At 51.8% G+C, this 91,544-nt stretch carries 91 protein-coding genes, 1 tRNA gene, 1 pseudogene and 2 riboswitches; of the genes and pseudogenes, 17 read left to right on the plus strand and 76 right to left on the minus strand.

The window, feature by feature from the left end; all coding sequences use genetic code 11:
- Positions 1-627: 627 nt before the first annotated feature.
- Positions 628-816, plus strand: coding sequence for a hypothetical protein (locus BUB67_RS08490; protein WP_073238711.1), 189 nt, complete (start codon positions 628-630; stop codon positions 814-816).
- A 237-nt stretch (positions 817-1,053) separates the two neighbouring features.
- Here BUB67_RS08490 and mobB read toward each other — a convergent pair whose 3' ends face one another.
- The 8 genes from mobB to BUB67_RS08530 all read right to left on the minus strand — a co-directional run bounded on the left by mobB (position 1,054) and on the right by BUB67_RS08530 (position 7,799).
- Complete coding sequence (gene mobB / locus BUB67_RS08495) at positions 1,054-2,340, minus strand: molybdopterin-guanine dinucleotide biosynthesis protein B (RefSeq protein WP_238456994.1); 1,287 nt, start codon at positions 2,338-2,340, stop codon at positions 1,054-1,056.
- Complete coding sequence (locus BUB67_RS08500) at positions 2,321-2,758, minus strand: MOSC domain-containing protein (RefSeq protein ID WP_073238714.1); 438 nt, start codon at positions 2,756-2,758, stop codon at positions 2,321-2,323. Before BUB67_RS08500 ends, mobB begins: the two co-directional genes overlap by 20 nt.
- A complete protein-coding gene (moaC, locus tag BUB67_RS08505; protein WP_073238717.1) occupies positions 2,746-3,240 on the minus strand; it encodes a cyclic pyranopterin monophosphate synthase MoaC in 495 nt (164 codons plus the stop codon). The genes BUB67_RS08500 and moaC overlap by 13 nt, the downstream gene beginning before the upstream one ends.
- Before the next feature lie 5 nt (positions 3,241-3,245).
- A complete protein-coding gene (gene moaA / locus BUB67_RS08510; protein ID WP_073238720.1) occupies positions 3,246-4,223 on the minus strand; it encodes a GTP 3',8-cyclase MoaA in 978 nt (325 codons plus the stop codon).
- A gap of 2 nt (positions 4,224-4,225) precedes the next feature.
- On the minus strand, positions 4,226-4,990 hold the full coding sequence (locus BUB67_RS08515; protein WP_073238725.1) for an ABC transporter ATP-binding protein: 765 nt from the start codon (positions 4,988-4,990) through the stop codon (positions 4,226-4,228).
- On the minus strand, positions 4,991-5,689 hold the full coding sequence (locus BUB67_RS08520; RefSeq protein WP_073238728.1) for an ABC transporter permease: 699 nt from the start codon (positions 5,687-5,689) through the stop codon (positions 4,991-4,993).
- A gap of 93 nt (positions 5,690-5,782) precedes the next feature.
- Positions 5,783-6,019 (minus strand): MoaD/ThiS family protein, encoded by a 237-nt coding sequence (locus BUB67_RS08525; protein WP_073238731.1) that lies wholly within the window; start codon positions 6,017-6,019, stop codon positions 5,783-5,785.
- Positions 6,020-6,068: 49 nt separating this feature from the next.
- The gene (locus BUB67_RS08530; protein ID WP_073238736.1) at positions 6,069-7,799 is read right to left on the minus strand and encodes an aldehyde ferredoxin oxidoreductase family protein; all 1,731 of its coding nucleotides are present in this window, start codon (positions 7,797-7,799) and stop codon (positions 6,069-6,071) included.
- A 280-nt stretch (positions 7,800-8,079) separates the two neighbouring features.
- On the opposite strand from BUB67_RS08530, the gene BUB67_RS08535 reads away from it, so the two are divergent.
- Positions 8,080-8,406 (plus strand): MoaD/ThiS family protein, encoded by a 327-nt coding sequence (locus BUB67_RS08535; RefSeq protein ID WP_238456995.1) that lies wholly within the window; start codon positions 8,080-8,082, stop codon positions 8,404-8,406.
- Between the two features lie 24 nt (positions 8,407-8,430).
- On the opposite strand, the gene BUB67_RS08540 is transcribed toward BUB67_RS08535, so the two are convergent.
- The 4 genes from BUB67_RS08540 to BUB67_RS08555 all read right to left on the minus strand — a co-directional run bounded on the left by BUB67_RS08540 (position 8,431) and on the right by BUB67_RS08555 (position 14,162).
- Complete coding sequence (locus BUB67_RS08540; protein ID WP_073238739.1) at positions 8,431-9,966, minus strand: sigma-54-dependent transcriptional regulator; 1,536 nt, start codon at positions 9,964-9,966, stop codon at positions 8,431-8,433.
- Positions 9,966-11,642: a GAF domain-containing sensor histidine kinase gene (locus tag BUB67_RS08545; protein WP_073238742.1), complete on the minus strand. Its 1,677-nt coding sequence runs from the start codon at positions 11,640-11,642 to the stop codon at positions 9,966-9,968. Before BUB67_RS08545 ends, BUB67_RS08540 begins: the two co-directional genes overlap by 1 nt.
- Before the next feature lie 14 nt (positions 11,643-11,656).
- Positions 11,657-12,823, minus strand: a complete 1,167-nt coding sequence (locus BUB67_RS08550; protein ID WP_073238745.1) for an iron-containing alcohol dehydrogenase — start codon at positions 12,821-12,823, stop codon at positions 11,657-11,659.
- A gap of 172 nt (positions 12,824-12,995) precedes the next feature.
- On the minus strand, positions 12,996-14,162 hold the full coding sequence (locus BUB67_RS08555) for an iron-containing alcohol dehydrogenase (RefSeq protein ID WP_073238748.1): 1,167 nt from the start codon (positions 14,160-14,162) through the stop codon (positions 12,996-12,998).
- 326 nt (positions 14,163-14,488) lie between these two features.
- Between BUB67_RS08555 and BUB67_RS08560 the strand changes: the two genes are divergently transcribed.
- The 5 genes from BUB67_RS08560 to BUB67_RS08580 all read left to right on the plus strand — a co-directional run bounded on the left by BUB67_RS08560 (position 14,489) and on the right by BUB67_RS08580 (position 19,865).
- Positions 14,489-15,670 (plus strand): CapA family protein, encoded by a 1,182-nt coding sequence (locus tag BUB67_RS08560; RefSeq protein ID WP_073238967.1) that lies wholly within the window; start codon positions 14,489-14,491, stop codon positions 15,668-15,670.
- A 112-nt stretch (positions 15,671-15,782) separates the two neighbouring features.
- Positions 15,783-17,186 (plus strand): sensor domain-containing diguanylate cyclase, encoded by a 1,404-nt coding sequence (locus BUB67_RS08565; RefSeq protein ID WP_238456996.1) that lies wholly within the window; start codon positions 15,783-15,785, stop codon positions 17,184-17,186.
- 65 nt (positions 17,187-17,251) lie between these two features.
- Positions 17,252-18,100 carry a carbon-nitrogen hydrolase family protein gene (locus BUB67_RS08570; RefSeq protein ID WP_073238754.1) on the plus strand — a complete coding sequence of 283 codons (849 nt, stop codon included), beginning with the start codon at positions 17,252-17,254 and terminating at the stop codon, positions 18,098-18,100.
- Positions 18,101-18,119: 19 nt separating this feature from the next.
- The gene (locus tag BUB67_RS08575; protein ID WP_073238757.1) at positions 18,120-18,884 is read left to right on the plus strand and encodes an N-acetylmuramoyl-L-alanine amidase family protein; all 765 of its coding nucleotides are present in this window, start codon (positions 18,120-18,122) and stop codon (positions 18,882-18,884) included.
- 81 nt (positions 18,885-18,965) lie between these two features.
- Positions 18,966-19,865 carry a selenium metabolism-associated LysR family transcriptional regulator gene (locus tag BUB67_RS08580; RefSeq protein WP_073238760.1) on the plus strand — a complete coding sequence of 300 codons (900 nt, stop codon included), beginning with the start codon at positions 18,966-18,968 and terminating at the stop codon, positions 19,863-19,865.
- Between the two features lie 13 nt (positions 19,866-19,878).
- Here the strand turns inward: BUB67_RS08580 and BUB67_RS16175 are convergent, their stop codons facing one another.
- The 4 genes from BUB67_RS16175 to BUB67_RS08600 form a co-directional block, all read right to left on the minus strand.
- Positions 19,879-20,103, minus strand: coding sequence for a NifU family protein (locus tag BUB67_RS16175; RefSeq protein WP_159431823.1), 225 nt, complete (start codon positions 20,101-20,103; stop codon positions 19,879-19,881).
- 74 nt (positions 20,104-20,177) lie between these two features.
- Positions 20,178-20,402, minus strand: coding sequence for a NifU family protein (locus tag BUB67_RS08590; protein WP_073238766.1), 225 nt, complete (start codon positions 20,400-20,402; stop codon positions 20,178-20,180).
- Between the two features lie 191 nt (positions 20,403-20,593).
- Positions 20,594-21,670: a zf-HC2 domain-containing protein gene (locus BUB67_RS08595; protein ID WP_073238770.1), complete on the minus strand. Its 1,077-nt coding sequence runs from the start codon at positions 21,668-21,670 to the stop codon at positions 20,594-20,596.
- Positions 21,671-21,684: 14 nt separating this feature from the next.
- Positions 21,685-22,284 (minus strand): RNA polymerase sigma factor, encoded by a 600-nt coding sequence (locus BUB67_RS08600; RefSeq protein WP_073238773.1) that lies wholly within the window; start codon positions 22,282-22,284, stop codon positions 21,685-21,687.
- A gap of 360 nt (positions 22,285-22,644) precedes the next feature.
- Here BUB67_RS08600 and BUB67_RS08605 point away from each other — a divergent pair.
- A tRNA-Leu gene (locus BUB67_RS08605) sits at positions 22,645-22,732 on the plus strand.
- A gap of 79 nt (positions 22,733-22,811) precedes the next feature.
- Here BUB67_RS08605 and BUB67_RS16410 read toward each other — a convergent pair.
- From BUB67_RS16410 to BUB67_RS08615, 3 genes are all read right to left on the minus strand, one after another.
- A complete protein-coding gene (locus tag BUB67_RS16410) occupies positions 22,812-22,970 on the minus strand; it encodes a hypothetical protein (protein ID WP_159431824.1) in 159 nt (52 codons plus the stop codon).
- Positions 22,971-23,200: 230 nt separating this feature from the next.
- Positions 23,201-23,389, minus strand: coding sequence for a putative motility protein (locus BUB67_RS08610; RefSeq protein ID WP_073238776.1), 189 nt, complete (start codon positions 23,387-23,389; stop codon positions 23,201-23,203).
- 73 nt (positions 23,390-23,462) lie between these two features.
- Positions 23,463-23,548, minus strand: a riboswitch (cyclic di-GMP riboswitch).
- Positions 23,549-23,648: 100 nt separating this feature from the next.
- Complete coding sequence (locus BUB67_RS08615; RefSeq protein WP_238456997.1) at positions 23,649-25,379, minus strand: [Fe-Fe] hydrogenase large subunit C-terminal domain-containing protein; 1,731 nt, start codon at positions 25,377-25,379, stop codon at positions 23,649-23,651.
- A 329-nt stretch (positions 25,380-25,708) separates the two neighbouring features.
- Between BUB67_RS08615 and BUB67_RS08620 the strand changes: the two genes are divergently transcribed.
- A complete protein-coding gene (locus BUB67_RS08620) occupies positions 25,709-26,419 on the plus strand; it encodes a hypothetical protein (protein WP_073238779.1) in 711 nt (236 codons plus the stop codon).
- Between the two features lie 188 nt (positions 26,420-26,607).
- A riboswitch (M-box (ykoK) riboswitch) is annotated at positions 26,608-26,776 on the plus strand.
- Positions 26,777-26,960: 184 nt separating this feature from the next.
- The gene (gene corA / locus BUB67_RS08625) at positions 26,961-27,929 is read left to right on the plus strand and encodes a magnesium/cobalt transporter CorA (protein ID WP_073238782.1); all 969 of its coding nucleotides are present in this window, start codon (positions 26,961-26,963) and stop codon (positions 27,927-27,929) included.
- An 11-nt stretch (positions 27,930-27,940) separates the two neighbouring features.
- Here corA and BUB67_RS08630 read toward each other — a convergent pair whose 3' ends face one another.
- The 9 genes from BUB67_RS08630 to trpE all read right to left on the minus strand — a co-directional run bounded on the left by BUB67_RS08630 (position 27,941) and on the right by trpE (position 36,593).
- Positions 27,941-29,101, minus strand: a complete 1,161-nt coding sequence (locus BUB67_RS08630) for an anti-sigma factor domain-containing protein (RefSeq protein ID WP_143157029.1) — start codon at positions 29,099-29,101, stop codon at positions 27,941-27,943.
- Positions 29,094-29,840, minus strand: a complete 747-nt coding sequence (gene sigI, locus BUB67_RS08635) for an RNA polymerase sigma-I factor (protein ID WP_073238788.1) — start codon at positions 29,838-29,840, stop codon at positions 29,094-29,096. Before sigI ends, BUB67_RS08630 begins: the two co-directional genes overlap by 8 nt.
- Positions 29,841-30,031: 191 nt before the next feature.
- Complete coding sequence (gene trpA, locus BUB67_RS08640) at positions 30,032-30,859, minus strand: tryptophan synthase subunit alpha (protein WP_073238791.1); 828 nt, start codon at positions 30,857-30,859, stop codon at positions 30,032-30,034.
- The gene (gene trpB, locus BUB67_RS08645; protein ID WP_073238794.1) at positions 30,856-32,046 is read right to left on the minus strand and encodes a tryptophan synthase subunit beta; all 1,191 of its coding nucleotides are present in this window, start codon (positions 32,044-32,046) and stop codon (positions 30,856-30,858) included. The genes trpA and trpB overlap by 4 nt, the downstream gene beginning before the upstream one ends.
- A complete protein-coding gene (locus BUB67_RS08650) occupies positions 32,033-32,668 on the minus strand; it encodes a phosphoribosylanthranilate isomerase (protein WP_073238797.1) in 636 nt (211 codons plus the stop codon). The genes trpB and BUB67_RS08650 overlap by 14 nt, the downstream gene beginning before the upstream one ends.
- Positions 32,658-33,455: an indole-3-glycerol phosphate synthase TrpC gene (trpC, locus tag BUB67_RS08655; RefSeq protein ID WP_073238800.1), complete on the minus strand. Its 798-nt coding sequence runs from the start codon at positions 33,453-33,455 to the stop codon at positions 32,658-32,660. The genes BUB67_RS08650 and trpC overlap by 11 nt, the downstream gene beginning before the upstream one ends.
- Entirely contained in the window at positions 33,452-34,489 is a 1,038-nt protein-coding gene (trpD, locus tag BUB67_RS08660) for an anthranilate phosphoribosyltransferase (protein ID WP_073238803.1), read from the minus strand. Before trpD ends, trpC begins: the two co-directional genes overlap by 4 nt.
- Before the next feature lie 30 nt (positions 34,490-34,519).
- Positions 34,520-35,089: an anthranilate synthase component II gene (locus BUB67_RS08665; RefSeq protein WP_073238807.1), complete on the minus strand. Its 570-nt coding sequence runs from the start codon at positions 35,087-35,089 to the stop codon at positions 34,520-34,522.
- Positions 35,070-36,593 (minus strand): anthranilate synthase component I, encoded by a 1,524-nt coding sequence (trpE, locus tag BUB67_RS08670; protein ID WP_073238810.1) that lies wholly within the window; start codon positions 36,591-36,593, stop codon positions 35,070-35,072. The genes BUB67_RS08665 and trpE overlap by 20 nt, the downstream gene beginning before the upstream one ends.
- A 358-nt stretch (positions 36,594-36,951) precedes the next feature.
- On the opposite strand from trpE, the gene BUB67_RS08675 reads away from it, so the two are divergent.
- Positions 36,952-37,185: a hypothetical protein gene (locus BUB67_RS08675; protein WP_073238813.1), complete on the plus strand. Its 234-nt coding sequence runs from the start codon at positions 36,952-36,954 to the stop codon at positions 37,183-37,185.
- 36 nt (positions 37,186-37,221) lie between these two features.
- Here BUB67_RS08675 and BUB67_RS08680 read toward each other — a convergent pair whose 3' ends face one another.
- The 18 genes from BUB67_RS08680 to BUB67_RS08760 all read right to left on the minus strand — a co-directional run bounded on the left by BUB67_RS08680 (position 37,222) and on the right by BUB67_RS08760 (position 55,319).
- The gene (locus BUB67_RS08680; protein WP_073238816.1) at positions 37,222-38,175 is read right to left on the minus strand and encodes an SGNH/GDSL hydrolase family protein; all 954 of its coding nucleotides are present in this window, start codon (positions 38,173-38,175) and stop codon (positions 37,222-37,224) included.
- Between the two features lie 188 nt (positions 38,176-38,363).
- Entirely contained in the window at positions 38,364-38,966 is a 603-nt protein-coding gene (locus BUB67_RS08685) for a DedA family protein (RefSeq protein ID WP_073238818.1), read from the minus strand.
- Between the two features lie 150 nt (positions 38,967-39,116).
- Positions 39,117-40,868 carry a pyruvate kinase gene (gene pyk, locus BUB67_RS08690; protein WP_073238821.1) on the minus strand — a complete coding sequence of 584 codons (1,752 nt, stop codon included), beginning with the start codon at positions 40,866-40,868 and terminating at the stop codon, positions 39,117-39,119.
- 28 nt (positions 40,869-40,896) lie between these two features.
- Entirely contained in the window at positions 40,897-41,859 is a 963-nt protein-coding gene (gene pfkA, locus BUB67_RS08695; RefSeq protein ID WP_073238824.1) for a 6-phosphofructokinase, read from the minus strand.
- A gap of 86 nt (positions 41,860-41,945) precedes the next feature.
- Entirely contained in the window at positions 41,946-42,890 is a 945-nt protein-coding gene (locus BUB67_RS08700) for an acetyl-CoA carboxylase carboxyltransferase subunit alpha (RefSeq protein ID WP_073238827.1), read from the minus strand.
- A gap of 12 nt (positions 42,891-42,902) precedes the next feature.
- A complete protein-coding gene (gene accD / locus BUB67_RS08705) occupies positions 42,903-43,757 on the minus strand; it encodes an acetyl-CoA carboxylase, carboxyltransferase subunit beta (RefSeq protein ID WP_073238830.1) in 855 nt (284 codons plus the stop codon).
- Positions 43,758-43,786: 29 nt separating this feature from the next.
- Complete coding sequence (locus tag BUB67_RS08710; protein ID WP_073238833.1) at positions 43,787-43,978, minus strand: putative signal transducing protein; 192 nt, start codon at positions 43,976-43,978, stop codon at positions 43,787-43,789.
- Between the two features lie 184 nt (positions 43,979-44,162).
- The gene (mtrB, locus tag BUB67_RS08715; RefSeq protein ID WP_073238838.1) at positions 44,163-44,396 is read right to left on the minus strand and encodes a trp RNA-binding attenuation protein MtrB; all 234 of its coding nucleotides are present in this window, start codon (positions 44,394-44,396) and stop codon (positions 44,163-44,165) included.
- 105 nt (positions 44,397-44,501) lie between these two features.
- Positions 44,502-45,170 (minus strand): TrkA C-terminal domain-containing protein, encoded by a 669-nt coding sequence (locus BUB67_RS08720; protein ID WP_073238841.1) that lies wholly within the window; start codon positions 45,168-45,170, stop codon positions 44,502-44,504.
- 136 nt (positions 45,171-45,306) lie between these two features.
- Complete coding sequence (locus BUB67_RS08725) at positions 45,307-48,912, minus strand: DNA polymerase III subunit alpha (RefSeq protein ID WP_238456998.1); 3,606 nt, start codon at positions 48,910-48,912, stop codon at positions 45,307-45,309.
- 141 nt (positions 48,913-49,053) lie between these two features.
- Complete coding sequence (locus BUB67_RS08730; protein WP_073238847.1) at positions 49,054-49,743, minus strand: DUF2225 domain-containing protein; 690 nt, start codon at positions 49,741-49,743, stop codon at positions 49,054-49,056.
- Positions 49,744-49,835: 92 nt separating this feature from the next.
- A complete protein-coding gene (locus tag BUB67_RS16895) occupies positions 49,836-50,177 on the minus strand; it encodes a C40 family peptidase (protein WP_238456999.1) in 342 nt (113 codons plus the stop codon).
- Between the two features lie 19 nt (positions 50,178-50,196).
- Positions 50,197-50,637 carry a hypothetical protein gene (locus BUB67_RS16900; protein WP_238457000.1) on the minus strand — a complete coding sequence of 147 codons (441 nt, stop codon included), beginning with the start codon at positions 50,635-50,637 and terminating at the stop codon, positions 50,197-50,199.
- Between the two features lie 44 nt (positions 50,638-50,681).
- Positions 50,682-50,993: a putative quinol monooxygenase gene (locus BUB67_RS08740; protein ID WP_073238850.1), complete on the minus strand. Its 312-nt coding sequence runs from the start codon at positions 50,991-50,993 to the stop codon at positions 50,682-50,684.
- A gap of 13 nt (positions 50,994-51,006) precedes the next feature.
- Positions 51,007-52,125, minus strand: a complete 1,119-nt coding sequence (bshA, locus tag BUB67_RS08745; RefSeq protein WP_073238853.1) for an N-acetyl-alpha-D-glucosaminyl L-malate synthase BshA — start codon at positions 52,123-52,125, stop codon at positions 51,007-51,009.
- Complete coding sequence (bshB1, locus tag BUB67_RS08750; RefSeq protein ID WP_073238856.1) at positions 52,122-52,850, minus strand: bacillithiol biosynthesis deacetylase BshB1; 729 nt, start codon at positions 52,848-52,850, stop codon at positions 52,122-52,124. Before bshB1 ends, bshA begins: the two co-directional genes overlap by 4 nt.
- 121 nt (positions 52,851-52,971) lie before the next feature.
- Positions 52,972-54,585, minus strand: a complete 1,614-nt coding sequence (locus BUB67_RS08755) for a glycoside hydrolase family 57 protein (protein WP_073238859.1) — start codon at positions 54,583-54,585, stop codon at positions 52,972-52,974.
- A gap of 17 nt (positions 54,586-54,602) precedes the next feature.
- On the minus strand, positions 54,603-55,319 hold the full coding sequence (locus BUB67_RS08760) for a DUF4912 domain-containing protein (RefSeq protein ID WP_073238862.1): 717 nt from the start codon (positions 55,317-55,319) through the stop codon (positions 54,603-54,605).
- A gap of 222 nt (positions 55,320-55,541) precedes the next feature.
- Here BUB67_RS08760 and BUB67_RS08765 point away from each other — a divergent pair, with 222 nt between their 5' ends.
- Entirely contained in the window at positions 55,542-56,216 is a 675-nt protein-coding gene (locus tag BUB67_RS08765) for a CPBP family intramembrane glutamic endopeptidase (protein ID WP_073238865.1), read from the plus strand.
- A gap of 158 nt (positions 56,217-56,374) precedes the next feature.
- Here the strand turns inward: BUB67_RS08765 and BUB67_RS08770 are convergent, their stop codons facing one another.
- Both BUB67_RS08770 and BUB67_RS08775 read right to left on the minus strand, forming a co-directional pair.
- The gene (locus BUB67_RS08770) at positions 56,375-56,977 is read right to left on the minus strand and encodes a LysO family transporter (RefSeq protein WP_073238973.1); all 603 of its coding nucleotides are present in this window, start codon (positions 56,975-56,977) and stop codon (positions 56,375-56,377) included.
- Between the two features lie 234 nt (positions 56,978-57,211).
- Positions 57,212-57,505 (minus strand): LysO family transporter, encoded by a 294-nt coding sequence (locus BUB67_RS08775; RefSeq protein ID WP_073238868.1) that lies wholly within the window; start codon positions 57,503-57,505, stop codon positions 57,212-57,214.
- A 112-nt stretch (positions 57,506-57,617) separates the two neighbouring features.
- Between BUB67_RS08775 and BUB67_RS08780 the strand changes: the two genes are divergently transcribed.
- The 3 genes from BUB67_RS08780 to trmL are packed head-to-tail and all read left to right on the plus strand — an operon-like array spanning position 57,618 to position 59,156.
- Positions 57,618-58,046 (plus strand): CoA-binding protein, encoded by a 429-nt coding sequence (locus BUB67_RS08780; protein ID WP_073238871.1) that lies wholly within the window; start codon positions 57,618-57,620, stop codon positions 58,044-58,046.
- Entirely contained in the window at positions 58,030-58,698 is a 669-nt protein-coding gene (nth, locus tag BUB67_RS08785; protein WP_084127685.1) for an endonuclease III, read from the plus strand. Before BUB67_RS08780 ends, nth begins: the two co-directional genes overlap by 17 nt.
- Positions 58,698-59,156, plus strand: coding sequence for a tRNA (uridine(34)/cytosine(34)/5-carboxymethylaminomethyluridine(34)-2'-O)-methyltransferase TrmL (gene trmL, locus BUB67_RS08790; protein ID WP_073238874.1), 459 nt, complete (start codon positions 58,698-58,700; stop codon positions 59,154-59,156). The genes nth and trmL overlap by 1 nt, the downstream gene beginning before the upstream one ends.
- A gap of 43 nt (positions 59,157-59,199) precedes the next feature.
- Here the strand turns inward: trmL and BUB67_RS08795 are convergent, their stop codons facing one another.
- From BUB67_RS08795 to BUB67_RS08810, 4 genes are all read right to left on the minus strand, one after another.
- On the minus strand, positions 59,200-60,426 hold the full coding sequence (locus BUB67_RS08795) for an alanyl-tRNA editing protein (RefSeq protein ID WP_073238877.1): 1,227 nt from the start codon (positions 60,424-60,426) through the stop codon (positions 59,200-59,202).
- Positions 60,427-60,566: 140 nt separating this feature from the next.
- A complete protein-coding gene (locus tag BUB67_RS08800; protein ID WP_073238880.1) occupies positions 60,567-63,032 on the minus strand; it encodes a mannose-1-phosphate guanyltransferase in 2,466 nt (821 codons plus the stop codon).
- A gap of 21 nt (positions 63,033-63,053) precedes the next feature.
- Positions 63,054-64,322 carry a glycosyltransferase family 4 protein gene (locus BUB67_RS08805; protein ID WP_143157030.1) on the minus strand — a complete coding sequence of 423 codons (1,269 nt, stop codon included), beginning with the start codon at positions 64,320-64,322 and terminating at the stop codon, positions 63,054-63,056.
- A gap of 184 nt (positions 64,323-64,506) precedes the next feature.
- Entirely contained in the window at positions 64,507-64,896 is a 390-nt protein-coding gene (locus BUB67_RS08810; protein WP_073238888.1) for a carbohydrate-binding protein, read from the minus strand.
- A gap of 204 nt (positions 64,897-65,100) precedes the next feature.
- On the opposite strand from BUB67_RS08810, the gene BUB67_RS08815 reads away from it, so the two are divergent.
- Entirely contained in the window at positions 65,101-65,694 is a 594-nt protein-coding gene (locus BUB67_RS08815; protein ID WP_238457001.1) for a trimeric intracellular cation channel family protein, read from the plus strand.
- A gap of 56 nt (positions 65,695-65,750) precedes the next feature.
- On the opposite strand, the gene BUB67_RS08820 is transcribed toward BUB67_RS08815, so the two are convergent.
- From BUB67_RS08820 to gatC, 7 genes are all read right to left on the minus strand, one after another.
- A complete protein-coding gene (locus BUB67_RS08820) occupies positions 65,751-66,758 on the minus strand; it encodes an isocitrate dehydrogenase (NAD(+)) (protein WP_073238891.1) in 1,008 nt (335 codons plus the stop codon).
- 17 nt (positions 66,759-66,775) lie between these two features.
- On the minus strand, positions 66,776-67,276 hold the full coding sequence (locus BUB67_RS08825) for a 3-isopropylmalate dehydratase small subunit (RefSeq protein WP_073238894.1): 501 nt from the start codon (positions 67,274-67,276) through the stop codon (positions 66,776-66,778).
- A gap of 70 nt (positions 67,277-67,346) precedes the next feature.
- Positions 67,347-68,603, minus strand: coding sequence for a 3-isopropylmalate dehydratase large subunit (locus BUB67_RS08830; RefSeq protein WP_073238897.1), 1,257 nt, complete (start codon positions 68,601-68,603; stop codon positions 67,347-67,349).
- Position 68,604: 1 nt separating this feature from the next.
- Complete coding sequence (nifV, locus tag BUB67_RS08835) at positions 68,605-69,738, minus strand: homocitrate synthase (RefSeq protein ID WP_073238901.1); 1,134 nt, start codon at positions 69,736-69,738, stop codon at positions 68,605-68,607.
- Positions 69,739-70,116: 378 nt separating this feature from the next.
- Positions 70,117-71,559, minus strand: a complete 1,443-nt coding sequence (gene gatB, locus BUB67_RS08840; protein WP_073238904.1) for an Asp-tRNA(Asn)/Glu-tRNA(Gln) amidotransferase subunit GatB — start codon at positions 71,557-71,559, stop codon at positions 70,117-70,119.
- A 1-nt stretch (position 71,560) separates the two neighbouring features.
- On the minus strand, positions 71,561-73,027 hold the full coding sequence (gene gatA, locus BUB67_RS08845; RefSeq protein WP_073238907.1) for an Asp-tRNA(Asn)/Glu-tRNA(Gln) amidotransferase subunit GatA: 1,467 nt from the start codon (positions 73,025-73,027) through the stop codon (positions 71,561-71,563).
- A 131-nt stretch (positions 73,028-73,158) separates the two neighbouring features.
- On the minus strand, positions 73,159-73,440 hold the full coding sequence (gatC, locus tag BUB67_RS08850) for an Asp-tRNA(Asn)/Glu-tRNA(Gln) amidotransferase subunit GatC (RefSeq protein ID WP_073238911.1): 282 nt from the start codon (positions 73,438-73,440) through the stop codon (positions 73,159-73,161).
- 170 nt (positions 73,441-73,610) lie between these two features.
- On the opposite strand from gatC, the pseudogene BUB67_RS08855 reads away from it, so the two are divergent.
- Positions 73,611-74,052, plus strand: a pseudogene (locus BUB67_RS08855) (RidA family protein).
- Between the two features lie 165 nt (positions 74,053-74,217).
- Here BUB67_RS08855 and BUB67_RS08860 read toward each other — a convergent pair.
- From BUB67_RS08860 to BUB67_RS08935, 17 genes are all read right to left on the minus strand, one after another.
- Positions 74,218-75,588, minus strand: coding sequence for an S-layer homology domain-containing protein (locus BUB67_RS08860; protein WP_073238914.1), 1,371 nt, complete (start codon positions 75,586-75,588; stop codon positions 74,218-74,220).
- Positions 75,589-75,590: 2 nt separating this feature from the next.
- Complete coding sequence (locus BUB67_RS08865; RefSeq protein ID WP_073238917.1) at positions 75,591-76,763, minus strand: outer membrane protein assembly factor BamB family protein; 1,173 nt, start codon at positions 76,761-76,763, stop codon at positions 75,591-75,593.
- A gap of 163 nt (positions 76,764-76,926) precedes the next feature.
- Positions 76,927-78,939: an NAD-dependent DNA ligase LigA gene (gene ligA / locus BUB67_RS08870; protein ID WP_073238920.1), complete on the minus strand. Its 2,013-nt coding sequence runs from the start codon at positions 78,937-78,939 to the stop codon at positions 76,927-76,929.
- A gap of 64 nt (positions 78,940-79,003) precedes the next feature.
- Positions 79,004-79,882 carry a lipid II flippase Amj family protein gene (locus BUB67_RS08875; protein ID WP_073238923.1) on the minus strand — a complete coding sequence of 293 codons (879 nt, stop codon included), beginning with the start codon at positions 79,880-79,882 and terminating at the stop codon, positions 79,004-79,006.
- A gap of 29 nt (positions 79,883-79,911) precedes the next feature.
- Positions 79,912-82,074 carry a DNA helicase PcrA gene (gene pcrA / locus BUB67_RS08880; RefSeq protein WP_073238926.1) on the minus strand — a complete coding sequence of 721 codons (2,163 nt, stop codon included), beginning with the start codon at positions 82,072-82,074 and terminating at the stop codon, positions 79,912-79,914.
- 257 nt (positions 82,075-82,331) lie between these two features.
- Positions 82,332-82,499 (minus strand): hypothetical protein, encoded by a 168-nt coding sequence (locus BUB67_RS16415; RefSeq protein ID WP_159431825.1) that lies wholly within the window; start codon positions 82,497-82,499, stop codon positions 82,332-82,334.
- Between the two features lie 3 nt (positions 82,500-82,502).
- Positions 82,503-82,733 (minus strand): hypothetical protein, encoded by a 231-nt coding sequence (locus BUB67_RS08885; protein ID WP_073238929.1) that lies wholly within the window; start codon positions 82,731-82,733, stop codon positions 82,503-82,505.
- 175 nt (positions 82,734-82,908) lie between these two features.
- A complete protein-coding gene (hisIE, locus tag BUB67_RS08890; RefSeq protein ID WP_073238932.1) occupies positions 82,909-83,598 on the minus strand; it encodes a bifunctional phosphoribosyl-AMP cyclohydrolase/phosphoribosyl-ATP diphosphatase HisIE in 690 nt (229 codons plus the stop codon).
- 168 nt (positions 83,599-83,766) lie between these two features.
- Positions 83,767-84,525, minus strand: coding sequence for an imidazole glycerol phosphate synthase subunit HisF (gene hisF / locus BUB67_RS08895; RefSeq protein WP_073238934.1), 759 nt, complete (start codon positions 84,523-84,525; stop codon positions 83,767-83,769).
- Positions 84,526-84,527: 2 nt separating this feature from the next.
- Positions 84,528-85,259 carry a 1-(5-phosphoribosyl)-5-[(5-phosphoribosylamino)methylideneamino]imidazole-4-carboxamide isomerase gene (hisA, locus tag BUB67_RS08900; RefSeq protein WP_073238937.1) on the minus strand — a complete coding sequence of 244 codons (732 nt, stop codon included), beginning with the start codon at positions 85,257-85,259 and terminating at the stop codon, positions 84,528-84,530.
- Positions 85,256-85,867 carry an imidazole glycerol phosphate synthase subunit HisH gene (hisH, locus tag BUB67_RS08905; RefSeq protein ID WP_073238940.1) on the minus strand — a complete coding sequence of 204 codons (612 nt, stop codon included), beginning with the start codon at positions 85,865-85,867 and terminating at the stop codon, positions 85,256-85,258. The genes hisA and hisH overlap by 4 nt, the downstream gene beginning before the upstream one ends.
- Positions 85,868-86,458, minus strand: coding sequence for an imidazoleglycerol-phosphate dehydratase HisB (gene hisB / locus BUB67_RS08910; protein WP_073238943.1), 591 nt, complete (start codon positions 86,456-86,458; stop codon positions 85,868-85,870).
- Positions 86,455-87,546: a histidinol-phosphate transaminase gene (gene hisC, locus BUB67_RS08915; protein WP_073238946.1), complete on the minus strand. Its 1,092-nt coding sequence runs from the start codon at positions 87,544-87,546 to the stop codon at positions 86,455-86,457. Before hisC ends, hisB begins: the two co-directional genes overlap by 4 nt.
- Before the next feature lie 63 nt (positions 87,547-87,609).
- Positions 87,610-88,902 (minus strand): histidinol dehydrogenase, encoded by a 1,293-nt coding sequence (gene hisD / locus BUB67_RS08920; protein ID WP_073238949.1) that lies wholly within the window; start codon positions 88,900-88,902, stop codon positions 87,610-87,612.
- Positions 88,889-89,557, minus strand: a complete 669-nt coding sequence (gene hisG, locus BUB67_RS08925) for an ATP phosphoribosyltransferase (protein WP_073238952.1) — start codon at positions 89,555-89,557, stop codon at positions 88,889-88,891. Before hisG ends, hisD begins: the two co-directional genes overlap by 14 nt.
- Before the next feature lie 112 nt (positions 89,558-89,669).
- Positions 89,670-90,884 (minus strand): ATP phosphoribosyltransferase regulatory subunit, encoded by a 1,215-nt coding sequence (gene hisZ, locus BUB67_RS08930; RefSeq protein ID WP_073238955.1) that lies wholly within the window; start codon positions 90,882-90,884, stop codon positions 89,670-89,672.
- Positions 90,885-90,921: 37 nt separating this feature from the next.
- The gene (locus BUB67_RS08935) at positions 90,922-91,245 is read right to left on the minus strand and encodes a YerC/YecD family TrpR-related protein (RefSeq protein ID WP_073238958.1); all 324 of its coding nucleotides are present in this window, start codon (positions 91,243-91,245) and stop codon (positions 90,922-90,924) included.
- Positions 91,246-91,544: the final 299 nt, after the last annotated feature.

The raw sequence follows: 91,544 nt of genomic DNA on the forward strand, positions 1-91,544 counted from the left end.
CCATAGCATCTTAACCATAGTCTACCATATTTTAAAACGTAAGCAGCCATATATTGAGCTTGGTCCATCTTATTATGAAGAACGCAAACGTGATACTGTTATTAAGCAGTCCATCAAGAAGCTAGAATCGCTTGGAGTCAAGGTCATTGTTGAATCAGTAGCCTAATTTCTCTTGGTTAACATATTATCCTTCTGCTATCCGGAACCGTGTTTTTAAAAAAAGGTTAGTCCGGGTTAGTTTGTTATTGTCTTTTTCATGGCCATGTTGCTTTAATTTTCAGGATAGTATAAAGGTGGATGCCAGCTATGGGGCAGCCTTTGTTATCTACAATACCGCCTTTTCTTTGGGCTATCTGATAGGCCCCCTGATCGGAGGCGGCTGGCTGGAGTTTTTTTCTTTACCAAGTCTGCTAGTGGCTTATAGTTTTTTCCTTTTACTTGCAGGCCTACCTGTTTTAGCGCCCACGGGCAAAGGCCAACCGGCCAGGTAGATCTCCCTGTCTTATTATTCAAAATTATTAAACTGTTTTTGCTAGTGTTTCTTTGCCTCATCTCCTTGTGACCCCTCGACATGTGTGGTACCCTTTTTAAAACAGCTGTCTTGAGCTAGTGAGGGGATGATGATTTATGACTGACAAAGTGAAAAACGGCACTAGCTTGTTTCGTTTCTATGAACTGGTTGTGTTACAAAAAATACAAAATTCCAAGCCCAAGAAAAAACAGGCCGTTAAACCTGCTAAATGCGAGCCGGAAATTCTTTGTGATTGCTTCGGCCAGATGATTTACAGCCTCACCGTAAAGCCAGGTCTGGAGTAATGCAGTCAAAACAAAACCCGAGCGCCTGCACCTCATCATAAGTAAAAACCCAGGCAAACCTGGGTTTTTTACTTTGCTCTGTTCTTATACCTTAAATTGAACAACCAATCCCCTCAGTTCGTCCGACAGTTTACTGAGGGTTTCCGCAGTCCCGGTAACCTCTTCCATGGCGGCCGTTTGCTGTTCCATAGAGGCCGTTGCGTTCTGTTCCCCGCCCCCAGGGCCCAGGTATTCTGCTCAACCCAGGTGACCACATTCGGGACAGGCGGGATCCCGTTTAACTTCAACTTCTTGAAAGGTCATGGACAATGCGTCCATGGTCAGCAGGCGGCCCACCAGTAGGTCGCCCTGGCCAAGCAGAAATTTGACCGCTTCGGTGGCTTGAATGCAGCCGATGATACCCGCCACCGAACCTAAAATCCCCACTTCGGCGGTGGATTTCACAGCCTTGGCGGCAGGGAGTTCCCGGAAAATGCAGCGGAAGCAGGGACCCCGGCCCGGCAAGACGGTCAGAACCTGGCCCACCATGGAGAGAACGCCGCCGTATATAAAGGGTTTGCCTGCGGATATACAGGCCCGGTTCAGGTAATACCGGCTTTCCAGGTTATCTGTGGCATCCACCACGATGTCGTACTGCCTCACCAGCTCCGCCGCATTGTCCTGGCAAATACGGTAGGGGTAGACCTCCACCTGGATGTCCGGGTTGATGGCTGAAAGTTTTTCCCGGGCAGACTCCACTTTCAGCCGGCCCACATCCGCGGTGGCATGCAGAATCTGCCGCTGCAGGTTGGAAAAATCCACGGCATCGGCGTCCGCCAAACCCAACCGGCCAATGCCGGCTGCCGCTAGGTAGTAAGCCACCGGCGAGCCCAAACCCCCGGCTCCCACCACCAGAGCCGAGGACTTCAGCAGCTTCAGCTGTCCCTGCTCTCCCACGCCGGGCAGCATGATGTTGCGGTGATAGCGTTTTTTCTGCTGGTGGCTTAACGCCTGTCTGTTGACATCTCCGAACCCTTTAAGAAAACGCTCCTCAATCAGGTCTGCCACACCGGCGGTATCCGTTAAGGCAAAACGGGGAATTCCCAGTTCCAGCGGCAGGTCGCTGACCACAGCTGTCAGTTCTTCCGGAGAACAGACCGGCGAACCGGAGATCTCGGACCGAACCAACTCAATCTTGGGTTGGGGGCCTTTTTTAAAGCCTTCAAGCAAGACGATGTCCACCCCGGACATATACTCGAGAATCTCGGCCAGTGACAGTTCCTGCTCCAGTTTTTTTACCAGACCAAAGCCGGTGGGCGTGGCCAATGCCACAGTGTCTGCCCCGGCTTGGGCATGCCGCCAGGTATCTTTGCCTTCAATATCAAACGCAAAGACGCCCCGGTGGTGTTTAACGGTACCGACAAGATACCCGCGGAATTTTAATTCCCGGATCAACTTTTCCAAAAAGGTGGTTTTCCCCGAATTGGAACAACCCACCAGGGAAACAACCGGCGGTGGCGTTGTTTTAAGCCTGTACGATGTCAATGGAGTCCCCTACCTTTACAGGTCCCCCCTGCAGGACCCGGATAAAAATGCCTTCCTTTGGCATGACACAGTCCCCGGCCTGGTGATAAATGGCACAACGGGTGTGGCATTCTTTGCCGATTTGCGTCACTTCACCCAGGGCGCTCTCACCTATCTTCAGTTTGGTGCCAACCGGCAGAGAAACCAGGTCAATGCCCTCGGTGGTTAAATTCTCGGCAAAGTCACCCGGCCCCACCTTTAGCCCCATCCGGCGCATTTTTTCAATACTTTCCATGGCCAGTAAACTTACCTGGCGGTGCCAATCCCCCACATGGGCATCTCCCTGCAGCCCGTGTTCCACCACCAGAATACCTTCGCCTACGTTTTTCTTCCGCATTCCCTTTTTCGGACTGGTGCAAACTGCCACTATTTTTCCCATGGTTTCTCTCCCTCCCGTAAAAAATCGACGCTCTTGCCGCCGCTTTTGTGTACCAACCGAATATTTTGGATCACTATCGACTTGTCCACCGCTTTACACATGTCGTAGATGGTCAATGCGGCTACACTGACGGCGGTAAGGGCTTCCATCTCCACCCCTGTTTTGCCGTCGGTCTTAACGATCCCCCGGATCTCCACCACATTGGGCGGCACAAATTGAAAGTCAATGTTCACCCCGGTAATCATAATGGGATGGGCCATGGGGATTAAACCGGGGGTGTTTTTGGCTGCCATAATGCCGGCAACCCTGGCCACCCCCAGGACATCTCCCTTGGCCATGCCGCCCTGTTGAATCAACTCCAGGGTGGACGGAGACATCATGACTTCCCCCCGTACTTCTGCCACCCGGTGGGTTTCCTTCTTCTCCGTAATGTCCACCATGCGGGCATTGCCCCTGGCGTCAAAGTGTGTTAACTGGGACATGTTCTTTATCCTCCTATCTGGCTCATCACCCTGCGGTCCGTCCAACCGTCTTGCATGTGGTGCCGGCCAGGCTTGTGTCGAATAGCCTTCGCCATTAATGCCGCCAGTTCCTGTCTGCCGGCGCCGTTTCTTAAAGGGGTCTTCAGGTCAAATTCCTGGTTGCCGTACAGACAGGGACGAAGCTGCCCGTTGGCGGTCAGGCGCAGGCGGTTGCAGCTGCCGCAAAAATGTTCGCTGATGGCGGTAATAAAACCAATGGTTCCCCTGGCGCCGGGCAACCGGTAATATTTGGCCGGTCCGCTGCCGGTCACCTTGATTTGTGTCTCCAGGGGACCGAACTCCTGCTGCAAGCGCTGTATAATTTCTTCGGCGGAAATAAAATTCCCCACCGCCCAGGGGTTGCATTCTCCGATGGGCATTAATTCGATAAATCGAATATGCAGCGGCATTTCCCTGCTTAAACGGGCAAAATCCGCAAACTCCCCATCATTGACCCCCCGGACCGCCACAACGTTTAATTTTACCGGATGAAGCTCAAGTTCCAATGCTTTCCGGATGCCCCGCCAGACATCATCAAATTTTCCCACCCGGGTAATATCCTTAAAATTTTCAGGCACCAGGCTGTCCAAACTGAAGTTAACCCGTTTTAAACCGGCTTTCTTTAAATCCTCTGCCATGTCTGCAAACAGCACCCCGTTGGTGGTGATGGAGAGATCATCAATGGCAGGGTTGGCAGAAATTGCTTGAAACAACTCCAAGATATTTTTCCTCACCAGCGGTTCACCGCCGGTAATGCGAATTTTCCGAATGCCGATGTCCGATGCCGCATCCACCACCCGGCTGATTTCTTCCAGGCTTAATATTTCCCAGTGGGGGGTTTGTTTCACCCCTTCCGGGGGCATGCAGTACACACAGCGCAAATTGCACCGGTCGGTCACGGATATGCGGAGGTAATTGATATTTCTTTTATAATCATCCATCATTTTTAATGCCCCCTTTTTTGAGAAATGAGAAGTGGCATCTCACTTCTAAACGGTACCCACTGGAGCAGTCTTGCCACGGCCTGGTTTTTGGGACGCTCATAAATTTGCCGGGGCGTACCGGTTTGAATGATTCGTCCCTGGTCTAACACCGCCAACCGGTGAGCCAGGTATGGGATCTCTGCATAATCATGGGTAACAAACAAGGTCGCCATTTTCGTTCCTTGCAGCAATTTTGCCATGTCTAACAGCAGTTGTCCCCGGGTGGGGCTATCCAGACCTGTAAAAGGTTCATCCAAAAACAACACTTCCGGCTCCAGGGCCAGGGCCCGGGCAATGCTGACCCGCTGGGCCTCCCCACCGGAGAGAAAACGAACAGGGCCATCGGCCAGGTGTTGGATATCCAGTTTTTCCAGCCACAACGCCACCCGCCGGTCAATTTCTTTTTTGGCTACCTTGCGTAACCGGAGACCTGTTTCTATATTTTCGCGCACTGTCATGTCCAACAACAGGGGTTGTTGAAACACAAAGGCCATCCTTTTCCGTAATGGCAGCAGGTTTTTTTTACCGGCGGGCTCCCCTTTAAACAGCACCTGCCCGGAGGTTGGCTGTTGCAGCAGAGCCAGGATTTGCATGAAAGAGGTTTTTCCCGCCCCGTTGACACCGATGAGGGCCGTCACTTCACCTTCACGCAAAGTGAAAGTGTCAATATCCAGAATCCTTCTGCCATTTTTAATAAACTTGATATCCTTTGCTTCTAAAACAACCACTCAGGGACACCTCCCCCGCTGTTGGGCCGTGGTCAGAATCACTGTGACGGCAAAAGCGATGAATAAAAGGATTATACTGAAAGCTATTCCCAGTTCCTGCTGGCCTTTATTAACCGCCAGCACCGTGGCGGTGGTCAGCGTCCTGGTAGATCCAACCAGGTTGCCGCCCACCATCATGGAGGCACCCACTTCGGAAACGGCTCCCCCAAAACCGGCCATCACCGCCGCCAGCAGCCCCATGCGGGCCTCCCTGGCCATCAGCCAGAGCAGCTGCAGCCGGGAAGCCCCCAGGGATAAAATCTGCAGCATTAATTTAGGGTGCAGCTGCTGAAAGGCGGCCAACGTAAACCCGGTCACAATGGGAAAGGCAATGATTCCCTGGGCAACAACCATGGCGGCGGGCGTATACAACAGTCCCAGCATGCCGAAGGGGCCATACCGGCTGAGCAACAACCATACCACCAGACCCACCACCACGGGTGGCAAACCCATACCGTAATTGATGATACTCACCAAAAGGTTTCTGCCGGGGAAGGAAGTCAGGGCCAGGAGAAAGCCTATGGGAACACCGATGAAAACCGCAATCAAAGTGGCAGTACCGGAAACCTTTAAGGTTAATAAGGCAATTTCGATAATTTCTTTGTCTCCGGCCAGTAGAAGTTTAACGGCCATCACAAATCCATTCAGGAATACGTCCACTAACCAGCCACCACCATTATGTTTGAATAAGCATAACGACTTGTTGCACAAGGGCAGAGGAAATTTCCCCTGCCCCTGACTTCCCTGGTCGGTTTAGCCGCCGCCCACCGGCGGGAAAAGGGCAACCCGGTCACCGTCTTGTAAAACAGTGTCAAAGGGCTTATGCAAGCCGTTTATCAATGCGCTGAACACTTCCTCCTCCGGGATCCCATATCGCTTGATAACATCCCGGACGGTGGTTCCCTCAGCCAATTGTAACGTGATTAACTCGCCGTAACGAGTCCCCGTATATTTTTCCAGGCCTGTATATACCCTTAACTCAATTACCATGTCCAGGTCACCTCAAAGTTTATTATACTACAAATAGTCTGTCTCTGAACTAGAAATTAAATACAGAGTCTAACTCTTCATCGGTAACGTCGAATACAGTGTTGTGCGGAGCCAGTTTATCGGTGTAGAAGAATTCCGGCAGGCGATCATCCGCGTTGGTGAAGCCGGCCCTAGCATTAAATTCGCGCTCGTTCTTCAGGATGCTCTTGCCAAGTTCAACCACGCTGTCAACGGTCAGTTCCAGACCATATTGGGCGTTGAGCATCTCAACGATGGTGGGCAGGCCTTCGGGATTATCCAGTACAGCAAAGGCCACAAACAGGCACAGGCCGGTAGCATCCACGGCTGCGGTGGCAATTTGCAGGTTTCTGGACAGTTCTACCTGGCCTTCCGGCTTGGTAGGATCTACATAACCGCCCACTTTCAGGATGTTGGCGGTTACGGCATAACCGGCGGTGTGGTCGCCGCCCATGGGGGAAGTAGCGTAGGTAACACCGTTACCTTTGCAGGATCTGGGATCGTAAGCGGGGATGCCCTGTCCCTTAACCGCAGGAACTCTGGTTACGCCATAGGCTTTACCGACAAACACGGCGCCGTTGCCTAAGATGCGGCCGGCAGGGGTTCCCTTGCCCACTTCTTCCAGGGCCTTGATGGCAGCTTCGCCGTCACCGAAGGGAATGACGCCGGCCTCCATTAATACGCCCAGAGCAACACCCATTTCAATGGTGTCGAGACCGATATCATTGCAGAGGTAGTTCAGTTTGGCAACGACGTCCAGATCACTGATTTCCAGGTTGGGACCAAAGCACCAAGCGGTTTCATACTCGATGGGAGCACAAACTTTACCGTCGGGCATGGGATATACGTTGGAGCAGCGCATAACGCAACCGGGGTGGCAAGCGTGGGTTGCTTTACCGCCGCGGGCCTTGGCAACTTCTGCTAAGGTTTCGCCGCCAACGTTATTGGCCTTATCAAAACGTCCGACATTACCAAAGTTGCGGACAGGCAGGGTGCCGGCTTCGTTGATAATGTTCATCAGCACGTTGGTACCGAAGTTGGGCAGACCTTCACCGGTAACGGGGTGATCCATAAGGATCTTGGCAAATTTCTTGGCAGCGGCGGAGAAGCGCTCTTTGTCCTTAACGGGAACGTCGAAGGTCTTGGGAGCATCCACCACGATAGCCTTGATGCCCTTGGAGCCCATGACTGCGCCCAGCCCGCCACGGCCGGCGTAACGGCTGGAGTTGCCGTCGCTGTCATTGTTGGTTACACCGGCGCCCATCAGCATCATTTCACCGGCGGGGCCAATGCAAATGACGCCAACTTTACTGCCGTAGCGCTCCCGGAGGATGGCGGTCACTTCATAGGTGCCCTTCATGGCCAGGTCGTCGGCAGGCAGTAATTCTGCGCCTTCGGGAGAGATTTTTACCATCCAGGTGCCCTTCTCGGCAGGCTTACCTTCTATAATAATGGCTTTAATGTCCAGGTTGGCAAGTTTCTGAGAGCAAATGCCGCCGGCGTTGGACTCCTTGATGCCACCGGTCAAGGGGCTCTTGCCGCCAACAGACAGTCGGCCCGAAGAAGGAGCATTGGTGCCAGATAATAAACCAGGTGCGATGACTAATTTGTTAAACTCACCCAGGGGATGACAGGTCGGAGGAACTTCATCCAATACCAGTTGCGAGGTCAGCGCCCTACCGCCCAGACCCAAGTACTTCTCGGGACAATCTTCCCATTTGACTTGCTTTTTACTCATGTCAATCCGTAAAAACTTTGGCACAGCATATCCCTCCTTAATTTATAATACCTAACTAATTCGATTCGTGTTCGACTTTTCCTGCTTTTATTTATATTCAAAATATTTTTCGGAGTTGGCCCCCTTTCTATTGATGTCTTTGAATTCCATAGTTAAATGCAAACAATGTACCATAGGCCGAAGCTTTCTGAAATCTCAAAAAACAGCCAAAATGGTACAACCTTTCGTTCCAAAGTAAAACAGCTGTGTCAAAATACCACAGGAAAAGAGTACATTTTCGTTATATAATGGGAGAAGATATTGCGTGTGTTTAATTGTAAAAGACTGGGTGCAGGAGGTGCTGTCCTTGGGAGCCATTGAATTAAGGGGCTTTGCCAAACTTCAGGCAGTTATGAAAGAAAAGGGTTTTGGCTTTCCGGAAATGTACGAGGTGGGAGACGGCCTCACCGGTTACCAACTTCTGGAACAATTAGCCATACAGCAGGATGATGTGGAGGCCATTATGGTAAACGGCTCGGTTTGCAGTTTGTCGTACTTTATTAAACCCGGTGACAGGGTGGCCATCCTCCCCCCGGGCACACCGGGCCCCTACAGGGTGATTTTAGGTATTGTGGGAAAAAAGGATCAATAAAAATGAGGGGACACCCCCTCATTTTTATGAACCGCTTATATGAATGTTATATTCCTTTGCCTTGCGATACAAAGTGTTACGGCCAATTCCCAGCGCCCTGGCGCTCATACTGACATTGCCGTTGAAAAATTCCAGCGTTTCTTCGATGGCCCGTGCTTCCATTTCTTGCATGGAAATGGGAAAAACAGCCGTTATTCCTTTTTTCCCCATGGTGCGGTGTAAAGCCCTGTAAAGGGTTTGCACTTTCCGGTATAAATTCAGCAAGCTCTCCTCGTCCAACTGCTCTAAATGTTCCGGTTCGATGGTCAAAACAGGCGAAAAATCTTCGCTGCCCTTTGGTAATTCCCTCATTTCGGGCCTGCCGGCTTGCAAGAGCTGCCCGTTAATTTTCCCGGACAGGTGTTCCGGCAGCACCATGCTGCCGTCGCACAGGGCCAAAGCTTGTTCTACGGCATTGGCCAGCTCGCGGACATTTCCCGGCCAATGGTAATTCAGCAGGGCTTCCAGGCAGGAAGGAGAAAAGGTTGGCGCCGGACCGGCATTTTTATCCCAGAATCTATGAATAAAATGTTCCACAAACTGCGGAATATCCTCTTTCCTTTCCCGGAGGGGCGGCAGTTCCAAACGGACCACATCTAACCGGTAAAATAAATCCTCTCGAAAATGTTTTTGACTTACCGCTTCCTCCAAATCAACGTTGGTGGCGGCAATGATCCTCACATTTGTTTTAACGGGTTTCTCACCGCCAACCCTTAAAAATTCTCCGGTCTCGAGAACTCTCAGGAGTTTCACCTGAATGGCCAGACTGGCTTCCCCGATTTCATCCAGAAATAACGTGCCGTTGTTGGCTAATTCAAAGATCCCTTTCCGCTGGACGCTGGCCCCGGTAAAGGAGCCCTTTTCGTGTCCAAACAATTCACTCTCCAACAGGTTTTCCGGCAGCGCTCCGCAGTTAATGGCTAAAAAAGGTTTATCCCTCCGGTGGCTGGCTGCGTGGATAAACCGGGCCAGGACTTCTTTACCGGTGCCGGTTTCGCCGTGAATTAAGACGTTAATATCCTTGGTGGCAATGCGCTCGGCAATATTCACCAGTTTGATCATCTGGGGCGTTTTCCCCACCTGAAAACCAATCTGCTCCGCCACTTCGCTCCAGCTATAGGAACTCCTGCCCGGTTGTCCGGTTGTTTTCCCAAACAGCATCGCCTTTTCAATTAGCTGCTCAACCAATGCGATATCGTCAAAGGGTTTTTCTATATAATCAAAGGCGCCAAATTGGATAGCTTTCACCGCGGTCCGGGTGGTGCTGTAGCCGGTCATGATGATCACTTCGCACTGGGGTTGTACCGATTTAATATGCTGCAGCAGGCTCAACCCATCAGCATCCGGCAGTTTCAAGTCCACCATAGCCACGTCATAATTTTCACGGGCAATGAGTTCATGGGCTTGCGCTCCCGAGCCGGCTACACCGATGCGGTAACCTTTGGTCCGCAGCAGCCTGGTAAAAAATTTTCCTACAGGTTGTTCATCGTCAATAATCAGGATGCCCGGTGCACTGACCATCAGGTCTCACCCCCATTTTCATGTTTCAAGGGTAGCAGGAATCGAAATGTACTACCCAACCCCGGCCGGCTTTCCACTTTAATGGTGCCTCCGTGGGATTGAGCGATGCCTAAACTGACCGAAAGTCCCAGGCCAGTGCCTTTGCTGGCTTCCTTGCTGGTATAAAAGGGGTTAAAGATCTTATTCAGGTTATCCGGATCGATACCGCAGCCGTTATCCTTTACGGCAATGACCGCCCATTCCTTGTCCTGCTCCGTCTCAATTCCCGTGCAGATGGAGATGCATTTCTCCCCTTCGGTTTCTTCCAGGGCATCCCGGGCATTCAGCAGCAAGTTTATGAGCACCTGCTGCAATTGATGCCCGTTGGCCATCACACTGGGAATGTTTGGGTCCAAATTTTTCACGATCTCAATATTGTTACGGTTAATCTGGTAATGAATGAGGCTTAATACTTTCTCCACCTGTTCATTAATATTGGTTTCCGCAAAAGAGAATTGTCCCTGCCGGGAGAAGGAAAGCAGGTTTTGAATGATTTTTTTGCACCGCATGCCGCAGCTGATAATGTCATCCAACCACTCAGCCCGGGGGTCTTCGCTGCCCATGTCCCGTTGCATCATTTGGGCAGTGCCGATAATCACGGTCATGGGGCTGTTCAGCTCGTGAGCCACCCCGGCGGCCATTTCCCCGATGGCAACCATTTTAGCCGACTGCACCAGTTGGGCCTCCATTTTTACCTTCTCGGTGACATCCTTTGCATGAAGAATCACAGCATAGGTTTCTCCACCGGAGTCAATCATGGGGTAATAAAAAGCATCAAAAATGGTTCCATCGTTCTGGATCTGCCGGTAAACTCCTTTGCCGGTCCGGTGAACTTCCTCCATACTGCAATTTTCGCAGGGCGTATTTCTTTTCCACAGGATACTGTAACACTTGGGCTTTTCCTCCTGGTCATCAATACCCGGGACAATATTATTGTTTCTATGATTATGACGGAGCACATTATAACTCTTATCAATCAAAAAGATGGGGTCGGGAACCGCTCTAAAGGTTGCCTCCCATTCTTGTTTTCCCTTGGATACTTCTTTGTACAGCCTGGCGTTCTCAATACAAATGGCCAGCTGATCCGCCAATTGTTCGATAAAGGCCAGCTCGGAACTGCCGTAGGTAAAATCCTGATTATCGCCGACAATGAACACCCCGATGACCTGGTTTCTCACCTGCAGCGGCACAATGGCAGCCGACTTGAGGCCCCAGCTCTCCACCGGGTCCTGCACATCCTCCGATGAGCTTACACGCTCCCCTTCAGTGTTCAGGTTATAGAGAAGCCGCTGGCGTTCGGTATAGCACTTCCAGAGTATCGATGTCCCGGGCACCGGCTGCCCAAGGCGCCGGTTGTCCGGTATGGCCGCAGTCATGACCAACCGGTCTCCTTTGGCCAGGGCTAACCCCAAAAAACAGCAGGGCACAGCCTGGGGGAGTTTGTTGTAAACTCGTTCCACAATATCCGCCAGAGACATGTCAATATTGATATCTTTGATTAACTGGTGCAGAAGTTCCAATCGATTGATCTGTATCTTAATCTGCTCGTTGGAACGTTGAACTTCCAGGTAATAGTTAAGTTTGGAAGAGTTAACCCCTGTTAAATTCTGAATAATGGTTAATTTGTCATCAAACATCAGGCACTCCCCCTTTAAAGGGCCCTTCTGTACAAATCTTCAATTTCATCGGCGCTGCAGTCCCTGGGATTGGTCACCAAGCAGGCGTCCTTGAGGGCATTCAAACTAAGTTTCTGGATATGTTCCTCTTTCATGCCCACTTGGGACAGCCTTTCCGGTATGCCAATATCCCTGAACAGCCTGCGCACCGCGGCGATTCCCCTTTCAGCCGCCTTCCATTTGCCCAGCCCGGTGGTTTGCACTCCCATGGCTTCTGCGATATTGACAAACTTTTCGCCGCAGGAAATCATGTTAAATTCCATAACATAGGGGAGCAAAATCCCGTTGGTTTCGCCATGATGCAGGTCCAGTAGGCCGTCCACCTGGTGCGTCATGGCATGGGTGGCCCCCAAAATGGCGTTGGAAAAAGCCAGCCCGGCCTGTAGACTGGCCATGGCCATGGCTGACTTGGCCTCCAGGTTGGTCCTGCAGGCTACGGATTCCCGCAGGTTGGCAGAGATAAGACGAATGGCCGCCAGGGCATGGACATCCGTCAGGGGCGTGGCAGCCAGGGATACATAGGCCTCGATGGCGTGGCTCAAGGCATCCACGCCGGTGGCGGCGGTCAAGCGCGCGCTCATGGTTTGCAATAAAGACGGGTCCACAATGGCGATATCCGGAATCAATGACTTGGAGATAATAGCCATTTTAACCTGTCTTTGTTTTTCAACAATCATGGAAAACTGGGATACATCGGCGCCGGATCCGCCGGTACTGGATACCATGACCATGGGCGGCAGCGGGGAGGATATTTTGTTGACCCCTTCGTAGTCTTTAATTTGCCCGCCGTTGGTGGCCAAAATGGCAATGGCTTTGGCCACGTCAATGGGACTGCCGCCGCCCACCGCCACAATTCCGTCACAGCCGCTGGCCAGGTAATGACCGGCGCCCTCTGCCACTTCACAATCCTTTGGGTTGGTGGTCAAGCCGTACCAGACATAAGAACCAATGCCCACTTCTTTGAGAAAGGCCAGGGCTTTCTCCACCCAACCGGCCTCCATCACCCCTTGGTCGCTGACTAAAAATGCCTTTTTAATCCCCAACCGGGCAGCGCTTTCCCCCACCTGACTCAAGGCTCCCAGGCCAAAGATCACCTCGGGGGCAACGAATTTACTGATGTTTAGTAAACTGTTTTTGGGCATGGCCTTTGATACCTCCGGAATATTCTAAGAAACTTTAATCCTCCGTCTCAAATCCCAATAAAACATATTCTCCAAAAAAGTTTTCATCCCTGCACTGCGGAAAAAAACAGGTGGGCAAAGATCCCACCTGTCAGAACAGAATATATAATATAGGGGTTTATGATGGCAGTATTTACATAGCAGCCTTGAAGATGCCAATGACATCCTCCAGGGTGGCGGTTCTCGGGTTGGTAAAGCTGCAAGCATCCTTCATGGCGTTTTCTGCCATAATCTTCAGGTCCTCTTCCTTTACACCCAGCTCGGCTAAGCCGGAAGGAATACCGATATCGGCAGACAGCTTCTTGATGGCGGCCAGGGCCTTGTCGGCAGCTTCACGAACAGATAGTCCTTCTACGTTCTCACCCATGGCCACGGCAATGTCAACAAAGCGTTCGGGGCATGCGATCAGGTTGAAGGCTTCAACGTGAGGCAGCAGAATAGCGTTGCATACGCCGTGGGGCAGATTATAAAAGCCGCCCAGTTGGTGAGCCATGGCGTGAACATAACCCAGGGATGCGTTGTTAAAGGCCATACCGGCTAAGAACTCGGCATAAGCCATCTTGTCACGGGCCTCCATGTTTTGGCCGTTGGCTACAGCTTGACGCAGGTTTTGAGAGATCAGTTTGATGGCCATTAAAGCGGCGGAATCGGTTACCGGGGTAGCAATGGTGGATACATAGGCCTCAACGGCGTGGGTCAGCGCATCCATACCGGTGGCAGCAGTCAGAGCCGGGGGCATACCAACCATTAACAGCGGGTCGTTGATGGCTACGTTGGGAGTGCAGCGCCAGTCCACAATGGCCATTTTCACTTTATTGCTGGTGTTGGTAATAATGCAGAAACGAGTCATTTCAGAAGCAGTGCCGGCGGTGGTGTTTACGGCGATAAAGGGAGGCATCGGCTTGCTGCTCTTGTTGATGCCTTCAAAGTCACGGATGTGGCCGCCGTTTGTGGCCACCAGGCCGATCCCTTTGGCACAGTCGTGGGAGCTGCCGCCGCCCAGGGAGAGGATCATGTCAGCGCCGCACTCTTGATATACCTTTAAGCCGTCATGCACGTTGATATCGGTGGGATTCGGCTCAGCGCCGGCATAAACGGTAACCTTAATGCCTTCAGCTTCCAGCATGGCTTTGATGTCATCGGCCATACCGCCGGGGCGCCCCAGAAAAGCATCGGTAACGATCAGGACGTTGCTGCCGCCAAGGGTCTTCACCTGGTTGGGGATCTCCTTGTGGGCTCCAACACCCATGAGGTTAACCGTGGGAATAAAATAACCGTAAACCTGTTCGCCTAATGCCATGAAAGAACTCCTCCTTAATTTAAATTTATTTTTTTGGGGTATCTCCCCTTTGTTTTACTTGTCCATTTATAAAGCAAAGTCTGTGCCAAACAATTCATTATTCATAAAATTTTCTAACTTTACTGTATATTGCGACTATGGACATGTATTCTTTACTAGATAAAAGGGGCCTGTCACTGTCAAAATTCCTTCATGTGCGTTATCAGGACAAGGGACACGTGCCAAAACAGAACAATGCTCTAAGCTTGAACATTTTTTCTCCGGCAGGACTAATGGACCAGACGGCGAATAGGTGATCAAAAACGCCAGGATGTGATCTTAAATTGATGAAAACTCTTTTATTAACCCTCGCTTTCTCCCTTGCCCTGCTGGGGTGCGGTACTGTCACCGCCGACACCCCTCCTGAGTCCTCTGCCGGACCGACTCCCTCCCCACCGCAAAGGGTTACCATTGCCGCTGCAGGAGATTTCTTAATGCACATGCCGGTGGTCCAATCAGCCAAATTGCCGGACGGCTCCTATGATTTTAAGCCTATTTTTTATGAAGTGAAGGATCTCTTAAGCAGCCCGGACCTAACCATCGTCAACCTTGAAACCAGGCTGGCCGGCAAGGAGTTTGGCTTCTCCGGCTACCCCGCCTTTAATACGCCCGCAGCGCTGGCCTATGACATGAAGGACCTGGGGGTTGATGTGGTTCTTACCGCCAATAACCACAGCCTGGACCGGGGCTGGCCAGGGATTGTCAATACCTTAAATAACCTGGAGGCGGCCGGTCTGAGTCCTGTGGGCACCTACCGCAGCGCCGAGGAAGCCTGTAAAGTGTTTATGACGGAAGTTAAAAACATTAAGATTGGCATCCTGAACTATACAGAAAGCACCAACGGGATCCCTTTGCCAAAGGGAAAGGAATTTGCGGTAGACTTAATCAATGGGCAAAAAATGTATGATGATATCGAGAAATTAAAGGCCCGGGGGGCCGAGGTCATCATTGCTTGCCTGCATTTTGGCACGGAATACCGGCGTTATCCCAACGAGTTTCAAACCAAACTTGTGGAAGACCTGTTTAAACGGGGCGTAGACATTGTTTTGGGCAATCATGTTCATGTCATTCAACCCATGGATTTACGGAAAACCTCAACCGAGGATGGGGAAAAACAGTGTTTTGTGGCCTATTCATTGGGAAATTTTATTTCTAACCAGAGTTGGCGCTACTCAAACTGTGGTTTGATCACCAATGTAGAGCTGGAAAAGAACGGCGACCGGGTCACAATAAAAAAAGTTGATTATGTTCCGGTATGGGTGGATACCTATATAAAGAACGGACAAAAAAAATACCGGGTCTTACCGGTACAGAAAGCCATGGAAGATTACCGGGCCAATACCGACCCTCTGTTGACCAAAGAAGATTTTATAAAATTACAGGAAGTATGGCAGGATACAACGGCCCTCATCTCCGGCACCTGCCCGGTTATTGCGCCAAGGAACGTCCCGGGAGGAAGTAAGATATAATAGCATACGAAAAGGAGTCTGGTACCAATTTCCAGGCTCCTTTTGCGTTGCACCCCTCACACTTTATTATTTTTTACATATTATGGAATAAAACTGCAAAGAGAGGTGACCTGTGTTGGGCATAACAGAAAATACTCTGCAGAAACTTCGCATGGCCAACCTGGGACTAAAGATCTTGTTAGTGACTGTTGTCTGCAGTTCCCTGCTCATCGCTGTAGAATTTTTGGGATTAAAAACAATCTACCAACCGGAGGTTTTTCTACCCATTCATACCAATATAGAATTTTTTTGTGTTTTTGTGGCCTTAAGCACTTTCACAGTAACCTGGTATTCCTATCTAAATAACTGTTCATACTACAGTTATTTTATCGGACTCGGCCTGCTGGCGGTGGGTTTTATCGATCTGTTTCACTTTTACTCCTATGAAGGAATGCCTCACATTTTTACCAGGGCCTGCGCCAACAAGGCTACGCTGTATCATCTTTTGGGCCGACTGATTATGGCTGTTACCTTTCTGGTCAGTGTCTTATTATATAAGAAAAAGACTTGTTTCATCGGACGCTTTCGCTGTTATATGCTGGCAGTTACATTGACAATAGTAGGATTTGTTTTTACCATCGTAACCTGGAATCCGGATCTTTACCCAGTTATGTTTATTAAGGGACAGGGCCTTACGCAGCCTAAAGTATTAACGGAGTACTTCATCATTGCCATCTTGCTGGCAGCTGTTTTTGGTTATCTCAGGCTATATAAAAAGCACATGGACGGTTACCTGCAATTCATTATCATCACGCTCATTATTCTAGTTTTTAGTGAGTTGTGTTTTACCTCTTACCAGAGTTTATATGATACTGTCAATTTGTTAGGACACTTGTTTCGTTTTGCATCCTATGTTCTCATTTACGTAGCCATATTTTTAAATAATGTCAAACGCCCATATCTGGAACTGGTCTCAGCCAGGGAAGAATTAGCCAGAGCAAATACCGTTTTGGAAGAAAAAGTTCGCGAACGCACCCGGGATTTGCAAGAAGCCAATGAAAAATTGACCTGGGCCGCCAGCCACGATTCTCTCACCGGCGCCATCAACCGCATGGAATTTTCCAACCGGTTCAAGAAATTGGTGGAAAATCCTCGGGAACAGGCGGTTCACTGTGTGGTAGCCATTGATTTTGACAGCTTTAAAAAAATCAATGACACCTACGGCCACGCTGTTGGGGACGAATGTCTCAAGACCTTTGTCAGAGCCGCCCGGGAAGTGTTGCGACCTGCCGACTCGGTGGCCCGCTTCGGCGGGGATGAATTCATGCTGCTGCTCCCCAATACCCCCAGAGAGGGCGCCCGGGTGGCGGGGGAAAAGCTCAGATCTCATTTGGTAAAAATTGCTGATCCACCCTTTACCACTTCCATGGGCATTGCTGAATGGCCAAAGGATGGCCGCAAGGAAAAAGAACTGCTGAACAGGGCAGATAAAGCTCTTTACCTGGCCAAAGAAAAAGGAAAAAACAGAGTTGAGTAAAGGCTTCTGGACTTGTCAAAACATTCTGTGCTATGCTGATGAAAACTGCAGAGCGAGGTAATGGTATGCCATTGAACTTTAAGTTGGGTCTCTGCCAATTGCCGGTAACCGCTGAGAAAATTGTCAATCTTAACAATGCCCGCAGGGCAGTCAAGGAGGCCGCCAGCGGGGGCTGCCAGTTGGTGGCCCTGCCGGAAATGTTTAATTGCCCCTACGGGAATAAATTTTTCCCTGCATATGCGGAAGAATTTCCCGCCGGGGAAACCATCAATATCCTTGCCCACCTGGCTCGGGAACATTCCGTCTACCTGGTGGGGGGCTCGATTCCGGAAAGAGAAGCAGAAAATCTCTACAATACTTCCTTCGTGTTTGGACCCGACGGCAACCTGTTGGCCCGTCACCGCAAAATTCATCTATTTGATATTGACATCCCGGGCGGCATTACTTTTAAGGAATCCGCTACCCTCTCTGCCGGTGATACTGTCACTGTTTTTGATACCCCCTTCTGCCGGGTTGGTGTGGCCATTTGTTATGACATACGGTTTCCCGAACTATCCCGCACCATGGCTTTGATGGGTATCCACCTCCTGGTTTTGCCTGCTGCCTTCAACATGACCACCGGCCCTGCTCACTGGGAACTGACCATGCGGGCCCGGGCCCTGGACAATCAAATCTATGTTGCCGCCGTATCACCGGCCAGGGATGAAAAGGCGGATTATGTGGCTTACGGTCATTCCATGGTAACAACCCCCTGGGGAGATGTGCTGGTACAAGCCGACGAAAAACCCGCTGTCCTGACGGCGGATATCGACCTGCAGTACCTTTGCCGCATCAGGCAGCAGTTGCCGCTGCTCAAACACCGCCGGGAAAGCGTGTACCATGGCATAGGCCGTGGTTTTAAGGAATATGTTTGATATGGAAGGGAGGTATAAAATGGCGAAAAAACTGGTTGTTTTAGATCCCGGCCACGGTGGGCGGGACCCCGGAGCAGTGGGCAATGGCTTACTGGAAAAGGAGATCACTCTGATGTTGGCCCGCAAGGTTGCCAAAAGACTGGGGTTCTACGATGTGGCGGTAAAGCTGACCCGGGACGACGACACCTATCTCTCTCTGGAGGCCAGGGCTAATTTTGCCAATAACCTGGGAGCGGATTATTTCCTTTCCATTCATGTCAATGCAGGCGGTGGTACCGGATTCGAAAGTTTTATTTACAACGGTCCGGTAAACGCCAGCACTTCTTCCTATCGTTCAATAATACACAAAAACATTGTAGCCTTTCTAAAAAATTACGGCGTGGTCGACAGGGGGGAAAAAACAGCCAATTTTGTTGTTCTAAGGGAAACGATTATGCCTGCGGTGTTAATTGAAAATCTTTTTATTGATACAGCCAAAGATGCGGCATTGTTAAAGGATGATGAATTTATCAACGGGTTATGTGACGGGATCACCAGGGGGATTGTGAACGCTTTGAAATTATCCCCGGCCTCTCCGGAACCGGAACCGAAACCGACGCCAGCGCCTGAACCCACCCCAACACCACCCCCGGTGGGCCCGCCGGTTTGGAACCCTCAGCAGGAAATTCAGAAACTAAAGGAAGCAGGTCTTTTGGCCAATGATCATCCTGCCGATGCTCCGGTAACCTGGGGTGAGTTTGCAACCGTTATCAACCGGCTGCTCCACCGTATTAACAATGATTAATTGCATCCAGGTAACATAAAAATTAGGAAACATGTTGGCTATCAAAAACTTTAAAATGCTATAATATGCCTGGTGATTGAAATGAACTTAGCAACACTGCAAACGTTTATCGCTGTGGCCGAAAAGAAAAACTTGTCCCTGGCTGCCCAAGAAATTCACATTACCCAACCCGCCATCAGTAAGCAGTTAAGTGCGCTGGAGTCTCACTTCGGAACTGCCCTGGTGGAGCGAAAGGGCCGGGGTGTAAGCCTTACCCCGGCCGGGGAGGTATTTTACCGGCATGCCAGGGAAATCGTAGACCTTATGAACCGGGCGGAGCGAGACATCCGACAGATGTCCGGCGAGATTCGCGGCCGTATGATTGTCTGGGCCAGCACCATTCCCGGTCACTATATTTTGCCTCCCATTATCGGCGCCTTTAAAAAGGAATACCCGGACGTACAATTCGTATTGCACATCGGGGACTCCAAAGAAGCCATTCGGAAGCTGCTGGAAGAATCCGCTCACCTGGCTGCCGTTGGCATGCTGCCCAATAACAAGCGCATTGAAGGAGTTAAATTTTTTTCCGACGAGTTGGTGGTCATTGTTCCCCCGGAACACCCCTTTGCGGGTTCTCCGGAGATTACTTTACATGAACTGGCCCGGGAACCTCTGGTTTGGCGGGAAACAGGTTCCGGGACCAGATCGGTGGTGGAATCCCACTTAGCCCAGGGGGGCCTGACACCGGATAAACTGAACATTGCTCTGGAACTGGGGAGTACCGGAGCTGTCATTACAGCAGTGGAAGCCGGCGCCGGCGTTTCCGTTGTTTCTCGCTGGGCGGTATTAAAGGAACAAGCCCTGGGGAAGATTGTAACGATAAAGGTGAAGGACTATCCCATGCAGCGGGATTTATACCTGGTTTATCCCCGCCGTAAAAATAAAAGTCCCATGGTGGAGACCTTTATTCAGTTTGCACTGAAGCAAAATCCCCCTGCCTAGCAGGGGGATATAACTATACCTGTACAACTTCTTTAACTTCCGGAACAGCCTGCTTGAGCGACCGCTCAATCCCGTTTTTCAGGGTATAAACAGCGCCGGGTCAACCACCGCAGGCTCCCTTCAGTTTTACCTTGACAACGCCGGTGGCCTCATCAACATCCACCAGTTCAACATCGCCACCGTCTCTCTGCAGAAACGGGCGAACCTTATCCAAAGCCTCTTGAACCTTCTCACGCATTTTGTTTCACCCCCCTTGTTGCAGGTCCTAATCTAAAATATCTCCAGAACCGCTGCTCTTTAGTACAAAGAGTTTTAGTCCACACGCACAACTTCTTTAACTTCAGGAACCTGTTGCTTCAAAGTGCGCTCGATACCATTTTTTAACGTATACAGGGCTCCGGGGCAGCTGCCGCAAGCGCCTCTTAGCTTTACTTTCACTACGCCGTTTTCATCGCAATCAACAAATTCAACATCCCCGCCGTCTCTTTGGAGGAAAGGCCGAACTTGCTCTAATACTTCTTTTACCTTCTCTTTCATTGTTTAGCCTCCTTTATTAGGACAAACTTCTTATCCTGTGTTATAACCTCCATGTCACAAAATCATTGTAACCATTTTTATACAGCATGACAAGCAGTATTTGGTTATTTAATTAAAATGTAAGACCCTTCACAAAACATTAAAACCGAAGCAACATCTAAGCGCTCCGGTTTTGCCCAATATATAAATGTTTACATCAGGGTAACGGTAATAAGACAGTAACTGCTGCGGTCTTCTAATTGCTTTATTGTCTCAATCTGTTCTTCCAAGGAAGCATTTACTTCTGCCAATTGTTTTTGCAGGTCAGCACTCAACCCTTCTGTGAGCTTTGCTTCAAGTTCTGTCTGCCTGGCCTTGAGCTGTCTCATCTTTTCCCTGGCTTCCTTGTGCGTGACGCTTAAGTCCTTTTCGCTGGGCAGATAAGTGACAACATTGCCTAAACTTTGCAAGGAGCCAATGGCTTGCTGATAGCTGCTTCTGGGAATTTTTATACCGACGGTCCCGGTTTCATCCGAACCGGAGTAGGGCTGATAAACAGAACCCCCGCTATTTTGGACAATGGCATTCACAGACTTCAAAGCTGCTTCCAAATTCTCAACGTCCAACTTCAGGATGGCGCTGGCGGCAACCATGCCTTCACTGGGCTGAGGCACAAAACTTTCTCCCTGCCAAATACTCCTGTTGTTAGAAACGGTCACGGCTGCACCAGTCTTACCCGGGGTTGCGTCATCCCCAACATTGGGACCCAGGGAAGGGGGGGCAGGGTTGGTGACTGCGCCACCGGGTTCCTGAGGAGGGATTTGCAGGTCATCCAGGGGAACCGTCTGATCTTTGCCGGGTTGCTGTGGTTCCTGAACCGCAACAACCGTATCCCTGGCTCCGGGATCAACAGGAAGAAACTGGTTGCCTTCCTTCTCCCAAAGGGCTGTCAGTCCAATGGTCATGGCCATGACAGCTGCCACCGCAGCCATACGGTACCAGGTACTTCTGGCCACACCGCTGACCCGGTCTAACCAGCCTTTATACTGAGGTACCTGTTCAGGAGCAGGTAATTGTTCAATCTTTTCCATCAAGCCAGCCCGAAAACCGGCTGGCGGGGTCAGTTCAGGGAGTTCCTGCAGCAGGCGCCGGGTAGTCCTGAGTCTTTCCAGCTCAGCACCGCATCCGGGGCAACGGGCCAGGTGAACGCGCACCGCCTCCCGCTCGGCGTGAGTAAGCGCCCCGTCCAGGTAAGGTGACAGCATTTCTAAAACATCCTGGCAACGCACGGAACATCCCTCCTTTACTTTGCTAGACGTTTGCAGGGGGATGAAGGTTCCAGGTGTTTGCTGATTTTCTCCTTCAACGCCTGTCTGGCCCGGCTTAAACGGGATTTTACAGTTCCCAAAGAACAACCCAGTATCTCTGCAATTTCTTCGTAGGACAGTTCCTGAATCTCCCGCATGACCAGAATGGTCCGGTAATCGTCCGACAGAGTATTGAGGCAATGTTGTATCATTGCCTGAGTTTCACTGCGATCCAGCATTTCTTCCGGACCAGGAGCGGCGCTTCGGATCTCATATGTATTGTTATTCCCGTCAGCTGCAGGTTCATCCAGTGAAACTGTCGGCCTTCTTTGCCTTTTCCGTAATTCATCCCGGCAGACATTGACGGTAATGTGATAAATCCATGTGCTGAAACTGGAGTCGCCCCGGAAATTTGGCAGTGCCTGGTAGATTTTGATAAAAGCTTCCTGGGCCAGGTCTGCTGCATCCGCATGATTTCCCATCAATCTGTAAGCAATGGTATAAACCTTATTTTCATATAATTGGACGAGGTGTTCAAAGGCCTCCCGATCACCTTTTTTGCTGCGCTCCACTAATAACTGATCTTCCAGGGGCAAGGGTCCCCCTCCTTCTCCACCACAAGGTTTGTATGTCTCTTCCAGAATATTAAAGCACTGGCATAATGTTTCCAGTTAGCTCGTCAAATAACCTCAATATATCCTGCAAAAAGATTGTTCTACATCCCCTTCGATAATTCCTTTAGCTAAAAAAAACCATGTATGGCAGCCGCTGCCCCCGCCGGTCACAAATCAGAAAAGCAGATAACTCTTCAATTATATGACTGGTAACTTCAACTTTTTGTAACAAAAAAATATTATTTTTTCAATCATTTTCTACCCAGGGGGAGTAAAAAAACTTTATTTTGCTCTTGAAACTTTGCTTGTATTTTCGTATAATGAACAAGCAGTTACTTTTAAGCCGAAGTGGCGGAACTGGCAGACGCACCGGACTCAAAATCCGGCGGGCCTTAAACCCGTGTGGGTTCGACTCCCACCTTCGGCACCAGTACAAGAAATGCCTCACCGGTCTGGGTGAGGCATTTCTTGTACTGGTGCACGTCTGGTCGGTTTTTTATTTTATGTTATTATGCATTGACCCCATGATCCGAGCTATTATTACTGTACTTTTTAATAAGTTCTTCCAATTCATTAAGAAAATCCTCAATTTTTTCTAATCCAGCCTCCGTGATTCTTGAGAACAGTTCCTCTTTTACCTTCCTTTGCAGTTCTTCATTGTTTTTCATCCCTTTCACCCCCAAGAGTACTTAACATTATCTAGCGTTATATTGTTCCATAATATGGATACAAATGCAGAGAGGTTCCACTTTTTTGCTAAATATGGTAAACATGGTGAACATCCCAAGACGATTCTGTTTTGTGGAAACGCGTATTATGATTTGATTATATCTTCGAAAAAAGAAAAACCTGCAAATGATACAGGTTCGAAAGACGGATCACTGTCCGGGCAAAAACACTAGGCATATTGATCTACATATTTTCCCAAATGAGATTCCGGAACATGGTCCATGGAGTCGGAAATTAACTTATTAATGGCATTGGCGTTTTGCACGGCAATATCTATCACTTTGTCCAGGACCATGATCCCTGCGGCTTCTTTGGTCTTGGCTTGTGATAAAGCCGTAGATACTGCAGCAACGTCCATCATTCTCCCCCCTTGTTTCTGGTTTGGGTAAACCCACAGCCAAGCAACAGGGGCATGGTGATTGTTCTCCCTGCCTGGCAGCCCGGCTGTCATAGCATTGGTTGCATTAGACCCGTGGCTTTGCGTCCTTAGCTTTCGCCAAGTTTGCCTTTTTCAGTGGTTATAGAGTTATTATAAAGCAAATTCTTCTTAATGTGATAATATTTTCCTTTTACGGTGATGGGTAGGGAGAAGGCCCGGCAGAATCCGGATCTTCAGGTTAAACATAATTTCTTCCGATACTGGCCATAGCGGCGCCGATATTGAGCAGTTGATCATAGGTGGCTACAATTTGTTCCAGAGAACTGGTTACCACCTTGATAGCCTTTTCCTGCTCCATGATCATGATACTGTCTTCTCGCAAACGCGCTAAAACACTGGCAATATCCTCAAAGGCCTTGGTGGCCTTTTCGGACTGGAGCTTGCTTTGGGCGGCAATTTTTCTAATCTCTTCAATATCCGAAGAGGCCAGGGGCTGTTGGGGTAAAGCATCGTCTTCCATGGGTAATTGATACTGAGAGACCATTAGCAAGACCTTGTTGGCCAATTCCAGGGTGTCCTTGGCGATGGTGTTGGTTTCCTTAATCAAGGCCTCTAGTTGTTGGTTCCTGCTGTTTATTTTAGATGTGGTGCCCTTGAGGGTAAGGGTCGAAAAATTAATGGATTCCATAGAAAGCATTAATTTATTGCTCATATCCATCAGGCTGTTGGTCAAGGCGGGAACCTGTCTTAACAGGAAGGGCAAGCACATTTCCTTTTCAGCCATCCCCTGCAGGCATGCCACAGCCTTTTCCCAGCAGGTATCATAACCACAGGCGCTGCAGTTAATGAGATCTCTGATGTTATGTTTGCCGGTTTCTTTCAGGGTTTGCCAGACCTGTTCCTCCGTGAAAGTTTTCTTCAAGACCGGCCTGGCTTTGAATGTTCTTGTGAAATCCAACTTCTCCAGTACCGGCTGCATCTCTTCGTTACAAACGGAATGATTACTTTGATTAACGGTTTTCGCCACCTGATGAGACCTTACCACATAGGACTTATCACTGACCACCCCCGGCCCCATGACACAGCCTTCGCAAACCAGCATATCAACAAACCTGGGGGTGAAATCTCCGCTGTCAATGGCCTTTAGGACTTCGATGCAGCGCCGGGCCCCTTCAACCACTACGATGTCCATGCTGGTGATATCCTCAAACATGCCGGCAGTTTTTAAAAGGCCGCCGCTGATGGGGAAGGTACGGGCTATATGCGGCTGCGGGTTGTCCCATGGCTGTTCTGCCAGTTGCCGCCAATCAATCTCTGACCTGTCAAACCAGTGGTTGAGCTGCCTGAAAGTAATCACCGCGTCAACATATCCCTCTGTGTTAGGGTCTGTGGACTCGTACTTTTTAGAAAAACACGGGCCGATAAAAACAACTTTAGAGTCCGGTTGAACGGCTTTCATAACCTTGGCCTGGATTAACATGGGCGAATCGATGGGAGCAAGGTTTTCGATTAGGTTTGGAAAGTGTTTTTCCACCAGTTGAACAACCGCAGGGCAAGCGGTTGAAATCATGGTTTTGACGTTCTGCCCACTGAAATATTTTGCATACTCTCTGGCACAAATTCCAGCGCCGTAGGCCACTTCCTGTACACTGGAAAACCCCAAGCGACGGAGTGCGGCAACCAGTTGACCGCCTTTTAATTGAAAGGAAGCCGGGTAAGACGGCGCAACCATTGCAAGTACCCTGGTTCCCTCGGACAACCACTTTTGAATCATGGGAGTATCGTCCTGAACTATTTTCGCGCCTATTGAACATGCCAGTACACACTGCCCGCATCCCAAACATCCAGCCTCTACAATTTCCGGCAGGCCGTTTTTAATTGAAATGGTCTTAACAGGGCAGGCCCTTACACAGGCATAACACTTGCGGCAATTGTCATGATCAGTGGTTATTAATGCAATAATGATCACCCCCCGGGCATCAAACAAGGAGTTATACAATCAGAATTCGACAATGTGTTAATAACTCCTCTTATAGAATACCGGAACATTCGCTTAAAAAGGATTTTTCCAAACTGTTTAGAAACCAAGATAAATTGAACACAGATCATCTTATGGCTTTATTACACGCAAAATTAATGCCCGGATCCTACAGAAGTCTTCAAAATTAATCTATGAGTCTATTAAAATAAAATGATTGTTTCCGAACGAGACAGATTGCCCTGATATAACGGGGAACCGCCTCTTTTTGAAACAACATGGTATAATAAATTTCTAGCAATGGAAAAGGAGGTCGTCCTTTGGTCCTTTATTTAGATATCGATTTGGACTATTTTGTTTCTCCCATTATAAGGGAATCAGTTACCAACCACCGGCCCGCCGCCGGTGAAACCTTTGAGATAAGGGAACCGGCAGGCCTGTTTACTATTCTAAAACAAAAAGAAGTTTTTTTCGGACACAAGCGTTATCTCTTTACCAACCACATGCAGAGCCATTTACGATGGTGGTTGAATGGAAAGCCTGATAACACTGTCATTCACATTGATGCACACAGTGATTTATACGGACACAGCAGTCCAAGCCTGACCAACCTCAAAATGCTGGGATGCCAGAACTATTTGTGGCATTCCATTCGGGAGGGGCTGATTTCGGACATCTACTGGGTCTTCCCCGATGATGCCGTGGATATTAGCCAGCCGAACTTGCTCCATACCATGTTTGCACCCTCCCAACTGGGAAAGACTTTTTTACAGGATAACATTCTGCACGCGGAACTACTTTGTCTGTTACCGGATGGGCGGAAGAAGACAGTATCTTACCGTTTATTGAAGGCGGAGTCCCTTCCTGTTTTCCGGGAGACCGCAGAGATAATCACCGTGGCTACGTCTCCCGAATTCATTCCCAGACAGGCGGATGGATTGATCGATTCCATCGGGCGACTTCTCGGTATGGATGAAACAGTGGTACAAAATGTTTTAAAACGGCACGCCGACATGAAAACGGTTCGCTGATTTATAGTAAGATTTTGGGGAATGATCAGAGTGCGACAAACCGAACTTAGCAGAAGTTATTCTTAGGAAGCAATAGATAAATAACAATATTTGTAACCAATCCCCGCTGGCAAGCCAAATTGCTTAAAATTTACCCAATATGTGTTGACACTTTGGCTTGTATATTCTATATTTTATATTAAGTGAATAGTTTTCTTCGTTAGGTGAGGCTTCTACATAGACAGATGCCACTGCCCGGAAATGTCGAGAGACTCTAACGGGTTAACAGGTACTACCGGCTTAAGGTTTTACCTAATGTGGCTGGGGCACATGTCCCTAGCTATGTATGTGCTAAAGCTTGTACGAGAGGAGAAGGCCTGAGTGCCCTTTTACGGGTGTTTTTATGACCTTCTGTTTACACGAAGGTTTTTTTATTTTGCCAGTGGGAGGTGGTAAGAATGGATGATCCGTATCCTGGGGATTTACCAAAAATACTATTCTTTCATTCTTACCCATTTGGCCCCCTTTGCCAAATGACAGCGCTCATTGGAGGTGAATGCCGATGATTAAGACCTATCTTTATGACCATACTGAAAAGAAAATGCGTCATGACATCAGTCTGGACAACTTGCACCAGGTACTGGCCCATAAAGAAAACCTGCTGTGGGTGGACCTGTATAACTTCTCCGAGCAGGAATTAAAATATGTGGCCAACGCCTTTGGCTTTCACGAACTGGCAGTGGAGGACTGCATGCACTACAGCCCCCGGGCCAAGTTGGACAAATACGACGATTATCATTTTCTGGTGATCCACGCCATACGCTATAACGAAGAACGGGACGAAGAAATTATGTTGGTGCAGCTCAACATTTTTCTGGGTGAAAACTATGTGGTAACCGTTCATAAAAACACCCTGCCCAGTCTGGGCAGGATGGCAAAAATCTGCCTGACAGACACCAAGGTGTCCAATAAAGGTAAAGACTTTTTTCTTTACTCCATTATCGACGGTTTGGTGGATGAATACTTTCCGGTACTGGACCGAATCGGCGATCGTATTGAAGACCTGGAAGATGAAATTTACGAAAAGCCCAGCCGAGAGACCACCGATGAGTTCCTGGCCCTCAAGAGAACCATTTTAACCATGCGCCGGGCCATCACTCCCCAGCGCAAGATCTTTTACAACATCAGCAGCAGCTCCTTTGCCATCAGTGAGGACAACCAGCCCTACTACCTGGACTTGAAGGACCATCTGGAGCGGATTTCCGACACCATTGACGGTTATAAGGACTTGGTGGACGGCGCCCTGGCCACCTATTCTTCTATTATCAGCGCCCGGACCAACGAGACCATGCGGGTTTTAACGGTGATTTCTACGATCTTCATGCCCTTAACCTTTGTGACCGGTTTTTTTGGTATGAATGTTCCTTTACCGGACCAGGATTCCGTATGGTCCACCGTGAGCATTACCATAGGTTTGATTTTGGTTTCCATGTGGATGATTGTGATTTTTCGCCAAAAGAAATGGATGTAAAGAAAATGCCTCTACCGCTGCGTGGCAGAGGCATTTTCTTTATTTATAAAGTTTTTATCCTCTTTTTCTTTTCCTTTCGGCCCTTTATCGGGTTTGCCGGGTTGAGTCCCGTCGGAAGGATGGGACGGATGTTTCTCCGCCGGCGCTTTATCCAAAGCGCTGTCTTTGATTTGCTGTGTATGCTGCGGCGGGCCTGAAGGGCTATGGCGACGGTCATACCGCCGCTGTTCAGTCTCATCTTCATCTTTTTGTTTCTTGTCCTCTTTACCTTCTTGATTGCCTTGATCCTCTCCATGATCTTGTTTCTTTTGGTTGGTTTGCAGGGGCTTGTTGTTTGGCAGCCGTTGTTGTCTTTGCTCTTTTGTGATTTGTCCCGGCGGCATCTGTTTGAACCGGTGGTTAACTGGTTTTAAGTCCTCTTGACCTTTAAATTTAGCATGGGGCAAAACATGTTGTATTTCAATGCCCTTTTCCTTTTCTAATTGACCAAGTCCCTTGTTCTTTACTTCATCAAGGGAAATTCGGGCCCCTTGCTTGCTGCTGCCCTGGTGAATTAAATAGCGCCCCACGGAAACTCCCTTTTGGCCGGCCAGCTTGTGCTCTTCAACGGTAGCCCTTTCGGTGATCACTTTCACCGGGGTGTTTAAGGCAGTCACAGTATGATTGACTGTAGCCGCCAGTTTTTCTTCATCCACCACGGTTGTATTTTCCCTGGCCGGGGTCACGGTGGCCAGCACCACATTATTGGTATCATTTAAATAGTGATACCGGGCCGCACCTGCCACCAGCAGTTCCACCGCCTGGTAAACTTCCAGTTTCTCAGGCGGCACCTTTTTTAATAATTGCCGGCCGTCTTCATCCAACCCCGTGGCTTTCATCACCGTTCCCTTATTGTCCACCGCCAATTCCAAGCTGGGGTTAATATCCAGAGCCACATAGGCCGCCGCAGAAGCCGGCATCATTTTGGCCCACAGGCCGATGATACAAACCAGGATAAGGACGGAAGCCACTGCCCCCCCCTGAAGCAAGGAGGGAAATTTTAGTTCAATCCCTGTTACCTCCTGCCCAAGGGTACGGTGATTTTTTCTTAACAACACCCGGACAAACCGCCCGTCCGGGGTCATTACCACACCGACAGGCCCTTTGGTTTGAACCAAAATCCCTTTAATCACCACTGCTTCCCTCCTCTCCTTTTGACCAACCGGTTAGTTTTAAATAAGAATACAGGTAAATAAAACGCTCCCTTTGATGCAACAACAGCGCCATGGCAATGATATACCGTCGTCCCTTTTCGATGGTTTTCCGGTGCAGCCCTGAGCTTAAGGCCAATTCTTTAACGGGCAACCGCCTGGTGCGGATTAAATGATCCATTAAATCCGGCTGTTCTGCCACTTGTTTTGCCACTGCCATCAAACTTTCCCGGGAGTCCCTGTGCTTTGGCGAAGCTTCCACCAGTTCACTGAAGCTAATGCCATACAGGGATAGTTCCTTTTGAAAATCAATCACTTCCTCCTGCCGTTCTCTGGCCTCCGCTTCAAACAGATACTTTTCCCAGGCCTGAGTGGTTTCCAATTGAACCGGCACATCATCCGCCGCCTGGTACTCCAGGGGCTGGTGCCTGTGCCGGGCTTCCCGGCGAAAATAATCTGCCAGCCGGCTTTTGATCACCAGACGGGCAAACCCAAGGAAAGGAATGTTCCTTTTTTCTTCAAACCGGTCAATGGCTTCATTAAACGCCATAAGACCAACGCTCAATTCATCGTCCCTGCCCCATTCCAGAGAACGCCCGCAAACCTTGATACAGGCGCTTTGAATAAACGGTTTGGCCTCGGTTAATAGTTGTTCTCTGGCAAGGGTATCGCCCTTTCTGGCCTGATCCAGATACTGTGCCGTATATTGCTCTAATGTCAAAACGTGGTCACTCCCCCTGACCCCGAACTGATCCCCCCCGAACATGATTTGTGTTGTCTGTTATTTATTACGAAGCCGTTATCATATATGGGGGTGTCGGAATAAAAAAACCCCTGCTTTATAAAATTGGCAGGGGACAAGGTCTACTATTATTTTATCTGGGATGGCAATAATGAGCAACCCGAAAATTGTTATCCATTTTTTCCAAATTGTACCTGGGCGGATGATAAAACTCCTTTAAGCTGCCTGGTTAAACCGGCCACGGATTGTAAACTGTCCTCTCCCTGCTCCTCCACCAATCGGACCAGGGCGCTTCCCACCACCACACCGTCACAGTACCGTGCCACCGCTGCTGCTTGATCCGTTGTGGCAATACCAAACCCCGCCACAATGGGCAGGTCCGTAAACTCCCTGACCTGGCCGGCAAGCCGGGCGATCTCGCCGGTGACGTCCTGCCGGGTACCGGTGATGCCTGTTACGGTGACACAGTAAATAAATCCCCGGGCGGCGGCGGTGATCTTGGCCAAACGGTGCCTGTTGCTGGTGGGGGCCGCCAGGGGAATCAACGCCAAACCCACCTTGTCTGCCTCGGTGATCAGGGGACCGGCCTCCTCTACGGGCAAGTCCGGTATAATCAGACCCGCCACCCCGGCCCGGGCGGCATCGGCACAAAAAGCGTTAAGACCGTATTGCAGGATGGGGTTGTAATAGGACATCAAAACCAGCGGGGTTTTTACTTTTTCTCTTACCTCTTCCACCAGCTTTAGAATGCCCGCCGGGTTTGTATGATTCCGGAGAGCCCTGGTGGAAGCCCGCTGGATCACCGGCCCGTCGGCCGACGGATCGGAAAAGGGAACTCCCAGTTCAATGATGTCGGCCCCGGCCCGGTCCATGGCTAAAACCAGCCGGCCGGTGGTTTGCATGTCAGGGTCGCCGGCGGTAATATACGTCACCAGAGCCTTTTCGCTCCGCTTTTTTAACAGGGCAAATTTCTCTGCCAACTGCTGAACTCCGGTCATCCTAAATCCACCCCCATTTCTCTGGCCACGGTATGCACGTCTTTGTCTCCCCGGCCCGATAAACAAACCAGAATGTTCTGGTGGCTTTCCATTTGCGGGGCCAGTTTTACCGCCTCGGACAGGGCATGGGAACTCTCCAGGGCCGGCAGAATGCCCTCGGTGCGGCAAAGCAGGTGAAAGGCCGCCAGAGCCTCCTGGTCGGTGGCAACGGCGTAGTGTACCCTTCCGTTATCCTTTAAATAACTGTGTTCCGGACCTACACCCGGGTAGTCCAACCCGGCCGATATGGAATGAACCGGCGTAACCTGGCCGTACCGATCCTGCACCAGGTAGCTGTAAGACCCGTGCAGCACCCCCGGCCGGCCGGCATTTAAAGGAGCGGCGTGTTTCCCGGATGATAGTCCCAGTCCACCGGCCTCCACCCCCACCAGCTTTACATCGGCATCCTCTAAAAAGGCGTGAAAGATCCCCATGGAGTTGCTTCCGCCGCCCACACAGGCCACCACACAGTGGGGCAGGGCGCCGGTTTGTTCCAGCATTTGCCGCCTAGCTTCCCGTCCTATGACAGCTTGAAAATCCCTTACCATCATGGGATAAGGATGGGGGCCGGCCACCGAACCAATGACATAAAAGGTATCCCGCACATTGGTTACCCAATCCCGCATGGCTTCATTCATGGCGTCCTTCAGAGTGCCGCTGCCGGAACAAACCTCCACCACCTCGGCTCCCAGCAGGCGCATGCGGAACACGTTCAGGGACTGGCGCTCCGTATCTTCTTTTCCCATATACACCACACATTTCATACCCAGCATGGCGGCTACCGTAGCGGTGGCCACCCCGTGCTGGCCGGCCCCGGTTTCCGCTACAATACGTTGTTTACCCATACGGCGGGCCAGCAGCAGTTGACCGATGGTGTTGTTTATCTTATGGGCGCCGGTATGGTTCAGGTCTTCCCGTTTGAGAAAGATGCGGGCTCCCCCGATTTGCCTGCTGAGGGCTGCGGCGAAATAGACCGGGGAGGGGCGTCCCACGTAGTGATGCAAGTAGTACTCTACTTCTCTTTGGAAATCATCGTCTTGCCGGGCTTTCTGGTAGGCCTCTATGAGTTCCTCCAGGGCCGGCATCAGGGTCTCGGGAACAAAGGTCCCCCCGTAGGCCCCAAAATATCCTCTGCTATCCGGCTGCATATGCGGACACCTCCCTGGCACGTTTAATAAAGGCTTTTATAAGCTGCAAATCCTTTTGCCCGTTGACCTCCACCCCGCTGGAAACATCCACCCCGTAGGGGCGCACCAGGGCCACTGCCCGCCCAACGTTGGCCGGGTTCAGTCCCCCGGCCAGGATTAAAGGCGCTTTCAGGGGCAAGTTCTCCAGCAGTCGCCAGTTGAAGGGCTGACCGGTACCACCGGCCACACCTTCTAAGTAAGTATCCACCAGCAGGGCGGCCACAGGGTAGATGCTGGCCTGTTCCAGGGTCTGCCGGTTCCGGGCGGGTACCGCTTTGATGCAGCGCAGGCCCAGTTCCCGGCAGTAGTCCGGGCTTTCCCGGCCGTGCAGCTGCACCAGGTCCAGCCCGCAGTAGTGGGCGATCTGACGCACCTCTGCCGCCGGAGTATCCACAAAGACCCCCACCCGGGCAACCAGCGGGGGGATGGCCTGGCAGATGGCACGGGCCTGCTCGGGGGTCACCTGACGCCTGCCGGGGGCAAAGACCATGCCGATGGCATCTGCCCCGGCCAGAGCTGCGGTTTCAGCAATCCGGGGATCCCGGACGCCGCAAATTTTTATGCGGACGGTATTAACTTGCAATGCAGCCACCTCCCCCTGCCAATTCCCTTACTTTGCACCCAATGTCCCGGGCGGTCACCAGGGCCTCTCCCACCAAAGCGGCATGAACTCCCAGGCTGTTAAGGAACTGTATATGCTCCCGGTTGTGAATACCGCTTTCACTGACAACCGTAATACCTGGCCCGTTGATCAATCCCATCAGAGTACCGGTAGTGACCAGGTCGGTATCAAAGGTATGCAGGTTGCGGTTGTTGATACCGATGATTTCGGCCCCTGCTTGCAGTACTCTCATTAGTTCTTCCTGTGTATGCACCTCCACCAGAGCCTGCAGACCCAGGTCTTCAGCCAATGCCAGCAATTGGGTCAGTTCCTCATCGGAAAGGACGGCGGCAATCAGTAAAACGGCATCGGCACCGGCCAGCCTGCTCTGGTAAAGCTGCAACGGGTCCATGATAAAGTCTTTGCGCAGCAGGGGAAGCTCGGTTTCCTGACGCACCTCCTCCAGGTAGGCCAGGTGCCCGCGAAAAAACGGGGCATCGGTGAGGACAGAGATGGCGGCAGCCCCGTTTTCACTGTAAATGCGGGCCAACCGGCGGTGATCAAAGTCAGGGCAAAGAATCCCTTTGGAAGGAGAAGCTTTCTTAATCTCCGCTATCAGGCTTACGCTGCCGGGCAAACCGATGGCTTTCTTAAAATCCCTGGCCGGCGGTAACTTGGTGATTTGCCGTGCCATGTCTCTCAGATCGGAGGTCCTTTTTAATTTCTCAACTTCTTGCTTCTTGCTTTCGATGATCCTTTGTAAAATCAAAGCGCCGCCGTCCTTTCCCTGACCAGAGTCTGCGAAAACTCCACCAGCTGTTTTAACTTCTTCCGGGCGCTGCCCGAGTCGATGACATCCTGAGCCAGCCTGACGCCGGTGGCAATGTCCCGGGCCATCCCCCCTGCCACCAGGCCTAGGGCTGCGTTTATGACCACCACATCCCTCTGGGGTCCGGGAGCGCCGTCTAAGATATTTTGGATCATTCTGGCGTTCTTCTTGGCATCCCCACCGGCCAGGGCCGCGATGGGAGCCCGTGCAAGTCCAAAATCAAGGGGATCCAGGGAGATCTGTTTAACCTCGTTCCCCCTTACCTCATAGACCAGGGCCTCCCCGGCCAGGGACACTTCGTCCAGGCCGCCGCAGCCGTGGATCACAAAGGACCTCCCGGTGCCCAAATTGGCCAGAACCCGGGCCATGACCGGGGCGAGATCGGCACAGTAGACTCCCAGTACCTGGTTCCGGGCAAAGGCGGGATTGGTCAGGGGACCCAGGACATTAAAAACAGTCCGAATGCCGATTTCTTTTCTGGGACCTGCGGCATACTTCATGGCCCCGTGCAGCAACGGCGCATAGAGAAAGGTAATTCCCACCTTATCAAGACACAATCCCGCTTCTTCCGGGGTCAGGTTTACGGCCACACCCAAGTGCTCCAGCACATCGGCGCTGCCGCACTTGCTGGAAACCGATCGGTTGCCGTGTTTGGCCACCGGCAAACCGGCCCCGGCCAGTACCAGCGCACAGGCAGTGGAAATGTTAAAGGTGTTGGCGCCGTCCCCGCCTGTGCCGCAGGTATCCACCAGGCCGGTTCGCGAGGTTTTAACCGGGGTCACCTTTTCCCGCATGGTGCGGGCAAAACCGGTAATTTCCGCCGCCGTTTCTCCCTTCAGGTGCAGGGCTGTCAGCAAACAGGCAATTTGCGCCGGGGTGGCCCGGCCTTCCATGATTTCCTTCATGGTATCCCGGGCTTCCGCCTCGGACAGGTCTTCTCCCGTCACCACTTTCTTAATGGCTTCAGTGATCACTCTTCTCTCCTCCTTCTCAACTCAACTCATTTATGAACACTGCTGAAGAAAATTTCTCAGCAGGGCTTTCCCCTGGGTGGTGGCAATGGACTCGGGGTGAAACTGAACTCCCTCCACCGGGTAATGTAGATGACGGATTCCCATCACCTCCCCTTCCGGCGTTTTGGCAGTTACTTTAAGGCAGGAGGGCAATGTCTCTTCCTCCACCGCCAGCGAATGGTAGCGGGTGGCTGTAAAGGACCGGGGAAGATCCTTGTAAAGCCCGCAGCCATCGTGCAGGATGATGGACGTCTTGCCGTGCATCAGGCGACCGGCCGCAATGATCTTACCTCCCAGGGCCTGGGCAATGGTTTGATGTCCCAGGCAAACGCCCAGAATGGGTATTTTATCATGCAGCTGCCGCACGGCTTCCAGGCAGATGCCGGCCTGTTCCGGTCTGCCAGGCCCCGGCGAGAGAATCAAACCGGTCACACCCTCAGCCAACAATTCTGCCGGTGTAATGGCATCATTGCGATAAACCCTGACTTCCTGCCCCAGCTCCCTGACCAACTGAACAAGGTTATAGGTAAAGGAATCATAATTATCGATCACGGCCAGCACGGGAGCTCCCCCCTTCCTTTTCTGATACTGCCAGGACAGCCGCTGCCATGGCCCTGGCCTTGTGCAGGGATTCTTCGTATTCCCTGGCGGGGTCGGAATCTGCCACAATCCCCGCCCCTGCCTGCAAGTAAGCTCTCCCGCCGTGCAGCACGGCGGTGCGAATGGTGATGGCGGTATCCATATTGCCGGCAAAATCAAGATAACCCACCGCTCCGGCATAAAGCCCCCGGCGTAAGGGCTCCAATTCTTCAATGATTTCCATGGCCCTTATTTTGGGCGCCCCGGAGACCGTACCCGCAGGGAAGCAGGCAGCCAGCACGTCCAGGTTGGTTTTACCTACCTCCAGTGTTCCCGTTACCTCCGAAACCAGGTGCATGACATGGGAGTAACGTTCCACCTTCATAAAATACGGCACTGCAACGGTTCCCGGGATACAGACCCTGCCCAGATCATTGCGCCCCAGGTCCACCAGCATCAGGTGTTCCGCCCTTTCCTTTTCGTCCTCCAGCAACTCCGCCGCCAGTTTGACATCCTCGGCGGCATCCTTGCCCCGGGGTCTGGTGCCGGCAATGGGGCGGGTAAACACCCTTTCCCCTTCCACCCGTACCAGCATTTCCGGGGAAGCCCCCACCACCGCCAGGTCTCCGAAATTTAAGTAAAAGAGATAGGGTGAAGGATTAATGGACCGCAGCCTGCGGTAGAGATCAAAGGGGGCGCCGGCAAAGGGAAGGCTGAACCTCTGGGATAACACCACCTGAAAAATGTCCCCGGCACGGATATATTCTAATGCCCGGCTGACAGCAGCTTCAAACTGGTTGCGGCTTAAAGAGGAATGCTCTTTTAAATACTGGTTTAACAGGTCTTTGGGATAGGGTACGGAGCCGCTCAGAGGGTAAATTACCGGGGTGCCTTGAGGCGAAAAAATTTGTTCCGCCACCTGCTCAATCTTTTTTACAGCCTCCCGGTAGGTCTCTGCCGGGTGGCCGGACAAAGGAAGATTGGCCACCACCAACAGTGTGCGGCGGACATGGTCAAAGGCCAGCACCATTCCCGGAAACATCAACTGGCAAAGGGGCAGACCCAGGTCATCCTGTTTAAATTCAGGTAGACGTTCCAGGAAACGCACCAGGTCGTAGCCAAAAAACCCCACGCCGCCGGAGGTAAAGCGGGGCATATCCGGCAGTACAGGGGTTTGGAACCTGCTCAACAGGCCCCCCAGCGCCTTTAGCGGACTACCATGCAGCTTGGCCCGGCCCGCAGTTCCCCAGTATTCCCCCTGGTTACGAAAACGAAAGTTTAGAAAACAATCCATTCCTATAAATGAGTACCGTGCCAGTGTCGTCCCACCTTCTACGCTTTCCAACAGGAAGCTGGGTCCCCGGGGAGACAACTTATGATAGATGGACACGGGAGTTTCGGTATCCGCCAGGTATTCACGGCAGACCGGAATGAGGTTATATTCCTCCGATAATGAGCAATATTCTTCAAGGGAGGGGTAGTACAAGAAAAATCACCTCCTACTTTTTTATAAAATCCACTTGCCGTACCCCTTGGCGCCGGGCAGATGCCTTCTCTCTGGAAATAAAAACAAAAAAACCGGCAGCTCGAAAGGGAGCACCGGTTTCTAAACAGACCTATCCCGCTCACTTTTCTCAGCTCCTCTCAACTCTGCTCTGCTATTTAACTAAGATCAACTCAACTAATCTATGCTAACTACCAATTAGACTAACACAAAAGAAGTGTCCCAGTCAATGATTATTTGACAGAAAATGAAAACTTGTTGTTAAAGAAGGAATTATGGTGATGGCTGCATAAACTATCATATAAAATCAGATTGAACATCAGAAAGGTGGCTATTTACGTTGTCAGGCAAGAATTTATCGGTAAAGCTCTTTGAACCTTACCCCGTCGGCGATCTGGTGGTCTATATAACCGGCCCGGACCGGGGGTCTGTGGTGGAAGCGGACTGTCGTTGGGAGTTAACCACCACCCTGAACAGTTGCGACTGCTGTACCTTCCGCTGGCGCTCCCGCCGCGATCCCTCTTTTAAATGCCGTCATATTTTAGCATTGCGGCAGGTTTTAGGTCTGGAATAGGAAAGAACTCTCCTGGCAACCAGGGGAGTATTGGTTTTATTCCATCAGAGCATTACTAAAATGCAGTCGGCCCGCCAATTGTTTAATGACAGCTTCCCCCAGTATACGGTAGCCTTGATGAGTCGGATGTCCCCCGTCCAGCAGGTACCTGGGATCCCCCTGGCCTGAATTCCCATCCAGCAGGGGAGTGTGGAAATCCAGGGTCAGCAGACCCCTTTCCCCGGCATACTGCCTGATCCATTGTCGGATTTGCTCCAACCTGGTGAAATACCGCCGGGCCTCTTCTTGGGTCCCCTCATAACACTGCAGCATTTGCCGGATATTGAGGGGTGAGGGTAAGACAAGGATGGGGCAGATGCCGTTAGCAAAGGCCCGGTTAACAACAGCAATGATATTTTCTTGTACTTCCGCCAGAGATATACCCATCCACCCGTCGTTATGGCCGCCGGCAAAGATGACATAGGCGGGTTCCTCAGCTGCCACATCCCGCTCAAAGCGGGCCAGCATTTGTCCGGTGGTTTCACCGCTGATACCGCGGTTGATAAAAGGATAACCGGTGGCCGCCGCCACGACGGTTACCCAGGAACATGGGGGACCGTCCGGATAGCCGTAGGTAATGCTGTCCCCTAGGCAGACAATTTTCTGCCTGACGGCCACCCTCCGAAAGGCCTCAACCCCTTTCTCATCGGGCAAAGCAAAGGTTACTTCCTCAATGTCTGAACCCAGGGACAAATATCTCCTTACTTCCGAAACCATCAACCTGGCGGCGGCCTCCGGGGATATTTGCTCCGCCCTTGCGTTTATCACCGGTATCAACAGGGATTTTAACCCCCTGGCCTCCGCAACCCTGCAGGTCTCCCCCGTAACAATGCGGATTCTATGCTCACAGGACGCTTCCGGAGGTCCAAAATCCTCAGCGTGCATCACTTGTTCGCCCTTTCGTTCCTGCAGTCCCAGCAGGGATGTATCCAACTGAACGACATTGATCATGGGGAACTCCCTCCTTAACAACGAGATAATCAAATGCAATGCATCTTCTATAGCAATATGCAGGAACATTCGGCAAATGAACTCTGTTTCCTTCAGGCGTTATGCGGAATACCAAAAGTAAAAACGGCAAGGCTGGCATCATTGCAGGTATTTTAAAAAACTGCCATAATGCAAGCCTGACCCTTGTTTCATGAAACCTTATTCCTATGATAAAAAGGAATCCTGTGGCGAAAAATGTAGATGAGCAAGATGAGACCCCCTGCCACCCAGAACCATTTCAACCAGGGGGTGTCCATGAGGCGGTGCCAGTTTCTGCCCAGCAGGGCCCCGGCGCCTAAAAAGGTGGTTACCCAGAGCAGGGCATGGATCATGTCATACAACAGGAAGCGAACCAGGGATATGCCGCTGATGCCTGCCACGTAGGGAGTGATGTTGCCAACGGTGGGGATGAACCGCCCCCCGATAATGAATCCCGGGGCGGATTTTTGCAGCCATTGCCGGGCATGGTCAAACCGTTGCGGCGTCAATTGCAGGAACCTGCCCCACCTTTTGATAAAGGGCTCCCCCACGTGACGCCCGATTAAAAAAGCGGTGGTTGACCCCAATATGTACCCCAGCAGGGACACCAGCCAGGCCAGGATCATGTTGATTTTTCCCTGTTTGGACAGGAAACCGGCCAGGGCCACCAGAACGCTGCCCGGAAAGGGTACCCCCAGGGCCTCCAGGTATACTCCCGCCAACAACCCGGGCAGCCCCAGGCTGCTCAGTATTTTTAAGATCTTGTCAAACAATAGCCTCCCTCCCCGGCTTATTATAGCCGGGCAGGGCGTTAACTATTTAAAAAAGCGCTAACTGCAAATCATTTCCAATAACCCAAAAACCACCTGTAAGAGTCCCCTTACAGGTGGTTTCCATTTTCTAAGCCAAAGGCCAAAGGCCAATTAAAGCACCCTGGCCACGCCGCCGTAGACCAGTCCCCGCTGGCCGTCTACGGTGATAATCTCCCCGTCGGGCAGAATATCGGTGGCGTTATCAACACCCACAATCACCGGGATGCCAAACTCCAGTCCTACAATGGCGGCATGGGAGGTCAGTCCGCCCTCTTCGGTGATGACGGCCGCTGATTTTTCCATGGCGGGTACAAAATCCCGGTCGGTGGCCATGGTGACCAGGATATCGCCGGGCTGCACCTTTTCCATTGCATCCTGCGCTGTCCGGCAAATCCGTACTTTACCGGTGGCAGCCCGCTGGCCGATGCCTGTACCCTTGGCCAACAGCGTGCCCACGGTATGGACCTTCATCATGTTGGTGGTGCCGTGTACGCCCACCGGCACACCGGCGGTGATGACCACCAGGTCGCCGGCGGACACCAGGCCGGAGGCCAGCGCTGCTTCCACCGAGCTGGCAATCATTTCGTCCGTTCCCCTCACATCGCCGATCAACAGGGGCTCCACACCCCAGACCAGGGCCAGTTTTCTCAGGACACCGGCCCTCGGGGTTACGGCAATTACAGGGACTTTGGGACGATACTTGGCAATCATCCTGGCAGTATGGCCGCTGGCAGTGGCGGTAATGATGGCGGTAACACCCAGTTCCTTGGCAATGGTGCACACGGCATGGCTGATCCCGTCGGTGACCGTCCTTTGGATGGCGGCGCCCCGGGTTACCAGCAGGTCATCAAAATCCACAGCCAGTTCCGCCCGCCGGGCAATCCGGGCCATGGTTTCCACCGCCTGTACCGGGTACTTGCCGGCAGCGGTCTCGCCGGAGAGCATAATGGCGTCGGTGCCGTCAAAGATGGCGTTGGCCACATCACTGGCCTCGGCACGGGTTGGTCTGGGGTTTTGGGTCATGGATTCCAGCATCTGGGTAGCAGTGATGACCGGTTTACCGGCCAGGTTACACATTTCAATCATGGTCTTCTGTAAAACAGGGACCTCTTCGGCCGGGATTTCCACGCCCAGGTCACCCCTAGCCACCATAATCCCGTCGGCAACATTGATGATTTCCGCCAAGTTGTCCACGCCCTGGCGGCTTTCAATCTTGGCGATAATGTCAACGTCTGCGCCGTATTGCTCCACAATTTGACGGATGGCAATGACATCGGAGGGCTTTCGGATAAAGGAAGCAGCGATAAAATCCACGCCCTGCTCCAAACCGAAACGGATATCCGCGATATCCTTATCGGTGATGGACGGCAAATTAACATTCACGCCGGGCAGGTTGACACCCTTCTGGTTGGAAAGCTGCCCGCCGTTAATGACCCGGCAGTGAACATCCTGGCCCTCAACGGCTTCCACTTCCATCTCGATTAAACCGTCCGCTATGGCCACCTTGCTGCCCGGCCGCACATCCTTGGGTAAATCCATGTAGGTGACCGAAACGATGGTATTGTCCCCCAGCACCTCCCGGGTTGTCAGGGTAAAGCGTTGTCCCGGCCCCAATGTAACAGGCGGATTGGCAAATTTTTTTAAACGAATCTCCGGACCCTTAGTATCCAGCATAATGGCAATATTCTTGCCCACTTCAGCGGCTGCCTGGCGTATGGCAGCAATTCTCCTGCCGTGGTCTTCATGGGTGCCGTGGGAAAAATTCAGTCTTGCTACATTCATACCGGCCAGCATCATTTTTTTTAAAGTCTCCACATTCTCACTGGCCGGACCTATGGTACAGACAATTTTAGTGCGTCTCATGTTTGATCCCCCTTGTTCCACAGGACGTTTAAATGGAAAGTATCCTCGCCAGATCGTACATCTCTTTATTAATGGGGCTTGGCTTACCCAGTACTTCCGTTAAGTCTGTGGCCACAATTTCACCGGCCCGAATGCCGACCATTTTATTGGTCTCGCCGGCCATCAACAGTTCCACCGCCTTGGCGCCCAATCTGGCCGCCAAAATACGGTCAAAGGCCGTGGGACTCCCCCCCCGCTGCAAATGGCCCAGGATGGTAACCTTGGTGTCAAAGCCCGTCAGCTCTTTTATTTTTTTCCCGATCTCAAGACCGCTGGCGGCCCCTTCGGCCACCAAAATGACCGAGTGGAGTTTCCCCCTCTTGATACCGTTTAATAATTTTTTACAGATGTCTTCCACATTAAAGGGTATCTCCGGAATTAAAATGGATTCCGCACCACCGGCCAGGCCGGCTGCCAGGGCAATGTTGCCTGAGTTACGGCCCATCACCTCAATGACAAAGGTACGCTCGTGGGATGTAGCTGTATCACGGATTTTGTTGATGGCATCCACCACATTGTTGACCGCGGTATCAAAACCTATGGTATAATCGGTCCCGGCAATATCGTTATCAATGGTCCCGGGCACGCAGATGACAGGAATGCCGTGTTCCTGATAAAAAATGCTGGCGCCGGTAAAGGAACCGTCCCCGCCGATAACAACCAGGCCCTGAATACCGAACCGCTCCACGTTTTCCATGGCCATGGCCCGGCCTTCCCTGGTCATAAAACGCTCTGACCTGGCCGTATGTAAGATGGTGCCGCCCCGGCCGATGATATCTGCCACCGAAGAAAGATTCATGGGTCCCATGTCCGCGTCTATAAAACCGCTGTAACCACGCCGTATGCCAATCACTTCCAGACCGTGGTAAATGGCTTTACGGACCACAGCACGAATACAAGAGTTCATTCCCGAGGCATCTCCGCCGCTGGTTAAAACGCCTATCCTTTGCATTTTATCGAGCCTCCCTAACGAACCTGATGATATACCTATAGCCTGCCGCAGGGCAGCAGGCTTATCCTTGTTAAAAATTATTATTTTTATCCAGTTTGTCCCATGGCCCGGAACTTGGCATATCTGGCCTCAACCAGTTCCTCTGTGGATTGCTCCAAGAGCTCTTTAAGATGACGCTCAAGGGCTTCATCCATGAGGTGGTAGGTGGCCGTCAGGTCGCTGTGAGCCCCACCCAACGGTTCCGGAACAATTTCATCAATCACGCCCAGCCTGAGCAGGTCCTGGGCGGTAAGATTCAAGGCCTCAGCCGCCTCCTTTGCTTTGCTGCCATCTTTCCACAGGATGCTGGCCGCAGCCTCAGGAGAACTGACTGAGAAAATGGCATGCTCCTGCATGAGAATTCTGTTGGCCACCCCCAGGGCCAGCGCTCCGCCGCTGCCGCCCTCCCCGATGACTGCCGCAATGACAGGTGTTTTCAGGGCGGACATGACCATCAGGTTCCTGGCAATGGCTTCTCCCTGGCCCCTTTCCTCCGCTCCCATGCCGCAATAAGCGCCGGCCGTATCGATAAAGCAGATTACCGGACGGCCAAATTTCTCCGCCTGTTTCATTAATCGCAGCGCCTTGCGAAACCCTTCGGGGTGGGCCATACCAAAGTTCCGTTGGACATTTTCTTTGGTGTCATGACCCTTCAGGTGTCCCATCACCGTCACAGGAATTCCTTTATAACGGGCGATGCCGCCTATAACCGCCGGGTCGTCACCATAAAGACGGTCCCCGTGCAGTTCCAGGAAATCCGTAAACAGGGCTTTAATATAGTCCAGGGTATTGGGCCGTGCGGCATGTCTGGCAATCTGCACCTTCTGCCAGGGAGTGAGATTGTGGAAAATATTCTCTTTCATGTCCCGGGATTTTTTCTCCAACATGGCAATTTCATCGGAGAAGTCAATCCCCTTTTCTTTGGTAAATCGTTTTAATTCTTCTATTTTGGCCTCAAGCTCCAGCAAGGGCCTCTCGAAATCAAGCGCCATACCGGCCTCCTTTTACCTTTTGTGAAGTGAAAGAATCTTCGCCAGTGTTTCTTTCATTTGGGGGCGGTTTACAATCATATCCACCATGCCGTGCTGCCGCATGAATTCCGCCCTTTGGAAACCTTCCGGCAGTTTTTGACGGATGGTTTGCTCGATCACCCTTGGGCCGGTAAAACCAATTAACGCACCGGGTTCAGCGATAATAACATCTCCCAGGGAAGCAAAACTGGCCGTCACTCCGCCGGTGGTGGGATCTGTCAGAACCGAAACAAATAACAACCCGGCTTCATCCAGTTTGGCCAGAGCAGCGGCGGTTTTGGCCATTTGCATGAGAGACAGAATCCCTTCCTGCATGCGGGCGCCCCCGGAGGTACTAAAGATAATCACCGGCAGTTTCTTTTCAATGGCCCGCTCAATGGACCGGGCGATTTTCTCCCCCACCACCGAACCCATACTGCCCATGATGAAGTGCGAGTCCATAATACCCACCACCACCGGGAACCCATCGATGGTTCCCTCTCCGGTGACCACCGCTTCTTTAAGGCCGGTGGCTTCCTGGGCGGCTGCCACTTTCTCGGAGTAATTGGGAAAATTAAGCGGGTTTACAGTAGTTAACTCATTGTCATATTCTTTGAAGGAACCTTCGTCCAGGGTCATGCGAATCCTTTCTCTGGCGCCCAGACGAAAATGAAAGTTGCACTTTTGACAAACCTTAAAGTTTTTTTCCAACTCTTTCGTATACAGAATTTCATTACAACGGGTACATTTTACCCATAAACCTTCAGGTATGTCTCTTTTTTCGCTGTCCCGGGCAGTTTCCGGTCGTACGGTTACATATTTAGGCTTACGAAAAATCTCTAAAACCAAGACTCACCTCTCCCTTAGCTGTCATACGTTTAAACGGTGTTTATGATTTCCAACGCTTCGTCAACCTCGGATTCAGGCACCAAAATCTCTACCGCTCCGTTTTCATTGCCATTCGGCAGTCCGATATTGCGTAATTTAACCAGCAAGCCCTCCTGTTGCAAAGCTTGTTGTAGTCGCTCGGCTTGTTTTTTGTTCGGCGCAATATATACCACCGTCCACACTTGTCAAAGGCCCCCTTGAATTAACATAATAAGTATGAAAATGAATCCAATATAGATAGATGTTTCTATTTATTCCCCGGGTATTCCTCTTTTTCCCCACAAAAATAAGTATATCCAGAGAACTGTCTCTGGATACTGTTGCTGTTCCTATGAAGTTCCGCTTTATCCTGCGATACCTTTATTTTTAATCGGTATCCGTACGGATCTTTCCGTGCTTGGTTAACAGTTCCGCCCGTCCCCGGATCTTGATGGCCGAGGTGTGTTCGGTGAACTGAGCAATCATGATTTCCCCTTTATCAAGCTTTTCCGAGTGATGAAATTTAGTCACGCCGCCTCTGGTTAAACCAATGATGGTGACGCCGTTTTCCAACGCCTTCACCACAACATAATCACCGGCTATATCAAATCTGTTCGTCATAGGATTCACCCCGTATAATTTCCTCTTTTTGTCAGACCAATCATATCATATTTAAAGGTGTTTGACAAGCAAGTTAGCCTGTGGGGTCGTTCTCCTGGTTCAAGTCTAGCGCGTACAATCCGAACAAAGCAGCAGGTGAATATTTCGTATATTACCGTATACGATCAGTTTATCCCCCACTTGCAAGACCTGGCTTCCCCTGGGCGAATGAATAAATGCATCGGACCGTTCGATGGCCAGGATGAAAATATCCTGATCCCTGATCTTGCTGGCGGCAATGGTTTGGCCCACCAGATGGCTATTTGCTTGCAGTGTCACCTCTGCCACGCCATACTGCCGGTCTAACCGCAACACTTCTTCCACGGACCTTTTTTGCAGCGAGCGGTGGCGCGACAACTGTCGTTCAATGCCCCGATCCAGGCGAACACGCAGTCGGCGGCTGGAAACCAAACTAAAGGCCAGCAGTACAATGACAATGGCTGTGCCCACTTGCAGCAGCGTAAGGGGGTGTCGCATAATATTGATCAGGGCCGTGACAATGGTGGCGGTTCCCAGGTAGCCCAGCACCATCAGCACCATAATAATGCGCCGGCGCACATGGTGCTTCACCACTGCTTCGGAATCCGATGTGGTGTACCCCACTGTGACCAGGGCCGAAAGGGCCTGAAAACGGGCCACGTGCAGGTCCATGCCCGTCAGCTTTAAGGCGATGGCGGAGATCTCTACAATAATCACAAGGACCAGGATAAAGCACACCAAAAAAACCAGGCTCATTGATCATCCTCCCTTAATTCCGTGACATGATTATATCAGCGGGACAAGGGCTGACACAAGTTGGCAGCGCAGTCAGCCAACAGGAAAAAGACCGGGCCTGAAAGAAATTCTTTCAGGCCCGGTCACATATTTTAGCTTATAGATCCAGTAAACTGTTTGGCAGGGGATAGAAATCCGGATTAAAGGAACCGGCCGGTATCTTCGGGGCAACAGAAGGTACCCTTTGATTTTGATTTGCCGGTGCGGGCCCTTCTAACTTGACTGCCGGAACAGCCCGGGAAGGCGCATCCTTTGGGCGCGTATCCCCGGTGGCAGCCACCGGAGCCCTTCCCGGCAGGTTGGAGCGAAGCTTAATATTATCTTTACCCAAAAGACCGGTTAATGCTGTTTTCAGTTCGGTGTTCAGACTGACCCATAACCGGTTTTCCAACCGGAACGCCTTTTTGTTGTCCGGATTAAACAGATACACCGGTGTGTTTCCCGGGTGCCGGGTTAATAAGGTCTCCAACTCCTTAAAAGCCTCTGCATCCCTTTCATTAAATTTCAGCCAGAGTTGGCAGCCAATATTGTCGATGGGGATCATTTCCTCGGCCAGTACTTTGGTCTCTTCGCCGTTATTGTTGACCCGGCCCTTTAACAAAAGGGGCCCCTTGGGGTCCAGAGTTTTACCATAACGACGGTAGACCTCCGGAAAGACCACCACCTCACAATTGCCGGTCAAATCTTCCAGGTTGACAAAGGCCATGGGTTCTCCCTTACGGGAAGTAATCCTTTTGATGGTGGAAACCATACCCGCCAGCAGCAGGGGCCGGCCGTCCGGGATCTCGGGCAGGTCCACCACCCGCTGCACTTCCAAAGCCTCTAAAATCCAGCTAAATTCGGATAGGGGATGGCCGGAGATATACAGCCCCAGGGCTTCTTTCTCAAACTCTAACTGCTGTTTAGGGCTCAAACGGGGAACCTCAGGCAGTTGCAGTTCTGCCGCCTGCTCCGGAAGTTCTGGCATCAAGTCAAACAGATTGACCTGCCCCTGCTCCCTGTCCCGCTGGACCCGTGCGGCATATTCGAGACCCGTGTCCAACCCTGCCAAAAGCTGGGCCCGGTGACCAAAGGCATCCAGGGCCCCTGCCTTGACCAAACTCTCCAGTACCCGCCGGTTGGCCAACCGGTTGTCTACCCGGCTGCAAAAATCTGAAAAAGAAGTGAAGGGTCCTCCTTTTTCCCGGGCCTGTATTATGGCCTGCACTGCGCCCCAACCGACGTTTTTCACCGCAGCCAGACCGAAGCGAATGGATCCCTCCATTGCCGTAAAATTTTCCCGGCTGTGATTGATATCCGGCGGCAAGACCTGAATTCCCATACGGCGGCATTCCTCGATATATAAAACCACTTTGTCCGTATTGTCCCGTACGGAGGTCAACAGGGCCGTCATATACTCCGCCGGGTAGTTGGCCTTCAGGTAAGCGGTCTGGTAAGAGACCAGGGCATAGGCCGCCGAATGGGATTTATTAAAGCCGTAGCCGGCAAAGTACTCCATCAGGTCAAACATTTTCTCTGCCAGCTGCCGGTCATATCCCCTGGCCACCGCCCCAGGGATGGGGTTCTTGAGAGGGTTCCCCTTTTCGTCCGTGGTTGTCCCGTTAACAAACCACTGCCGGTGCATAGCCATCATTTGGGGTATTTTCTTGCCCATGGCCTTTCTCAGGGAATCAGCCTGTCCCAGTGTGTAGCCCGCCATCACCCGGGCAATCATCATCACCTGTTCCTGATACAAAATCACCCCGTAGGTTTCCCGGAGGATGGGTTCCAAATCCGGGTGGAAATAATCCACCCGGGTCTGACCGTGCTTGCGCTGAATAAAGTCCTCCACCATGCCGCTGCCCAGGGGGCCGGGGCGGTATAAGGCCACCAGGGCCACGATGTCTTCAAAGGCATTGGGCTTCAGTTCCTTCAGGATGCTGCGCATGCCGCTGCTTTCCAGTTGGAAGACGCCGATGCCCTCACCCCGGGTAAGCATCTCAAAGGTGGCCTGGTCATCCAGAGGAATATTGTTGATGTCCAACTGACGGCCCCTTATTTGCTCAATCAGGTTGACAGCCTCGCCGATAACCGTCAGGTTGCGTAACCCCAGCAAGTCCATCTTAAGGAGGCCCAGCTCCTCCACCGTGGTCATGGGAAACTGGGTGGTCACCAACCCGTCAGAGGTCTTGTTCAGGGGTAAATATTCCACCAGGGGTTCCCGTGCAATCACCACGCCCGCCGCATGGGTGGAAGCATGCCGGGGCATGCCTTCCAATTCCATGGCAGTGTCAATCAGTCGTTTTACCTCGGGATCATGGTCGTAAACTTCCTTTAATTCCGGGGAATTGGCCAGGGCTTTTTCAATGGTCATGTTTAATTCCATGGGCACCAGTTTGGCCACCCGGTCCACGTCTCCATAGGGCATGTCCAGGGCCCGCCCCACATCCCGAATGGCTGCCCTAGCGGCCATGGTACCGAAGGTGATGATCTGGGCCACCCGGTCGGCGCCGTATTTCTGCACGATGTACTCGATGACTTCGCCCCGGCGCTCGTAATCAAAGTCAATATCAATATCCGGCATGGATATCCGTTCCGGATTTAAAAAACGTTCAAACAGCAGGCCGTATTTCAGCGGATCGATATTGGTGATCTCCAAAACGTAGGCTACCATGCTGCCGGCGGCGGAACCGCGTCCCGGTCCCACGGCGATACCCCGCTCCCGGGCGTATCGAATGAAATCCCAAACAATGAGAAAATACTCATCGTAGCCCATTTGGCCGATGACCTTCAGTTCATATTCCAGGCGTTCCCAAACCGGTCCGGAACAATGACCGTACCGTTTGACGGCGCCGGCCAGGCACTTCTCTTGCAGGTAGCCGGCCGGCGTATACCCGTCCGGCACGGTAAAATAGGGCAGATGCAGCTTGCCAAATTCAATTTCCACCTGGCATCGTTCGGCAATTCTTACGGTGTTGCGCAGGGCCTCCGGGATTTCCCCAAACAACAAATTCATTTCATGGGGACTTTTCAAATACATTTCCCGGGATTCAAATTTCATCCGTCCGGGGGTATTTATGCTCTTGCCGGTCTGAATGCACAGCAAAACATCCTGAATGTCAGCATGTTCCCGTCTTAAATAATGGACGTCATTGGTGGCCACCAGTGGGATGTTTAATTCCCTGGCGATCTTCAAGAGTTCCCGGTTGACCGTCCTTTGTTCCTGATACCCGTGGTCCTGCAGTTCCAGGTAATAACGGTCAGGCCCGAAAATGTCCAGATAGTCCCGGGCTGCCTGGCGGGCCTTATCCGGCTGGCCGTTTAAAATTTTATCCGCCACTTCCCCCGCCAGGCAGCCGCTCAAGGCGATCAGGCCGTCCTGGTAACGGGCCAGCAGTTCCTTATCAACTCTCGGCTTATAGTAAAACCCTTCGGTATAGCCAAGGGAGACCAGTTTCAACAGGTTTTTGTATCCCCTTTGATTTTCCGCCAGCAAAACCAGGTGGCTGGGCTGGTCATCCAGCTTGGGTGTCCGGTCTGTTCGCCGGCGGGGCGCCACGTAGACTTCACAGCCCAGGATGGGCTTAACCCCTTCTTTATGGCAGGCTTTATAAAAATCAATCACCCCGTACATGCAGCCGTGGTCAGTAATGGCCAGGGCGTTCATGCCGCTTTCCCTGGCCTGCCTGGCCACCTGGCTGATGCGGGTTGCCCCGTCCAGCAAACTGTATTCAGTGTGTAGATGAAGGTGAACAAATTGATTTTCCAGCTCAACTCACCCCTTGTGCAGGCTGCTCCTGTTATCCATTTTACCAAAAGAGCGTTAAAAAGAGGTATACAGGTAACAACCCGTATACCTCGCACCCTAACCCTTTTGTTTGATCTCTTCTCGAATGTCCTGCCAGCGGGACCTGGACATGCGGGCGAAGACCGGGTAGCGGTCCACTTCCGGGTGCTGGGTGACCGCCTGGAACCACTTGACGGCCTCCTTAAGATCTCCGTTGCGGTAGGACAGGTCCCCGATCAAATACATCATACGCAGTTCCTTTTTGAGTTCGGATGTGGACTCCCTTTCATAGGCTCGCTTTAAAAATTCCAGGGCCCGCTGCAGAGCCTTTGCTTCGTTTTCTTTATGGCCCTGGTACCGGTACAGCCACCCTAACCGGAGGTACAGAGATCCCTTGACAGAATCCTTGGCGTTTCTCAGTTCCTGACAGAGGATGGCCAAATTATACGCTTTGATGGCTTGCTCCAGGGTCCTTAAGCCGGTGTATTGGGATCCTTCGGTATGCCAGCCGGACAGGATGGTGTTGATGGCGGCTTTCTCCGGTTCACTGAGGGGGACGTTTGTCTCCTTGGTAAATCCGTAACCACAATGCTTGCAGATCATAACATCATAAAAGATAGGATTAATGCTGCTGTAATAAGCGCAAAAATCACTGTCTTGTTTTTTCACAGCAATGTATTTAGTTTTTACTTCAGGGTGCAGGAATTCTTGGCCACAGTTAGGGCAGGTCACTCTGATATGAAAGATCATTTCTTCGTTAACTTGCATAATCTTACGCTCCCACCAATGAAGTTCTTGACCCTATTATACCAAATCATTATCAGGTGAGGACATTTATTACCGGTAACAAATGCTTAATTTTACAGATACCTTCTGGCTCCCAAGTACCGGCTGGCAAAAAAACGGTCCTCAAAGGAAGAAACCGTTACACCCTCTTTGGTCCTGGCGTTAATAAACAGGCCATCCCCCTGGTAAATTCCTACGTGTGAAGGGCCCGGATCAATGGTCGAAAAAAACACCAGGTCGCCGATTGCCAAATCTTCCTTTTCCACCGGAAAACCTGCCTTAAACTGATCCTGGGCATCCCTGGGCAGTTGAAAACCATTGACATAATAGGCCATGTACGTTAACCCGGAACAATCGATGCCCCGTGCGGTCATGCCCCCCCATCGATAGGGCGCTCCGGCATACAGACCGGCCACCGCCAGAATCTGTTTTTTGTTAATCGGTTGATTGGAACAAACAATTCGGGCATCCTCCCTGTGAACAAAGGCACTGCCCCCCCCGGGGTAAAGCGACCCGCAGGAACTCTTTTCCTTCTTCCAGTAAAGGCAGCCGGCTGCCCAGAAATAAGGTACAAAACCGGTCTCCGGTGTTATTGGATTCCATGTGTAAAACGGCCGTTGCCCGCACGATCTGCACAACCTCAGAGTGTGCCGGCCACCGGGGCAAGCAGAACTGATTCACCTTTGCCCATCCCGGTGAACCGTCCTGGGCCTGCATGTGAAACCAGTCTCCCTCAATGCCCATAATCTGCGCCGGCCACCCCATTAAAAGTTGCGTTACCAGGGGAATTCCCTCCTCCGGTTGCTCCAGCACATCACTTACGGCCACAGCCGCAACCACGGTGGTGCCGGCTTCAACTTCCCGCAGATCAAGCATGGAATCACTCCTTTGCCGGTTTTACCTAAACCATATTCCCCTGTTTATTTTACTATGCTTTCCACAGTATAATTTCCAAAATCCGGTTGTCCGTTGAGAAGTTGCATCATTTGGAGAAAGCCTTTGGTGGCCCCCGGATCCGTGCTGAGCCTGGTCATAGCGGCCTGCTGGGCCTCCTCGCTTTCCCAAAATGAAATAACCAGAAACTTGTTGCTGTTGCCGTTGCACCTGGCCACATAGCCGTGCACCAGACCGGGTTGCTTGTTTATATAGTCCATATGTTCCCGGATGATTTCCAGTAAAGAATCACCCTGACCTTCCTGGGCTTGCAGTTTGCCAAATGTGATGACTTGCAAGTTGTTACCTCCCCTATTGATTCTCTAAAAGAAATCGGTAAAGTTGTTCATATTTTGCCACCCATTGGTCTGCATTAAACCTGGTGATGGCATGACTTCTGGCCCGGACAGACATTTTTTGCCGCAGGGACCGGTCCTCTAACAGCAGCAAGGTCAGTCGGGCCATTTCCTCCACCTCGCCCACGCCGGTCAAAAAGCCCACCTTGCCATGTTCAATGACCTCCGGGATGCCCCCTGAGCGGGTGGCCACCACAGGCACGCCGCAGGCAAGGGCCTCCAGGGCGGCCAGGCCAAAACTTTCACAGCAGGATGGGAACAGCATGACGTCTGCGGCAGCCAAAATGGGGGCTACCGTGTCCTGTTGCCCCAGAAACAGGATATCCTTCGCTAACCCTAAAGATTGGGCCAGCTTTTGCGCCGCGGGCATATCCGGCCCGTCGCCGATCATCAGCAGCCGGGCCGGCCTCTGTTGACGGACCCGGTGAAATACCTGGATAACATCCGTCACCCGTTTGAGGGGCCGAAAATTGGAGAGGTGAATAAGCAGGGCTTCATCGCCGGTTGTCATAAGGTTCCTGTCGGCAGCGGCCTCGGGTTTGAACACGTCGGTATCCACAAAATTATAAAGGACGGGCAATTCCTTTGTATAATGAAAGGTTTGCCGGGTCTGTTCCGCTAAAAAGGAGGAGACAACCGTGACCGCATCACTGGCTGCCAGACCGTAGCGTGTAATCTCATAGAATTCCTGGTGCGCTCCCACCAGGGATGTATCGGTACCATGGAGTGTGGTGATAACAGGAATGTGTTTGCCAAAGATTTGCCGGGCCAAATGAGCCCCCAGGGAATGGGGCACTGCATAATGGGCATGCAGGACATCCAGTTGATAGCAGCGCAGCACCTCCACTGTTTTGTTCACCTGGGTGAGAAAATAGGGAGGTACTTCAAACAGCGGGTGATGAAAAGCCGCCACTTCATGGACAAAAATATTGTGCTGGTAGGTGCCCAGGCGAAAGGGGCGCCCCACGGTCACAAAGTGTACCTCATGACCCCGTTTTGCCAGGAGCTTGCCTAACTCTGAGGCCACCACACCGCTTCCCCCGTAGGTGGAGTGGCATAAGATGCCGATCTTCACTCCTTCACCCCCAGCAATGCAAGTGGGTTGTGAATGGCCAGGGGCGATTTGGTGGTAAAACCTTCCCCATACATACAACCGATCAATGAACCAAAATACCGGTCTCTGCTTTCAACGACGGACAGTAAACTGCCCGGTCCGGCATTTAAAAAGGTCTCCGTACTGTTCGGGCTTTTCCCGAATTGTGTTTGATGGGCCAAAATGGCCAGTCTTTTCGTGTGGTAACACTCTGATACATCCACAATAAACTTGGGTTCAACGGCGCCGGAAATATAATAATACCATATTTGTCCGGCCCTGAAGGGAGGCAGCCGGGACCCGACCCTGGTTAAACCGGAATCAAACCAGGCTTCCTGCACCAGACGGCTGGCATTGACATGGTCCGGGTGCCGGTCCTCCCAGTAGGGACATAATATCAGTCCGGGCCGGCTTTTCCTGATAACCTCCACCAGCCGCATCAGGTATTCTTTACCGGTGGTAATGCCTCGATCAGGGATAGCCAGGCACTGGCGCCAGGTGAGACCCAGTACCTCCCCGGCCCGCCGGGCCTCTTCCCGCCTCTCTTCGGCGGTGCCGTTGGTGGCCAGTTCGCCGGCGGTTAAATCAACAATCCCCACCCTGAGACCTGATTTGATAAGTTTTGCCACAAGGCCCCCGGCACCCACCTCCACATCATCGGGATGGGCGCCGATGGCCATCACATCAACCTTAGATACGTTAACCAACCCCTTTGTAGTAGTAATTCGATGGTTGGGAGGAAAATCCTGTTGGCTGTTGATTTATGGCCTTTAGCCTTTAGCCATCAGCCAAACGGAAAAGGCCGCTACATGAGCAGCCTTTGTAAAACTACGAAACCGCTTTCCGGCACTGGCCCTCCCGGGTCCGCCAGGAACGGTAGTCGATGTCCGGGAAGATATTATTCTGCCACTCCAGGTAAGAAACAAATCCTTCGTCAATACGGCAGTATTTAATATCATCGTACAGCCTCAGGAAGTTGGCAATATGCTGTTTGGTTCTTTTGACAGCATAGGGAACCATGGTGCCGGTGGAGATAATGAAAGCCCAGTCGCTGCTTTGAGCCAGCAACAGTTCCCGGCCGGCCTGGTTTAAGGCCCGGCGCAGGTTGCCCTCCGCCCGGGGGAACAGATCCGCCAGTTCATTCATGCGGTCCGCCGCCATGTGCAGATGCCTGTAAATCCAGTGATTTTTCTCATTCAACCAGACCTGATTGTATCCTGCGTTGCCCCAGGTGGAAGGACAGGGTCTGGTCATCTGGTTGCATTTATGCATTTTCAGGTAATCCGACGGGGTTACCATCCTGAGGGTGCTACTTGTGGCCATCTTGCGAATCAGAAAGTCCAGCCACACGGGGCCCTCAAACCACCAGTGGCCAAAGAGCTCCGCATCATAGGGGGCCACGATAATGGGCGGTCGTTCCATGAAGGCAGACAAATACTCCACTTGTTTTTCACGGTTAAACATAAAATTGCCGGCATGAATTTCTGCCTTGTTCCTGGCCCATTCCGGGTAATAGGGCTGTTTATCCGCCAAATCCACTTTACCGGTAATCCGGTGATATTTCATGCCGGTATGGGTGCGAATGCCGTCGGGATGTATATAATTTTTGATGTATTCTTCGTCCAGATCATACCCGATATCACGATAGAATTCCCGGTAATCCGGATCACCGGGATAACCTTCGTCGGCGCTCCAAACCTGTTTGGAGCTTTCCACGTCCCGCCCAAAGGCCGCCACACCGGAAGGACAGTAAATAGGGGCAAAGACGCCGAAGCGGGGCCGGTGGTAGGCAAACAGCACCCCATGATTGTCGGTAAAAAAGAATTTTAATCCGTATTCCTTAAGGATTTCATCCACGCCATGGGCATAGCCGCATTCCGGCAGCCAGATGCCGTTGGGAGCACAGCCAAAGTGCTTTTGATGCAGATTGACTGCCGTCTCTATCTGGGCCCTTACCGCCTGCCTGTTTACCATCATCAGGGGTAAAAAGCCATGGGTGGCGGCGCAGGTGGTAATTTCCAGGCAGCCAAGGTTTTGCAGCCTTTTAAAGGCCTGCACCAAATTACAGCCGTTCCGGTGAACAAAGATTTCGTAAGCCCGCTGGAATCTTTCCTTATACATTAAGGCGGCCTGGTGGAAAGGACCGCCGCAGGTTCTGGCCTCTTCCTTGTGGGCCAGCTCAATGAGCTTTTCTAAATGACGCACATATCGCTGCTGCATTAAGGGGTCGGTCATCATGGATAAAAGCGGTGGCGAAATGGAAAAGGTGAGCCGGAAAGGGATGTTGTCCCCAACCAGCCTGTCAAAAACATCAATCAAGGGTATATACGTTTCCGTAACAGCTTCATAAAACCATTTTTCTTCCAGGATTTTTTCGCTTTCCGGGTGCCTTACGTAGGGTAAATGGGCATGTAAGACAATTGCCAGGTATCCTTTGGCCAAGGGATCATCCCCCCTCTTTATTGTTTAAACCCCGGCGAACTTATTCCGAGGGGTTTAATTGCTCCTGCAAAATCATTTTTACCTGCCAGTGCTTCGGAACCGCTGCCATAGGGGACACGATGCAGCATTTTATAAATCCCTTCAATCCACATCCATTCTTCATCAATCCTTTGAGACACCGAATCTCTGGGAGTGGTTACCCGGTTGGAGGTGAGCAGTTTGATATATCTTCCGTCAGGCAGGAGACGCCCCAACTCCAGGAAAAAACTGCGGTCGGGCTGCCCCACTTCGATGAACCAGTTGTCCGCAAAGGGGTCTAAAAATATTTCCTGGTGGCTGTGAGCCGTAAGAGGACTTTCTTCAGCCAGGCCGGTAATGTCATAGACTCGTAACACCGGGCGGGAAGCGTGCCAGGCCTCCTCACCGTACCGGTGTACAAATTTCTGGTATTTATTGGAGGATATCTCCCAGTAGGCATAAAGCCAGTGTGGGTCTTTGGCCAAAACCACCAGTCTGTCAACACCATAATGGTGGGGAATAAAAAGATCTTCCGCTTCCCGTCTAACCGGCTGAGCCGTGGGGGAAATCTCTTCTGCCATTTCCTCCTTGGGCTCTATCCTTGGAATGTCTAACTTTCTGGGAGCTGAGGCCGGTTTCGACAATCTTGGCAGCAGCGCCACACCCAGCACAACCAGAGCAGCCGCTCCCAGCAGCCAGAGCCACAAATTGTCCATTTTTTACCCCTCCTAGGAAGATATTTCAATTGATTTTAGGCGTTTTTTTAAATAAAAAGGAAAAAAATAAGGAAAAGTGAACATAGTTTATGACTTTCCTTAGTATTGCCCAGCATTTTTGCCTTTATAATGTTTTTTCGATGGTTTCAGAAGCCTGAAGCAAAGCAGTAACAGTCAATCATGGAATAGGCAGGAAAGTTCTCAAGGCAGGGATTCAATAGGATGGATAGAGACAGAAGTAAAAAACTTTGGGAAATTTCAGATGTCCTCCTGGTTTTTGTTTTACGAGTGATCCTGGTTTACTTCATAAGCAAAGGTCTGCTTCCTTTATTTCCCGGCATTTCTCCCCGTTTGGTGGAGGTGCTGGATCGGGCTGTCCTGCTGGGGCTTACTCTGTTTTTGGTTTTACATAAGAGTGATTTGCGGAGTTTGGGAGTTCGTTTTGATGATCCCGGCAGGCAAATACTTTACGGGCTTCTGGGAGGGATATTTTTGTTCCTGCTGGCGGAAGGAACCCAGCGGGCAATGATGACCTTACTGGCGGCGGATATTGGTACCAACCCGCTGGTGAAGGCAGCTGCAAGCGCCAAAAGCCCTGCCGACCTGCTATGGCCCATCCTGATTGGCGGAGTCCTGGTACCCGTAACCGAGGAAACCTACTACCGGGGAATGGCCTTCACCGCCTTTGCCCGCAGGTGGGGGACGGTCCTTGGGTTGCTGGCAAGCGCACTTTTTTTCTCACTGGCACACCTCAGCGGCCTATGGTTTATCCAAATTGCAGTGGTGGGAGCCGGTCTGGCGATTATTTATGATCTCACCGGTTCTCTTCTCCCAGGTATCATTGCCCACGGTTTAGTAAACAGCAGCAGGCTGCTGATGGTGTATTGGGGAAGCTGAAGTGTAGGGTTAGTTTATTTATGGGAAGACTGGAAAAACCCCCTAAACTTATGCTATCATCACTATGTAATTTAAATAGCCTTCAGCCATCGGCCATCAGCCCTCGCCTATAGGAAAAACAAAAAGCTGAAGGCTGAAGGCCGACGGCTGATGGCCCCTTAAGTCTTCAATTTAATTAAAAACGGTACCAGTATCGGAACCAGTGTACTTAACACAGAACCACTGATAAAGGCAATCACTGCCATGTCGGTACCCGTAGCTTTTGTCACAACCGGCAGGGTTGTATCCATGGTGGTTGCGCCGCCGGGCGCCACGGCGGAAAACCGGCCGATATAACGGGCCACCAAAGGAACCAGGATAAAGGTTAACAATTCCCGGGCCACGTTGGTAATAAAGGCCAAAGCGCCGGTCTCCACATTGTATATTTCTGCAATTAAAATACCGGATAAACTGTACCAACCAAAACCCGCGCCAATGGCTGTGGATTCATTAAAGGGGAGTCCCAGCAGCAAACCGGAAACCGCCGCCCCGGCCAGGCTGCCTGTTGCGATTAGGGCCGGCAGCAGCAGCACTTGCCACCCCATATACCAGAGCCGGACCCATACTTCCTTTTGACGGCCTAAATCAATGCCGATGCCAAAGAGCAACAGGTACAGGGCGGTTGTGGTAACGGTATCCAAGTGCGATACTATTTGTTGGGGCAATATCCAGTACCCCAGGGCCAAACCCAGGGCTACGGAACCCAGTATCATCAAGGTCATATTGATCACCAACCTGTTAGACTTTGTGGTCAGTTCTTTTGGGTCCAGCCGTTGGCCCTTGGCCATTGGCCGTTAGCTATTAGCGACTGGTCAATTTAAAAATACAAAGAATCTTAACTGTGTTTAATTTTAATGAAATGCAAAACTGTTGGATAGTAGGTAAAAACAAAAAGCCAAAAGCCAAAGGCCAAAAGCAATAGCCAAAATCTCGAATAATATTTATAATCTCACCTGTTACTTACCTTCCTCTCTACTTTTTTGCAGTTGTTTGGCAATGTGGCTTTCGGCCAGTCTCACCAGCAAAACACTGCCGACTATGCTGCCAAAGGCCAGCACCAGGGCCTGCCAACCAAGGCTTCCCAGGTCCGCCAGAAGCTTTTCGTTGGCCCCCAGTTGAGCCCCCATGGCCAGGAGCATTACAAATAAACACAGGGTGGTAAACCTTTCGGTAATTTTTCGATTGTGGGGTAACAAATTGAAGTGGCCCACCAGTATACCCAGGGCCACAGCAATCAGCACAGGTGCCATCTCCATCCCTTCCTGACAAATTGAATTGAGACTCAATTTACCAAGCACGATAATACTTTAGCACGACCCCAAAATGGGGGTCAATAACCAATATTCAAGAGGAGGTTTTAAAGTGTATACCAATCCCAGCGACGAAAAAATCAAAGAACTTTTAACCCGCTGCAAAACCATTGCGGTTGTGGGGCTGTCGGACAAGCCCCACCGGGATAGTTATAAAGTGGCGGCGTATATGCAGTCCCAGGGCTACCGCATCATTCCGGTGCATCCTAGGGTAAAAGAAGTTCTGGGGGAAAAGGCCTATAAAACTTTGTCCGACATTCCGGACAAGGTGGATCTGGTGAATGTTTTTCGCAAGAGCGAAGAAACTCCGCCAGTGGTCCGGGAGGCTATCCCCTTAAAGCCGGCGGCCGTATGGCTCCAACTGGGAATTATCAATGATGAGGCCGCCCAAATTGCCTCGGATGCCGGTCTGGAGTTTATTCAGGATCGCTGTATTAAGGTAGAACATGCAAGGCTGCTGGGCAATGGGAAACAGGAGTGATCAGCCGGTCAGGAATCTCCCTGACCGGCTGAAGCAGATTCTGAGCCGGCTGGCCGAGGCCTATCCTAACGCCGCCACCGATTTAAAATACTCCACACCCTTTGAATTACTGGTGGCGGTTATCCTGTCGGCCCAGAGTACGGACGCTCAGGTTAATAAAATTACCGAAAAACTGTTTAAAAAATTCCGTACCCCGGAGGATTTTGCCCGGCTGACGCCGGAGGAACTGGCTGAACACATCAAAGGCTGCGGACTCTTTAGAAATAAAAGCAAATTTATCGTGGAGGCCAGCCGCATCCTGGTGAAGGATTATCAAGGCCAAATTCCCCCAATAAGGGAACAGTTAGAAAAGCTCCCCGGCGTGGGAAGGAAAACCGCCAATGTTGTTCTGGGGGTTGCCTTTGGCCAGCATACTTTTCCGGTTGATACCCATGTCCACCGGGTAGCCCGCCGCCTCGGTTTGGCTTCCGGAAAAACACCGGAACTGACTGAAAAAGAATTATGCGCTTTGATACCGCCTGAATTGTGGCAGCCAACTCACCATCAAATCATTCAACACGGCAGAATGGTCTGCGATGCCCGCAGGCCTCGCTGCCCACAGTGCTGTTTAAAGGACCTCTGCCCGGAGGCCGGTAAAAAGGGGGAAAACTAGTGCATATTGTTTTAGTGGAGCCGGAAATCCCTGCCAACACCGGCAACATCGCGCGGACCTGCTCTGTCACCGGAGCAAGCTTACACCTGGTGGAACCCCTGGGCTTCTCCACCGATGACCGCTATTTGAAGAGGGCCGGGCTGGACTACTGGCACCTGTTGGACCTGCATTATCATAAAAGTTTTAATGATCTGAGGGCAAAGTATCCCGCAGGGCGTTTCTGGTATTTCACCACCAAGGGCGGCAGATCTTATCATGAAGTTCAGTTTGCAGAGCACGACTTCCTGGTTTTTGGTAAGGAAACCGCCGGTTTACCCAGGGAACTGTTAGCCGAAAACCCGGATGCTTGTTTGAGAATTCCCATGCTGGGTGAGGTCCGCTCCTTAAACCTGTCCAACTCGGTGGCCATAGCCTTGTACGAGGCCCTTAGACAATTAAACTTTCCCAACATGAAATAAATCTGCGAATTCAAGTCAAGAACCGTCCCCAACTTGAATGGTTTCAAGTTGGGGACGGTTCTTGACTTGAATTACCAATAAATTCGGTAATCATTTTCTGGATTTCCTTCAGTGGCAGTGCCTGGGCTTTTCCCTGAACGAAGTCGGGACTGCCTCCTCCTTTACCTTTGCATAAGGGCCACAAATCGGCGGCCAGCCGGTTTACGGGGATTTCCACCCCTTCGCCCCTGGCCAATACTACGTCAAAGGGGCCGTTGCCTCCGGTTAGAACCGCCAGCCGGCCCGGTTTCGCACACCAGGCAGCGGCGAGGCCCCGCAGCATTTCCATGTCGGCTTCCGGAAAATGTTTCATCAATACCAGTACACCGCCAACATCCAAAGCCCGCTGCCATTGTTCTTCTGCCAGGTATTGATACTTAAAATTCAAAAGCTCTTTCCGTTCTTTCTGCAGCTTTTTCAGTGCCGCCTCGCGTTTTTCCAGCCGGCTGATGGCTTCGCTGCCGGAAGCCCCTACCGCCTGTTCCAGTTTGCGCAGGGATTCCGCCGTTTGCCACATCCAACGTACTGTCCTTTCCCCGCAGATAAAGTGAAGTCTTACCTGTCCCCTGATCTTTTCGGTTTTTAACAGTTTAACAGGACCCACTTCACCGGTATAACGGGGATGAGTGCCACAGCAGGCGTTCTCATCAATTCCCGGAATGATCACCAGACGAACCTCTTCCTCCCCCGGCGGAAGCCTTTTCAGCAGTTCGGGGCTTAAGGCTGCACGTTGATAAGTCTCAACTTTAACCGGCAGATTTTCCATCACAATACGGTTAACCTCTGTTTCCACTTCCTGCAATACCTGACCAGAAAGATCCTTGACATGCAAATCAATGGTGCTGGTTTCCTCTCCCAGGTGGAACCCGATGGTCTCCCAGCCATATTTTTGCTCAAATACCGCTGATATAATATGCTGCCCGTGGTGCTGCTGCATGTGGTCCCGGCGTCGTTCGGCATCTACTCTCATGAATACGCCGGCTCCAGCGGACGGCGCGTCGGTACCTGCCAGCCAGTGAACAATTCCCTCCGGTCTTTGTTCCACATGGACCACTTCATAGGAACGCCGGGCGCACACCAGGGTGCCCCGGTCGGAGGGCTGCCCGCCTCCTTCTGGATAAAAGATGTTGTCCTCAATCAGCACGCCGACCTTCCCGTTATCGGATACATGGCCCACAACCTTGGAACGATATTGCAACAGGTAGGGGTCCACCTGATAAATCCCTTGCAAATTCCCCACTCCTCTCAGGATTGTGAATTAATGTGCTTATTTCGACAGGAAGGGATTTATTCCTTGTTCTAATTTTCACCTACAGCCGGTTTTTTAGTGAATATTTTACATAAGATGGTAAAAAACCTAGCCGTTACCGGCTAGGTGGCTGTGATTTGCTGTATTTTATCGGTGTAAAAATTGGTTAATTCCTCAGCTATTTCCATCGTGGCGCCCTCGGTAAAGATGCGGCAAACCGGTTCCTCCGGGTCCGGCAGGACCAGAGCCCAGCCTTCCGGGTGATAGACCTTCACCCCGTCCAGCAATTCCAACCGGCCGCCCGGGTCTTCGATGAGCCGTCGGATGACCCTGCCCTTGGCTTCCCAAGGCACTTCAACATCTCTTTTATTTAAGAAGAACCCGGGTATTTCTTCCACCAGATCCTCGATGGTGATGCCCTCCCTGGCACAGAACTCCAATACCTTCAACAGTGTCAGGAGAGCGTCAAAATTCATAAAGTGGTGCTGAACAGCGCCGCCGCTCTGGATATGATGGTTGATGATTTTGTCGATAAAGTCCTGCTGGGAGGTCTTGGTCCGGACAACCATTCCCTTGTAGCGGCTCGCCAGTTCATCGATGGCTCTGGGAGCGGTTACCGGTACAATCACCGGTCCGGCCTGTTCCTTGAGGATGATTAAGGAAATAAGGGCCGTCAGCATTTCTTCGCTGACCACATTCCCCCGGCCGTCCACCAGGATTAATTGATCCCCGTTGGGGTCAAGGATGGCGCCGGCAGCTTTGCCCTTTCTTTTTACAGCGGCAGTCAACTCCCGGAGCAGTTCCTTGTGCCACTGCCAGTCCCTGGGTTCCCCGTTCGACTCAGCCTCAATATTTTCCGAGGTGATTCCCAAAGAAGTGAAGGCTTTGGACACAAAAGGATCAAGATTGCCCCTGTCGTAAAACAACACCATATGCGGACTTGCCTTTTTTAAAGCTTCCACATTCATATTTTTAATCAAATGGTTTACATAAGCATCGGCCATATCCGGAACCGTAACAACAGGCAGAACGCGATGAGCCTCCACCCGGCGAACGTCTTCCCTGGCCAGGGTATTTTCAATTTTACGCTCCTGACCGCGGGAGATATTGCCGCCCCTTTCATTGGTAAAGACCATGTTAATTTTATCTGCCCGTTGGGAGCTTATTCTTACATGGATTCCCGCTTGACAGCCGCCGGTTTTAACTGCATAACGATGCATCGGCGTAATGCCTTCCCCAAAATCCAGCACTTGCAAACCGGCGGACTGCAGACCGCAGGCCAGGGCTTCTTTGATCATGCGGGAGGCCGCAAAACGATCGCTGGAAACCCCAACCCGGTCGCCTATGGCCAGGTTGGTGCCGAAGGCAGCGCCCAAACGGCAGGCAAACTCCGGGGTTATATCAATATTGGCGAGGCCGGTGACTCCTTCCATGCCAAACAGGTTCTTGGGTTTTGCCGTCCCCCAGACCAGACTGCTTTCCACCGTGGCGCCGGTCTCAACCACCTTGCCCGGCCACAGTTTAACGTCCGGTTTTAACAGCGCCCTTTCCTTGATGATCGATTGGCTGCCAACCACCGAGCCTTCATAAACAGAGGCATTGGCATTTATTTTTACCCGGCTGCCAACTACGGCGCCGCGGACGGCAGACTTGGCGCCGATAAAAACATTGTCCCATAAAACACTGCGTTTTACCGTAGCCTGGTCTTGAACAATGCACCCGTTTCCCACCACGGTATAAGCATCAATGACTGCCCCGGCGCCAATCCGGCAGTTATCCCCGATGAGAACCGGCCCGTTGATGGTTGCAGCGGCATGGATCTCGCTGTTTTGTCCCACCCAGATGCCCGGGGCCACCTGGGTGCCGGGAATGGATACAGCAACCTTGCCGGTTAAGCAGTCCTGATGGGCCTGTACATATTGTTGCAAGTTTCCGATGTCACACCAGTAGCCGGTCAGGGATACGCCAAATAAGGGTTGCTTTTCCCTTAACAAAATCGGGAATAAATCTTTGCTGAAGTCAAATTTCCGGCCTGGTTCAAAATAATTCAACACTTCCGGTTCCAGTATGTAAATGCCGGTATTTACTGTGTCGCTGAAAACCTCACCCCAACCGGGCTTCTCCAAAAATTGAGTAATCCTGCCGTCACGGTCAGTGATAACCACCCCGTATTCCAGGGGAATTTCCACCGGTGTTAAAACCAGGGTGGCAATGGCTCCCTTTTGCCGGTGGAACTCCAAAGCCCGGGTTAAATCAAGGTCGGTCAAGGCATCCCCGCTGATCACCACAAAGGTTTCGTCCAGAAACTGCTGGGCGTTTTTCACGCTGCCGGCAGTGCCTAGGGGAGTCTCCTCCACATAGTAACGCATATGAACGCCAAAATCCGCGCCATTGCCAAAGTACCCCCGGATGGCTTCAGGCAGGTATTGCAGTGTTACGCCTATGTCGTGGATACCATGCTTTTTTAACAATGCCACGATATGTTCCATCATGGGGCGATTAACCACCGGCATCATGGGCTTGGGACGGCCGCAAGTCAAGGGCCGCAGCCTGGTCCCCTCACCACCAGCCATGATAATAGCTTTCAAAAAACATCACTCCTGACTGAGTTACTGATAATGAGCAGCCAACCGAACCACCCTGCCAAGGAGTTTTCCTTTCTCCTGTTGATTCTTCCAGGGGGCCCTTTGGTCTGCCTCAATGACTTCCTGGTAAACCTTTTTAGTTTCCCGGGCAATGGATTCCCAGTTATATTTCTCAATCACATCCCGGTAAGCCCGCTCTTGCATTTTCCTGGCAGAATCGGGGTCCAGCAGGCAGTGTAATATGCTGTCCGCCAGGGAGTTGGCATTGCCGGTATAGGCCTTCATGCCGTTTACCCCGTGATGAATAATCTCTCCCAGTCCGCCCGTGTCTGATACCACCACCGGCGTCCGGGCGGCCATGGCTTCCAGGGCCACAATGCCAAAGGGCTCATATAAACTAGGAAATACTGCCACATCCGCATAATGATACAAACAGTTGCGGGTGACATCGTTAACATAGCCGGTAAAATAAACCCGGTTGTCAACCCCGAGGCAGGCAGCCTTATACTTTAATTCGCCTTCAAAGGACCCCTTACCGGCGATCACAAATTTGGTATTGGGATGGTAATGAAGAATTTTTGGGATGGCCTCCAGCAGCACCTGAACGCCCTTTTCCGGCACCAACCGCCCCACATAGTAAACAATCTTTTCCTCCTGGGACGCGTAATGTTCTCTTTTCACCAGTGCGCTGGCCCGGGGGTCGTATTTGAAATTTTCCGGGTCAACGCCGTTGGGAATAATTTTTAATTTATCATCCGGCAGTTGGAAGATGTGCTTCAGTTGCCCCTGCATATAATGGCTGCAGCAAATCACCCGCCAGGATTCGTAGGTCAACCACCATTCTATGTCGCTTATGTGCCGCTGTACGTCATTGTGCAAGCCGTTGTGCCTGCCCCATTCAGTGGCGTGGATGGTGGCGATGAGAGGAATTTTGTACGCATGTTTGCATACCTTGGCCGCATAGGCCACCAGCCAGTCATGGGCATGTACAATGTCCACCTGACCCAATTTTCCCATGAGCGGGATGGCCCGTTCGATCATGGCCATGTTTAACTGCATCACCCAGGTAACAAAATCCGTTGATGAGACCCTGAAGGGATTCACGCGGTAGACATGGACCCCTTTTACTCTTTCATATTCCGGCATACCTGGGTTGCCACGGGTTATCACATGAATGTCATCTCCCTGTTTGGCCATGGCAATGGTTAGATCAAAGACATGCTGAGCCAACCCGCCAACGCTTAAAGGAGGGTATTCCCAGGAAAACACAATGACCCTCAAATTTTCACGCACCCTTCAAAACCTTTCTTTCATGTGCATTCTAAGCTAGTATTTACTATTTCCCCGAATTTTATGATTTTAAACGCTGCTTTAAATAACAATAAATGGTTGCCGGACACATAACCCAAATGTTGCTTAAGTTATTAAGTTTTTTGGCAAGAAAAACCCCTGCCGGCTTGGTCGGCAGGGAGAAGGATTAATGACCGTTCATAGTTCCGTTGTGCACCTGGAAGCTCCAGTCTTTACCAGCGTTATTATCCCAGTTCATGGCATTGTCATGGAAACAGAAGTTAAATTGCGTATGGGTGTCCGGCATGGTTACAGACTTAACAAATCCGTAGCCGGTCCTGGCCATTCTCAGATCTTGAATACCGTGCCAGTGATCGTCCCTGCCAAATCCACAGTGTAAATAAACTTCCTGGGCGCCGCTTTGGGCCAAAAGCCCGTTATAGAAAACCACCACTTCCTGCCCGGCTGTAATGGGTGTGGGATCAACCACAACACCGCCGGGAAACTGAGCGTCGTGCATTTCCTTTAAGCGATAAGCTCCCATGGTTGGTTCACCAAAATTGGTCCTGTTGGCCATGAAAACACCTCCTTTTTCAGCATTGGGGTTCATCATTATTATCTGAAAGTGCAACGTTATTTATAGGAGGTAAATATTAAGGGTTTGTACAGCGACAGCCAATTTTTTTCGTAAAATTTTGGCAAAGATTCTTTTTTGTTGAAAAATATTTTTAAACTGGTAGAATGGTGAATGCTGATTAAACCAATTTAAAGGGGTAGAAAAATGACAATCCTCTATTTTCTCGACCTGTTGGGCACATTTGCTTTTGCCCTCTCCGGAGCGCTGGCGGCCATTAAAAAAGAAATGGACTTATTCGGTGTGGTGGTGCTGGCCCTGGTAACCGCCATAGGCGGAGGAACGACCCGAGATGTTTTGTTGGGAAATACCCCGGTCTTTATCCTCAATGAACCCATTTACATTTACGTGTCTCTGGCAGGAGCTGTCTGTACCTTTCTGTTTTACAGGTCTTTTTTTAAAATTAATTCCATTATTTTAATTGTGGATGCCCTGGGTTTAGGCACCTTTGTTTGCATTGGCGTATCCATGGCCCTGGAAGCCGGCATTTCTTTCGCCGGAGCGGTAATGATGGGTGTCATTACCGCGGTCATGGGAGGAATTATCCGCGATGTTCTTTCCGGCGAAGTACCGTCGGTACTGACACGTGATTTTTATGCCATGACCTGTGTGGTGGGTGGCATCCTGTATATTGTTCTTTACCGGCAAAATGTTTCACCCAATGTGGTGATGCCTTTTAACCACCACCTTTATTTTTACCTTACGACTGATGGCCATCCGGTTCAAATGGAATTTTATTAAGGCGCCGTATCCTCTACAAAGGCAGTGAAACAGATAAAAGCCACGAACTCGTGGCTTTATCTGTTTTCATATATTCTCTTGATGATTTCTTCGGTCATGCTGCGGGTTGTCGCTGTGCCGCCCAAATCAGCGGTTAATTCTTTGCCTTCCTCCAACACCCCATTCACGGCATCTTCAATCATGGCAGCATATTTATTTTCTCCTAGGTGGCGCAGCATCATCACCCCGGACAGGATAATGGCCAGTGGATTGGCCAGGTTTTGACCCGCAATTTGCGGGGCGCTGCCGTGAACCGCTTCAAAAACCGCACATTCGAGACCAATGTTGGCTCCCGGGGCTACGCCCAGTCCTCCCACCAGGCCGGCGCATAAATCCGATACGATATCGCCATACAGGTTCGGTAATACCAACACATCATAATTTTCCGGTTCCTGTACCAGCTTCATGCACATGGCGTCTACAATCACTTCTTCATAGGCGATTTGCGGGTAATGCTCCGCCACGGAGCGGACGCTTTCCAGGAAGAGACCATCGGTTAACTTCATGATGTTGGCTTTGTGAACCGCCGTTACCTTTTTTCTGCCCTGGCGGCGGGCTGTCTCAAAGGCAAAGCGGGCAATGCGCTCGGAAGCCTCCCGGGTGATAATTTTGATGCTCTCAGCGGCATCTTTTCCCACCCGGTGTTCCACGCCGGCGTACAGGTCCTCGGTATTTTCCCGCACCACCAGCAGATCAACGCCCTGGTAGCGGCTGGGAATGTTGGGAATGGTCCTGGCCGGGCGCAGGTTGGCATACAGGTCCAGTTCCTGCCGCAGGGTTACGTTGACGCTGCGGAACCCTTGCCCCACCGGAGTGGTGACGGGGCCCTTTAAGGCCACCTTGTTGCGGCGGATGGAATCCAGCACATGGTCCGGCAAAGGCTTGCCGTAACGGGGAATCATCTCCGCCCCGGCTTCGACAATCTCCCATTGGATGTTCACGCCGGTGGCCTCAATGACCTGCCTGGCCGCTTCGGTAATTTCCGGCCCGATGCCGTCACCGGGGATCAGTGTTACTTTATGCACCGGTTAAAACACCTCCCCTAGTCAAAGTTAAATCCACCGTATTTGCGGAAGTGGGGAGCCAGCCCCCCGTCGTTTAAGATTTTAATCATTACCTGGGGCAGGGGCTTGACGGCGATGCGAATATCTTTGGTCCTGTTGATGATGAAACCGTTGGCCAGGTCCACATCCAGGACGTCGCCGGCATCAATGAGATCGGTGTCGCATTCCAGCACCGGCAGGCCGGTATTAATGGCGTTGCGGTAAAAAATACGGGCAAAGGATTTGGCCAGCACGGCGCTGATGTTGGCATATTTAATGGCTAGGGGAGCCTGTTCCCGGGAAGAACCACAGCCAAAGTTGCTGCCGGCTACGATAAAATCACCGGGTGTTACCTTGCTGTAAAAGTCCGGGTCCAGATCTTCCATGACGTGCTTGGCCAGTTCGTTCATATCCAGGGTTTTAAATTTATATTTGCCTGAGATGATGTAATCGGTATTGACGTCGTTGCCAAACTTATGGACTTTCCCATGAAATCTCAATGGCTTCACCTGCTCTATCATAAAGTTTTACCCGGGTTATGGTGTGTCCGGGGCATTGTCTGAGAAGAAGCTACTTCAAAAACTCCCTGGGGTCGGTTATTACGCCGGTCAGCGCCGAGGCTGCCACCGTTGCCGGTGATGCCAGGTATATTTCTGCATTGCTGTTGCCCATGCGGCCTTTAAAGTTGCGGTTGGCGGTGGAAATGACGGTCTCACCGTCCGAAGGAACGCCGTTGTGGGTGCCCACACAGGGACCGCAGCCGGGGGTTACCACCGCTGCTCCGGCGGCCACCAGCCTTTGGATGACTCCTTCGGCCATGGCGTCCAGGTAGACCTTGCGGGATGCCGGGGCTACAATCAGCCTGACATCGGGGTGAACCTTTTTGCCCTCCAGGATGGAAGCTGCAATCCGTAAATCTTCTAGACGACCATTGGTGCAGGTGCCGATAAAAGCCTGGTGTATAGTGGTGCCCTGGACCTCGGAAAGGGGAGAAACGTTGTCTACCCGGTGGGGTTTGGCCACCTGGGGTTCCAGAGCGGAAACATCAAATTGCAAGACTTTATGGTAGGCAGCATCCGGGTCGGCGGCAACTGCGGTAAATTCCCTATCGGTACAGGCCCTCAGCCAGGCAAAGGTCTTCTCGTCCGCTTCCATCAAACCGGCTTTGGCACCCATTTCAATGGCCATGTTGGCCACGGTGAAACGTCCTTCCATGGAGAGGGCGGAGATGGCCTCGCCGGTGTACTCGGCAGCCATGTAGGTACAACCGTCGGCAGTCACCTGGCCAATTAAATAAAGAATTAAATCCTTGGCATAAACTCCCGCAGGTAGTACACCGTTGCAGACAAATTTGACGGTCTCCGGCACTTTAAACCACATCTTGCCGGAGATCAGTGCGCCGGCCAAATCTGTTGAGCCAACGCCGGTGGAAAAGGCATTAAGGGCCCCGTACGTGCAGGTGTGACTGTCGGCGCCGATGACCAGGCTGCCGGGCCCCACTTGACCGCTTTCGGGGATCAACTGGTGACAGACCCCATCCCCGATGTCGTAAAGGCGGCAGCCCTTTTCCCTGGCAAACTGCCGCATGATTTTATGCAGGGCGGAAACTCCCTCCAGGGGGCTGGGCGCACTGTGGTCAATGACCAGGGCAACCTTGTCCGGGTCAAACAGTTCTTTGCCGTTCATATTCTCAAAGGCCCGGATGGCCAGGGGCGAGGTGCCGTCCTGTCCCATCACAAAATCCACCTGGGCCACAACAATGTCGTTGGCCCGGCAATCCTGGCCGCTGTGGGAGGAAAGGATCTTTTCTATGATTGTCTTGCCCAAATTAATCCCTCTTTCCGAAATGGTCTTCGTAGATGTATACCAGTTCCTTATCGAATAAGGAGCGCTTTAAGGCCACCGCTGCGGAACGAATTTTCGGCAGCAGCTCCTCGGCCTCTTCCTTGGACAAGTCGATGCCGTACTCGGCAAACTTCATTCTCAAGGAGGCGGTGCCGGAGTGCTTGCCGATGACGATCTGGCGCTCCAGTCCCACCTCTTCGGGCTGGAATGCTTCGTAGGTTTTGGGGTTTTTAAGGGCCCCGTCGGCGTGGATGCCGGACTCATGGGCAAACATATTGGAACCTACAATGGCCTTGCTGCAGTGCAATTCGCGACCGGAGGCCCTGGCAACATACTCGGCCACTTCACGGAACATTTCGGTCTTAAAGTTCAAATCAATGCCATACAGGTGCTTGAGGGCCATCACCACTTCTTCCAGGGGGGAGTTGCCGGCCCGTTCACCCAATCCGGTAACGGTTACGCCAACCCAGTTGGCCCCGGCCTTCACCCCAGCAAAGGAGTTGGCGGTGGCCATGCCAAAGTCATTGTGGGTATGCATTTCGATCTCAATATCCACGGCTTCTCTTAACTTTTTGATGTTCTCATAGGTGGTAAAGGGTTCCAGAATGCCCACCGTGTCGCAGTAACGGAGTCGGTCAGCGCCGGCCTGTTTGGCTGCTCTGGCAAACTCAATGAGAAAATTCATATCGCTGCGGGAGGCATCCTCGGCGTTTACCGAAACATACATGCCTTCCTTCTTGGCAAATTCAGTGGCCCGGACCATGTGTTCCAGGACCCATTCACGGCTGGTCTTTAACTTATGTTTAATATGAATATCCGATGTGGAAATGGAGATGGCAACCGCATCCACGCCGCAGGCAAGGGAAGCTTCAATATCTTTGATGACCGGACGGTTCCATCCCATGATACTGGCCCTGAGACCAAGTTTGCATATTTGCTTGATGGCTTCCTGTTCGTCTCCTCCCATCACAGGAATCCCCGCTTCTATTTGATCGACACCCATTTCATCCAAATATCTTGCGATACGAACCTTTTCACGGTTGGCAAAAACGACACCGGCGGTTTGCTCCCCGTCCCGCAGGGTTGTATCAACAATCCAAATTTTTCTTTTCTCCATTATGGCACCTCCAACAAACAATAACTTTACTTTTTTATGTTACCATAACGGCACTGTCAAGGATATGCATAAAGGGTATTTATACTGTATACATTGAATAATTCTGTATACCGTAATTAGATGCCAATTATTTCAATTATCTCAACATTACTTTGATTTTCGCTTTGTTCATATTGATTAATTTATTGTGCAATATGTTTTGTACACTTTTGATTTTGTATAAAAAATTGTGCATTGCTTAACAAAACAACGCCGGTGTTTGTCAAAGCCGGTGCTGAAAAAGTTGGTAAGCGGCGGTGGTCCGCAAGGAAAAATTTGCTTACATAAAAAGGAGATTGTTTCCGTTTAATCTTGCGGAAGCAATCTCCCAATATGATTTTATTGCAGCTTTTCCTTAAGCAGTTTATTGACCAGATCCGGGTTTGCTTTCCCCCGGGTGGCCTTCATCACCTGGCCCACCAGGAAGCCGATGGCTTGCGTTTTACCGCCCCGGTAATCTTGTACAGATTTGGGGTTGGCCGCAATCACTTCATCCACCACCGCAGCAAGGGCCCCCTCGTCGGAAATCTGCACCAGGCCCTTTTCTTTCACAATGGCCTCTGGGTCTTTCCCGGATGCAAACATTTCTTCAAAAACGGTTTTGGCAATCTTGCCGCTGATGGTTCCTTTGTCAATCAGTTTGAGCAGTTCCGCCAACTGGGTTGGCTTTATTTTACACCGGGTGATATCCATGCCGCCGGCGTTTAGGAGACGCGCCATTTCTCCCATCATCCAGTTGCTCACCGCTTTGGGCGTATGGTAATGCTGAATGACTTCTTCAAAGTAATCGGACATCTCTTTGGTCAGCGTTAAAATGGAGGCATCGTATTCCGGCAGGCCATACTCCCGGATGTATCTCGCCCGCCTCTGGTCCGGCAGTTCCGGCAGGGACTCCCGGATAAATTCAATCCACTGGTTGTCCAGCACCAGGGGCACCAAATCCGGGTCCGGGAAATAACGGTAGTCGTGGGCCTGTTCCTTGCTGCGCATGGAAACCGTAATACCCCTGGCCTCATCCCAGGTCCGGGTTTCCTGGATCACCTTGCCGCCGGATTCCAGAACCCCGATCTGCCTCTCAATTTCAAAGGCCACGGCCCTTTGCAGCGCCCGGAAGGAGTTGAGGTTTTTAATTTCTGTCTTGGTGCCAAACTCCCTTTGACCAACCGGCCGTACCGACACGTTAACATCGCAACGCAGGCTACCCTCTTCCATGCGGCAGTCCGAAACACCGGTGTATTGGATAACGGCCTTTAATTTCTCCACATAGGCCCGGGCTTCTTCCGGTGATCGCATGTCCGGTTCTGAAACAATTTCAATCAAAGGCACCCCGGTACGGTTATAGTCCACCAGGGAATAGGGCGTGGTGACGATATTTCCCTGGTGCACCAGCTTGCCGGCATCCTCTTCCATATGCAGGCGGGTAATGCCAATGCGCTTGGTTTGGCCGTCCACCTCGATATCTAAATAGCCATGCTCGGCAATGGGCAGATCATATTGAGAGATCTGATAGTTCTTCGGCAGGTCCGGGTAATAGTAATTTTTACGGTCAAACTTGGAGAAGTTGGCAATTTTGCAGTTGAGAGCCAGCCCGGCTCTTACCGCATATTCCACCACCTTTTTGTTTAACACCGGCAGGGTCCCGGGCAGCCCCAGGCAAACGGGACAGGTGTGATGGTTGGGATCGCCGCCAAATTCGGTGGTGGAATTGCAAAAAATTTTGGTGTTGGTCTTTAATTCAACGTGCACTTCAATGCCAATGACAGCTTCATAGGATTGTGTCATTTCACGCCCCCCCAATAACCGGCTGCAGCCTGGTGAATTCAGTGTTTTGCTCAAGGGTATAAGCCACCCTCAGCAGGGTACCCTCGGCGAAGGCTTTGCCCATCAGTTGCAGTCCCACCGGCAGATGATTGACCAGGCCGCAGGGAATGGACAGGGCCGGAATCCCTGCCAGGTTCACCGGGATGGTGCAGACATCCTGTAAATACATTTGCATGGGATCATGGACCATCTCTCCGATCTTAAAGGCAGTGGAAGGAGAAGTGGGACTTAACAGGACATCATACTTTTCAAAGGCCTTGTCAAAGTCCTGCTTAATGAGGGTACGCACCTTGAGGGCCTTCAGATAGTAGGCATCGTAGTAACCGGCGGACAGGGAGTAGGTTCCCAGCATAATGCGGCGTTTTACTTCCTCGCCAAAGCCCTGGCTGCGGCTGCGCATGAACATATCCACCACATCCCGGGCATCTTCCACCCGCAGCCCGTAACGAACCCCGTCGTACCTGGCCAGGTTGGAGCTTGCTTCGGCGGTGGCGATGAGATAGTAAGCCGGCATGGCATAATCCGTATGGGGCAAGCTGGTTTCTTCCACGTAGGCCCCCAGCTCTGTCAGCTTCTTGATGGCTTCCTTAATGCGCTCTTTGACCAGCGGGTCGATGCCGTCGGCCATGTATTCCCGGGGCACACCGATTTTTATACCCTTGATGTCGTTGATCAGGAATTTCGTAAAATCCGGGTGTTGGACATTGGCAGATGTGCTGTCCATGGGATCATGGCCACAGATGACATTCAGCATGTGGGCCATATCCGTAACATCTTTGGTAAAGGGGCCGATTTGATCCAGGGAGGATGCATAGGCCACTAGGCCGTAACGGGAAACCCCGCCGTAGGTGGGTTTCATGCCCACGACACCACAGAAGGAGGCGGGCTGGCGAATGGATCCCCCGGTATCGGAACCGAGAGAAACAACCGCTTCTCCGGCCGCCACCGCGGCAGCGGAACCGCCGCTGGACCCGCCGGGCACCCGCTCCAGGTCCCAGGGGTTATGGGTTAAATGAAAGCCGGAATTTTCGGTGGAAGAACCCATGGCAAACTCATCCATGTTGGTCTTACCCACCATCACCATATCTGCGGCATTCATCCTAGCCACGGCAGTGGCTGTATAAGGGGGTACAAAATTGTAGAGTATTTTGGATGCACAGGTGGTGCGGATGCCCTCTGTGCACATGTTGTCTTTAACGGCCACCGGGATGCCCGCTAGGGGGCCCACAGGCTCGCCGGCGGCAATTTTTTTATCCACCTGCCGGGCCCTGGCCTCGGCATGTTCCCGGGTTATGGTCAGAAAGGATTTTACTTTGTCTTCCACCTCTTCAATGCGCCGGTAAACCGCCGCTGTAATTTCGGAGGCAGAGATTTCTTTTTTTACCAGCATCTCGTGGAGTTGGTGGGCTGTTCGCTGCAAGAGATCCAAAACTTTCCCTCCTAAGTGCTCATGCTGTGTTCCTTTGGGGTCAAGCCTTCAGCTGTCAGCCCTCAGCTTTCTTTAACAGGACTGAAGGCTGATGGGCTGAGGGCTGGACCCGATAGTAATGCAGGATAAGCCTATACTATCTTCGGTACTTTAAAGAAATTTTCTTCCCGGTCCGGGGCGTTGGCCAGGGCTTTTTCTGGGTCAATATGTTCGCCCACCCGGTCTTCCCGGAAGACGTTTTGAATGGGCAGTACGTGGGCCGTAGGAGGCACGCCGTCGGTGTTCAATTCCTGTAGGGCCCTAGCTGCGTCAAGGATTTTATTTAACTGTCGGGTGTACAACTCTTTTTCCTCTTCATTAAGTTCTAAACGGGCCAGCAGGGCCACATGTTCCACATCCTGTTTGCTAATCAACCGGGTACACCTTCCTTTGCTCAAAACTGACAATATTATACCAAAGTTTGCTAAAATAGCGCAACTTGGCGTATTTTATAGATTCTTTTACGGTGAAGACATGGTACCCGTGGTTTTGGGGTACGCTAAAGTGTGATAAATTCTGCCTTTCATGAAAAGGAGGACGATCCATGCACGACAAAAGAGCCATTTCTACCGATAACGCACCGGCTGCCATTGGTCCTTATTCCCAGGCCATTGCTTTCGGCCCTCTCATCTTTACCTCCGGACAAATCCCCATTGATCCAACCACCGGCACCATTGTCACCGCTGATATTCAAGCCCAGACCAGGCGCAGCTTGGAAAATGTCAAGGCCATTCTGGAAGCCGCCGGCGCCGGAATGGATCAAGTGGTCAAAACCACCGTATTCGTTAAGGACATGAATGACTTTGAAAAAATTAATGAGGTTTATGCTGAATATTTCCCCTGCCCCGCCCCGGCCCGTTCCCTGGTGCAAGTGGCCCGGCTGCCCCGGGATGTGGGAGTGGAAATTGAGGCCATCGCCGCACCCCGGCCACGGCCACGGTTATGGTCACGGGCGCCAGGGCGGCGGTTGCGGCTGCGGGGAGTAAACAGCGTAGTAAAGGACATGCCTCGCCAGGAGGCATGTCCAGACTGTAGACAAAGGCCTTGAATCTGCAGGGGTGGTTCTATGATCCCTAGTGAGCGACTTGTCGTAGCACCGGTAACAGCACTTGATTACAACCTGGTACATGCCTCCTGGGCATGTCCTGCTTTTAATTAATTTTTTGAATCTCCAACACCCTTTCATAAAAGGGTTCCCCTATATAAAAAATTTTCACCTTGTCGCCTGGCTGGATGGAGCTGATTTCGTTACCTTGCTTATCCACCAGCCGGCCAAAATCCCAACCCCAAAAATGGTCGGGTACATACTTCTTACTGCTGCCGCTGCCCCTTTTCTTTAGATACAACGCCCTGTCAATGCGGTCCACTTCGCCGGTGATGTTCTTTACGTCCAGAAGGGTCAGGGATTTGACCGTACCGTTGGAGGTTAAACCCAATTTGACAAATTGACCGGCTTTTAATTTTTTAAGCAAATCTTTGTTGGTTTTGCCTTTGGCTTTTTCATCGCTGATTTCGGCATCCCAGGCCACGGGATAATCCACTTCTTCACATAGCAAGTCTTTTACCGTAAGGATCAGCGGCTCCCCTTCGGCGTGGCGCAGGTAACTGCCATAGGTCTCCCTCTGTACCGGGGAAAAATTTCTTCTTTCCAACAGTTCCAGATAAGCCAGCCTTCTCTTGGTATCCAAAATCCCGGTCACCCGGTAATTGACAATCTGCTGCAAAGGTATTTGCTGCCCCTGCCAGTAGGCCTTGCAATTGGCGTTGGCAATGATTTTTTGAGTTCCCTTCAGTGAATTTAACTGGATTTCCATGCCGTTTTTCCCCTGGGAAACAGCAGCAACCCAGCCTTCAATTTTTCTTTTGGCATCCATTTTCAGCCAGCCCTGATCATAGAGTTTCCCCAGCACAGCGGCCATTTCCCCCCTGGAAACCTGGCCCTGGGGGCGAAAGCTGCCGTCCGGGTAACCCGCCAAGATGCCCTGCATAACGACAGATTCGATGGCCGGCAGATCATCCGTCGGCATGGCATTACTGTCCGTGAAAGAAACGCTGCCGGTCGCTGTGGGTAAATACAACGACCTGGCCAGGAGAACGGCCAACTGAGACCGGTTAATGGGTCGGTCGTGGCGGAAGTTCTTTAAGAGATCTTCCGGTATAAACTTTTGCTGCACCGCAAAATCCATGTAGTTTTGTCCCCAGGGAACAGGATAGGCACTGGGAGGAGCGTTCTTGGACTGCTTTAGTTTGGCGATTTGTTCAGCAAAGCCAGCTGCGTTTAAAACTCGCTGGATGGCCTCCAAAGCTGTAAGCGGTTGATTAGGTCGGAAGGTATAATCGGGGAATCCCTGGTCCAGCCCGATGGCAGCGACTTTTTCGATGGCTTGCCTGGCCCAGTGGCCTTTGATGTCCGTAAAATCCGCCTCAACCACGGGACCGCTGTTCACGGCCCAGACAGCGGAAGGCAGACAAAGGATTGCCGCCAGCACCGTTAATAACAACAGTTTATGAGCAAATTTCATGATTACCGCTCCTTGTATAGATCAACAAACTTCATCAGAACGCCTTTGTCGGTAGAGAGGAAAATACTCCCGTCTTTCAGCACAATTGGTGCCCGGGTAACAGCGTCCTTTTCATCTTTGCCAGTATCAACCATAATACCGCCGTCCTTGTGCAAAGTCTGGCCGGTGGTCTTGTCAATTTCTTTTTCCCAAATCAATCTTCCGGCAAAGCTGACGCAGAAAATCCGGCCGTCGGAACTGCCGGCGTAGAGGCGTTGTTTCCCATCGTCAACGGCTACACCGGAGACCACATTCAGCAGCGGCAGATCCCACCGCAGGGTTCCGTCTTTAGTGTTTAATGAGAAAAGCTTCTGTTTACTGCAGAAGAAAAGGATATCATCCTTCGCAAAGGAAACTTTCGTCAGGTCATCCACCTTTACAGAGTAAACCCAGCGTTCCTTTCCCGTGCTCCGGTCCAGGCACTGTATTTTCGCAGAGGTGTTTCTGTCCAATCGGGCGGGATTGGTGATCACATATAAATGGCCGTCCGGCCCGAAGGTCATTTGAATACTTTTCAGATCCCCCAAACCTCTATGCCAAAGGCGTTCCCCTTTGTGATCCAGGGCCCGTAAACTGTACCCTTCATTCTTGGCGCCGGTGCATACATAGACCGCTTCCCGGTCCCCGATGGCGGCCACCACGTTTTTTTCATCCGAGAAACGCCACTTGAAATTTTTCCGGGGCTCCAGGGCATACAAACCATCCGCCACTCCCAGGTAAATCAGTCCACCGGGTCCCGTGGCCACCACCCCGCTGCTTTTGGTTCCCTTTGGTTTGGGATAAACTCGGTAAAGCCAGGTGACACTGCCGTTGGGCTTCATCTGCTGAATGCCGTCGGTTCCCACGGCATAAACGGTCCCGTTGTCCACCAGGAGCGGTTCGGTGATTTTACCGCCCAGGTCCATTTTTCTCTCCCACAGTTTGCAGCCGTTGGTTACGTCGTAACAGACAATCTTATTCCCCACCGGGCAGTATAGCAACCCGGTGTCCGTAATGGTCACATCGGCTGTCAGTTTCCCCACCTTTTCCTCTTTCCATTTAAACTGGCCATAGGGGTATACGGTATAACCGGCTTCCGCCGGCCAGATTGCCATTACCAACCAAAGCACTATGAGGTTGAAGAAAAAAAATCTCATCCACGAACCCTCCCGGACAAACTACTTCTTTGACCCTATTGTAAATTCCTTCCCCGGTAGGAAATTTCTCATCAGGTGCTAGATAGGTTTATAAAGGTTATCGGACGCGGCTAAGCAGTCTTAAATAAAAAACCCGGTCTCTTGCTGAAACCGGGGATGCGTGTTACCGATTGTTAAGCAAAGCGATAAATTCTTCTTCCTTCAGGATGGGAATACCCAGCTGCCGGGCCTTGTCATACTTGGAGCCGGGATTTTCCCCCACCACCACGTAATCGGTTTTCTTGCTGACGCTGCTGGAAACTTTGCCGCCCAATTTTTCAATGGCCTCCTGGGCTTCCTGCCGGGAAAATGCCCCCAGGGTGCCGGTCACCACGAATGTCTTACCGGCCAGGGGCTGGTTAGCCGGGTCCGGCTGCCCTTTGTTTTCCTGCATGTTGACGCCGGCCCTGGCTAGTCGTTCAACCAGACGCCGGTTGTCCGGCCGGGAGAAATAATCCACCACACTCTCGGCAATTTTGGGCCCTATTTCCGGAATAACCGTTAAATCCTCCACCGTTGCCGCCATCAGCGCCTGCATGGAACCAAATTGCCGGGCCAGAATTTTGGCTGCCCGCTCGCCTACGTGCCGGATGCCCAAGGCAAACAGAAGCCGCGCCAAGGAGTTGTTTTTACTGGCTTCGATGGCGTCCAGAAGATTCTGCGAAGAACGGGCGCCCATGCGTTCCAGTTTGATTAAATCTTCATACCGTAAGCTGTACAGGTCCGCCGGGTCCTTCACCAGGCCTGCCTTGATCAGTTGGGTGACGATACTTTCCCCCAGACCCGTGATGTCCATGGCCCCACGGGAGACGAAATGAATGATCCCCTCCCTGAAAATGGCCGGGCAGTTCCGGTTGGTGCAGCGATGGGCCGCCTCCCCCGGCACCCGTACCACCGGGGCATCACACTCGGGGCAGGTGGCGGGCATGGCAAAGACTCTTTCTTCACCGGTTCGCTGCTCCGGAAAAACTTGGAGCACCTCCGGGATAATATCGCCGGCCTTTTGTATCAGGGCCTTATCCCCGATACGGATATCCTTCTGGCGGATAATGTCTTCATTATGTAAAGTCGCCCTGCTGACCGTGGTGCCCGCCAACTGAACCGGTTCCAGGATGGCGGTGGGTGTAAGAACCCCTGTACGCCCCACCCGGAGAATAATGTCCTTGATGGTGCTCACCGCCTGCTCCGCCGGGAATTTATAAGCGATGGCCCAGCGGGGGCTTTTCAGGGTGGCTCCCAACCGCTGCTGCTGGTCCAGGGAGTTGACCTTAATCACCAGTCCGTCTATGGCATAGGGCAGGTCGAACCGTTTTTCATGCCACTTGGCACAGTAGTCAATAACCTGGCTGATATCCTGACAAACCTTGTAATGCTGGTTGACCCGGAAACCCAATTGCTTTAGCCAAGCCAGTGCCGCGGCATGGCTGCGGGGGCCGGGTCCTTCCAGATGACCGATGGCATACATAAAGATGCTGAGATTGCGGGAGGCCGTCACCCCAGGGTCCAGCTGCCGCAAGCTGCCCGCCGCCGCGTTGCGGGGATTGGCAAAGAGCGGTTCTCCGGCCTCTTCCCTGGCTTCATTGAGGCGGACAAAGGAATCCTTGGGCATGTAAGCCTCGCCCCGGACTTCCAGGAAGGGAACATCCTCCTTTAAACGAAGGGGGATGGCCTTAACGGTACGGAGGTTGGCGGTTATGTCTTCGCCATACTCGCCGTTCCCCCGGGTGGCCCCCCTCACCAGCAACCCGTTCTCATACCACAGGGAGACCGCCAGCCCGTCGATCTTCAATTCTACTACATACTCAACTTCTTCGCCGGGCAAATTCGTCCGCACCCGGCGGTCAAACTCCCGTAAATCAGCCTCACCAAAGGCATTGCCCAGGCTCAGCATGGGAACCCGGTGGGGAACCGCCTGAAAACCCTGCTGCACCTGGCCCCCCACCCGCTGGGTAGGGGAATCCGGCGTGATGAGTTCCGGGTGAGCCGCTTCCAATTGTATCAGTTGCTGCATCAGCTGGTCGTACTGGGCGTCGGTGATACCGGGTTTGTCCAGCACGTAGTAAAGGTAATTATGGTGATCAATCTCCCGACGCAGTTCCTCCACCCTGGCCTTTATTTCCGGGGTTACCTCAGACACATTTTTTCCCTCCTATCCTCACTAATTCAAGTCGGGGACGGTTCTTGACTTGAATTCGTTTTATTTAAAAACCGCCACGGGCGATAATCTGCGCTACATATTTAATAATCAAAGCTGCCGGCACAAAGAAAAGTTGGGCCAGGACGGTTCCCAATAAACGGGTAAGGGCCAGGTAAAAGGACATTTGTTTGATATCCTGTTCCGGTCTTTCCCCCCGCAGGGCCTGGTCTGTGATGCCGGCGGCGGTAGGGTCCACCACGGTGGCAAATAATATGGTGGCGATGCCGTTAATGATCCCTGATAAAAAAGCCGCCGTGGAACGAAATTCCGGGTACAGTGCGCCGGCATAGATCGAGGAAAGAACCGCCGTGGTATAAATACCGGTGACAAAAATATTAAGCGCCAAAAACTTCCTGGGTATGGTAATTTTTTGTCTGAGGGCCTGTAAAAAGAACTGTCTGTTGGGTATCCGTACTGCTTCCTTCGCCTGGCTGGCCACTTTGCCCGGTGAAAACAGAACCAGGCCAATCATTTTGGGTACCGACCTCACTTGGTCAAAAAGGTAAATGCCTTTGGTAAAAAAGGTAATGAATGTAGGAATAAACAGGCCTCCTATTAAGGTACCCAGGGTAGCCCCTAAAATAACCGTCCTGATCTGATAATTCAGAGTCACCAATTCCTGCTGGTAGGCCGCCGACTGTACCAGCGCCGCCCCGCTCCCTGCCGCCTGCTCACCCCTTTGGATAGCGTGTTCGATAATGGAAGAAAGCAAAGGCGCCTGCAGCATATTGGCTGTCTGGGCAATCAGAAAGATTACATTAAACAGGGAATAGGCCGTGGCCAGCCGTTTGGTCATGACCCCGGCCGGTCGAACTGCATAGATTAAGGTATTAATCAAATGTATGACGGCGGTTAAAACCACCACTGCCATTAAGCGGTCCATATTTTTCCTCCGCCATTAGTGTTGCCGGTTTAAACCTTTTCTAGTGGTGCGTACTGGGCTATGAGGGTTTTTAACCCCTGGTCCGGAAATGCCACCGTTAACTGGGCGTCCCCGCCTTCCCCTTTCACCTTCACGATGACGCCTTCCCCCCACTTGCGGTGGCGCACCCTGTCTCCCAATAAGAATGATCCGGGATGCGCTGCGGGTTGGGAGCCGACCGGAGTCTTGCCAATGCATCCGGTACCGCAAGCTGCCGGCTTTGGGGAAGGTTTTAGGGCATCGGTCAGTTCAACCGGGATTTCTTCCAGGAACCTGGACCTGGGGTTCATATTGGTGCGCCCAAACAGGGTCCTCTCCCAGCAGTGGGTCAAATAGAGTTCTTCCTCGGCCCTGGTAATTCCCACATAGGCCAGGCGGCGCTCCTCTTCCAGTTCCTCCTGGTCATACAGTGCCCGGCTGTGGGGGAAGACACCTTCCTCCATGCCGGTTAAAAATACCACAGGAAATTCCAGACCCTTGGCGCTGTGCAGGGTCATCAGCACCACCTGGTCGGCTTCCGGATCATGCCTGTCCAGGTCGGTCACCAGCGAAATGGTGGAGAGGAAATCAGCCAGACCGGCTTCCTCACCTTGCTGCTTGTCATACTCCCTGGTCACTGAGAGGAATTCCTGCAGGTTCTCCAACCGGGTCCTAGCTTCCACGGTATCCTCGGCCTCCAGTTCCGCCCGGTAACCCGTTCGGGTAAGGACTTCTTCGGTAATCTCTGTTACGGAAAGGAACTCTGCCTGTTTGGCCAGGCTGTCCAGCAGGTCCGCCAGGAGTTTGCACTGCTTGCGGGCTTTGGCAGGAATACCCGGCATATCGTCCGCCACGGCCAGGGCCTGTAAAAGGCTTAAGCCCTGTTCCAGGGCGTAGTTTGTGATTTTCTCCAAAGAGGCAGCCCCGATGCCCCGTTTTGGAATATTAATAATCCGAAGCAGGCTCTGACCGTCCGCCGGGTTGACAATCACCCTCAGGTAAGCCAGCAAATCCTTAATTTCCTTGCGGTCATAGAACTTAAGACCCCCGAAAATGGTATAGGGGATGCCTAGGCGCAGGAATACTTCTTCAAAGACCCGGGATTGGGCATGGGTCCGGTAAAGAACCGCCATGTCCCGGTACCTTCGCTGGTATGAAAAACGCAGGTCCTTAATCCTGTCCGCCACATAATGAGCTTCCAACCGCTCATTTTCCGCCCGGTAGACATGAATGAGATTACCGTTTCCTTTGGCCGTCCAAAGTTTCATGTTCTTGGCTTCGATGTTATTCTTAATGACGGCATTGGCAGCCTCCAGGATATTGCCGGTGGAGCGGTAATTCTGCTCCAGCTTAACTACCTTTGCCTCGGGATAGTCCCGCTCAAAGCTTAAAATATTGTTGATATCCGCTCCCCGCCACTTATATATGGACTGGTTAGGATCCCCCACCACGCAGATATTCCGATGACGTTCCGCCAGCATGGATACCAGCACATATTGGGTGTGGTTGGTATCCTGGTACTCGTCCACCAGGATGTATTTAAATTTGGTTTGGTAATAGCCCAGCACATGGGGATGTTCCTTAAACAGCCGCACCGTGAGCATCAGCAAGTCATCAAAATCCACGGCATTATTCTTAAACAGCTTCTCCTGGTACAACCGGTAAACCCGCCCGGCCACCTGTTCGAAATAATCAAAGGCCTGTCCATCATACTGATCCGGCGTCAGGAGCTTGTTCTTGGCCCCGGAGATGACCCCCAGCATGGCGCGGGGTTGGAACCGTTTTTCATCAATCTCCAGTTCCTTGAGGCATTCCTTAACCACCGTTTGCTGGTCAGCATCATCGTAAATGGAAAAGTTGGAGCCATACCCAAGGGATTGAATTTCCCTTCTGAGGATACGCAGGCAGGCGCTGTGAAAGGTGGCTACCCACAGGTCCCTGGCTGCCTCCGGCACTAGGTTTTCCACCCGGGCTCTCATTTCCGCCGCGGCTTTATTGGTAAAGGTAATAGCCAGTATGTTATAAGGAGGAACCCCCTGACTCAAAATATGGGCAATCCGGTGGGTAAGCACCCGGGTCTTGCCTGAGCCCGCCCCGGCCAACACCAGCAGGGGGCCTTCGGTATGCTGCACCGCCTCCGCCTGGGCGGGGTTGAGATTCGCTAGTATATCCATAATTTCCTCCGTGTGGTAAATATTATAAAGAAAACACTCTACATTATATCACATCCAAGGTTCAAAGTTAGAAATTCATGGTTCAAATTTAGTTTTTCTTTTCTCCACACTCTGTCCTGAAAATACTTTATCATCCTTCTGCTGGTGCCACGTCAGCGGCATGTCTAAAAAGAAAAAGAGAACGTCCAGGTATCCCTGGTGAACATTCTCTTTCTGATGTCTCACTTTAATAAGGTTATGAACCAGTCATATAATTACTAGGCCATTCTCTCCATTCTGGCCACCTTTGTTACCAGATAGCCCAGATCAACAATAACATTCTCTAACTTTACTTCAATGCGGTCCAGCCGGTGGTTTTGTATTTCCCTATCATCAAATAAAGCGCGAATTTTATCTATCACTTCATTTTCAATCTTTACTTCCAACTTTTATTGGTTCTCTTCCAGTCTAGCCTGTGCTTTTTCAAGTCTAACTTGTGATTCTTCCAGTCTGGCGTATGAACCTTCCAGTCTGACGTATGAACCTTCCAGTCTGGCGTATGACTCTTCAAGCCTGGCCTGACCCTCTTCAAGTTTTCCCACCCGCTGGTTAAGAAATACTAGCTCGCTTTTCACACCCCTGAGTTCCTGAAGAATTTCTCTTAATAGATCTTCGCTCATAACCATTCCCCTCTCAAATTTTACAGAGAAGTCACGCAAGCCTGGCACGAAGCGAAAAAACTTGTCCTTCCTGTATTATCTTAAATTATATCACACCAATAAAGTTCTTCCAGCGGCTTCCAAAGATTAACGCAAAAAAAGCAGGGTGGATTCTCCCTGCCCCCCTGCCTTTTCGTTATTTTTTTCTTCTCGCCAATTCCTGGTAAACAGCTGCCGGGGCTACCTCCTGATTAGCCAGTAAAACCAGCAGGTGGTAAATCAAATCGGCAGTTTCGTAGGTTAGCTCCTCTTTGCTGTTATTCTTGGCACCAATTATTACCTCGGTACATTCTTCGCCGACTTTTTTACATATTTTGTCAATTCCTTTATCAAAAAGGTAAGTGGTGTAAGAACCTTCCGGACGCTCTGCTTTACGGCTTAAAATCAATTGAAACAAATCATTGATGATTTCCGGACCTGCGGGTGCTTGATAGTCCGGGCGTCCATAAACTTGTGCAGGGTCAAACTTCTTCTCACCCTCTACTACCACCAAACCATCCTGGGTCACTCTATTATGGAAACAAGAGGTGTAGCCCTCGTGGCAGGCGGCTCCTCCCGTTTGTTCCGCCAGTACCAGCAGGGTGTCTGCATCACAGTCATAATAAAAACCTTTCAACCGTTGCACATGGCCGGAGGTTTCACCCTTTTTCCACATCTTCTGCCTGCTGCGGCTGTAAAACCAGACCTCCCCGGTGGCAAGGGTCTTCTCCACCGCCTCCCGGTTCATCCAGGCCATCATTAAAACTTCTTTTGTATGGACCTCCTGCACAATGGCAGGAATCAACCCTGCCTCGTTAAACTTGAGGGTTTCTATGTTAAACTGCATACTCTTTATCACCAGCTTTTCTCTTTCTTGCAAATAACTTAATAGGGTACCAGGTACCTGATATTAAGTTATTTAACAAGTAACTTAAATCCAAATTCAAGTTAAGAACCGTCCCCAACTTGAATTCCAAATTACCCCAAAAGGGGTCAGACCCCTTTTGGGGGATTTTTACAGTCTGGCGGGGATGCCGCGTTGTCTCAGGTATTCTTTGGTTTGGCGGATGGTGTATGCGCCGAAATGGAAGATGGAGGCGGCCAGGGCTGCGTCGGCCATGCCCTCGGTGAGTCCCTGGGCGATATGTTCCAGGTTGCCGACGCCGCCGGAGGCAATGACCGGGATCTTCACATGTTGGGCAATGGTACGGGTTAAGGCCAGGTCAAAACCTTCCTTGGTGCCGTCCCGGTCCATGCTGGTGAGCAAAATTTCACCGGCGCCCAGTTCCTCCGCTTTAACGGCCCATTCCACCGCATCGATGCCGGTGGGGGTGCGGCCGCCGTGAATATAGACTTCCCATCTTGCCGGGGCCACCTGCCGGGCGTCAATGGCCACCACGATGCACTGGCTGCCAAACTTGAGGGCCCCCTCGGATATGACCCGGGGGTTTTTAATGGCAGCGGTGTTAACGGCGATTTTATCCGCCCCGGCCTGCAACATCAACCGCATGTCCTCCACGGTGCGAATGCCCCCGCCCACCGTAAAGGGGATAAACACCTCTTCGGCGGTCCGGCGCACCACGTCCAGCATGGTGGCCCGGCCGTCGGAGGAAGCGGTGATGTCCAGAAAGACCAGTTCATCAGCGCCCTCCCGGTCGTACAGCGCCGCCAGTTCCACCGGGTCGCCGGCGTCCCTCAGGTTGACGAAATTGGTACCCTTTACCACCCTGCCGCCGGTCACATCCAGGCAGGGAATAATTCTTTTCATGAGCATATTTAACCCTCCCCCCGGGCGATGGCCAGGGCATCAGGCAACCTGACGGCCCCGGCATAAAGGGCCTTACCCATGATGGCGCCCTCCACCCCGTCCGGCTCCAGCGCCTTCAAGGCCCGGATATCCGCTAGGGAGGACACCCCGCCGGAGGCAATTACCTTGAGGCCGCTGGCCCTGGCCAGCTCGCCGGTGGCAGCCAAGTTGGGGCCTGTTAGCTTGCCGTCTCGCCGAATATCTGTAAACACAATCCGTTCAATGCCCAGTTCTTTGACCTCCAGCGCCAGTTCCAGGGCGGTTTTCTCCACCGTCTCACCCCAGCCCTGGATGGCCACCCTGCCGTCCCGGGCGTCAATGCCCACCAAAACCCGTTGACCATACTTCCGGCAGGCTTCGGCCACCAGCGCCGGCCGTAAGATGGCCGCACTGCCCAGGATGACCCGGTTGACTCCCAGGGAAAGCAGGTCCTCAATGGTCTCCATGTCCCGGATGCCGCCGCCCACCTGCACCGGCACATCCACGGCCTGTACGATCTGAGCAATGGACTGCCGGTTGCGGGGCTGCCCGGCAAAGGCGCCGTCTAAATCCACCACGTGAATAAACTCCGCCCCCTGCTCCTGCCAGGCCCTAGCGGTGCTGGCGGGATCATGGGAATAAACGGTGGCGCTGTCCATGCGGCCTTCAATCAGGCGGACGCACCGGCCTTCCTTTAAATCTATGGCAGGAAACAGAATCATGTCCTCACCATCTTTCCGAAGTTTTCGAGGATGCGAAGCCCCAGGGTGCTGCTCTTTTCCGGATGGAATTGAATACCAAAGACATTCCGGCGGCCAACCACCGAGGCAAATGGCAACCCGTATTCCGTGTGCGTAATAACCAGTTCCGGGTCGGCAGGCTCTACGTAATAGGAGTGTACAAAATAAAAGGCCGATCCGTCGGGGACTCCCTCCAGCAGCGGGGAAGGCCTGGCGATTGCCACCTGGTTCCAGCCCATATGAGGCACTTTCAACTCTCCCTCTGGAAAACGCTTAACGGCGCCCGGAAAAATCCCCAGTCCCCGGGTGATGCCAAATTCCTCACTGGATTCAAAAAGAAGCTGCTGGCCCAGGCAGATGCCCAAAAAGGGCTTGCCCGCATCCACCGCCCGGTAAATGGCCTCAATCATACCGGTCCTTTGCAAGTTTTCCATGGCATCCCCAAAGGCCCCGACGCCGGGCAGCACCACTGCCGGGGCTGCATCGACGGCTGCCGGATCACGGACGATCTCCGCCTGGCAGCCCACCCGCTGGAAAGCCTTTTGCACACTGCGTAAGTTGCCCATGCCGTAATCAATAATGGCGATCATTTATAGCACCCCCTTGGTGGAAGGTATGCCCGGCACCCGCTCGTCCCTGGCCACCGCCTGGCGCAAAGCCCGCCCCAGGGCCTTGAAGGCCCCCTCGATAATATGGTGGGTATTGCGTCCGCTGAGCAGACGCACATGCAGGGTAATACCGCTGTTGAGGGCCAGGGCCCGCAAGAACTCCTCCACCAGTTCAGTATCAAAGGAACCCACTTTGGCTGCCGGCAGCGGCAGATCAAACTCCAGGTGCCCTCTGCCGCTGACATCCAGGGCTGCCAGCACCAGCGCTTCATCCATAGGGACTAGGGCATGGCCGTAGCGGTTGATCCCCTGTTTGTCCCCCAGGGCCTGCCGGACAGCCCGGCCCAGGGTAATACCAATGTCCTCCACGGTGTGGTGATCATCTATGTGGGTATCTCCGGCGGCCTTTACGGTTAAGTCAAGGGCGCCGTGTTTGGCAAACAGACAAAGCATGTGATTTAAAAAGCCAACGCCGGTCTCAATCCGGTACTCTCCTGAACCGTCCAGAGATATGGCAATCTCGATATCGGTTTCACCGGTCCTGCGTTCCACCCGTGCCTGCCGCTGCGTCATTTGGCATCCCTCCCCACTTCTTGCAATACCTCGGCCAGCGCCTGTAAAAACAGTTTATTTTCCTCCGGCGTCCCCACGGAGACCCGCAGGAAGCCGGGAAGTTCCGGCCCGCCCAGTCTGCGAATTAAAATACCTTTCTCCAAAAGCCCCCGGTGGATTGCTTTGCTTTCGTAGTTGGTGCGGAATAAAATAAAGTTTGCTACCGAGGGATAGGGAGTGACCCCCTCGATATTTTGCAGTCCCTGCCAAAGCTCTTCCCGTTGTTGAAGAATGTCCCGGATTTGTTTATTAAACACGTCGCGATATGCCAAAACCACTCTGGCAGCGGCCTGGGAGAAGGAGTTTAAATTAAAGGGTTGTTTCACTTTCTTGATCTGCCTCAATACATCCGGGTTGGCCAGGATATAGCCCACTCGGAGGCCGGCCAGGGCAAAGGCCTTAGAAAAGGTCCGGATGATAATTAAATTGGGATAGCGGTTTAACAGGGAGACACAGTCAGCCCCGCCAAATTCCAGATAGGCCTGGTCCGCCACCACCAGGCAGTTCACCTGCTGCAGGACGCTTTCGATTTCCTCCAGGGTAGAAGCATTGCCGGTGGGGTTGTTGGGGGTACAAATAAAAATCACCCGCGCATCCGGCTGCCTGGCATAGCAGACCAGTGCCGGCACGTCTACAGAAAAGTCACCGCGGCGGGGCACCGGTATCGGTCTGGCCCCGGCCACCAGGGAGTGAATTTTATACATGGAAAAGGTGGGGTTGGTGATCAGCACCCGGCCGCCGGTGCCGAAGGTCAAGAGAATGTTTAAAATTAATTCGTCTGAACCGTTGCCCACCATCACCTGTTCCGGCGTCACCCCGGCGTATTCCGCGATGGCCCGGCGCAGCTCAACTGCCTCGCTGTCCGGATAACGGCTCAACAGGTCACCGGCAGCCAGCTGCCCGATACTGCGAGATACCTCCTCTGGAAAGGGGTAGGGATTTTCGTTGGCATCCATCTTGATAATCCCCGGATAGGAGTGTGCATCATAGGGGATCAGTTTATCCAGCCCGGCACGCACCATGTTTGTAATATTAAAGGGCTCACGCAACCCGATCACTTCCTTTATAAATCTATCTCTAACACCCGCCGTTACACAAACCTACTTTTAAATCTATCCTTTCAACCGCACCCTGACGGCGTTAGCATGGGCCTGCAGCCCCTCCACTTCCGCCAGCCGGATAATGTCCGCTCCCAGCTTGTTTAAACTCTCCCGGGAGAAGGAAATAACGCTGCATTTTTTTATGAAAGTATCCACACTTAAGGGAGAATAAAAACGCGCGGTGCCGCCGGTGGGCAGTACATGGTTGGGGCCGGCCAGGTAATCCCCCACCGGTTCCGGTGAGTGATGGCCCAGGAAAATGGCGCCGGCATGTCGGATCCGCCCCAACTGTTGAAAGGGCTCCTCCACCAGCAGCTCCAGGTGCTCCGGGGCAAAACGATTGGCCAGTTCCAATGACTCGTTGAGATTTCCGGTAATAATGATGGCGCTGTGGTTGGCCAGAGCCTGCCGGGCAATTTCCTGCCTGGGCAGTTCTCCAACCTGGCGCTCCAATTCCTGACTGACAGCCAGGGCCAGGTCCTGGTCGTGGGTCAGTAAAACAGCCGATGCCAGGGTGTCGTGCTCCGCCTGGGAGAGCATGTCGGCCGCAGCATACACGGGGTTGGCGGAAGCATCCGCCACCACCAGAACTTCACTGGGTCCGGCCAGCATGTCAATGTCCACCTGGCCGTATACCATCCGTTTGGCCAGTGTCACATAAATGTTCCCCGGTCCGGTGATCTTGTCCACCCGGGCAATGGTCCTGGTGCCATAGGCCAGCGCAGCAATGGCCTGGGCGCCGCCCACTTTGTAAATTTCGTCCACCCCGGCTTCCGCCGCGGCCACCAGGGTGCAGGGGTTCACTTTCCCCCCTGCCGCAGGGGGCGTCACCATGACAACTTGTTTTACACCCGCCACTTTAGCTGGCACTGCGTTCATCAGCACCGAAGAGGGGTAGGAAGCTGTGCCTCCGGGAACATAAATGCCCACCCGGTCCAGCGGAACGATTAACTGGCCCAGGACAGTGCCGTCCGGGTCCGGTTGAAACCAGGAGCGGGACAGTTGTTTCCGGTGGAAGCGTTCGATCCTCTCTTTGGCCACTTTCAAGGAAGCCAGGACCTCACTGTCAACCTCCCGGTAGGCCTGGTCAATTTCTTCCCGGGTAACCTTTAACTGTGCCGGGGTTAAATCAGCTCTGTCAAAGCGTTTGGTGAAATCGCAAAGGGCCTCGTCTCCCCTTTGCCGTACCTCCTCCACAATGGCAGCCACACGGCCGGCCAACTCTGCCTGGTTGGCGGTGCGACTTTCCAATAAGGAATTTATCGCTGTCTCTTGAGAAGATTTTAAGATTCTAATGACACCCATTGAGGCTGACCTCCTCCACCACCTGGCGGAGTCTTTCCACCAGGGGGTTAATTCGTTCACTTTTCAGCCGGTGGCTGACCCGGTTGGCAATTAACCGGCTGGTTGAACTGAGCACATCCGCTATGGGCACCAGCTTATTTTCCCGCAGGGTGCGGCCGGTGGAAACCAAATCCACGATCATTTCCGCCAGGCCCACGATGGGAGCCAATTCGATGTTGCCGTGCAGTTTGATAATTTCCATCTGCATGCCCTGCTGGCGGAAAAATTCCTCCGCGATACGGGGAAATTTGGTGGCCACCCTGGTCTGGTTCCAGTATGGAAGTTCCTGTTCCTTCCCCTCCGGAACGGCCACCACAAAACGACAGCCGCCGAATTTTAGGTCCAGTAACTCGTAGACATCTTTATGCTGTTCCACAATGGTGTCTTTGCCCACCAGACCCAGGTCTGCGGCGCCGTATTCCACATAGGTGGGAATATCCGTGGGGCGGCAAATAATAAAGCGGACCGCGTCCTTTTCCGAGTAAAGCAGCAGCTGGCGCCCCGGCTCTTTGATACAATCTATGTCCAAACCCGCTAAACCCAGTAATTTTACGGATTCATGATAAAGGGTCCCTTTGGGTAAAGCAATGGTTAGTAGATCTCTGGCTGCGACCAAGGAAACCACCTCTTTAGTTTATTAAACTACTAATATAACATCATGTTAAAACACCATTATGGTAGTGTCAAGAATTATTTTTATCAAATGTGAAAACGCCGGGAGACCGGCGTTAACTTTTTGCAATAACAAATTCTTCGCTGGTACCGTTATCGTAAAAATATATTACCCGGGAAGCCCCGAGACTTCTGGCCTCGGACTTGGACCTGGCGGGGGAATATTCAAACAAGGCGGTGGCCACCTTGAGCCCCTGGTTTCTTAATTCCCGGGCAGCCCTCAGGGCCCTGGCCATACTTTTACTCTCCCAGGCCACCAGCACATCCGTCACCGGTTCACCGGGCGGCCCCTGCAGCCGTTCCAAGGCCACCAGGACCCGCTCCAGGTTGACGGCAAAGCCGGTGGCCGGCATGGGATAACCAAAGTGGGCCAGCAGTTGATTATACCTGCCACCGCCGCAGATGGGAAAGCCCATGGCCACGGTATAGCCTTCAAAGACCAGGCCGGTATAATAGTCCAGTCCCCGCAACAGCCCTAAATCAAGGGTAATATAGCGCTCCACTCCGTAACAAACCAACCCCTGGTATAACTGCCGCAGATTCCCGATGGCATCCGAGGCCGGTCCCTCCTGAGCCAGTTCCGTTGCCCTGTCCAGAACTTCCGGTCCACCCCGCAATTCAATGAGATCCAGCGCCCGCCTGGCTTCTTCCGGGGTCGCGGCATGGGAGGCGAAAATCTCTTCTACTTTTACGAAATCCTTGTTTCCCAGGGCCTCCTTGAGGTTCTGGGCCACCTCTTTGGGTAAACCCAGCTGCTTCACCAGCCCGTGGAAAATCCCCACATGGCCGATGCTGATTTGAAAATCTCCCAGGCCGGTCTGCATTAAATATTCCGTCACCAGCGCCACCACTTCGGCATCTGCCTCCGGTGATGAGGTTCCCATCAATTCCACACCTGCCTGGCAAAATTCCCTCTGCCTGCCTACCTGGGGCTGCTCGTAGTTAAACACATTGGCCAGGTAAAACAACCGCAGGGGCGGCGTAATCCCCTTCATCCGGGTGGCCACCAGCCGCGCGATGGGCCGGGTCATATCCGGTCGCAGGGCCATCAGGTGCCCCTGCCGGTCGAGAAATTTAAAAAATTTGTCTTCCTGAATTTCTTCCGAAGCAAGGTTCTCTATATATTCAAAGGTGGGGGTAACCACCTCTTTATAACCCCAACCCTCAACCAACCTGCTAAACCTTTCCTTTAACTCCCTCATCCGGTGGGCCTCCGCCGGCAGGACATCCCTTACCCCCGGAGCCAAACGTCCAAATCTGCTGGATGTCATTGCTTCACCTCTTATTAATCTAAATTAATCTAAATTGTTAATCTAATTTGTCTTCCCTCAATGGACTGGGGTCCGGCAACCGGGACAGCACCAGCTTATAGCCGTCGGCGCCGTAGTTCAAACAGCGTTTCACACGGCTGATGGTCGCAGTGCTGGCGCCGGTCTTGCTGGCGATTTCTCCATAGGTACGGTTGGCCTCCAGCATTTTTGCCACTTCCAACCGCTGGGCCAAGGAGCGCAGCTCGGAAACCGTACAGATGTCTTCAAAGAACCGGTAGCACTCGTCAATATCCTTTAAGGTAAGAATAGCCTCGAACAGGCGGTCATTAAGTTTATCCCTTAACTTTCCGTTGTACACCAAGGAAATCCCTCCCGTATTACCTACTATTATGACCTGGAAAAGCCTTCCTCATCTTTTCTAATTCCCCTTTTCGACGTTAAAGGGTTAAATCCTTTATTAATTTATTATTGTAAAGAAAGAAAAGAGCTACAAAATATTTCAACCATCTGAGTAAAAAATGCTGGGAACATGGTTAGGCAAGTTATATAATAACATTGAGGTGGTTAAGTCTGAAACCAGCTCCACGGGGGCACAAACTAAAAAAGAGCATAGCAAACAGACCATCCATGGGATGATCTTTAAAAAGTGAAAAGTGACAA

It is taken from the genome of Desulforamulus putei DSM 12395 (assembly GCF_900129195.1).
GTDB classification, from domain to species: domain Bacteria; phylum Bacillota; class Desulfotomaculia; order Desulfotomaculales; family Desulfotomaculaceae; genus Desulfotomaculum; species Desulfotomaculum putei.

Coding starts and splice junctions, on each gene's coding strand:
- hisIE (WP_073238932.1), bottom strand. CDS start 83,598: ATGCAGTTTAACATAGAAACCCTCAAGTTTAACGAGGCAGGGTTGATT.
- BUB67_RS08560 (WP_073238967.1), top strand. CDS start 14,489: ATGAAAACTCTTTTATTAACCCTCGCTTTCTCCCTTGCCCTGCTGGGG.
- BUB67_RS08815 (WP_238457001.1), top strand. CDS start 65,101: ATGACAATCCTCTATTTTCTCGACCTGTTGGGCACATTTGCTTTTGCC.
- hisD (WP_073238949.1), bottom strand. CDS start 88,902: ATGGGTGTCATTAGAATCTTAAAATCTTCTCAAGAGACAGCGATAAAT.
- corA (WP_073238782.1), top strand. CDS start 26,961: ATGATTAAGACCTATCTTTATGACCATACTGAAAAGAAAATGCGTCAT.
- pyk (WP_073238821.1), bottom strand. CDS start 40,868: ATGAGACGCACTAAAATTGTCTGTACCATAGGTCCGGCCAGTGAGAAT.
- BUB67_RS08490 (WP_073238711.1), top strand. CDS start 628: ATGACTGACAAAGTGAAAAACGGCACTAGCTTGTTTCGTTTCTATGAA.
- BUB67_RS08720 (WP_073238841.1), bottom strand. CDS start 45,170: ATGAGCCTGGTTTTTTTGGTGTGCTTTATCCTGGTCCTTGTGATTATT.
- gatB (WP_073238904.1), bottom strand. CDS start 71,559: ATGACACAATCCTATGAAGCTGTCATTGGCATTGAAGTGCACGTTGAA.
- BUB67_RS08700 (WP_073238827.1), bottom strand. CDS start 42,890: ATGGCGCTTGATTTCGAGAGGCCCTTGCTGGAGCTTGAGGCCAAAATA.
- BUB67_RS08500 (WP_073238714.1), bottom strand. CDS start 2,758: ATGGGAAAAATAGTGGCAGTTTGCACCAGTCCGAAAAAGGGAATGCGG.
- trpB (WP_073238794.1), bottom strand. CDS start 32,046: ATGCAGCCGGATAGCAGAGGATATTTTGGGGCCTACGGGGGGACCTTT.
- BUB67_RS08590 (WP_073238766.1), bottom strand. CDS start 20,402: ATGAAAGAGAAGGTAAAAGAAGTATTAGAGCAAGTTCGGCCTTTCCTC.
- BUB67_RS08770 (WP_073238973.1), bottom strand. CDS start 56,977: ATGACCTTGATGATACTGGGTTCCGTAGCCCTGGGTTTGGCCCTGGGG.
- BUB67_RS08885 (WP_073238929.1), bottom strand. CDS start 82,733: ATGAGCGAAGATCTATTAAGAGAAATTCTTCAGGAACTCAGGGGTGTG.
- BUB67_RS08765 (WP_073238865.1), top strand. CDS start 55,542: ATGGATAGAGACAGAAGTAAAAAACTTTGGGAAATTTCAGATGTCCTC.
- BUB67_RS08865 (WP_073238917.1), bottom strand. CDS start 76,763: ATGAGATTTTTTTTCTTCAACCTCATAGTGCTTTGGTTGGTAATGGCA.
- BUB67_RS08810 (WP_073238888.1), bottom strand. CDS start 64,896: ATGGCCAACAGGACCAATTTTGGTGAACCAACCATGGGAGCTTATCGC.
- BUB67_RS08570 (WP_073238754.1), top strand. CDS start 17,252: ATGCCATTGAACTTTAAGTTGGGTCTCTGCCAATTGCCGGTAACCGCT.
- BUB67_RS08730 (WP_073238847.1), bottom strand. CDS start 49,743: ATGCAAGTTAACGAAGAAATGATCTTTCATATCAGAGTGACCTGCCCT.
- BUB67_RS08550 (WP_073238745.1), bottom strand. CDS start 12,823: ATGCCCAAAAACAGTTTACTAAACATCAGTAAATTCGTTGCCCCCGAG.
- nth (WP_084127685.1), top strand. CDS start 58,030: ATGGGAAACAGGAGTGATCAGCCGGTCAGGAATCTCCCTGACCGGCTG.
- hisZ (WP_073238955.1), bottom strand. CDS start 90,884: ATGACATCCAGCAGATTTGGACGTTTGGCTCCGGGGGTAAGGGATGTC.
- BUB67_RS08575 (WP_073238757.1), top strand. CDS start 18,120: ATGGCGAAAAAACTGGTTGTTTTAGATCCCGGCCACGGTGGGCGGGAC.
- BUB67_RS08875 (WP_073238923.1), bottom strand. CDS start 79,882: ATGGACCGCTTAATGGCAGTGGTGGTTTTAACCGCCGTCATACATTTG.
- hisB (WP_073238943.1), bottom strand. CDS start 86,458: ATGACGCAGCGGCAGGCACGGGTGGAACGCAGGACCGGTGAAACCGAT.
- BUB67_RS08525 (WP_073238731.1), bottom strand. CDS start 6,019: ATGGTAATTGAGTTAAGGGTATATACAGGCCTGGAAAAATATACGGGG.
- BUB67_RS16410 (WP_159431824.1), bottom strand. CDS start 22,970: ATGAAAAACAATGAAGAACTGCAAAGGAAGGTAAAAGAGGAACTGTTC.
- BUB67_RS08540 (WP_073238739.1), bottom strand. CDS start 9,966: ATGGTCAGTGCACCGGGCATCCTGATTATTGACGATGAACAACCTGTA.
- pcrA (WP_073238926.1), bottom strand. CDS start 82,074: ATGGATATACTAGCGAATCTCAACCCCGCCCAGGCGGAGGCGGTGCAG.
- hisF (WP_073238934.1), bottom strand. CDS start 84,525: ATGCTCATGAAAAGAATTATTCCCTGCCTGGATGTGACCGGCGGCAGG.
- BUB67_RS08775 (WP_073238868.1), bottom strand. CDS start 57,505: ATGGCACCTGTGCTGATTGCTGTGGCCCTGGGTATACTGGTGGGCCAC.
- hisH (WP_073238940.1), bottom strand. CDS start 85,867: ATGATCGCCATTATTGATTACGGCATGGGCAACTTACGCAGTGTGCAA.
- hisA (WP_073238937.1), bottom strand. CDS start 85,259: ATGATTCTGTTTCCTGCCATAGATTTAAAGGAAGGCCGGTGCGTCCGC.
- trpA (WP_073238791.1), bottom strand. CDS start 30,859: ATGACCGGAGTTCAGCAGTTGGCAGAGAAATTTGCCCTGTTAAAAAAG.
- BUB67_RS08760 (WP_073238862.1), bottom strand. CDS start 55,319: ATGGACAATTTGTGGCTCTGGCTGCTGGGAGCGGCTGCTCTGGTTGTG.
- mtrB (WP_073238838.1), bottom strand. CDS start 44,396: ATGACGAACAGATTTGATATAGCCGGTGATTATGTTGTGGTGAAGGCG.
- nifV (WP_073238901.1), bottom strand. CDS start 69,738: ATGGAGAAAAGAAAAATTTGGATTGTTGATACAACCCTGCGGGACGGG.
- BUB67_RS08580 (WP_073238760.1), top strand. CDS start 18,966: ATGAACTTAGCAACACTGCAAACGTTTATCGCTGTGGCCGAAAAGAAA.
- BUB67_RS08610 (WP_073238776.1), bottom strand. CDS start 23,389: ATGGACGTTGCTGCAGTATCTACGGCTTTATCACAAGCCAAGACCAAA.
- BUB67_RS08555 (WP_073238748.1), bottom strand. CDS start 14,162: ATGGCATTAGGCGAACAGGTTTACGGTTATTTTATTCCCACGGTTAAC.
- BUB67_RS16900 (WP_238457000.1), bottom strand. CDS start 50,637: ATGCTTGATCTGCGGGAAGTTGAAGCCGGCACCACCGTGGTTGCGGCT.
- pfkA (WP_073238824.1), bottom strand. CDS start 41,859: ATGCAAAGGATAGGCGTTTTAACCAGCGGCGGAGATGCCTCGGGAATG.
- BUB67_RS08680 (WP_073238816.1), bottom strand. CDS start 38,175: ATGATCAATGTCGTTCAGTTGGATACATCCCTGCTGGGACTGCAGGAA.
- BUB67_RS08545 (WP_073238742.1), bottom strand. CDS start 11,642: ATGTTTGATGACAAATTAACCATTATTCAGAATTTAACAGGGGTTAAC.
- moaC (WP_073238717.1), bottom strand. CDS start 3,240: ATGTCCCAGTTAACACACTTTGACGCCAGGGGCAATGCCCGCATGGTG.
- moaA (WP_073238720.1), bottom strand. CDS start 4,223: ATGATGGATGATTATAAAAGAAATATCAATTACCTCCGCATATCCGTG.
- BUB67_RS08860 (WP_073238914.1), bottom strand. CDS start 75,588: ATGAAATTTGCTCATAAACTGTTGTTATTAACGGTGCTGGCGGCAATC.